Origin of the sequence: Mesorhizobium sp. B2-4-6 (assembly GCF_006442775.1) — a bacterium.
Classification (GTDB): domain Bacteria; phylum Pseudomonadota; class Alphaproteobacteria; order Rhizobiales; family Rhizobiaceae; genus Mesorhizobium.
The window spans coordinates 1-106,600 of sequence record NZ_VFVI01000013.1; the positions used below are offsets into that span (position 1 = coordinate 1).

Annotated in this window: 142 protein-coding genes, 2 tRNA genes and 1 pseudogene (1 of these 145 cut by a window edge); 86 read left to right on the plus strand and 59 right to left on the minus strand. The window is 62.7% G+C overall.

The features are described from left to right. The 4 genes and pseudogenes from FJ957_RS25540 to FJ957_RS25555 all read left to right on the plus strand — a co-directional run. Nucleotides 1–2,123: type I secretion C-terminal target domain-containing protein (locus tag FJ957_RS25540; protein WP_140835572.1), on the plus strand; the 2,123-nt coding region annotated here is incomplete at its 5' end. 72 nt (nt 2,124–2,195) lie between these two features. Next, nucleotides 2,196–2,564, plus strand: coding sequence for a hypothetical protein (locus FJ957_RS25545; protein ID WP_140835573.1), 369 nt, complete (start codon nt 2,196–2,198; stop codon nt 2,562–2,564). Between the two features lie 329 nt (nt 2,565–2,893). Then, a pseudogene (locus tag FJ957_RS25550) lies at nt 2,894–3,452 on the plus strand (lytic transglycosylase domain-containing protein); the annotation flags it as partial. 230 nt (nt 3,453–3,682) lie between these two features. After that, nucleotides 3,683–4,915, plus strand: coding sequence for a penicillin-binding protein activator (locus FJ957_RS25555; RefSeq protein WP_140835574.1), 1,233 nt, complete (start codon nt 3,683–3,685; stop codon nt 4,913–4,915). Between the two features lie 50 nt (nt 4,916–4,965). On the opposite strand, the gene FJ957_RS25560 is transcribed toward FJ957_RS25555, so the two are convergent. From FJ957_RS25560 to FJ957_RS25585, 6 genes are all read right to left on the minus strand, one after another. After that, nucleotides 4,966–5,856, minus strand: coding sequence for a sterol desaturase family protein (locus FJ957_RS25560; RefSeq protein WP_140835575.1), 891 nt, complete (start codon nt 5,854–5,856; stop codon nt 4,966–4,968). A gap of 70 nt (nt 5,857–5,926) precedes the next feature. Continuing rightward, nucleotides 5,927–6,466 carry a prepilin peptidase gene (locus FJ957_RS25565; RefSeq protein WP_140835576.1) on the minus strand — a complete coding sequence of 180 codons (540 nt, stop codon included), beginning with the start codon at nt 6,464–6,466 and terminating at the stop codon, nt 5,927–5,929. A gap of 8 nt (nt 6,467–6,474) precedes the next feature. Continuing rightward, the gene (locus FJ957_RS25570; protein ID WP_140835577.1) at nt 6,475–7,023 is read right to left on the minus strand and encodes a tetratricopeptide repeat protein; all 549 of its coding nucleotides are present in this window, start codon (nt 7,021–7,023) and stop codon (nt 6,475–6,477) included. Nucleotides 7,024–7,077: 54 nt separating this feature from the next. Further along, a complete protein-coding gene (locus tag FJ957_RS25575; protein WP_140835746.1) occupies nt 7,078–8,028 on the minus strand; it encodes a type II secretion system F family protein in 951 nt (316 codons plus the stop codon). Between the two features lie 14 nt (nt 8,029–8,042). Then, the gene (locus FJ957_RS25580; protein ID WP_140835578.1) at nt 8,043–9,014 is read right to left on the minus strand and encodes a type II secretion system F family protein; all 972 of its coding nucleotides are present in this window, start codon (nt 9,012–9,014) and stop codon (nt 8,043–8,045) included. Next, the gene (locus tag FJ957_RS25585; RefSeq protein WP_140835579.1) at nt 9,014–10,399 is read right to left on the minus strand and encodes a CpaF family protein; all 1,386 of its coding nucleotides are present in this window, start codon (nt 10,397–10,399) and stop codon (nt 9,014–9,016) included. Before FJ957_RS25585 ends, FJ957_RS25580 begins: the two co-directional genes overlap by 1 nt. Nucleotides 10,400–10,898: 499 nt before the next feature. Between FJ957_RS25585 and FJ957_RS25590 the strand changes: the two genes are divergently transcribed. The 11 genes from FJ957_RS25590 (at nt 10,899) to FJ957_RS25640 (ending at nt 19,357) form a co-directional block, all read left to right on the plus strand. Further along, nucleotides 10,899–11,099: a Flp family type IVb pilin gene (locus tag FJ957_RS25590; RefSeq protein WP_140835580.1), complete on the plus strand. Its 201-nt coding sequence runs from the start codon at nt 10,899–10,901 to the stop codon at nt 11,097–11,099. Between the two features lie 71 nt (nt 11,100–11,170). Beyond that, entirely contained in the window at nt 11,171–11,371 is a 201-nt protein-coding gene (locus FJ957_RS25595) for a Flp family type IVb pilin (protein WP_140835581.1), read from the plus strand. A gap of 124 nt (nt 11,372–11,495) precedes the next feature. Continuing rightward, nucleotides 11,496–12,518: a Flp pilus assembly protein CpaB gene (gene cpaB, locus FJ957_RS25600; protein WP_140835582.1), complete on the plus strand. Its 1,023-nt coding sequence runs from the start codon at nt 11,496–11,498 to the stop codon at nt 12,516–12,518. Nucleotides 12,519–12,592: 74 nt separating this feature from the next. Continuing rightward, nucleotides 12,593–14,014, plus strand: coding sequence for a type II and III secretion system protein family protein (locus tag FJ957_RS25605; RefSeq protein ID WP_246685961.1), 1,422 nt, complete (start codon nt 12,593–12,595; stop codon nt 14,012–14,014). Then, nucleotides 14,001–14,303, plus strand: coding sequence for a hypothetical protein (locus FJ957_RS25610; RefSeq protein ID WP_140835584.1), 303 nt, complete (start codon nt 14,001–14,003; stop codon nt 14,301–14,303). Before FJ957_RS25605 ends, FJ957_RS25610 begins: the two co-directional genes overlap by 14 nt. A 62-nt stretch (nt 14,304–14,365) precedes the next feature. Beyond that, nucleotides 14,366–15,877, plus strand: coding sequence for a TadE/TadG family type IV pilus assembly protein (locus FJ957_RS25615; RefSeq protein WP_140835585.1), 1,512 nt, complete (start codon nt 14,366–14,368; stop codon nt 15,875–15,877). A gap of 5 nt (nt 15,878–15,882) precedes the next feature. Then, entirely contained in the window at nt 15,883–16,407 is a 525-nt protein-coding gene (locus FJ957_RS25620) for a TadE/TadG family type IV pilus assembly protein (RefSeq protein ID WP_140835586.1), read from the plus strand. A 2-nt stretch (nt 16,408–16,409) separates the two neighbouring features. After that, complete coding sequence (locus tag FJ957_RS25625) at nt 16,410–17,072, plus strand: TadE/TadG family type IV pilus assembly protein (protein ID WP_140835587.1); 663 nt, start codon at nt 16,410–16,412, stop codon at nt 17,070–17,072. Continuing rightward, nucleotides 17,069–18,232: an AAA family ATPase gene (locus tag FJ957_RS25630; RefSeq protein WP_140835588.1), complete on the plus strand. Its 1,164-nt coding sequence runs from the start codon at nt 17,069–17,071 to the stop codon at nt 18,230–18,232. The genes FJ957_RS25625 and FJ957_RS25630 overlap by 4 nt, the downstream gene beginning before the upstream one ends. Next, a complete protein-coding gene (locus FJ957_RS25635; protein WP_140835589.1) occupies nt 18,219–18,800 on the plus strand; it encodes a L,D-transpeptidase in 582 nt (193 codons plus the stop codon). Before FJ957_RS25630 ends, FJ957_RS25635 begins: the two co-directional genes overlap by 14 nt. Beyond that, a complete protein-coding gene (locus FJ957_RS25640) occupies nt 18,797–19,357 on the plus strand; it encodes a hypothetical protein (protein ID WP_140835590.1) in 561 nt (186 codons plus the stop codon). The genes FJ957_RS25635 and FJ957_RS25640 overlap by 4 nt, the downstream gene beginning before the upstream one ends. Before the next feature lie 9 nt (nt 19,358–19,366). On the opposite strand, the gene FJ957_RS25645 is transcribed toward FJ957_RS25640, so the two are convergent. Beyond that, on the minus strand, nt 19,367–19,957 hold the full coding sequence (locus FJ957_RS25645; RefSeq protein WP_246685962.1) for a hypothetical protein: 591 nt from the start codon (nt 19,955–19,957) through the stop codon (nt 19,367–19,369). 148 nt (nt 19,958–20,105) lie between these two features. Between FJ957_RS25645 and FJ957_RS25650 the strand changes: the two genes are divergently transcribed. Together FJ957_RS25650 and FJ957_RS25655 are read left to right on the plus strand one after the other, a co-directional pair. After that, nucleotides 20,106–20,810, plus strand: a complete 705-nt coding sequence (locus tag FJ957_RS25650) for a thermonuclease family protein (RefSeq protein ID WP_246685963.1) — start codon at nt 20,106–20,108, stop codon at nt 20,808–20,810. A gap of 255 nt (nt 20,811–21,065) precedes the next feature. Next, nucleotides 21,066–21,812 (plus strand): GGDEF domain-containing protein, encoded by a 747-nt coding sequence (locus FJ957_RS25655; RefSeq protein ID WP_246674359.1) that lies wholly within the window; start codon nt 21,066–21,068, stop codon nt 21,810–21,812. A gap of 45 nt (nt 21,813–21,857) precedes the next feature. Here FJ957_RS25655 and FJ957_RS25660 read toward each other — a convergent pair. Beyond that, nucleotides 21,858–21,932: transfer RNA gene (locus FJ957_RS25660), tRNA-Thr, on the minus strand. Nucleotides 21,933–22,154: 222 nt separating this feature from the next. Here FJ957_RS25660 and FJ957_RS25665 point away from each other — a divergent pair. From FJ957_RS25665 to FJ957_RS25710, 10 genes are all read left to right on the plus strand, one after another. Next, on the plus strand, nt 22,155–22,379 hold the full coding sequence (locus FJ957_RS25665) for a hypothetical protein (RefSeq protein ID WP_140835592.1): 225 nt from the start codon (nt 22,155–22,157) through the stop codon (nt 22,377–22,379). Nucleotides 22,380–22,518: 139 nt separating this feature from the next. Then, nucleotides 22,519–23,811 (plus strand): UDP-N-acetylglucosamine 1-carboxyvinyltransferase, encoded by a 1,293-nt coding sequence (gene murA, locus FJ957_RS25670; RefSeq protein WP_140835593.1) that lies wholly within the window; start codon nt 22,519–22,521, stop codon nt 23,809–23,811. 92 nt (nt 23,812–23,903) lie between these two features. Beyond that, nucleotides 23,904–24,338 carry a DUF2948 family protein gene (locus FJ957_RS25675; RefSeq protein ID WP_140835594.1) on the plus strand — a complete coding sequence of 145 codons (435 nt, stop codon included), beginning with the start codon at nt 23,904–23,906 and terminating at the stop codon, nt 24,336–24,338. Nucleotides 24,339–24,344: 6 nt separating this feature from the next. Then, on the plus strand, nt 24,345–25,637 hold the full coding sequence (gene hisD, locus FJ957_RS25680; protein ID WP_140835595.1) for a histidinol dehydrogenase: 1,293 nt from the start codon (nt 24,345–24,347) through the stop codon (nt 25,635–25,637). A 2-nt stretch (nt 25,638–25,639) separates the two neighbouring features. Then, on the plus strand, nt 25,640–26,125 hold the full coding sequence (locus FJ957_RS25685) for a UPF0262 family protein (RefSeq protein WP_140648026.1): 486 nt from the start codon (nt 25,640–25,642) through the stop codon (nt 26,123–26,125). Nucleotides 26,126–26,225: 100 nt separating this feature from the next. Further along, nucleotides 26,226–26,675: a low molecular weight phosphatase family protein gene (locus FJ957_RS25690; protein WP_140835596.1), complete on the plus strand. Its 450-nt coding sequence runs from the start codon at nt 26,226–26,228 to the stop codon at nt 26,673–26,675. Between the two features lie 195 nt (nt 26,676–26,870). Then, entirely contained in the window at nt 26,871–27,089 is a 219-nt protein-coding gene (infA, locus tag FJ957_RS25695; protein WP_006200926.1) for a translation initiation factor IF-1, read from the plus strand. A gap of 128 nt (nt 27,090–27,217) precedes the next feature. Further along, nucleotides 27,218–27,844, plus strand: a complete 627-nt coding sequence (locus FJ957_RS25700) for a Maf-like protein (protein ID WP_140835597.1) — start codon at nt 27,218–27,220, stop codon at nt 27,842–27,844. Next, nucleotides 27,841–28,062: a DNA gyrase inhibitor YacG gene (yacG, locus tag FJ957_RS25705; RefSeq protein WP_140835598.1), complete on the plus strand. Its 222-nt coding sequence runs from the start codon at nt 27,841–27,843 to the stop codon at nt 28,060–28,062. Before FJ957_RS25700 ends, yacG begins: the two co-directional genes overlap by 4 nt. Nucleotides 28,063–28,226: 164 nt before the next feature. After that, a tRNA-Phe gene (locus tag FJ957_RS25710) sits at nt 28,227–28,302 on the plus strand. A 68-nt stretch (nt 28,303–28,370) separates the two neighbouring features. Here the strand turns inward: FJ957_RS25710 and FJ957_RS25715 are convergent. The 29 genes from FJ957_RS25715 to FJ957_RS25840 form a co-directional block, all read right to left on the minus strand. After that, nucleotides 28,371–29,483: a tyrosine-type recombinase/integrase gene (locus FJ957_RS25715; protein ID WP_140835599.1), complete on the minus strand. Its 1,113-nt coding sequence runs from the start codon at nt 29,481–29,483 to the stop codon at nt 28,371–28,373. Further along, nucleotides 29,483–29,728 (minus strand): hypothetical protein, encoded by a 246-nt coding sequence (locus FJ957_RS25720; protein WP_140835600.1) that lies wholly within the window; start codon nt 29,726–29,728, stop codon nt 29,483–29,485. Before FJ957_RS25720 ends, FJ957_RS25715 begins: the two co-directional genes overlap by 1 nt. Beyond that, nucleotides 29,728–30,174, minus strand: coding sequence for a hypothetical protein (locus FJ957_RS25725; RefSeq protein ID WP_140835601.1), 447 nt, complete (start codon nt 30,172–30,174; stop codon nt 29,728–29,730). Before FJ957_RS25725 ends, FJ957_RS25720 begins: the two co-directional genes overlap by 1 nt. Then, nucleotides 30,171–30,497: a hypothetical protein gene (locus FJ957_RS25730; RefSeq protein WP_140835602.1), complete on the minus strand. Its 327-nt coding sequence runs from the start codon at nt 30,495–30,497 to the stop codon at nt 30,171–30,173. Before FJ957_RS25730 ends, FJ957_RS25725 begins: the two co-directional genes overlap by 4 nt. Next, nucleotides 30,494–31,006, minus strand: coding sequence for a hypothetical protein (locus FJ957_RS25735; protein ID WP_140835603.1), 513 nt, complete (start codon nt 31,004–31,006; stop codon nt 30,494–30,496). The genes FJ957_RS25730 and FJ957_RS25735 overlap by 4 nt, the downstream gene beginning before the upstream one ends. Before the next feature lie 118 nt (nt 31,007–31,124). Next, nucleotides 31,125–31,730 carry a hypothetical protein gene (locus tag FJ957_RS25740; RefSeq protein ID WP_140835604.1) on the minus strand — a complete coding sequence of 202 codons (606 nt, stop codon included), beginning with the start codon at nt 31,728–31,730 and terminating at the stop codon, nt 31,125–31,127. After that, entirely contained in the window at nt 31,727–32,023 is a 297-nt protein-coding gene (locus FJ957_RS25745) for a helix-turn-helix domain-containing protein (RefSeq protein ID WP_140835605.1), read from the minus strand. Before FJ957_RS25745 ends, FJ957_RS25740 begins: the two co-directional genes overlap by 4 nt. Then, nucleotides 32,023–33,630, minus strand: coding sequence for a DUF87 domain-containing protein (locus tag FJ957_RS25750; protein WP_140835606.1), 1,608 nt, complete (start codon nt 33,628–33,630; stop codon nt 32,023–32,025). Before FJ957_RS25750 ends, FJ957_RS25745 begins: the two co-directional genes overlap by 1 nt. Before the next feature lie 11 nt (nt 33,631–33,641). Then, nucleotides 33,642–33,836, minus strand: a complete 195-nt coding sequence (locus FJ957_RS25755) for a hypothetical protein (protein ID WP_140835607.1) — start codon at nt 33,834–33,836, stop codon at nt 33,642–33,644. 68 nt (nt 33,837–33,904) lie between these two features. Beyond that, a complete protein-coding gene (locus FJ957_RS25760; RefSeq protein ID WP_140835608.1) occupies nt 33,905–34,444 on the minus strand; it encodes a hypothetical protein in 540 nt (179 codons plus the stop codon). Next, nucleotides 34,444–34,575 carry a hypothetical protein gene (locus FJ957_RS32490; protein ID WP_281407696.1) on the minus strand — a complete coding sequence of 44 codons (132 nt, stop codon included), beginning with the start codon at nt 34,573–34,575 and terminating at the stop codon, nt 34,444–34,446. The genes FJ957_RS25760 and FJ957_RS32490 overlap by 1 nt, the downstream gene beginning before the upstream one ends. Next, entirely contained in the window at nt 34,575–34,838 is a 264-nt protein-coding gene (locus tag FJ957_RS25765) for a hypothetical protein (RefSeq protein WP_140835609.1), read from the minus strand. The genes FJ957_RS32490 and FJ957_RS25765 overlap by 1 nt, the downstream gene beginning before the upstream one ends. Further along, nucleotides 34,838–34,990, minus strand: coding sequence for a hypothetical protein (locus tag FJ957_RS31930; protein WP_181180710.1), 153 nt, complete (start codon nt 34,988–34,990; stop codon nt 34,838–34,840). Before FJ957_RS31930 ends, FJ957_RS25765 begins: the two co-directional genes overlap by 1 nt. Continuing rightward, a complete protein-coding gene (locus tag FJ957_RS25770; protein ID WP_140835610.1) occupies nt 34,987–35,433 on the minus strand; it encodes a hypothetical protein in 447 nt (148 codons plus the stop codon). Before FJ957_RS25770 ends, FJ957_RS31930 begins: the two co-directional genes overlap by 4 nt. Then, nucleotides 35,426–35,617 carry a hypothetical protein gene (locus FJ957_RS25775; RefSeq protein ID WP_140835611.1) on the minus strand — a complete coding sequence of 64 codons (192 nt, stop codon included), beginning with the start codon at nt 35,615–35,617 and terminating at the stop codon, nt 35,426–35,428. The genes FJ957_RS25770 and FJ957_RS25775 overlap by 8 nt, the downstream gene beginning before the upstream one ends. Nucleotides 35,618–35,621: 4 nt before the next feature. Further along, nucleotides 35,622–35,858, minus strand: a complete 237-nt coding sequence (locus tag FJ957_RS25780; protein ID WP_140835612.1) for an acyl carrier protein — start codon at nt 35,856–35,858, stop codon at nt 35,622–35,624. Between the two features lie 26 nt (nt 35,859–35,884). Then, nucleotides 35,885–36,241, minus strand: a complete 357-nt coding sequence (locus tag FJ957_RS25785) for a hypothetical protein (RefSeq protein ID WP_140835613.1) — start codon at nt 36,239–36,241, stop codon at nt 35,885–35,887. Then, a complete protein-coding gene (locus FJ957_RS31935; protein ID WP_181180711.1) occupies nt 36,238–36,804 on the minus strand; it encodes a hypothetical protein in 567 nt (188 codons plus the stop codon). Before FJ957_RS31935 ends, FJ957_RS25785 begins: the two co-directional genes overlap by 4 nt. Before the next feature lie 2 nt (nt 36,805–36,806). After that, entirely contained in the window at nt 36,807–37,571 is a 765-nt protein-coding gene (locus FJ957_RS25795; RefSeq protein WP_140835614.1) for a hypothetical protein, read from the minus strand. Nucleotides 37,572–37,576: 5 nt separating this feature from the next. Beyond that, nucleotides 37,577–38,767: a hypothetical protein gene (locus FJ957_RS25800; RefSeq protein WP_140835615.1), complete on the minus strand. Its 1,191-nt coding sequence runs from the start codon at nt 38,765–38,767 to the stop codon at nt 37,577–37,579. Between the two features lie 33 nt (nt 38,768–38,800). Further along, nucleotides 38,801–39,784 (minus strand): lambda-exonuclease family protein, encoded by a 984-nt coding sequence (locus tag FJ957_RS25805; RefSeq protein ID WP_140835616.1) that lies wholly within the window; start codon nt 39,782–39,784, stop codon nt 38,801–38,803. Nucleotides 39,785–39,847: 63 nt separating this feature from the next. Further along, nucleotides 39,848–40,231 carry a hypothetical protein gene (locus FJ957_RS25810; protein ID WP_140835617.1) on the minus strand — a complete coding sequence of 128 codons (384 nt, stop codon included), beginning with the start codon at nt 40,229–40,231 and terminating at the stop codon, nt 39,848–39,850. Then, entirely contained in the window at nt 40,228–40,557 is a 330-nt protein-coding gene (locus FJ957_RS25815; protein WP_140835618.1) for a hypothetical protein, read from the minus strand. The genes FJ957_RS25810 and FJ957_RS25815 overlap by 4 nt, the downstream gene beginning before the upstream one ends. Continuing rightward, nucleotides 40,557–40,892 (minus strand): hypothetical protein, encoded by a 336-nt coding sequence (locus FJ957_RS25820; protein WP_140835619.1) that lies wholly within the window; start codon nt 40,890–40,892, stop codon nt 40,557–40,559. Before FJ957_RS25820 ends, FJ957_RS25815 begins: the two co-directional genes overlap by 1 nt. A gap of 1 nt (nt 40,893) precedes the next feature. Next, complete coding sequence (locus FJ957_RS25825) at nt 40,894–41,082, minus strand: hypothetical protein (protein ID WP_140835620.1); 189 nt, start codon at nt 41,080–41,082, stop codon at nt 40,894–40,896. Then, on the minus strand, nt 41,079–41,324 hold the full coding sequence (locus FJ957_RS25830) for a hypothetical protein (RefSeq protein ID WP_140835621.1): 246 nt from the start codon (nt 41,322–41,324) through the stop codon (nt 41,079–41,081). The genes FJ957_RS25825 and FJ957_RS25830 overlap by 4 nt, the downstream gene beginning before the upstream one ends. Next, nucleotides 41,321–41,512, minus strand: a complete 192-nt coding sequence (locus FJ957_RS25835; RefSeq protein WP_140835622.1) for a hypothetical protein — start codon at nt 41,510–41,512, stop codon at nt 41,321–41,323. Before FJ957_RS25835 ends, FJ957_RS25830 begins: the two co-directional genes overlap by 4 nt. Beyond that, nucleotides 41,512–41,676: a hypothetical protein gene (locus FJ957_RS31940; RefSeq protein ID WP_181180712.1), complete on the minus strand. Its 165-nt coding sequence runs from the start codon at nt 41,674–41,676 to the stop codon at nt 41,512–41,514. The genes FJ957_RS25835 and FJ957_RS31940 overlap by 1 nt, the downstream gene beginning before the upstream one ends. 357 nt (nt 41,677–42,033) lie before the next feature. Then, the gene (locus tag FJ957_RS25840) at nt 42,034–42,669 is read right to left on the minus strand and encodes an XRE family transcriptional regulator (protein ID WP_281407697.1); all 636 of its coding nucleotides are present in this window, start codon (nt 42,667–42,669) and stop codon (nt 42,034–42,036) included. 93 nt (nt 42,670–42,762) lie between these two features. Here FJ957_RS25840 and FJ957_RS25845 point away from each other — a divergent pair, with 93 nt between their 5' ends. Then, the gene (locus FJ957_RS25845) at nt 42,763–43,005 is read left to right on the plus strand and encodes a helix-turn-helix transcriptional regulator (protein ID WP_140835624.1); all 243 of its coding nucleotides are present in this window, start codon (nt 42,763–42,765) and stop codon (nt 43,003–43,005) included. A gap of 5 nt (nt 43,006–43,010) precedes the next feature. Here the strand turns inward: FJ957_RS25845 and FJ957_RS25850 are convergent, their stop codons facing one another. Together FJ957_RS25850 and FJ957_RS25855 are read right to left on the minus strand one after the other, a co-directional pair. Then, nucleotides 43,011–43,205, minus strand: coding sequence for a hypothetical protein (locus tag FJ957_RS25850; RefSeq protein ID WP_140835625.1), 195 nt, complete (start codon nt 43,203–43,205; stop codon nt 43,011–43,013). A 123-nt stretch (nt 43,206–43,328) separates the two neighbouring features. Then, on the minus strand, nt 43,329–43,577 hold the full coding sequence (locus FJ957_RS25855) for a hypothetical protein (RefSeq protein WP_140835626.1): 249 nt from the start codon (nt 43,575–43,577) through the stop codon (nt 43,329–43,331). A 172-nt stretch (nt 43,578–43,749) separates the two neighbouring features. Between FJ957_RS25855 and FJ957_RS25860 the strand changes: the two genes are divergently transcribed. From FJ957_RS25860 to FJ957_RS26065, 43 genes are all read left to right on the plus strand, one after another. After that, nucleotides 43,750–44,187 carry a hypothetical protein gene (locus FJ957_RS25860; protein WP_140835627.1) on the plus strand — a complete coding sequence of 146 codons (438 nt, stop codon included), beginning with the start codon at nt 43,750–43,752 and terminating at the stop codon, nt 44,185–44,187. Then, nucleotides 44,184–45,227, plus strand: coding sequence for a GcrA family cell cycle regulator (locus FJ957_RS25865; RefSeq protein ID WP_140835628.1), 1,044 nt, complete (start codon nt 44,184–44,186; stop codon nt 45,225–45,227). Before FJ957_RS25860 ends, FJ957_RS25865 begins: the two co-directional genes overlap by 4 nt. Further along, nucleotides 45,224–45,733: a hypothetical protein gene (locus FJ957_RS25870; protein WP_140835629.1), complete on the plus strand. Its 510-nt coding sequence runs from the start codon at nt 45,224–45,226 to the stop codon at nt 45,731–45,733. The genes FJ957_RS25865 and FJ957_RS25870 overlap by 4 nt, the downstream gene beginning before the upstream one ends. Before the next feature lie 132 nt (nt 45,734–45,865). Then, entirely contained in the window at nt 45,866–46,474 is a 609-nt protein-coding gene (locus FJ957_RS25875; RefSeq protein ID WP_140835630.1) for a crossover junction endodeoxyribonuclease RuvC, read from the plus strand. Nucleotide 46,475: 1 nt separating this feature from the next. Further along, a complete protein-coding gene (locus FJ957_RS25880; RefSeq protein ID WP_140835631.1) occupies nt 46,476–46,790 on the plus strand; it encodes a hypothetical protein in 315 nt (104 codons plus the stop codon). 95 nt (nt 46,791–46,885) lie between these two features. Further along, entirely contained in the window at nt 46,886–47,179 is a 294-nt protein-coding gene (locus FJ957_RS25885; protein ID WP_246685969.1) for a hypothetical protein, read from the plus strand. Beyond that, nucleotides 47,180–47,401, plus strand: a complete 222-nt coding sequence (locus FJ957_RS25890) for a hypothetical protein (protein WP_140835633.1) — start codon at nt 47,180–47,182, stop codon at nt 47,399–47,401. Next, nucleotides 47,398–47,802: a helix-turn-helix domain-containing protein gene (locus tag FJ957_RS25895; RefSeq protein WP_140835634.1), complete on the plus strand. Its 405-nt coding sequence runs from the start codon at nt 47,398–47,400 to the stop codon at nt 47,800–47,802. Before FJ957_RS25890 ends, FJ957_RS25895 begins: the two co-directional genes overlap by 4 nt. Then, nucleotides 47,799–48,533: a response regulator transcription factor gene (locus FJ957_RS25900; protein WP_140835635.1), complete on the plus strand. Its 735-nt coding sequence runs from the start codon at nt 47,799–47,801 to the stop codon at nt 48,531–48,533. The genes FJ957_RS25895 and FJ957_RS25900 overlap by 4 nt, the downstream gene beginning before the upstream one ends. Nucleotides 48,534–48,701: 168 nt before the next feature. Next, nucleotides 48,702–49,091 (plus strand): hypothetical protein, encoded by a 390-nt coding sequence (locus FJ957_RS25905; protein ID WP_140835636.1) that lies wholly within the window; start codon nt 48,702–48,704, stop codon nt 49,089–49,091. Next, nucleotides 49,088–49,297 carry a hypothetical protein gene (locus tag FJ957_RS25910; protein ID WP_140835637.1) on the plus strand — a complete coding sequence of 70 codons (210 nt, stop codon included), beginning with the start codon at nt 49,088–49,090 and terminating at the stop codon, nt 49,295–49,297. Before FJ957_RS25905 ends, FJ957_RS25910 begins: the two co-directional genes overlap by 4 nt. After that, nucleotides 49,294–49,497 carry a hypothetical protein gene (locus FJ957_RS25915; protein WP_140835638.1) on the plus strand — a complete coding sequence of 68 codons (204 nt, stop codon included), beginning with the start codon at nt 49,294–49,296 and terminating at the stop codon, nt 49,495–49,497. The genes FJ957_RS25910 and FJ957_RS25915 overlap by 4 nt, the downstream gene beginning before the upstream one ends. Continuing rightward, entirely contained in the window at nt 49,478–51,436 is a 1,959-nt protein-coding gene (locus FJ957_RS25920; protein WP_140835639.1) for a DUF87 domain-containing protein, read from the plus strand. The genes FJ957_RS25915 and FJ957_RS25920 overlap by 20 nt, the downstream gene beginning before the upstream one ends. Continuing rightward, nucleotides 51,433–53,175 (plus strand): hypothetical protein, encoded by a 1,743-nt coding sequence (locus FJ957_RS25925; protein ID WP_140835640.1) that lies wholly within the window; start codon nt 51,433–51,435, stop codon nt 53,173–53,175. The genes FJ957_RS25920 and FJ957_RS25925 overlap by 4 nt, the downstream gene beginning before the upstream one ends. Before the next feature lie 5 nt (nt 53,176–53,180). Beyond that, the gene (locus tag FJ957_RS25930) at nt 53,181–53,459 is read left to right on the plus strand and encodes a hypothetical protein (protein WP_140835641.1); all 279 of its coding nucleotides are present in this window, start codon (nt 53,181–53,183) and stop codon (nt 53,457–53,459) included. Next, a complete protein-coding gene (locus tag FJ957_RS25935) occupies nt 53,456–53,746 on the plus strand; it encodes a hypothetical protein (RefSeq protein ID WP_140835642.1) in 291 nt (96 codons plus the stop codon). Before FJ957_RS25930 ends, FJ957_RS25935 begins: the two co-directional genes overlap by 4 nt. After that, the gene (locus FJ957_RS31945; RefSeq protein WP_181180713.1) at nt 53,743–54,510 is read left to right on the plus strand and encodes a hypothetical protein; all 768 of its coding nucleotides are present in this window, start codon (nt 53,743–53,745) and stop codon (nt 54,508–54,510) included. The genes FJ957_RS25935 and FJ957_RS31945 overlap by 4 nt, the downstream gene beginning before the upstream one ends. Nucleotide 54,511: 1 nt before the next feature. Beyond that, nucleotides 54,512–56,794 (plus strand): AAA family ATPase, encoded by a 2,283-nt coding sequence (locus FJ957_RS25940; RefSeq protein ID WP_181180714.1) that lies wholly within the window; start codon nt 54,512–54,514, stop codon nt 56,792–56,794. A gap of 163 nt (nt 56,795–56,957) precedes the next feature. Beyond that, on the plus strand, nt 56,958–57,275 hold the full coding sequence (locus tag FJ957_RS25945; protein ID WP_140835644.1) for a hypothetical protein: 318 nt from the start codon (nt 56,958–56,960) through the stop codon (nt 57,273–57,275). Next, nucleotides 57,272–57,718 carry a hypothetical protein gene (locus FJ957_RS25950; protein ID WP_246685965.1) on the plus strand — a complete coding sequence of 149 codons (447 nt, stop codon included), beginning with the start codon at nt 57,272–57,274 and terminating at the stop codon, nt 57,716–57,718. Before FJ957_RS25945 ends, FJ957_RS25950 begins: the two co-directional genes overlap by 4 nt. After that, nucleotides 57,715–58,398, plus strand: a complete 684-nt coding sequence (locus FJ957_RS25955; RefSeq protein ID WP_140835645.1) for a hypothetical protein — start codon at nt 57,715–57,717, stop codon at nt 58,396–58,398. The genes FJ957_RS25950 and FJ957_RS25955 overlap by 4 nt, the downstream gene beginning before the upstream one ends. A 348-nt stretch (nt 58,399–58,746) precedes the next feature. Further along, nucleotides 58,747–59,076, plus strand: a complete 330-nt coding sequence (locus tag FJ957_RS25960) for an HNH endonuclease signature motif containing protein (protein ID WP_140835646.1) — start codon at nt 58,747–58,749, stop codon at nt 59,074–59,076. Beyond that, a complete protein-coding gene (locus FJ957_RS25965; protein ID WP_140835647.1) occupies nt 59,076–59,375 on the plus strand; it encodes a hypothetical protein in 300 nt (99 codons plus the stop codon). Before FJ957_RS25960 ends, FJ957_RS25965 begins: the two co-directional genes overlap by 1 nt. Nucleotides 59,376–59,498: 123 nt before the next feature. Then, a complete protein-coding gene (locus FJ957_RS25970; protein WP_140835648.1) occupies nt 59,499–59,945 on the plus strand; it encodes a hypothetical protein in 447 nt (148 codons plus the stop codon). Continuing rightward, nucleotides 59,942–61,702: a terminase large subunit gene (locus tag FJ957_RS25975; protein WP_140835649.1), complete on the plus strand. Its 1,761-nt coding sequence runs from the start codon at nt 59,942–59,944 to the stop codon at nt 61,700–61,702. The genes FJ957_RS25970 and FJ957_RS25975 overlap by 4 nt, the downstream gene beginning before the upstream one ends. Nucleotides 61,703–61,727: 25 nt before the next feature. Continuing rightward, nucleotides 61,728–63,092 (plus strand): phage portal protein, encoded by a 1,365-nt coding sequence (locus FJ957_RS25980; protein WP_181180715.1) that lies wholly within the window; start codon nt 61,728–61,730, stop codon nt 63,090–63,092. Nucleotides 63,093–63,102: 10 nt separating this feature from the next. Then, nucleotides 63,103–63,990: a S49 family peptidase gene (locus FJ957_RS25985; RefSeq protein WP_140835651.1), complete on the plus strand. Its 888-nt coding sequence runs from the start codon at nt 63,103–63,105 to the stop codon at nt 63,988–63,990. 72 nt (nt 63,991–64,062) lie between these two features. Then, nucleotides 64,063–65,406, plus strand: coding sequence for a phage major capsid protein (locus FJ957_RS25990; protein WP_140835652.1), 1,344 nt, complete (start codon nt 64,063–64,065; stop codon nt 65,404–65,406). A gap of 80 nt (nt 65,407–65,486) precedes the next feature. Next, nucleotides 65,487–65,957, plus strand: coding sequence for a hypothetical protein (locus tag FJ957_RS25995; protein WP_140835653.1), 471 nt, complete (start codon nt 65,487–65,489; stop codon nt 65,955–65,957). Nucleotides 65,958–66,064: 107 nt separating this feature from the next. Continuing rightward, nucleotides 66,065–66,769, plus strand: coding sequence for a hypothetical protein (locus FJ957_RS26000; RefSeq protein ID WP_140835654.1), 705 nt, complete (start codon nt 66,065–66,067; stop codon nt 66,767–66,769). A 15-nt stretch (nt 66,770–66,784) separates the two neighbouring features. Then, nucleotides 66,785–67,429: a hypothetical protein gene (locus FJ957_RS26005; protein WP_140835655.1), complete on the plus strand. Its 645-nt coding sequence runs from the start codon at nt 66,785–66,787 to the stop codon at nt 67,427–67,429. A gap of 53 nt (nt 67,430–67,482) precedes the next feature. Beyond that, nucleotides 67,483–68,886: a hypothetical protein gene (locus FJ957_RS26010; RefSeq protein WP_140835656.1), complete on the plus strand. Its 1,404-nt coding sequence runs from the start codon at nt 67,483–67,485 to the stop codon at nt 68,884–68,886. Next, nucleotides 68,883–70,142 carry a hypothetical protein gene (locus FJ957_RS26015; protein WP_140835657.1) on the plus strand — a complete coding sequence of 420 codons (1,260 nt, stop codon included), beginning with the start codon at nt 68,883–68,885 and terminating at the stop codon, nt 70,140–70,142. The genes FJ957_RS26010 and FJ957_RS26015 overlap by 4 nt, the downstream gene beginning before the upstream one ends. After that, nucleotides 70,142–70,342, plus strand: a complete 201-nt coding sequence (locus tag FJ957_RS26020; RefSeq protein WP_140835658.1) for a hypothetical protein — start codon at nt 70,142–70,144, stop codon at nt 70,340–70,342. Before FJ957_RS26015 ends, FJ957_RS26020 begins: the two co-directional genes overlap by 1 nt. Next, a complete protein-coding gene (locus FJ957_RS26025) occupies nt 70,339–70,680 on the plus strand; it encodes a hypothetical protein (RefSeq protein WP_140835659.1) in 342 nt (113 codons plus the stop codon). Before FJ957_RS26020 ends, FJ957_RS26025 begins: the two co-directional genes overlap by 4 nt. Next, nucleotides 70,680–71,042: a hypothetical protein gene (locus FJ957_RS26030; protein ID WP_140835660.1), complete on the plus strand. Its 363-nt coding sequence runs from the start codon at nt 70,680–70,682 to the stop codon at nt 71,040–71,042. The genes FJ957_RS26025 and FJ957_RS26030 overlap by 1 nt, the downstream gene beginning before the upstream one ends. A 313-nt stretch (nt 71,043–71,355) precedes the next feature. Next, a complete protein-coding gene (locus FJ957_RS26035) occupies nt 71,356–72,057 on the plus strand; it encodes a hypothetical protein (RefSeq protein ID WP_140835661.1) in 702 nt (233 codons plus the stop codon). A 3-nt stretch (nt 72,058–72,060) separates the two neighbouring features. Beyond that, nucleotides 72,061–72,516, plus strand: coding sequence for a hypothetical protein (locus FJ957_RS26040; RefSeq protein WP_140835662.1), 456 nt, complete (start codon nt 72,061–72,063; stop codon nt 72,514–72,516). A gap of 45 nt (nt 72,517–72,561) precedes the next feature. Then, the gene (locus FJ957_RS26045) at nt 72,562–73,797 is read left to right on the plus strand and encodes a phage tail tube protein (RefSeq protein ID WP_140835663.1); all 1,236 of its coding nucleotides are present in this window, start codon (nt 72,562–72,564) and stop codon (nt 73,795–73,797) included. A gap of 27 nt (nt 73,798–73,824) precedes the next feature. Continuing rightward, entirely contained in the window at nt 73,825–74,061 is a 237-nt protein-coding gene (locus tag FJ957_RS26050) for a hypothetical protein (protein ID WP_140835664.1), read from the plus strand. Nucleotides 74,062–74,145: 84 nt separating this feature from the next. Continuing rightward, the gene (locus tag FJ957_RS26055; RefSeq protein ID WP_140835665.1) at nt 74,146–74,448 is read left to right on the plus strand and encodes a hypothetical protein; all 303 of its coding nucleotides are present in this window, start codon (nt 74,146–74,148) and stop codon (nt 74,446–74,448) included. A gap of 27 nt (nt 74,449–74,475) precedes the next feature. Beyond that, entirely contained in the window at nt 74,476–74,931 is a 456-nt protein-coding gene (locus tag FJ957_RS26060; protein ID WP_140835666.1) for a branched-chain amino acid ABC transporter, read from the plus strand. A gap of 134 nt (nt 74,932–75,065) precedes the next feature. Continuing rightward, complete coding sequence (locus tag FJ957_RS26065) at nt 75,066–75,287, plus strand: hypothetical protein (protein WP_140835667.1); 222 nt, start codon at nt 75,066–75,068, stop codon at nt 75,285–75,287. Here the strand turns inward: FJ957_RS26065 and FJ957_RS26070 are convergent. Beyond that, on the minus strand, nt 75,284–75,613 hold the full coding sequence (locus tag FJ957_RS26070; RefSeq protein WP_140835668.1) for a TM2 domain-containing protein: 330 nt from the start codon (nt 75,611–75,613) through the stop codon (nt 75,284–75,286). The two genes, FJ957_RS26065 and FJ957_RS26070, sit on opposite strands and share 4 nt — an antisense overlap. 56 nt (nt 75,614–75,669) lie before the next feature. Between FJ957_RS26070 and FJ957_RS26075 the strand changes: the two genes are divergently transcribed. The 6 genes from FJ957_RS26075 to FJ957_RS26100 are packed head-to-tail and all read left to right on the plus strand — an operon-like array spanning nt 75,670 to nt 85,157. Then, a complete protein-coding gene (locus FJ957_RS26075) occupies nt 75,670–79,134 on the plus strand; it encodes a hypothetical protein (RefSeq protein ID WP_140835669.1) in 3,465 nt (1,154 codons plus the stop codon). Further along, complete coding sequence (locus FJ957_RS26080; protein ID WP_140835670.1) at nt 79,127–79,735, plus strand: DUF2460 domain-containing protein; 609 nt, start codon at nt 79,127–79,129, stop codon at nt 79,733–79,735. Before FJ957_RS26075 ends, FJ957_RS26080 begins: the two co-directional genes overlap by 8 nt. Further along, nucleotides 79,732–80,568, plus strand: a complete 837-nt coding sequence (locus FJ957_RS26085; protein ID WP_140835671.1) for a DUF2163 domain-containing protein — start codon at nt 79,732–79,734, stop codon at nt 80,566–80,568. The genes FJ957_RS26080 and FJ957_RS26085 overlap by 4 nt, the downstream gene beginning before the upstream one ends. Continuing rightward, nucleotides 80,568–83,993: a phage tail protein gene (locus FJ957_RS26090; RefSeq protein ID WP_140835672.1), complete on the plus strand. Its 3,426-nt coding sequence runs from the start codon at nt 80,568–80,570 to the stop codon at nt 83,991–83,993. The genes FJ957_RS26085 and FJ957_RS26090 overlap by 1 nt, the downstream gene beginning before the upstream one ends. Nucleotides 83,994–83,997: 4 nt before the next feature. Next, the gene (locus FJ957_RS26095) at nt 83,998–84,477 is read left to right on the plus strand and encodes a hypothetical protein (protein ID WP_140835673.1); all 480 of its coding nucleotides are present in this window, start codon (nt 83,998–84,000) and stop codon (nt 84,475–84,477) included. Beyond that, on the plus strand, nt 84,420–85,157 hold the full coding sequence (locus FJ957_RS26100) for a hypothetical protein (protein WP_140835674.1): 738 nt from the start codon (nt 84,420–84,422) through the stop codon (nt 85,155–85,157). Before FJ957_RS26095 ends, FJ957_RS26100 begins: the two co-directional genes overlap by 58 nt. Here the strand turns inward: FJ957_RS26100 and FJ957_RS26105 are convergent. The 3 genes from FJ957_RS26105 to FJ957_RS26115 all read right to left on the minus strand — a co-directional run bounded on the left by FJ957_RS26105 (nt 85,154) and on the right by FJ957_RS26115 (nt 87,337). After that, nucleotides 85,154–85,465 (minus strand): hypothetical protein, encoded by a 312-nt coding sequence (locus FJ957_RS26105; RefSeq protein WP_140835675.1) that lies wholly within the window; start codon nt 85,463–85,465, stop codon nt 85,154–85,156. The two genes, FJ957_RS26100 and FJ957_RS26105, sit on opposite strands and share 4 nt — an antisense overlap. Further along, nucleotides 85,462–86,913 carry a pilus assembly protein TadG-related protein gene (locus FJ957_RS26110; RefSeq protein WP_140835676.1) on the minus strand — a complete coding sequence of 484 codons (1,452 nt, stop codon included), beginning with the start codon at nt 86,911–86,913 and terminating at the stop codon, nt 85,462–85,464. Before FJ957_RS26110 ends, FJ957_RS26105 begins: the two co-directional genes overlap by 4 nt. A 190-nt stretch (nt 86,914–87,103) precedes the next feature. After that, complete coding sequence (locus FJ957_RS26115) at nt 87,104–87,337, minus strand: hypothetical protein (RefSeq protein WP_140835677.1); 234 nt, start codon at nt 87,335–87,337, stop codon at nt 87,104–87,106. Between the two features lie 62 nt (nt 87,338–87,399). Between FJ957_RS26115 and FJ957_RS26120 the strand changes: the two genes are divergently transcribed. The 9 genes from FJ957_RS26120 (at nt 87,400) to FJ957_RS26165 (ending at nt 91,638) form a co-directional block, all read left to right on the plus strand. Further along, on the plus strand, nt 87,400–87,654 hold the full coding sequence (locus FJ957_RS26120; RefSeq protein WP_140835678.1) for a hypothetical protein: 255 nt from the start codon (nt 87,400–87,402) through the stop codon (nt 87,652–87,654). Continuing rightward, on the plus strand, nt 87,641–88,282 hold the full coding sequence (locus FJ957_RS26125) for a lysozyme (RefSeq protein WP_140835679.1): 642 nt from the start codon (nt 87,641–87,643) through the stop codon (nt 88,280–88,282). Before FJ957_RS26120 ends, FJ957_RS26125 begins: the two co-directional genes overlap by 14 nt. Then, the gene (locus FJ957_RS26130; RefSeq protein WP_140835680.1) at nt 88,282–88,614 is read left to right on the plus strand and encodes a DUF6527 family protein; all 333 of its coding nucleotides are present in this window, start codon (nt 88,282–88,284) and stop codon (nt 88,612–88,614) included. Before FJ957_RS26125 ends, FJ957_RS26130 begins: the two co-directional genes overlap by 1 nt. A gap of 106 nt (nt 88,615–88,720) precedes the next feature. Beyond that, on the plus strand, nt 88,721–89,143 hold the full coding sequence (locus FJ957_RS26135) for a hypothetical protein (RefSeq protein WP_140835681.1): 423 nt from the start codon (nt 88,721–88,723) through the stop codon (nt 89,141–89,143). After that, the gene (locus FJ957_RS26140; protein WP_140835682.1) at nt 89,121–89,414 is read left to right on the plus strand and encodes a hypothetical protein; all 294 of its coding nucleotides are present in this window, start codon (nt 89,121–89,123) and stop codon (nt 89,412–89,414) included. The genes FJ957_RS26135 and FJ957_RS26140 overlap by 23 nt, the downstream gene beginning before the upstream one ends. A gap of 37 nt (nt 89,415–89,451) precedes the next feature. Continuing rightward, nucleotides 89,452–89,811, plus strand: coding sequence for a hypothetical protein (locus tag FJ957_RS26145; RefSeq protein WP_140835683.1), 360 nt, complete (start codon nt 89,452–89,454; stop codon nt 89,809–89,811). A 326-nt stretch (nt 89,812–90,137) separates the two neighbouring features. Further along, the gene (locus FJ957_RS26155; RefSeq protein WP_140835685.1) at nt 90,138–91,031 is read left to right on the plus strand and encodes an ATP-dependent DNA ligase; all 894 of its coding nucleotides are present in this window, start codon (nt 90,138–90,140) and stop codon (nt 91,029–91,031) included. Continuing rightward, nucleotides 91,028–91,348, plus strand: a complete 321-nt coding sequence (locus FJ957_RS26160; protein WP_140835686.1) for a hypothetical protein — start codon at nt 91,028–91,030, stop codon at nt 91,346–91,348. The genes FJ957_RS26155 and FJ957_RS26160 overlap by 4 nt, the downstream gene beginning before the upstream one ends. Before the next feature lie 17 nt (nt 91,349–91,365). Continuing rightward, nucleotides 91,366–91,638, plus strand: a complete 273-nt coding sequence (locus FJ957_RS26165; protein ID WP_140835687.1) for a hypothetical protein — start codon at nt 91,366–91,368, stop codon at nt 91,636–91,638. A 223-nt stretch (nt 91,639–91,861) separates the two neighbouring features. Here FJ957_RS26165 and FJ957_RS26170 read toward each other — a convergent pair whose 3' ends face one another. The 16 genes from FJ957_RS26170 to FJ957_RS26250 form a co-directional block, all read right to left on the minus strand. Continuing rightward, nucleotides 91,862–92,722, minus strand: a complete 861-nt coding sequence (locus FJ957_RS26170; protein ID WP_140835688.1) for an SDR family NAD(P)-dependent oxidoreductase — start codon at nt 92,720–92,722, stop codon at nt 91,862–91,864. A 516-nt stretch (nt 92,723–93,238) separates the two neighbouring features. Further along, nucleotides 93,239–93,568, minus strand: coding sequence for an ATP-binding protein (locus FJ957_RS26180; protein WP_281405141.1), 330 nt, complete (start codon nt 93,566–93,568; stop codon nt 93,239–93,241). Nucleotides 93,569–93,606: 38 nt separating this feature from the next. Next, a complete protein-coding gene (locus tag FJ957_RS26185; protein ID WP_140835690.1) occupies nt 93,607–94,416 on the minus strand; it encodes a HAMP domain-containing sensor histidine kinase in 810 nt (269 codons plus the stop codon). 37 nt (nt 94,417–94,453) lie between these two features. Further along, nucleotides 94,454–95,221, minus strand: a complete 768-nt coding sequence (locus tag FJ957_RS26190) for an SDR family NAD(P)-dependent oxidoreductase (RefSeq protein ID WP_140835691.1) — start codon at nt 95,219–95,221, stop codon at nt 94,454–94,456. Then, nucleotides 95,218–96,183 carry a sugar kinase gene (locus FJ957_RS26195; RefSeq protein WP_140835692.1) on the minus strand — a complete coding sequence of 322 codons (966 nt, stop codon included), beginning with the start codon at nt 96,181–96,183 and terminating at the stop codon, nt 95,218–95,220. Before FJ957_RS26195 ends, FJ957_RS26190 begins: the two co-directional genes overlap by 4 nt. A gap of 21 nt (nt 96,184–96,204) precedes the next feature. Then, nucleotides 96,205–97,191 (minus strand): ABC transporter permease, encoded by a 987-nt coding sequence (locus FJ957_RS26200; RefSeq protein ID WP_140835693.1) that lies wholly within the window; start codon nt 97,189–97,191, stop codon nt 96,205–96,207. Beyond that, nucleotides 97,188–98,219: an ABC transporter permease gene (locus FJ957_RS26205; RefSeq protein ID WP_140835694.1), complete on the minus strand. Its 1,032-nt coding sequence runs from the start codon at nt 98,217–98,219 to the stop codon at nt 97,188–97,190. The genes FJ957_RS26200 and FJ957_RS26205 overlap by 4 nt, the downstream gene beginning before the upstream one ends. Next, nucleotides 98,216–99,742 carry a sugar ABC transporter ATP-binding protein gene (locus FJ957_RS26210; RefSeq protein ID WP_181180716.1) on the minus strand — a complete coding sequence of 509 codons (1,527 nt, stop codon included), beginning with the start codon at nt 99,740–99,742 and terminating at the stop codon, nt 98,216–98,218. Before FJ957_RS26210 ends, FJ957_RS26205 begins: the two co-directional genes overlap by 4 nt. Before the next feature lie 68 nt (nt 99,743–99,810). Beyond that, nucleotides 99,811–100,812: a sugar ABC transporter substrate-binding protein gene (locus FJ957_RS26215; protein ID WP_210239821.1), complete on the minus strand. Its 1,002-nt coding sequence runs from the start codon at nt 100,810–100,812 to the stop codon at nt 99,811–99,813. A 62-nt stretch (nt 100,813–100,874) separates the two neighbouring features. Next, nucleotides 100,875–101,534, minus strand: a complete 660-nt coding sequence (locus FJ957_RS26220) for an L-fuculose-phosphate aldolase (protein WP_140835695.1) — start codon at nt 101,532–101,534, stop codon at nt 100,875–100,877. Nucleotides 101,535–101,561: 27 nt separating this feature from the next. Next, on the minus strand, nt 101,562–102,338 hold the full coding sequence (locus tag FJ957_RS26225) for an SDR family oxidoreductase (protein WP_140835696.1): 777 nt from the start codon (nt 102,336–102,338) through the stop codon (nt 101,562–101,564). A 200-nt stretch (nt 102,339–102,538) separates the two neighbouring features. Further along, nucleotides 102,539–103,375, minus strand: coding sequence for a GntR family transcriptional regulator (locus FJ957_RS26230; protein WP_140835697.1), 837 nt, complete (start codon nt 103,373–103,375; stop codon nt 102,539–102,541). A gap of 68 nt (nt 103,376–103,443) precedes the next feature. Continuing rightward, the gene (locus FJ957_RS26235; RefSeq protein WP_140835698.1) at nt 103,444–104,688 is read right to left on the minus strand and encodes an MFS transporter; all 1,245 of its coding nucleotides are present in this window, start codon (nt 104,686–104,688) and stop codon (nt 103,444–103,446) included. Then, the gene (locus FJ957_RS26240) at nt 104,685–105,137 is read right to left on the minus strand and encodes a MaoC family dehydratase (RefSeq protein WP_140532069.1); all 453 of its coding nucleotides are present in this window, start codon (nt 105,135–105,137) and stop codon (nt 104,685–104,687) included. Before FJ957_RS26240 ends, FJ957_RS26235 begins: the two co-directional genes overlap by 4 nt. Beyond that, a complete protein-coding gene (locus FJ957_RS26245) occupies nt 105,134–105,574 on the minus strand; it encodes a zinc ribbon domain-containing protein (RefSeq protein WP_140835699.1) in 441 nt (146 codons plus the stop codon). Before FJ957_RS26245 ends, FJ957_RS26240 begins: the two co-directional genes overlap by 4 nt. Further along, nucleotides 105,574–106,600 carry the 3' portion of a thiolase family protein gene (locus FJ957_RS26250; RefSeq protein WP_140835700.1) on the minus strand. Its footprint extends 125 nt past the window's final position, so the window shows 1,027 of its 1,152 coding nt (coding positions 126–1,152); the start codon falls outside the window, past its right edge; it ends in the stop codon at nt 105,574–105,576. Before FJ957_RS26250 ends, FJ957_RS26245 begins: the two co-directional genes overlap by 1 nt.

The window sequence follows — 106,600 nt, forward strand, 5'->3', positions numbered from 1 at the left end:
AGGGCGCCTGGGACGACCAGCAGGTCAGCGTCGTCATCCACGGCACCAACGATGTGCCGACGATCACCGGGGACACCGGTAATCCTGGTGGCGCCAACGATGTGGTGTACGAAGCCGGCCTGCCGGCAGGCTCCAAGGTCGGTCCGACTACCATCGAGGTTGGCGGCACATTCAAGATTTCCGATCCGGACGGCCTGAGCGACGTTGCATCCGTCACCATCAAGGGCACGACCATCCTCATCGCCAACCTGGGCAACAACAATGTAATCAATGGCGATCACGGCACACTCACGATCACGAGTTACAATGCGTCAACCGGGGTTGCGACCTACGTCTATGACCTGACGTCCGCAACCACCGATGTGCCCAACGTTACGGAAACCGACGTCTTCGGGCTAACGGTTACCGACAAGGCCGGCGCCAACGCGTCGGCTGCGATCACCATTGAGATTGTCGACGACGTGCCGATAGTAGTCTCGCCGGACTATGCTTTGCTGGCCAATGGCGCAGGCAATCTGGTTACATTCAACCTCGATGCCGATCAAACCCTGTCCAACAACTATGGGGCGGACGGCCCGGGCACGGTCAGATTCGATGCGTCCCTCAACAACACCGATAGCGGCCTGACCTCGGGCGGTGTGCACATTATCTACACGGTGTCGGGGGACGGCCATATCCTGACGGGAACGGCCAACGGCGCAAGTGTGTTCACGGTCACGCTCGACCCCCAGAATGTGCAATATTCCGTTGACATGAATGGCACGGTCGACAGCTTTACTAACGTCGATTTCAGCGGAAATGGCTATTCATTCGTCGGCGGCAACAACGATTGGACAGGTTTCGTTCCGGCAGGAGATTCCGTCTCCAATCCGATCAACAACAACAGTTCCGACCTTCTGCTGACAGCAATCGGTGGTTCGGTCAACACCAGTTCGGTCGCAGGCGGTGTCGCCGATGGTGCCTCTGTCGGGTCGGGGGAAACGTTCCGTGTCGACTTTGTTACGGATTTGAGGAACGGGTCAGGCTCGGGCTACCTGTTCGACCAACACTACAACACCAATGGCTCGTCGGCCGTGTTCACGGCGACGAACGGATCGAAAATCCAGTTGTTGGCCTACGACGACCACGACACGAACAACAACCTCGTTGGGGAAACCACTCCCGCCGACAGGTCGCTGGACGCGATCACTCAAGTCATCGTCGGCTTTGGCACCGAAACCTTCACATTCACATCGAGCGGCAGTCACACAGTCGGCGGGCATCTATACACCGTCACGTTCAATGCCGATGGAACAGTTGCGGTCGACGGCGTTTATGGAACAAGTGGCGCTCACGCTGTCGGAACCACGATTGCGGTCACGACCGCGAATGGCTTCAACAGCATCGAGTACCACTATCTGTCTGGCGACACGTTCAAGATCGGTGACTTTGGTACGGCCGTTCAATCGAGCGATCCTGTCAGTTTCGGCCTGCCGGTCCAGATTGTAGACGGAGACGGTGATACGGCTGCAAGTTCGATCGGCATCACACTGACCGGGACCGGAACTCAGGATCATTCGACCGATCTCGTGGGCGCTTCCCACACCTACACGTCGACATTGGCCCTGCCCAACATCATCGGGTCCAACTACGATGACATTCTAAATGGCGACGGCTCCGCCAATGCGCTGTACGGCGGCGTCGGCAACGACACGATCAACGGCAATGCCGGCAATGACACGCTGATCGGCGGCGCCGGCAACGACCTTCTCCTCGGCGGGGTCGGCAACGACCTCCTCATCGGCGGCGCGGGGGCCGACCAGCTTACGGGCGGCACCGGCGCGGATACGTTCAAGCTCGATCACCTCGAGTTGAACATCAAGGACATCATCACCGACTACAACAAAGCCGAGGGTGACCAGATCGACCTGACCGCGTTGTTCGACAAAGCCGCCGCCGGCAACATCGCGGACTATGTGCATTACGACACCGGCACCAAGACGCTGAGCGTTGACACGGACGGTACGGGCAATGCCGCCAATTTCGTGGATGTCGCCGTACTGCAGAATGGACCGGCCACGACCGGCACGATCAACATTCTCTATGACGACGCGAACCATCAACAGCACACCGCCACGATTTAGCGCTTATGCGTCACCACGCTTCCATGCTATGCATTAGCGAACCATGAATTCGCAATTCGAAGAGGGGCTTACATGAAACATTCCGCAAGGTTGCTGGCTTCGGCCACGGCGCTGCTCGTGGCCGGGTCGACGGGCTTCGCCGCCGACATCATCGGCGAGCCGGCGGTGAATTATTGCCGCACCGTCGGCACCTCGGACCTGGTGCTGACCGACAACATGGTCGAGCTCAAGGACCATGTGGTGAAGCTGATGGACGAATCCGTCGCCGTCGCCAATAGCCCGGAATGGATCAACTCGTCGCGTCCCGCCTTCGTCTGGGCTTCGGAAGCCAAGGTCGCCTGCGGCATGGCCTATGGCTACCTCAAGACGAACTACAAGGACGAAGACACGCTCAACAAATGCGAGTGCTTCCACGACCGCATGGTCGAGTACATGCACTGAGATGACGGGCAAACGGACGCCGGCTGGCTGCGATGGTGGCCGACAGAAAATTGCCGAAGGCGATCACGCTTGGCCGCTTCGCCGTTTCACGGAAACGGCGAAGCGATCTATCTCCTTGTTTTGACGCAATTCCGAACGGAAAACCGCTACGCACTTTTCCTGGAATTGCTTTAGCGGTCGCCTTGCTTGGTCTCGGTCAAACATCTGTCCACGCCAACTGGCTTGAACGGCCGCAGCCGCCGGGGGCGCGGCCAGCGCACTGCGACGCGGCGCCGGAGCGGACCCGCGAGACATTCATGGCATTCGCCACGTGCCAGGCGTCGCTCTACGGCCTCGAGCCGGTGCTGGCGCATGCGGTGATGGAGATCGAAAGCGGGTTCGATCCCGCCGTGCGCGGCGCCGACGGCGAAGTCGGCCTTATGCAGGTCATGCCGGCAACGGCGCGGATGCTCGGCTTTCGCGGTTCGCTCGACGAGCTTGGCGAGCCCGCCACCAACATCGCGCTCGGCATCAAATATCTGGCGCAGGCAAACAGGCTCGCCGCGGGCGATCTTTGCACCACTGTGATGAAATACCGGGCCGGGCACGGGGAGACCCGCTTCTCGGTCTCGCTCGGTCGACTACTGCCAGCGCGCACGCGCGATCCTGGCGCGGGAAGGCCTCGATGTGGCCGGACCGCTGCCGGTGGCGACGATCGGATCCTCCGACGTCTCGACGACCGGCTTCTCCGGCGCTTCCATGGATGGCGCCGTCACCGGCCAGGAGAAACGCGTCTGCGTGCGCCGATCGTTCGTGCCCGGGCCGCGCTACATGAAATGCGCCGAGTATCGCAGCCCGGCGCAAGCAAGCGCGATCCAGGCGCTGAGAGCGCGGCTCTTCGATGGCTAAACCATGACGCAGGAATCACGGGACGGCCAAGCAAGCAAGACGGTAAGGTCGGTTGAAGACAGACCGGGGCAAATACCTGGCGGCACATGGGTGGAAGCATCATGAAAGTTGAGCGGCACGATCCGGACCTGAAGCGCGCCGCGCCGAAGCGGATCGTTGCGGCGCGCTTCAGGTCTTTGTCAGATGCATGTCGTCTCCCCAAAACCGGGACCACTTTTGGGCGACATGCATTGGGGGCGATCGCTCTCGGGCTCGTCGCGGCGCTATGCGGATGCCAGTCCAAGAGCGGCGCGTCGGATGTGCTCGATCCATCGGCGATCGCGGCACCCGCGGGCCAGGCTGGCACTCCGGCGGCACCCGCCCAGCAGGCAAGCGGTCAAACCTTGGCCAGCGCGACCTCGGGCGGTCCGACCTCGGCGGCCGCCGCCAAGGCCCAGCTGACGCTCGGCGCGGGACCGACCAAGGTGGCCATGCTGCTGCCGCTTTCGGCCCCCGGCAGCACGGGCGAGAACGGCCGGAAAATGTATGACGGCGCGCGGCTGGCGATGGCCGATCTCGGCGACAAGCTTTTGACGCTGACGATCGAGGATACTCGCGGCGACAGCGGCTACGCCAAGGATCTCGCGGTGAAGGCGATCACGTCGGGCACCGCAAAGGTCGTCATCGGGCCGTCCGAGCTCGCGGCGGCGCAGCACCTTGCCAAGCTCTCCGGCTCGAAGCGGCCGCCGGTGCTGGCGCTGGCCGACAATTTCGCCGGCGGCCCCGGCGTCTATTCCGTGCGGCTTAGCGAAGCCGACAGCGCTGCGGCGGGCGCGGCGGCGATCGCGAGCAAGGGCGCCAGGAAATTCGTGCTGCTGGTGCCTTCGGGCGCGGATTCGAGCCCCATCGAATCCCGTGTCGCCAACGCGCTCAGCATCTATGGCGCCACGCTTGCCGTGACGCTGCCCTATTCGGCGACGGATGGCGGCGCCAAGGTGGTGTCCGACATGGGCTCGCTGGTCGAGGCGCCCGACGCCGTGGTCGTCGCCTGCCGCGACGGCAGCCCTATCGCCGTGCTCGCCGCGCTGAAGGCAAAAGGCATTCCCGGCAAGACGGTGACGCTGATCGGCACCGACCGCTGGCTCGAGCGGCCGATGGATCCGCTCTACGAAGGCGCCTATATCGCGACGCTCGACGAGGGCGAGACCGGGCCGATCGCCGACCGCTTCAAGGCGACCTACAACTACCAGCCAGACGTCAACGTGGCCTATGCCTACGACATGGTGGCGCTGAGCGCGGGCATAGCGAGTTCGGCCGGCCCGGACGGCTTCAGCAAGCAGGTGTTGGAGAACACGACCGGCTTCCGCGGCTCGACCGGCCTCTTCCGCTTCCGCGCCGACGGCTCGAGCCAAAGGTCGATGCCGTTTTTCAGGGTGGAGAAGGGGCGGTTGAAACTGGTGGAGAAGTCGACGTCGGGGTTTTGAGGGGGCGGGTCCCGGGCACACTCTTGCGGCACCCAACCGTGGGTTGACGCCTATTCGGCCGGAATATCCCCTCGATCATCAACGACTTGGCGCCGTACCGTTGGAAGCAAGCGGATCGCGAGCCTGGACCACTCAATCAAAGGCCAAAGCGTCAATTTCAAAACGTCGTTGCGCGGAACGCCAGTAGCACCCAGGGGGACGTTGCAAGTGCCAGGCACCCTATAGGTGCCGAATATCCAGTCGAAGAATGGGAAAACGTTGGCCAGGTTCTTGCCGTAGGCAGCCGGCACATCGGCATGGTGCCAGCGATGAAAGCGAGGCGATGCGATAAGCAATCGCAACGGGCCGTGTCCCCAATCGACATCGATGTGGACATAAATGTTGTGGAACAGGACGATTAAGGCGCCATAGCCGATCGCGTCACGCGGCAATCTGATCCAGCTCAGCAAAAGGGTGTAAGAAACCAACATCACGAGATTCTCCAGCGCGTGGACACGGTATGTGGTCAAACCGTTGACGACCGGGTCGGAGTGGTGAATCGCGTGCACGGGCCACAGCCACTTCATATGCATGAGGCGGTGGTTCCAGTAATTGGCGAAGTCTGCAGCCAGAATACCGAAGAAGCTAAGCAGCCATGTGGGACGGCCGGCCCAAACGCTGCCCGGGATGCTCGGTATGCCAAGCAGGTCATAGGCTTGCTTTGCGTAATCCGAAAGCAGCCAAACTCCAGGAACCAGCAAGATATTTATGTGGAAGATCGCTAAAGTCGCCGCTACGCTTTCGATGGCGCGTCGCGACAAGGACCGACGCCAACCTTTGCGAACAACATCGCATCCCAAGACGATGAGCAGAAAAGCGGCCACGAAGTAAAAACTGGGGTCGCTTGCCAGTCTGCACCACGCATCAAAGCGGGCGATGATGTAGTCGCCGACGCTCTTCACTCGTGTTCCCTCAACTCCCCCACGTTCACCTCAAATCGCTGCGACGAAAAACCTGAACCCGCCCCAACGATCAATTTAGCTGCTCCAGAATTCCCGAGCTGGTTGCCACCACAAGGGCGTGATACATTTGGAACGCTATCGCGCAGATGGTGGCCGCCGAAATCGGCACACCGAACGGCACGACGCCATCCTGGTCCATGTGCTGCACATATTGACGGAATATGCCTGCCGGCAGCACAAAGGGATTCTTGATCACCGCCGCTGTGGCAATCGCGAAAATCAGCAGCAACACGGAAAACACAGCTAGATTGCTTCCGCCAACCAGAAACGGCGTGACGCTCATCAGCTTGACATCGCCGGCGCCGACCTTGCGCAAAAGCCAGAACGGAAAAAGAGCAATGAACAGCGCAACGCCGCCAAACGCGCTCATGCCCATCTCCAGCCATGAATGACTTTGCAATGATTGGAATTGCAAAGTTCCAAGGCCGAGACAGAGGAGCAGTAGCACGTGATAGTTGGATATTCTCTGCGTGGTGAAATCTGTCCAGGCAATCCGCCCAAGCAATAGGATTGCCAGCCCCTGGAAGACAAGCGAAGCGGTCAGCAACATGGCTTGTCCTACCGTTCGATGTTCTGCACGCTTGACGACAGCAGCTTCAGATTGTTGGCCACGGTCGGATCGTTCGGCGCCAGTTCATAGGCCTTAAGGAAGTTGCTGCGAGCGTCCTGCAGCTTTCCGCGCAGCAAATAGGAATAGCCGACATTGTTGTAATATTCCGGCGTCGCGCCGAGCAACCGGTAGGCTCGCCGGTAGGCCATGTCGGCCAGATCGAAACGACGGATGCGGTCGCAGGACGCGGCGAGACCCAGCCAGGCGACACCGTCATTCGGCGCAAGCCTTGTCGCTTTGTAGAACAACGCGCCGGCATTGCCGTAATTTTCGGAACGGAACTGCGTCTTGGCCTCGGTGACCGCCTGATCGGAGGCGTAGTAGTCGACGTCGCTCACCGTCTTCAGGCCGTCGAAGGCGTCGCCGAAGGCGGTGTAATCGCCTTTGGCCGGCTCATTAGTACGCACGACGCCGGTGCTGTTGCCATCGGTCGACTGACAACCGGCAAGAGCCGCCAGCAGCATTGCCGCGGCGGCGAGGCGTATCGGCCTTTTCACTATATGCCCCAACATGCTCTCCGATTCTATTTTAGAAGATAAGCATACGACGATTCAGAAGAAAATGCCCTTCATGCGAATAAGCACCGGCAGCATGATGACCATCATCACGACAGGGAAAATGCAGAGGCCCAGCGGGATCATCATTTTGACCGGCAGTGCATTGGCGCGCTCTTCCGCAGACAAAATTCTTTGGCCGCGCATCTCGGCGCTATAGACGCGCAAGGCGTCGGTGAGGCTGGTGCCGAGTTCTTCCGATTGCCGGAACAGCACCGCCAATGCCTTGGCTTCATCAAGTCCGATACGGTCCGCCAGCTCGCGCAAGGCGTCGCGAAGCGGCTTCCCTGCACGCAATTGCAGATTCATAATCGAGAGCTGGATGCCCAGCCATTTATGGGTGCTTGCCATCTCCTGGCTCACGCGCTCGACCGCCGCCTCGAGGCTCATGCCGGCATCGGCGCAGGTGATCATCATGTCCATGAAGTCTGGGAAGGCGCGGCGATAGACCTGCTTTTGCGCCTTCTCGAAACGATCAAGCATGATGCTGGGAATAACGATGCAGGCCAGTCCGAAGAGCGACGACGCGGCGAGGGCAATGAATCCTGGCAGAGATGGCGGCAATATCCTCGACAGGAGGCCATAAATAGCCAGAAAGCCTATGGCGACGACGCCCAGCCGGCAAAGCGTGTAGATGAGAGGCGCGCTGGAGTGATAAAAGCCCGCTCGAAAGAGCTTGGCCTCGAGGGCGTCAGGCTCGTTGCGCTCCTTCTCCATCGATTTGAAATAGGCTTCGATCGGCTTTTGCGCCGCGGCCTTGGCGAGACTGTCTTGTCCTAGGATTGATCGGCGATCTACTTGCCCGTCGCCGACAAGGCTATCCGTCACCAACTTGCGCGTCTGCATCGCCGGCAGGAATACCAGCGCACCGAACAGGAACAGAGCTCCTGCGGCGGCGAAGACCGCGAGAGAGACGAGAAAGGTCAGGTCGTCTGTATTCGAAAGCAGGCTCATGGTCGCTCCTAAAAATCGAAAGTGACCATGCGATACATGATGTAGTCGCCGAGCAGCGCCCAAGTCCCAAACGCCAGGAACACAGGCAGGATCAACGGACTGCCCCAGACTTGGCCATAGTAGGAAGGCGCAACGAGGATCAGGATCAGAAACATGACGACAGGAAACAGTGAGATGAGCCATGCCGACGCGCGACCCTCGGCCGAAAGCGCCCTGATCTTCAGTCTGAGCTTCTGCCTTTCGCGCAACACGGATGAAAGGTTTGCAAGAATCTCGGTGAGGTTGCCTCCCGTCTTGGCTTGGATAGCGAGCGACACGGCCAGCAGGTGCAGGCCTTCGAAGCCGACACGCTCCGACAATTTCCGGACCGCCTGCTCCATGCTGAGTCCGAAGGTGATCTCGTCGGCGACAATGCCGAATTCCGTGCCAAGTGGGTCAGGTATCTCACGCGCCACAAGACCTATCGCGACGGAAGCAGGATGACCTGCGCGCAGCGAACGAACGATCATGTCGAGAGCGTCGGGCAATTGTTTGGCGAATTTCTGAATCCGTTTGGTACGTGCCCGGCGCAAAACAAGAAGCGGCAGGGCAAGGCCCACCACGAGAAAGATAATGAAAGCTACTGGCGCTCCAACATGCAGGAAAAACCAAGGCAGCAACGCCAGCGCTAGGCCAGCCAGAAGAAACGATGCGACGAAAGTCAACGGGTTTCCGGTAACACCGGACTGGGTGTACAGCCGATTTAACCAAACAAAACCGGAGATGAAGTCTCCCGAGTCGGTCAGTCCACGTTCGCGCAACAGGCTTTGCAATGTTTGCTCTGCCGGCGCGTCATTGGCGATAAGGCGGAGTCGATGATTGACCGCGACCCGACGCGAACGCCGGCTGGCCAGTGAAAGATAGAAGGCCTCGCCGGCTAGGATGACTGAGGCGGCCGCAACCACATAGATGAAATAGAGTAGTGCCTGTCCCGTCAGCATTACAGCGCCACCTGCGGATTGAAGGCGTCCTTGGCAAAGTGAAGGCCGAGCGTGGCGGCCTCGGGGGCGAAGCGCGGGCGAACGCCGGTGGCGCGAAAATCGCCGATAATGGTGCCATCGGCGGCGACGTCACGCCTGACATAATGATAGATTTCCTGCAGCTGCACGATGTTGCCTTCCATGCCGGTGATCTCCGAGATGGAGACGACGCGCCGTCCGCCATCGGAGAGGCGCTGCGTCTGCACGATGATGTCGATGGCCGAAGCGATCTGCGCCCGGATCGATTCATGCGTCATCGGCAGCCCGGCCATGCCCACCATCTGTTCCATACGGGAGATGGCGTCGCGCGGCGTGTTGGCGTGGATGGTGGTCATCGAGCCTTCGTGGCCGGTGTTCATAGCCTGAAGCATGTCGAAGGCTTCCTCGCCGCGCACCTCGCCGACGATGATGCGGTCGGGCCGCATGCGCAGGGCATTCTTGACCAGTTCGCGCTGCCGGATCTCGCCCTTGCCCTCGACATTGGGCGGGCGCGTCTCCAGCCGGCCGACATGCGGCTGCTGCAGCTGCAGTTCCGCTGCGTCCTCAATGGTGACAAGGCGCTCCTTCGACGGGATGTAGCTCGACAACGCGTTGAGCAGCGTCGTCTTGCCGCTGCCGGTGCCGCCCGAAACCAGGATCGACTTACGCGCCTGCACAGCGATCCGCAGCATGTCGATCATCGGCTGGCGGATCGAATTGAACGCCATCAGGCGTTCCAGCGAATAAGGATTCTTCGAGAATTTGCGGATCGAGACCAGTGGACCATCGACCGAGACCGGCCGTACCGCGATGTTGACGCGCGACCCGTCGGCTAGGCGCGCATCAGCCATCGGCGCTGATTCATCGACGCGGCGACCAATGGCAGAGACGATCTTGTTGATGATACGCAGCAGATGCGCCTCGTCGCGGAAGCGGATCGAAGTTTCCTCGATCGTACCGCGGCGTTCTATAAAGACGCGCTCATGGGTATTGATCATGATATCGGCGATCGAATCGTCCTTGAGCAGCGGTTCGATCGGCCCGAGACCCAGCATCTCGTCGGCCGTGTCGCTGGTCAGTTGATCGAGCTCGCGGGCATTCAAGGGCACGTTACGGCTCCGGACGAACTCGCGCACGATCGGTCGGATCTCGTCCAGGATCTCGTCCTTCGACGCGGTTTCCAGCGCCGCCAGATTGAAGCGATCGATGAGATGGCGATGCAGCTCGACCTTCAAGGTGAGGAAGTCGAGAGCTTGCGGTTCGGCATCAGCCGTAGTGACGGCAGTTGTTCCGTTCGCCGCCGCAACCACGGGTGCCACCTGCGGCGCCCGTTGCTCACCCGGCCCTTTGATGAAGCGACCCAACATGCCGCCCGCCCCTTTTTAATTTCCCCCAAACGGAAACTAAGCGTTAACCACGAGAGGCACAAGCCGCCCGCAAGCCAAAGTCCACGTATTACTTGCGTCATAGTTAAGAATGCGGTCAAACCACCGTATAACTGCTTCTGGCTTACGCCCCTTATACAGACTAAGGTCCTAAGACCTTTGTCGCAATGGATGCACCTAAGTCTGCTAAGCCATTAGATATAACGAATTATGTACAATTTCTAATATTCGTGCAATGAGGCCCTACCACGGCGGAATTGTGAATGAATGGTTAAAATGACTTGAAAAATGAGGCGAATCAAGCGCTTGTCGCAATTGAAATGATTTCAAATCGAGTATTGAAAGGTTAAGCTTCCGTTAATCCGTTTGACACTGCTTTTTCGCACGACCTAGGATTGAACGTGACGGGGGATGCTTGGGTATGGGGTACATTCCTTGGCTCTGTCTCGTCGGGTTCAAACCTCCAAAGGGAGAAATTGGCATGAAGAAGCTCATGACCTTGGCCCGGCAGTTCCGCGACGACGACAACGGCGCTGCTATGGTCGAATATTCGATTCTGATCGGTATCATTACCGCGGCGGTGATCGCGATCATCATCGGCGTTGGTATCTATGTCAAAGATCAGTGGACTACGCTGTGCACCAATCTGAAGACTGCGGATGCGAAGGTGACCGGCTGCTGATCCAGAAATTGACCAGGCCCGGAAACGACCTTCGGGCCTGGTCGAAATTGGATCCCAAGGGAGAAATTGGCATGAAGAAGCTCATGGCCTTGGCCCGGCAGTTCCGTGACGACGATAACGGCGCTGCCATGGTCGAATACTCCATTCTGATCGGCATCATCACGGCAGCTGTGATCGCGATCATCATTGGCGTTGGTATTTACGTGAAAGATCAGTGGACCACGCTCTGCACCAATCTCAAGACCGGCGATGCGAACGTGACCGGGTGCTGATCCAGAAACTGACCAGGCCCGGAGGCGACCTTCGGGCCTGGTCGACTTAATACAGTAAAGCAATCTCGGGCTGGGTGGCGCCTGTCTGCGATAGGTGGGTTTGCTTGAATGGGGCTTGGGGTAAATGCGCGCTAATACACTGATTATGATCGTGCTCGCCGGTATATTCGGCGTCCTGGCGGTTGTGCTCGTCAATATCTGGCTTGCTGGCCAGCGCAATGCCCTGGCGCAGTCCAATGGCATTCAGGCAAGCACCGTCGTGGTCGCGGCGGTCCCCTTGAAATTCGGCGACGCGCTGAGCGTCGACAAATTACGCGAAATTGCCTGGCCGGCGGGAGCCGTGCCCGCAGGCGCGTTCAAGACCGTCAAGGAAGCGATGGCCGGCGAAGGCGCGCGCCAGGCGCTGCAATCGATCAGCGCCAACGAGCCTGTCCTTGCCGCCAAGATCACCGGCCCAGGCCAGCGGGCCACGCTGTCGGCGGTGCTTGCCGAGGGCATGAAAGCAGTTTCCATCCGCGTCAACGACGTGCTCGGCGTCGCGGGATTTGTCTTTCCAGGCGACAGGGTCGACGTGCTTCTGACCCGGAACGTTCGCGGCGACGACGGCGCTGATAGAAGCTTCGTCGACGTGTTGCTGCAGGGCGTGAAGGTGCTTGCCGTCGACCAGGTCGCCGATGAAAGCAAGGATGCCCCGCAAGTCGTGAAAGCCGTCACGGTCGAAGTCAGCACCAAGGATGCCCAGAAACTCACCTTGGCCGCGGGAGCCGGCCAACTGTCACTGGCGTTACGCCAGGCTGCCGGCAGCAAGGGTGAGACGAATGAGAGAGTAACCTTGGCGGATCTGACCGGCGACACGCCGGATGATGTCGCCAAGCGCCAGGCCGAGTTGGACAAGCAGAAAGCCGATGAAGCCGCACGCAAGCAGGCCGACGAGAAGATCGACGGACTGGCCAAGGCGGTGGAGCGGGTCGGCAGCCAGATCGACCAGATCAGCAAGACAAAGCCGGTTACAGTCGTGACAGCCGCGCCTCAGCAACCGGTGAAAGAAGTGGTCAAATACGTCCAGCCTGAACCGCCCAAGCTCGCGACAATCGGCGTGTTTCGCGGCGTCAAGCTGGAATCATACGAAGTGCCGCGACAAGACTGACGAGGGTCGGCGCGGCGGGCTGCCACAGGCAGCAAACGGGGAGACGGGGAATGCAGGGATCTTGGGTTAGGATAGTGGCGGTCGCACTATCCTTCTTGGTCATACCGGCGGTGCTTGGCCACCCGGCCAGGGCAGCAGACCGGTTCATCGACGTGTCGCGTCCGTCGCTGCATCGCGTGTTCGTGCCGGTATCGCAATCCGCCACGATCCAGGTGAACGCCACTTTGGGTGACATCGTGGTCGGCGACGAGAAGATCGCCGACGCGCAGCCGATGACCGACAAGACGCTCTACATCATCGGCAAAACAGTCGGCACTACCACCGTCAACCTGTTTTCCGAGGACAAGCGCTCGCTCGGCGCCATCCAGATCGAGGTCGGCCAGGACGTCAGCGACATGGCCGTAGCCATTCGTCAGGTGGCGCCGAAGGCCCGCATCGAGATCGGTTCGATCAACGGCAAGGTTCGCCTGAGCGGCCATGTCAAGGACGCCGCGACGCTGGCATCCATCGTGGAAGTCACGCAGCAATACGGGCCTGACTCCATCATCAACGCCGTTACCATTGACGACAGCGAGCAGGTCAATCTGTCGGTGCGCATCCTGGAGGCCAAGCGCAATGCGGGCCGCGATCTTGGCGTCTCATTCAAGAGTACGAATAGCCGCGGCACCACAAGAGTGGGGACAGGTATCGGCACGGTGGATAAGGACGGAGCCGAGCTGGGCGCGGGCGACCTGGTCAGCGGCCTTCTCTCCAATACCAACCCGTTCGCGGCGCTCATCACCCGCATCATCGACAGCAACATCAAGGTCGACCTAATCATCGAGGCGCTTGAGTCAAAGGGCGTCGTTCGTACGCTGGCCGAACCGAATCTCACTACGGTTTCCGGTGAGACGGCCAGTTTCAACGCCGGCGGCGAAGTGCCAGTGCGCAGCGTCAATTCCCAAGGTGAAGTCGAGATCGTGTTCAAACAGTTCGGCGTCAATCTGAACTTCACGCCAGTGGTGCTGGACGACGGTAAGATTCACATCAAGCTGGCGCCGGAAGTCAGCGATCTGACCGGCTTCACCAGCGCCGGCGATCCGATCTTCACCAATCGCAAACTATCGACCGTGGTCGACCTCCGTGACGGCCAAAGCTTTGCCGTGGGTGGCCTGCTTTCAAGCAAAAACACCAAGCAGCAAGACCAGGTGCCATGGCTCGGCCAGGTGCCGATCGTCGGGGCGCTGTTCCACAATTCGAGCACGCAGAAGGAAGAGACCGAGCTTGTCGTCATCGTGACGCCGCATCTGGTGCGACCGGTGAAGCCCGGCGAGCAACTAGCGACGCCTTTCGACAAGACGAAGCCGGCCAACGACCCAGAGTTCATGCTGCTCGGCCAGCTCGAAGTCAACAAGGACATGATCCGCATGTATGAGCATGGCGACGGTGTCACCGGCCCCTATGGCCACATGCTGGATGTGAAATCGAAGGACAAGCTGCTCTATGTCAAGAAGTAAGCTCCTGCTCGTTCTTCTCGGCACCGGCCTGCTCGCGGGCTGTGCGGCCGATTACCTGAACAATTACGACACGATGACGCTGGCTGCCGGCGACTCGCAGAAGACCAATCAACTGCTGCAGACGGTCGATCCGTACAACCCAGCTTCCAACAATACGAAGATCGAGGGCGACGGCGCACGCTCCGTCGGCGTCGTCCAGAAATACAAACTTCCGCCAAGCACGTCCGCGCCGGCGACGAACATGACAGTCAATGTCGGGCCGTCGGTTGGGACGAGCGCGGCCAACTGAAAAAAGGGAAACGGGTCGCGCCGGGCGACGAAGGCCGGCGCAGGACGAAAGAGAGCAAGGTCATGTTGGGGACCATACGCAGATTCTGGCGCGATCAGCGCGGCATGGCGCTCGTCCTCGTCAGCATCATGCTGCCGGCAATTATCGGTTTTTCGCTGCTGGTCATCGACATGAGCCGAGCGAACAATCTGCATAATGACTTGCAGAAGGGGACCGATGCGTTTGCGCTTGCTGGCGCGGCCGAGCTGGACGGTACGAGCGGCGCCTGGGGTCGTGCAGAACGGGCCATGGCGACGCTCGTCAGCAATGAAAGCAACTTCTCAACATCCGGCCGAAATCCCCTGACCTCGGGACAGCCGGGCGGAACTCAGCGGTGCAATAGTTCGGGAAACATCTCCTGGTGTTTCCTGAAGAGCCTTCCCGATGACAACGTCGCCATAACAACAGCCAACTACGCCAACACCGACCCCGCAGTTGGCGAATTGGAGACCCGGTTTGTTCAAGTGACGGTCACGCCAAAGGGATTCGCCGCTATCTTTCCAGCCTCATTTCTTACCGGAAACTCCGCCAGCAACAATTTCAACGTCGGCGCTACCGCAGTGGCCGGCTTCACGTCGAGCGTTTGCGAATACACGCCGGTGTTCATGTGCAATCCGTACGAAGATACCAGTATCACCGGGGGCGTGACACTGGAGCAGGCAGCGCAAAGCAGGCAATATCGTCGACGGCAAATCGTGCTGCGCGGTGACGGATCGTACGCCCCGGGCAATTTCGCTTTCTTGTCCTCACCATTTGGAAACGGCGCCAACGAGCTTGAAAAGATGCTCGCGGACTCCAAACCACAGAACTGCTATTCGCGCGATGGCGTCCAAACAGAGCCGGGACAGAACTCCGGTCCCGTGCAGAACGGAATCAACTCCCGGTTCGGCATCAACTCTTCTAATTATTCGGACGGACCCGCGGTCAACGTGCGCAAGGGCGCAATAAACTGGGACCAGTACGTTGCGGACAACAAAGTCGACTACCAAACGGATCCCACCAAGGGCATCGGCCTTGAACGAGATTCGTGCCAGATCGCCGGCAGTTGCACGATGATGGGTGGCCGGATGGGCGCCGGCGACTGGAATTTCGCCCGCTATTGGGCCGCCAACCATCCTACGCGTGCCGTTCCGTCAGCCCTGTCGGGCACCGGCGCCGACCTTCCGACGCGCTACGAGACCTATCGTTACGAGATCGATCCTAATGGCGATGGCAACACGTCCGACAGCATTGTCGGCGACGCCTCGGTCGGCGGCGAACAGGGCATCCCTCCGGCAGCGGCAGGCACACCGATTACCACCACAGACCGCCGCTTGCTCTACGGCGCGATCCTGGACTGCAATGCGCTCCAGGCAAACGGCGTGAGTTTCAAGGGCCGAGCGACGGTTCCGGTCAGGCGCTTCGGCAGTTTCTTCATCACCGAGCCGATCAAGGACGGCAAGAACATCTATGTCGAACTGGTCGACATCACGGGTAAAGGCGGACGCGGCACGCTGGACAACTATCTGCGCGACGAAGCGCAGCTCTACAGGTGACGTCAATGTTTCGAGTCATCGCACGTCATGTGAGAAAATTCCGCCAAGATCAGCGTGGCGCAGCGCTCGTCGAGATGACCCTCGTCGCGCCGCTGATGCTATTCCTGTCGGCCGGCGTATTTGAGTTCGGCAATCTCATTCACGACAGGCTGCTGATGGAGGCCGGACTGACCGACGCGGCGCGTTTTGCGGCTCGCTGCAACAGTCAGCTTTATACCGATGCCGGCCTGACGATCAATTGCGCCAACGTTGCTTCCAACGTAGCGGTGTTCGGCAACACGAAGGGAACCGGCACCGCGCGTATTTCCGGCTGGAATGCGCAGACGCCAAACGTGACTGTGACCATCGGCACCAACTGCCACGACGCAGTCGTCTCCGGCGTCACCCAATACCGGTCGGTGACTCCGCAAGTGTGCAGCGTCCGGGCGGATGGCACCTATGCGTATAGCGGCGTCGGCATGCTCGCGCTCCTCAACATCGGCCCGATCACGCTTACCGGCTTCCATGAGGAGCGGTTGATCCGGTTCTGACGATGATGAGACTGTTCGCAAAATCAGAGCAGGGCGCGGCCATGGTCGAGATGACCATTGTCGCGCCTTTGCTGTTCGCGCTGACGCTCGGCTTCGTCGATTTCGGCTACGCCCTCTATCAATGGAACGGCGCGACCAAGGCCGTCCAGGTCGGCGCAAGGCTGGCCTCGATATCCGATCCCGTGGTGTCGAAAACCACGCTTGCCAACGCGGCGCCAAGCGATGTGCCGGGGGCGCCGGTCCCTGCCGATGCCTATTTGTTTATCTGCCAATACACCGGCAACACCGGAGCCTGCAAAGACAAGAACGGCACATCCACCAATTTCGACACCAATGCCTCCAACGCCTTCAGCCGTATCTTCAGAGGCGACACAGCCGTCACCAACGACGATGCCTGCCCTGCCCTCACGGGGACCCAAAGGCCCGGCATGTGCCATTTCTTTCCCGGCCTCCTGAGAACCAACATCGTCATAACCTACTCGGCAACCGGACTTGGATTCCAGACCAGGCTCAACGGCCCTGTGCCCACCATTACAGTCGAATTGCAAAACCGGACTTTCCAGTTCTTCTTCCTGAGTGGACTGATGGGCTTCGGAAATATCAACATGCCCTCCATGCTGAGCACGGTCACGGGCGAAGACTTGAAAACGAGCGCGCCATCATGAACGCCATCGACACCAGAGTCCTCCCGACCAAACGAAAACAGGTGGCGCTGTTTTCCGGCGATGCGAATTTCAAGCGCGACGTCACCACGCGGCTCGACGCGCTGGCGATCTATGACGTCAAGGTCTTGGACGCGGCGGAGTTCCTCAAAGGGCCGCCTGTCGACAGCCGGCCCGGCATCATCATCCTCGATCTCGGCAATGGCGAGCTGCTCGGCAATCCGGGGATCGTCGAGGCGCGCGCGGCCTGGGCCTCGGTGCCACTGATTGCGATCTCCGACGAGCTCACCTCCGAGCAGACGCGGGTCCTGGTGCGCATGAACGCGTCGGACTGGCTGCACAAGCCGCTCGACGCCAAGGAGCTGCTCAACGCCGTCACCTTCCACGACACCGGCAGCCAGGGCACCAAGAGCCGCATCATCACCTTCATCGCCGCCAGCGGCGGCGCCGGCGCCACCACGCTGGCGATCTCGGCAGCCGAGCACCTTGCCTCGAAATCGGCCGAGCGCGCGGCTTCGATCTGCCTCGTCGACCTCGACTTCCAGAGCGCCAATTGCGGCGCCTACCTCAACCAGTTCAACCAGTTCGATCTCTCCGGCATCATCGGCCAGCCAGACCGGCTCGACGTCGAGCTCATGGATGTCATCAAATTGTCGCGGCCGTCCGGCCTGACGCTCTACTCCTTGGAGCGGCCGCAGCTGCCGTTCGAGCCGCACGGTTCCGACTTCGTCTTCCGGCTGCTCGACCTCGTTGCCTACCGCTTCGACGACATCGTCATCGACCTGCCCAATATCGAGACGCCGTGGCACGATTCGGTGCTGCGCACGAGCGACGAGATCTTCATCGTGTTCGAGCTCAACGTCGCCTCGCTGCGGCAAGGCAAGCGGCTCTACAAGAAGATCCGCGAATTGCGCGGCAACAAGGTCAGCGTCACGCTGGTCGCCAACAAGCACAAGCGCAAATGGTTCGGCAACCACTTCTCGCGCAGCGAGCTGGAGAAGATCTTCAAGGCGCCGCACATCAAGTCGCTGGCGCTGGACAACGCGCTTTTGGCCGATGCGCTGAACCGCGCCATCCTGCCTTCCGAAGTGGATGGGCGCGCGCGCTTCAACAAGGACCTCAAACGCATGTTCAAGGAGCGGCTGGACAATGCCCAGCGCTAGCTCGACGCGGCGGATAACGGCGCGCCTCGCGGCTGCCTGCCTGATCGGCATCGTGTCGATGTCGGCTTGCGGTTTGACGCAAGCCGGATCGGGCCTGCCGCCGCTGCCGGCCATGGGCCCCAGCCTGCGCAAGGCGGTCGCCTTTGAGACCCGTGAGCAGCCGGGCACGATCGTCATCCGCAGACAAGAGAAGGCGCTCTATCTGGTGACGGGCCAGGGCCAGGCGCTGCGCTACCAGATCAGCGTCGGCCGTGACGGCTTCGGCTGGACCGGAACGGTGAAGGTTGCTTCGAAGACCGAATGGCCGCAATGGCGTCCGCCCAAGGAAATGCGCGTGCGCCAGCCGGAACTGCCGGCGATGGTGCCGGCCGGTCCCTACAATCCGCTTGGCGCCAGGGCGCTTTATCTGTCGCGCGACGGGCGCGACACGCTCTATCGCATCCATGGCACCAACGATCCCAAGGGCGTCGGTTTCGACGGCACATCCGGATGCTTCCGGCTGACGAACACCGATGTGATCGATCTCTTCAAGCGCGTCGCGGTGGGCGCAAAGGTGGTGGTTGAATGACGATGATCAGCGAGCCGGACGTTCCGGCAATCGAACTCGGTCACCGGGAAGCCGCTCCGGGAAAGCCCAGCCGGGCCAGACTGATCGGTGTCCTCGCGGTGGGCGCCGCGCTCGTCACCTTCGTCAACGTGACGGCCGCCGTTTATCTCTATCGCGGCGTCAGCGACCTCAAGACGATGGAGGCGCGGCTGGAACAGCTCGGCCAGTTCGAGCAGCGGATCGGCGCCCGCATCGACACCGTCAACAACGGTTTCCAGAGCCGGTTCGAGACGCTGGACCGTCAGTTGCAGACGAATTTCGGCCAGATCAACGGCAATATCGCCAAGCTGGAGCAAGGCCAGCCCGTCGCCGCCAGCGAGCCAGCGCCTGGCGCGCCGGAGCCGGCCTTACTCGACAACACCACGGTGGCGGATGCTTCCTCGGCTGACGAAAGCGGTGCCGATGCCGCCGACGCACGGCCCTCGTTCAAGCGGAAGGTCGCGCCTCCGGGGCCTAACCCGTCCTACCAGCGCATCCAGCAGCCCGACGGCAAGGTCTATTACAAGAAGATCAACTGAGCCGGCCGGTTACAGATCGCGCTGCAGCGCAAGCATACGGACCGAGCGGGTTTCGCTGCGCAACCTCTTCTCGCTCAAGAATGCGGCGTGACAATAAGCGCAGGCCGCCAGGCCGAGGCACAACACGAGGCAGTTCTGCAGGCTGAGGTCGACCATCAACGAGTACCGCCAGCCGCGCGGCGTCGTGAAGGCGGCAATCGTGCTCGCCGTTTCAGCATGGCTGCTCAGCGCGATCATCAGACCGGCGAACAGCATGGCTGCATGGTTGGCGAGGAAGAAGCCGGCGGACCATTTTGAGCGGCTGGCCATCCAGCATCCGCCCGTCGCAAAGACGATGATGGCAGCGTCAAGGGCCATCGACCCGCCAAGATAGAGATTTATCTGCTGCCAGAACATGGTCGAGAACGGGCGCAGCTCTAGCCACGCATGCCACGCAGCGGGGCTGGCCGGATAGAAGCCTAGCAGGAGCGCCGCGATTCGCTCCGCCGCCAGCAGAAGCAGCACCAGGGCCGGAAAGGCAAAAAGCAGTATCGGCTTGCGCATCGTGTCATCCCCTCGACATCCGATCACCGATTCTAGGCCGCATTGGTTGCGCGACACTTAACGCAACGCCTTGCTTTTCAAGGATTGTAGCTCGTGTCTAATGTATGATCCGGTTCAACGGGGGTGGCGCCGTGTCGACAGGAGCTAACGGGTTGGGCTTGGGCGGCATCATCGACAGCCGCCGCGACCCCGCGGGGTTCCGCGCGTGAGCCAGGCGAATCCGCCCGGCCGCCCGCTGCTGGCGTCCGCGCTCGGCGGTCTCGGGCTGCTCGCAGGCATGGCGCTGATCGTCGAAGGCGGGCGCCGGCTGCCGCCCGCCTCGATCGCATCGGCTCAGGGCGCCGGTGACCTGAAGGCGGCCTCCCATGCCCCGATCCATGACGCGCGGCCGGGCCAGCCGGCGCGCAAGATCGCCAAAGATCTCATTGCGCCGCCGCCGCTCGACCCATCGCGGATCGAGCGCATCGAACCGCGTCCTCCGCTTGGCGAACTCGGGCTTGCGCCGCGACCAAAGACGCCGATGCCGCGGGATTGGCGCGAGACCCTGCTTTTCGGTCCGGTCGCGATCTCCTCGGCGGTCTTCGAAGCCATGGGACGCACGGTCGCCATCAGCGGGACGGTCGACATAGATCCGCACAGGACCTGCACATTCGACGACACCACCTGGCCCTGCGGCCAGCGGGCGCGGGCCGCCTTCAACACCTGGCTCCGCGGCCGGGCGCTCAAATGCCTTCTGCCGCCGGATGCCGACCGCTTCGCCATCGCGGCGCCCTGCGCGCTTGGCAAGCAGGATGTCGGCGCCTGGCTGGTTTCCAACGGCTGGGCGATGGCCGCTCCGACCGGCATTTACGGCAAGGCGGAGGTGGTGGCGAGAAACGCCCGGATGGGCATTTTCGGCCCACCGCAATAACGCGACAGCGGGAAAGTCAGTGGCCAGTTCTCCTCGCGGACTTGCGTGAAAGCAGAATGGTCAGAGCGGTTCAGCAATTCTAAAAACCTGGGCCGACGACCGGGCCGGTCATCGGCCGCGGGCCGCGGCCGCTGGCGCGCCGGATTCAGCGCTTGCCATGGAGAAGATGCCGACTTGCATCAAATTGTACGCTTTCCTCACACCGAAATCGTAACCGGCCTCCTGTAAACGATGCGTCGAACAGGAGATTGGCACTTGACCACGAAAACACCGACCGCGCCGGTTCAAACGTGGAAGCACCTCATCTTGCTGGCCGTGCTTGGCACTGCCGCCTGCGTCGCGCTTTCGCTCGGGTTGAACTACCTGCTGCTTTTCAGCGACAGCCTCACACCATTCGGCCGCGGGGCCGTTACGGCAATCGTCGTGCCGATCGTCATCGGTCTGCCGTTGTTTGCCCTCACCGGCTGGCAACAGATCGAGATGCGCCGCTACCGGCAGGAACTCACCAGGTCCGGCACCTATGACCAGTTGACCGGCTGCCTGAACGGCAAGGTGTTCACCTCGATGGTCGACAGGAGGGCGGCGAGACCGGTGGGCCCGCGCTCGGGCGCCTTTCTGGTCATCCATCCGCAACATCTGACGTCGATCAACCTGCGCTTCGGTCTCGAATGGGGAGACGAGGCCTTGCGGCTGATTGCATCGGCCATCCGAGCCGCGGTGCGCAAGGACGATCTGATCGGCCGGATCGGAACCTCGATGTTCGGCGTCTTCCTTCCGGGCGCGAGCGAAGAGGACGCCAAGGACGTTGGCGAGCGCATTCGCGGCACGGTCGGCGAGATCTATTTCGCGCCGAAAGGCGACAAGGACGTGCTTGCGATCAGTGTCGGCGGCGTCATTTTCGAGCGTGAGCTGGATTTCGAGGACATGTTCCGCTTCGCGGAGGAAGGCATGGCCGAGGCATCGGACGAGGCCGGTCTGCGGTTGTCGCACGTCACTAACTGAGCCGGCGCAATCGCCTGACAGGCTCACTTCGATGTTCTGGAAAGCTGGTGCTGCGAGAGAGGATTGAACTCTCGACCTCTCCCTTACCAAGGGAGTGCTCTACCACTGAGCTACCGCAGCCTGCGATGGCGGCTTCTGCCATATCGAACCGGTAAGCGCAAGGCCAAGAAAAACCCAAAGCGTCGCATATAATTCCCGCCAGCAATTATGCGGTTTGGGGGAGCATGCACGGCTGATCCATGGCGTGAAACCGGCTCTCGGGCCGCTTCCATGACATGGGCGCATTAAAATGCTAGCCATTGCGGAATCGCCGCCGGCTGACCACCGGCCAGGGATCAGACGATGAACGACAAGGCAAATCCACCGAAAAAGGGCGACGGCGAGCGCAAGGACCGGCTGGCCGAGGCGCTGCGCGCCAATCTGCAGAAGCGCAAGGCGCAGACGCGTTCGCGGCGCGCCAGCGACGCTGACAAGGAGCGCGCCCGCGACACTGACAAGCAGCGCGCCCGCGACGCGGATCTAAGGTCCGAAGGATTGCCGGCTGCTGGAAAAATGCACAAGGGCTGACCAAATCAGCCATACTGGCCGGTCACAGTTGGTCCGGTTTCAAGAAAATCCTATTTCTTGAACCAAGCCGGCCAATGGTCTAAGCCGGGCGCATCAACCGATTGAAACCGGCCTGTTCTGGCCGAGGGGACGTTTTCTCATGGATCGCATCAGAATTGTCGGCGGCAACGAGCTGGCCGGCACCATTCCGATCTCGGGCGCCAAGAATGCGGCATTGCCGCTGATGATCGCCTCGCTGCTCACCGACGATACGCTGACGCTCGAAAACGTGCCGCATCTGGCCGATGTCGAGCAGTTGATCCGCATTCTCGGCAATCACGGCGTCGACTACTCGGTCAACGGCCGGCGCGAAAAGCAGCAGGAAGGCTATTCGCGCACCATCAATTTTTCGGCCCGCAACATCGTCGACACCACCGCGCCTTATGAACTTGTTTCGAAGATGCGCGCTTCCTTCTGGGTGATCGGACCGTTGCTTGCCCGCATGGGCGAGGCCAAGGTGTCGCTGCCCGGCGGCTGCGCCATCGGCACGCGCCCGGTCGACCTGTTCCTCGAGGGGCTGCAGGTTCTCGGCGCGGAGCTCGACGTCGACAATGGCTATGTCATGGCCAAGACCAGGAACGGCCGCCTGATCGGCAATCGCTATGTGTTTCCCAAGGTGTCGGTCGGCGCTACCCATGTGCTGGTGATGGCGGCCTCGCTCGCCAAGGGCGAGACGGTGCTGGAGAACGCCGCCTGCGAGCCGGAAATCGTCAATCTCGCCGAATGCCTGATCGCCATGGGCGCCAAGATCCACGGCGCCGGCACCTCGACCATCACCATCCACGGCGTCGAAGCGCTGTCGGGCGCCCGCGTGCGCGTCATCCCCGACCGCATCGAGACCGGCACCTACGCCATGGCCGTCGCCATGACCGGCGGCGACGTGATGCTCGCCGGCGCCCGTCCAGACCTGTTGCAGACCGCGCTCGATGTTCTTGTCGAGACCGGCGCGGAGATCACGCCGACCAATGAGGGAATCCGCGTCAAGCGCAACGGCGCCGGCATTGCGCCGGTCGACGTCACGACCGCCCCCTTCCCCGCCTTCCCGACAGACCTGCAGGCGCAGTTCATGGGCCTGATGACGATGGCCAAGGGAAAGTCGCGCATCACCGAGACGATTTTCGAGAACCGCTTCATGCATGTGCAGGAGCTCGCCCGGTTGGGCGCCCACATCACGCTTTCCGGCCAGACGGCGATCGTCGACGGTGTCGCCAAGCTCAAGGGCGCGCCCGTGATGGCGACCGACCTGCGCGCCTCGGTGTCGCTGGTGATCGCTGGCCTTGCCGCCGAGGGCGAGACCACGGTCAATCGCGTCTACCACCTCGACCGCGGCTTCGAGCGGCTGGAAGAGAAGCTTTCCGGCTGCGGCGCGGTGATCGAGCGGATTTCGGGCTGACGCCTACCGGCATCTGCCTCGGGCGAGTTGCACCGGCGGGAAAGACCGCATAACAGAGGGCTGAATTATCAACCTCCAGGTGCGCATTCGGCATGGCAGCTCTCAAGCTCATCGCGCTCGACGAACAGGATCTGAGCATCGTTTCGGCGCATGTCCAGGACGCCGTCATGAAGGTCTCCGACCTTGAATATCTGCCGGCGGCCAAGCGCTTCGTGCTGACCATGAACCGCTTCGTCTGGGAAGCGAAATCCGGCCTGTTCCGCCAGCACAATGAACGGCGCCAGAGCGTTCTGCATTTCGATCGCGTACTCGGCGCCAAGACCAGCGGCATTGCGCGCGACAAGCCGGCCGAGGTGCTGTCGCTGCTGGCGATCAGCTTCATCGCCATCAGCAAGCCGGCCGGCATCGTCGAACTGGTGTTTTCGGGCGGCGGCACCATCATGCTCGACGTCGAATGCGTCGAGGCACGGCTTGCCGATGTCGGCGGCTCCTGGGAAGCCACCTCGCGACCCGTGCACAGAGGCTAAAAGCGCATGGCGATTACGCTCCGACAGCAGGACGCCGATTTCGAGCAACGCTTTTCGGCCTTCCTCACCACCAAGCGCGAGGTGTCTGCCGACGTCGAGGCCGTGGTGCGCGGCATCATCGAGCGCGTGCGCGCCGAAGGCGACAAGGCGTTGATAGACTACACGCTGAAGTTCGACAAAGCCGATCTCAACGCGCTCGGCATCGCCGTCTCGAAGGACGACATCGCCAAGGCCTATGAGGCGGCCGATCCGGCGACCGTCGAGGCGCTCAAATTCGCGCGTGAGCGTATCCGTTCGCATCACGAGCGGCAGAAGCCCAAGGACGACCGCTATACGGATGCCGCCGGTGTCGAGCTCGGCTCGCGCTGGACGGCTATCGAAGCTGTCGGCCTTTACGTGCCGGGCGGCACGGCGAGCTATCCGAGCTCGGTGCTGATGAACGCCGTGCCGGCCAAGGTCGCCGGTGTCGAGCGCATCGTCATCGTCGTGCCGGCCTCGGGCGGCGTCATCAATCCGCTGGTGCTGGTGGCCGCCGACCTTGCCGGCGTTTCCGAAATCTACCGCGTCGGCGGCGCGCAGGCCGTTGCGGCCCTTGCCTACGGCACCGAAACGATCAGGCCGGTCGCCAAGATCGTCGGTCCGGGCAATGCCTATGTCGCGGCAGCCAAGCGTCAGGTGTTCGGCACCGTCGGCATCGACATGATCGCCGGGCCGTCGGAAGTGCTGGTGGTGGCCGACGCCGACAACGATCCGGACTGGATCGCGGCCGACCTTCTGGCGCAGGCCGAGCACGACATATCGGCGCAGTCGATCCTGATCACGGACAACGCCGAATTCGGCAAGGCGGTGGAGCAGGCGGTCGAACGCCAGCTCAAGGTGCTGCCGCGCGCCGAGACAGCGGCCGCGAGCTGGCGCGACTTCGGAGCGGTGATCCTGGTGCCGACGATGGAAGCCTCGCTGCCGCTGGTCGACAGGATCGCGGCCGAGCATGTCGAGCTCGCTTTCGACCATGCCGAGGGCTTCTTTTCCAGGATGCGCAACGCGGGCGCCGTGTTCATCGGCCGCCATACGCCGGAGGTCATCGGCGACTATGTCGGCGGCTCCAACCACGTTTTGCCGACGGCACGCTCGGCGCGTTTCTCGTCAGGTCTGTCCGTGCTCGATTTCGTCAAGCGCACCTCGATCCTGAAGCTCGGGCCGGATCAACTCAAGGTGCTGGCGCCCGCCGCGATCGCGCTTGCCAAGGCGGAAGGCCTCGATGCCCATGCCCGCTCCGTCGCGATCAGGTTGAACATGTAGCGATGTCCGGTCACGACCAAATCCGCGACAGGCTGATCGACGTCGAGCTCGACGAATCGATCGGACGTTCGACGCCCGACGTCGAGCACGAGCGGGCCGTGGCGATCTTCGACCTCATCGAGGAGAACAGGTTTCGGCCGATCAATGATGACGGCGCCGGTCCGTACAGGCTGAAGCTTTCGCTGGCCGAGTCGCGCCTGGTCTTCGCCGTCAGCCGTGAGAACGGCGCCGAGGTGGTCACCCACATCCTGTCGCTGACGCCGCTGAGGCGCATCGTCAAGGACTACTACCTGATCTGCGAAAGCTATTACGAGGCCATCCGCTCCTCGACGCCGAGCCACATCGAAGCGATCGACATGGGCCGGCGTGGTCTGCACAATGAGGGCTCGCAGACGCTGATGGACCGGCTCGCCGGCAAGATCGAGATCGACTTCGACACGGCGCGGCGGCTGTTCACGCTGGTCTGCGTGCTGCACTGGCGAGGCTAGATCAGGATGATGTTTCATTGAAACACCGTCCTGATCTAACTCTTTGTCGGAGCATGATCTTCTCCGAGAACCGGTTCCCACTTTTTGGGACCATGCTCTAGTGGCCGCCCTGCCGCATTCGATCCTGTTCCTGTGCGGCATGAACGCCGTGCGCTCGCCGATAGCGGAACAGTTGGCGCGCCGCATGCTTCCCGCCACCACCTTTGTCGCTTCGGCCGGCGTGCGCGCCGGCGAGCGCGATCCGTTCGTCGACGCGGTGCTTGCCGAAGAGGGCCTGTCGCTCGGCGAGCGCCAGCCCAGGACGCTGGCGGAGCTGGAAGACGACTATTTCGACCTGATCGTCACGCTGGCGCCGGAAGCGCATCATGCGGCCCTCGAACTCACCCGATCGCTCGCCGTCGAGGTCGAATACTGGCCGATGCCCGACCCGACCGACACCGGCGGCACGCGCGAGCACATCATGGCCGCCTATCGCGACGTGCGCGAGCGGCTGAAAACCCGCATAAGTCGACGTTTTGCGGCACCGGGGGCTGAAAGCGCCCCGGATTAAGCTTGTTCACAAGCGGATGATTATCATATAGGTTCCGCGCAAATTCCGGTTGGAGTCGGATGATTTCAAGTCTGTTCGACCTGAAATCATCCGACTCCAGATCAAGAGTAGAGCATGATGTCGTCCGAAAACCGCTTCACACTTTTCGGCATCATGCTCTAGGCGCCGGAACGCCCATCCAAGCAAAGGTATCGAATGCCGAAGGAAGAAGTCCTCGAGTTTCCAGGTGTGGTCACCGAACTGCTGCCCAATGCGATGTTCCGCGTGAAGCTCGAAAACGAACACGAAATCATCGCCCACACGGCCGGCCGCATGCGCAAGAACCGCATCCGTGTGCTGACCGGCGACAAGGTCCTGGTCGAGATGACGCCCTACGACCTGACCAAGGGCCGCATCACCTACCGTTTCAAGTAACAGTCCGGCGCGAAGCTAGAGCCGGATGATTTCAGGTCTGTTCGACCTGAAATCATCCGGCTCCAAATCAAAGAGTGGAGCATGATGTCGCCCGAAAACCGCTTCACACTTTTCGGTATAATGCTCACATGAGCATCCTGCAGAAGCTCGTGCTTGCCTCGGGTTCGCCGCGCCGCATCGAATTGCTGCAGCAGGCCGGCATCGAGCCGGACCGGGTGCTGCCCGCCGATGTCGACGAGACGCCGCTGCGCGCCGAGCATCCGCGCTCGCTGGCCAAGCGCCTTTGCAAGGACAAGGCCGAGAAGGCGCTGGCCTCGCTGAAGAGCGAGGAGGACTATGCACCCGCCTTCGTCCTCGCCGCCGACACGGTGGTGGCGGTCGGGCGGCGCATCCTGCCCAAGGCCGAGACGATCGACGACGCCATCAACTGCCTCGGCCTGCTTTCCGGCCGCTCGCACCGGGTCTATTCCGGCATCTGCCTGATCACGCCCGGCGGCAAGTTGCGCCAGCGGCTGGTGGAAACCAGGGTGCGCTTCAAGCGGCTGCCGCGCGAGGAGATCGACGCCTATGTCGCCTCGGGCGAATGGCGCGGCAAGGCCGGCGGCTATGCCGTGCAGGGCCTGGCCGGTTCGTTCGTCGTCAAGCTGGTCGGCTCCTACACCAATGTGGTCGGCCTGCCGCTCTACGAGAGCGTGGCCCTGCTTGCGGGCGAAGGCTTCAAGGCGCACCAGAACTGGCACGCTTCGCGCTCATGAGTCTGGACGACAAGGTCACGCCGCTGAGGCCGAGGCGGCCCTGCCCCGAATGCGGCAAACCCTCGGCGCGCGAACGCTACCCATTCTGTTCGGCGCGCTGCAAGGACATCGACCTCAATCGCTGGCTGAAAGGCGCCTATGTCATCCCCGTCCGCGACGGCGAAGAGGAAGAAGAGGACAGCCCGAAGCCGGGCCCGACGCCCAAGGACGAGCCGTGAGCGCAGCCGGCGACAGGCCGTTTCCCGGCGATTTTTCTTTCCTGACGAAATCAACACCTAGGCGCTGGACAGGCAGGATTCCCGTGCTATAACCCACGCGCTTTCAAGGGGCGCCGCCGGCGCCTCCGCGAAACCCGGCAGGCGCATCCCGTTAGCCGGCACAGGCCCAGATAGCTCAGTTGGTAGAGCAGCGGACTGAAAATCCGCGTGTCGGTGGTTCGAATCCGCCTCTGGGCACCAGCACCTTCGAGCCCCCTTGATTCTGCTCGATTTTTCTCCCCATTTTGTCCAGCCTTTTCACACCACCCCTATTTTCTGGACACTTTTGTTCCCGTTTCGACCGGCTGCTCAGCATCCGCAAGCAGATTGACGGCTGTCCTTGCGATGACCTTTTGCCGCGCCGCTTTCGTGTAGCGGTTCACCTCTTTCGAGGTCTGGTGGCCGGTCACCGACATGATCTGATGCTCGGTGGCGCCGCGGTCCGCCATGCGGCTTGATCCCGCCTTACGGAGTCCGTGCGCGCTGCAATGCGGCAAACCGGCTTCATCGCAGCGCTTGCGGAACCAGTTGCCGAAGCCGTTGGCGGTGAACGGCTTCTTGAACTCGGTCACCAGATAGGTGAGATCGCCGCACGGGCTGTGGTCGACCGTGAACTGAAGATTCGGATGGATCGGGATCTCCAGCGTGACAGCTTTCCGCCGGCGGTTCTTCTGCTGGGTAAATTTCAGCACACCGTTGCGGACGTGCTGCTTTCCGAATAGCACGACGTCGCTGCGGCGTTGCAGCGTGTAGAGCAACAGGTCTAACGCGAGGCGTGCCTTGGTGCCGATCGGGTGACGCTCTTCGAACTTCTCGACCTCCTCGATCGTCCAGGAATGGAAGCCGTCTCCGGTGGCCTTGAAGTAGGCGATGTCGCGCGCCGGGTTGAACTGCGCGTGATCAACGGCGGGGTCAATTGCCCATTTGAAGACCTGGCGAATCGCCTTGACCCGGCCGTTGCCGGCCTCGGGTAACTCTGCTTTGCGGTCGCGCAGCATGCGCACCACCTTTGCGGTGAAGGCTGCCACAGGCATGTCGCCGACAAGCTTCGTTGATCCGGGCTTGATCGGTTCCTTCCAACAATGCTCGAGGATGCCGCGGCGGACCGTCTGGGTTGCCAGATCGAGGTGCTTGAACTCGGCGGAACCGTAATATTGCTCGCAGAGCCAGCGGAAGGTGTTTTTGACGGCAAGCTTTGGGCCATCCTTGGCCTTCGGCTCGATCTCACCTTTCAGCGCATTGTAGTAGACCTCGTTGAACTCGTCGGTTCCGGGGACGCCAGGCAGTGGGATCTTCGGTGCTTTACCCCGCCGAAAATAGAACCGGAGGACGCCATCGGTGCGATCCTCGACGATGTATTTTTGCGCGAATTTCCTGGGCATCACGTCTCGACGTCCCACTCTCCGCCTCCATCGTCGCTGCCTCCGGGCAGCAAGTCAAATGCGCGCTCCACAGCGCGGCGATCCCACACGGTACGGCTGTTGATGGCTTTCGGCTTCGGCATGCGGCCATCCTTCACCATCTCGTCGAAGAGCGAGGCGCCGACACCAATAAAGGCGGCGGCCTCGATACGGCTGAGACCGATCGGAACGAGAGTTGGGGGGAGGTCGATCTGGCGGCGCGGCATCAATCGTAGCCTTCCAACCACAGCCGGTAGGACTTCTCGATCTCGCGGAAGTTTTCCGCCTTCAAAGGCTCATGATCGAGGTCGGTGCGGCTGGCGATCCCACATTGCGCGCGCAACCAGGTAGCAGCGCCGTCTTTGCCGTCGACCCTCGTGCCGTATTTCTCGGCTATGAATTTCCAGAACGCCCCTTCGCCGCAGATCGTGCCGGCGATCGCCGCCAATCGGCCGCCTTTCCGCTCCGGCTTCGCTGGTGGGTCCTCGGCCGGCGTCTCGATCGATGGCGCCGCGATGATCTCGCGCTCTACCGGGCCCATGATATCGATGACGATCTCGTCATCCTCGACGGTGACGAGGTAGGCTTCGCCGTCGGTCTCCGCCTTGCCGACGAGATGCTCAATCGCGAGCGTCAGCGGAATCGTGAATCGGTGGATGATCTGCGGCTTCACGCTGCGTTTTCCTTGTCGACAGAAATCCGGTAGCCGCCGTCGCCACCCTTGTGTCCTTCTATGGTCACGCCGAGCTCGCGTAGCTTTCGGCGCATGCGGAAAATCATCGCCGTGATGACGTTCGCGGCATTGTCTGGTCCGCCCAGCGGGTCGTCGGCATATGCTTTCATAGCGATGAACTGCCAACCGACGAACTGCCCGTTGCCTCCGGCGATGCAGCGGAAGATTCGCGCCTGCAGGTGGGAGAACTTTGCTCGGAAGATCACGGCTTCCGCGTCGAACCCGTCGACGAGCTGACCACAATGCTTGCATCGGGCTGTCATATCCCGGCAGCTCCCTCGATGGCCTGCCGTTTCGCGCGGTTCCAGACGCGCAAGAACACCAGCAGCGCCATTAGCGTCTTGACGCGCTTCGCCTTCCGCTTTGCGGCAGCATGAAGCTGGCGTGTCGCCGGTGGGATGGCGCGCCAGTGATCGGCGCAGATCCATTCCTCAGCGATGTCGGTCGTGACGGTGTCACCGTCGGCGTAGTCACCGCGCTCGACGGTGATGAGATCGGGCAGCGCTCGACGCGTGCGCCGGCAGTGCGGAACGGAGCAAGCTACGCGATCAGCCACGCCCCCCCCTATGGCCCAAGACTGCGAATTGCCCGTGATGCCGAAAAGGCTGTCGCCCAGCTCAGCGATGTCGCCGGCGGCCTTCAGCCGATCGGCGACCGATGACGGCACCGTCTCCCACGGACCTTCGAACCACCAGACGCGGGCACCATCGACGAGCTGCATGTGGAGCTTGTCGCCGGCGCGGAGGCGGGAGAGGACGGCTTCGAGCTTCATGGGTGCGGCCCAATAGCGATAGCGAGCCCGGTGATGTCGCGCGCTTCACGCCGCGACATGTCGGGTGCCGTTCCGCAGGCGGCAAGCGAGAGAACGGCGAGGATGAACGCTAGCCGTTTCATCTTGCGGTCTCATCGATGTTGCGGCGCTCGACGGTGAAGGTGACGGCGACGACCCACGGGTTCATCTCCCAGCCGAATCCGCGGGCTTCGTTGAGATGGTTCCACAGGCGCTGGTATTGCCGCTTTGGTCCGCCAGGCCACCAACCGCCGTCGATGTCGATGTCGTGGCCGGCTGTCGCGCCGTTCTGATCGACGCCTTCGGCAATGGCGTCGTCGTCGTTGATCTCCTGCAGCCGCTGGACGCGAACATCAGTAACCGGCAGGGTAAGACGGGAAGCCCATCGCGGCATATGGATACCTGGCTTCCAAATGGTCTGATCTCGGTCGACATCTGCTCGATAACGCGCGCCGAGTGCCGGATCGGCTGAATGCACCGGCTTGAAAGCCTCACGCACCCAGAGCCGGTCGCCGGCCGCATACTTCAGCCGCATCGGGATACGAGGCAGACCGCCCTGGCCGGTGAACTGCCAGCCCGTTGGGCCGACACGATCGAGGTGCATACCGGGCGTGTAAGCCTCCAGAACGCGCCGCGTCTGGGTCTTCCTGCCGCCGAGCAGCGCGCGAACCATCGGGGCGGAGAAGAGAATCGGGCGGTCGGTCATCTCAATCCTCTCTTTTTCAACGCCGCCCAGATCGTGGAATGATCGCGGCCGCCGAAGAGCCTGCCGATCTCGGCCAGTGTCATGGTGCGGCCGCCGATACGGCAATTCAGATAGACGGCGGAGATCGCGTCATAGCGCGCCTCAATAACGCGATCTCGCTTGCTCGACCCGGCGAGATGCGTAACCGTCAGGAAATGCCATGCCGCGACGCGCTCGATGAGGTCTCGCGCCATCGTGCGCCTCGCCATCGGGATGCCGGGATAGCGGTCGAATGGAGGCGGTCGGAAGTGCATCAGCGATCTCCCATGATGATCGGTGAAAGGCGCAGCAACCCGCGTTGCGGTTCCTCGACGAGGCCGTTGGTGCGGATGCGCGAAAGGTAGGTTCCGAACGTACCGCCGCCGACAGCGAGGCCGAGCGAAGCGGCGAGGCCTTCCCGCGAGATCGCATCCGGATACATTCGGGAAAGGACGTCGAGCATCGGCCCAACTCCAGGCAGCTTCGACTTCCACATCGCCAGCCCGGCCTCAGGCGTCGCCGGCATCTCAGGGGGCGCGAAGCCGATCGCCTCTACACCCGCCGTCGTCGCATACCAGAGGCCGCCGCGTTCCTCGACCAGATACCTGGTGCGCAGCCTGCTCTTGTAGGTCGACCAGGTGCCGCCGGTTCGCTTGAATCCGGCGAGGCTCGCCCATTGCGGTTCGGTGTAGCCGGCCGGATAGGCGGCGACGAGCACGGCGAGCGGCTTGCGTTCGGCGCCGATCGACGCTTCAGTTTTCGGCGGCTTTGTCTCTGGGCGCTTCAGTTGCTTGTCGGGTGAAGCGGCCGCCGGTGTCGGGATCGCCACAGCCTCCGGCGATGTCACGACCAGCTCGTTGTCGAGGACCGAATTGAGGACGCGCTTCATCCGCGCCAGCAACTCGGCCTGCCCATCCGCAACGCCTTGTGTGTATCCATCTTTGAGGCCGCGCCGGTAGCCACGCTGCTCCCAGCCTTCAATCTCCGCCTTGCTGGCGCCGCTGGCAGGCGCCTGGCGCGTCTCTGGCGCCGGCGCCACTTTCATCGCTTCACGTAGCGCGTCGACGTCTACGGCTGTGAGGGCCGGCGCCACGGCGGCTTCACCGGCATCGGGCGTGCGGCTGGAATCGAAAGTCCGGATCGGCGGGAAGGTGACGCGCTCGAGAACCGCATCCGCCGGCGACCACACCCAGCCCTCGCCGCGAGCTAGCGTCGGCAGGCTCGACATCACGGTACGCGCCTGGCCGGCGTCAGCGTTTCCCTTCACCCAATCCTCGATCGCCTTGCGGTCCTGCGGCGATGTCAGCTTCAGCGCGATCAGCGTCCCGATCTGCGACAGCACATTCTTATGCAGCACGGCGGGCCGCTGCGTGATCATGAGCGGCCGAAAGCCCTTGATGCGGCCGCGCCTCACGATCTTGTCGAAAGCGCCGGATAGCCGGCGTTCCTCCGGCATCGGATTCTGCGGGCAGATCTCATCGGCTTCGTCGACGACGAGGTGCAGCGCTGCTTTGTTCAGCGCGTAGAGCTTCTGTAGGAACGCGGTGAGGAACTTTGTCTTCTCGCCGCCGGTCATCTCCGAGGTGTCGATGATGGCTTGCACGTCGCGGCCCGCCAAGGCCTCGGCGACGGCCTCACCGGCGTCAGGCGAGATCGGAATATCGGCGTGATCACCACCAAAGATCAGGACTTGGTATCCTCCCTCAGCGGAGCCGTCGGCACCGGCGCGCAAGCCGTACCAGGCACCAGTTGGATCGATGATGAGGACACGGCGGCCGAGATCGAGCAGCCGCTCCACCGCGCCCTTCGCGGCAAAGGTTTTGCCAGCGCCGGTCGTCCCGACGATGGCGGTAGGCTTGTCCAGGAAGGGCGCGATGTCCATTGCGGTCGCCTTCAGCTCGAAACCAGTTCGAAGCGGTTGCCCGCCTTGTCGGTGACGATCGGACCTCGCCCCTTCTTGCCGGCTTCGAGGACGGGGACACCAGTGATCTTGACGTCGTCGCCCTTCGGCCCCTTGCCGATGATCGTGATCGATGCGCTGGCGCGACGCGCCGACCAATCGGTCACCTTCTTGATTGTGGATGCCATTTCCATGCTCCTTGCTTCGACCGCCGGCGAAATGCCGACGGCATTCCCCTCGGTGTGCTACCGGAGGATCACTGCGCGCCACCGGCGATTTGAGACAGCGATTTGACCTGCTCAATCGTGATGATCGGCATGAGTTGTTCGACGGTCGGTATCGAGGCGAGAAACCCCTGTGCCTCACCGCTCTCGAGTGCGCCTACCAGAACCTTTTCCTGAAGAGTGACGGACTGCTTCTCGATCTCCGCCTTGGCCGCCTTCTCTGCGGCCTGGACGCGGTTGACGGCGGCGAACCGAAGCTTCGCCCGGGCGTCCTTTGTGCCGTTATAGTAGCCCTGATGCCGCCAGTTCAGATTGAGGCTCGGCGCGAAATCGTCAGGGATGCCAAGCCGCTTGCATTCCTCGGCGATAAGTCTGGATGCTTCAGCGACGGCGGCATTCGCCTTTTCGACAGCCTGGCTCCAGATTTCGTTTTCGTCGAACGAGAACTCGCGCTGCAGCTGGGCATCGAAATCGACGAGAATCTCAGCTGATCGTCTCGCGGCATCGGCTTTCGCGACACGCTCCCGCTGCTTGATGATACCGATGAGTATGCGGCGGTCGCCAGGCGTCATCAGTTCCCTCCAGCGGTTGCGATGTTGATGCAGACCGCGACGCAGCCGTCGTGCAGACCGAGTTGCGCAGCGGCGACGATCAGGCAGAACCCGATCCAGAAAACGGCCCAAAGCTTGTGTTGGCTGGCCATCAGAGCAGCCTTCCTTGGCCTGCGGCCTCAAGGCTGGCGCTCGGTGTAGCGACGAACATCCGACACTGGTCGTTGCCCAACCCGTTCTTGCTGCGCGGGATCAGGATGTGCAGGATGCTGTCTTCGTTGTTGCACTCCTGATAGTTGAATAGCATGTGTGCGGCGAGCACGGCGCAGCCTGGGCCGTCCGTATTGTGGAGGCAGCGGGAGCAATACTGCTCCTCGTACATCGCGCCCTCGGTGCCGTTGGAGAAATAGCCCATCAGACCCTCCCGATCTCCCGCCGCGTCGCCTCCTCGATCAGGATCAGCACCGGAGCGTGCGGGTTGCCCCTAGCGGTGTTGATGCTGCGTAGGCGGAAACCCTTCCGACGTAGCGAGGCGCTGATCGCGGCGAAGCGCTTGTCGTCTCTCATTTGCCGATGCCGACAGTGATGATCTTGTCGGGGTGGACCTTCTCAGCCAGTTCAGAGATCGGATCGATCCGCTCGTTCGGGCCAGGCGGTGCGCGCCGCCTTGAACGTGCATATCCAGGGCAGGCCTTGAGCCTTGATGAAGCGGCTATCGAACTCGACATTGTGGGCGCAGAGGTAGTCGGCTCCGCGAATGACAGCCTGACGGGCGTCAACAGGGTCCATACCCCCCCTGCCATGGTCTCCGTGATGTGGTGGACCGCCATCGCCGGAAAGCTGATCGGCATCCCTGGGTTGACGATCGCGCTCTCCGGACCGCTTTCGATCTGCCAGCCGGTCGGGAACAAGCGGACATCGGTCCAGCCGATTTCAACCATCTCGGCGGGATCATCGAGCCCGGTGGTTTCGACGTCGCAGACCCGGATGAGGTTGAAGGGCTCAGGCACGCGTGATCTCCTCGACGCGATTGGCGAGGTCGGCCCGCGCGACGACATCCATCAGGACGAGCAACAAGGAGGTCTGCTCTCTCTTGGCCTGTGCGTTGCCTAGACTCTGGGCCAGCGCGCCGTTGATCAACGCCAGCTTTTTGAGCGCGAGCACTTCGACGGCGCTGATCTCGATCGACGCCATGGCTCTAGCCGACCTTCCTGTCGATGTAGGCAACAGCGTTACCGACGGTGATGATCGTCATGCAGTCGTCGTCAGGAACCTCAATTCCGAACTCCTTCTCAAACGCCATGACGAGTTCGACCGTGTCGAGACTGTCCGCGCCGAGATCGTCGATGATGCCGGCTTGGTCGACGACGTTGTCGAGCGCGACACCAAGGTGCTCGGCTATGATTTTCTTGACGCGTTCAGCGACGGTGGACATCTGACGTTCCTCTTCGGGGTTGGGGTTCAGCCGGCCGATGCTTCGGCGGGCTCGATTGCGGTCCTGGCAGGCTCCGGTGCCACCATCTGCGCGGCAAACCCGATGACGGCCGTCGCCAACGCGCGCAGCGAGTGGGAATCGGTCACGGTACCAGAGTGGTTCTCGATGACGGCGCGCGCGATCTCAGTGGCGCCTGCGAAGCTCAGCGGTGACACCAGGACGAAGCCGCGACCATCGACAAGCACGACGTCTCCGATATTGAAGGCGCGGTCGACGGGGCCTGCCTTCGACGGCACCATGAAGGTGCCGGGCCGCGTCACCGTGGCGACCTTGCTGCCGTTGGCGAAGACGGCGACATCGTGCGCGTGGATTTCGACGGTCATTGCGCCGCCTCGGTGACAAGAGCTTCCGCTGTTTGTGCCAATTCCCGGTTGAAGGAGCCCAGACGGAGGTCTAGCGGGCGGCCGCTGTCAGAATCTCGCACTGTCACAAGCGGCGCGTCGACGCACGCCTTTAGGCATCTCGCCAGTCGATCTTGGAGACCTAACCGAGCGGATTCGCCTCCGGCGTGATGGTGCAGGCCGCACTGCTCAGCAATTGGCGCCACGGGGACTACGATTGATCGACCTAGTTTCAGCGTGGGCAAATCGCCTCGTTTTGCCGCCTCGTAGGAGCCATTTCTACTGAGGCCAAAGAAGATGGCGCCGGCCTCCGGCACCGACAATGTTGCCCGGCCCAAGGCATCTGCTACAGTCGATACCTGCGCCGTCTCGATCTCGGCTTCGACCACATCTGAACCGGCGCCGAGCGCAAGTTTGCAAAGTGCGCGAACTGCTTCAGACCGACCACGAACCTTGTTTTTGAATGACCATTCGTCGATCGCTGCAAGCTCGTCAGGCGACATCATCATATGCAAACGCTCGGTTTTCCCCAATCTAGGAGCCATGGTCAGCGCCCCTCCGATAGCGCGGTCCAGCTGCGTGCGGCGAATGCCCGGAAAAGCGCGGTCGCCGGTGCAACCAGATGACCGTCCGGATGCCAAGCCATGGAACGACGAAATCTGGTCAGCGCCTCTGTAGTCATGAGGCTACCGTTGTGAACTAAGGCACCGGTCTCGATAAGCCGACCAATGGTGGCGGCGGCTCCCAAGGTCGAATATCCGTTCACGACACCCCGGACTGCGGGATGTTCGGCAGAAAAGCCAGCCTCAGACATCGCCGCAAGTAGATGGTCGCTGATGTAGATCGAAACGCCGATTGAGTTGACGGGAACTGTTCTGGCAATCCGCTCTAGTGCCCATGCCGCGTCCCTTACGTCATCATTGCCTTCGACCAATTCGACATCGCGGGCCGCTATGTAAGGCAGGTAGGGCATGAAGCGCCAGCTCGCCTCCCGTCCCCATGTTCCGGTCCAGACAATGATTTTCCCATGACTGCGGTCGCGGCCGAAGACTGCCAACGATAGCAGGCCGTCGCATTCCTCTATGCCCGCTGAAACGTCGCTGCACCGCTCCCGGAGTTGCTCCAGAAAAAGACCGGTCTCCGAAGCGGCTTGCCATTGCTTCGTCCACGGCAGGCTATTCATGCGGTCCGAGAGTTTGACGGTCTTCGCCGGTTTCACCGACATGGCGGCTGCCGCGAAAGGCATCACAGGGGCGATGCCGAGCATCGAGAGGAGGGAACGGCGGTTCATGTTATGCGTCGGCTTATCCATCCTCGTTACTCCTCCTCGGTGGCGCCGGGCTCCGGGCTATCCTTGTCGGCTTCACCGCGAAACGCGGCGAGCCAGGCGTCCTTCTCCGCTTCTCGATCGGCCTGCTTGAAATCGACGGGGATCGCCCTCTCCGAGAGATTTTTCCTGTAGGCGGCGCGGCCCATGCGGCTCGCCACCGCGATGGGATCGCCGTCGTCCGGCTGGGCTTGCGGCCCGGGGTCGCCGGACGACGGCTTCGGCTCGGCAGGGGCTCCCTTCCTGCCGCGCGCATCGGAGCCGGCGGGGGACGGGCCGGCCTCCGATTTCTTGGCGGCGTCACCCTTCGGTGCTACCGCCTGTTTCTTGGCTTCCGGTTCATCGCCGGCGAGCTGGTCGAGCTTGCCCTTCAGCCCGGCGGGCTGGTCGCCAGCCTTCTTGACGGCCGGGAAGACCTCATCGACGTCGGTCTCCTTGCTTTTGACGCCCTGGTACATCGCGAAGAGATCGGCGAGTTCCTCGATGCCGATTTCCTCGACGCCGGCGACGTCGATCGCGGCGAAAACCCGGTCGGGGGTCACCCCGATGCCGGCCAGCGCCTTCATGGCTTCCTCGCGGCGCTCCACCAGGGTGGTGACATCACCACGGATCACGTTTTCGGCGTGCTCGAATGCCTGGCGCCACACCGCCTTGGGGACGCCTTTCAGGATGGCTTCGCGCATGCCGATCGAGGCCGCTGCGTTGCCAGCGGTCATGATCATGTCCTGCGAATAGATGCCGCCGTCCCGCTTCGAGATGTTCTTGCGCGTCCGCGCGGTGCGCTTCAGGCCGGTTTCGAGGTCATGGAAGACGCCTTCCGATTCGACGTACTTCTCGATCTTGTCGACATGCACGACGCGGGAAGCGCAATGGCAATTCCCCCATTGTGACGCGATTATCTCGGCGAGGCGGATCGAGGGACCGCGGATCGTTTTCCCATCACGAGGCACCGCGTAGACGCATTCCTTCGCGGTCTGCTCGTCGAGCATGACGAGTTCGGTGATGTTGCGCATCACCGTGGCGACCGAACGCGGGAAGGACCGCGCGGTGACGACGTCCTGGTTGAGCTCCGCCATCGCGAGCTGTACGGCGAGGCTCTGGCCGCCCATGCCGGCGGGCAGCGTGGCGAGTTCGCCCGTGCTTCGATCGACGGTCTCGACGGCCTTGGTCTGGGAATTCATGGAATCTCCTGCTGAAAGGGTTGAGGTCGTGCCTTACTCGGCGCCGGCCTTTTTGATGCGGACGTCGATGTAGCTGGTTGCCTTGACCTCGTAGCCGGCGCGTTCCACCGTTTTCGCGGTGATGAGGCGACCGTCGGCGATCCGCGCCGCGGAGGCGCCGCGCATTTTGTCGAGCAGCTCGGCCTTGATTTCCTTGAGGCGCTTCTCGATGACGCCCTTTTCCGAGGCTATGCGGGCCTTCTCGTCGCAGATCGCCGGCAGCATGTTATCGTTGGCGAGGTCGACGATGCTGCCATCCGGCTCGTAGAGCTCTTCGATCAGGGCGCCATCACGCTTCCAATCCGTATCGGGATGCCCGCCGCTATCGGTCAGTCGCCAGAAGTCGGCGACTTCGCTGCGGATGCGCGTCATCAGCTTCGGGACGAGCGGGATCTCGATCGGCGGATGCAGCTTGAGGCCATGACCGGACACGATCAGCGCCACCATGGCGTAACTTGATTTGGTGAGCTCCGCCTCGATCAGCGCCTGGACCGCCACATAGACCGGCGGCGTGATCTCCCTGGTTTCGGGATCGATCCAGTTCTTCACCGAGTAATCGGACGCCGACTTGATCTGTATGATACCCCTGCCCTTCCGCCCAGGCATCGCGACAAAGGCATCGGGTGTCGCACCGATGCGACCCATGGGGTCGCGGAAATATCGGTTGTTGTAGCTGTGGGTGATCTTCCAGTCCGGATAGTCTTCGCGCAGGAAGTCGATCGCGATGAATTCCATGGCGCGGCCGCGGCGGAAGACGTCGTTGTCCTCGGCGTCGGCTTTCCTGCCCGTCTTCTCCGCCCAGAGCTCGAATGGCGTCTTGTAGGGGTTGACGCCAAGCAGCGTGGAGACGTCGGACGCGGTGACATCACGCTTGCGTGCCGCCAGCCATTCCGCCCGGTTGGCCGGCTTGATGATCTCGATGTTGCCGGTGATGCCGGCGGCGAGATCGCCGATGCTCTGGAATGGTTCGTCGTTCATAAGTGCTGCTCCTGTTTGTCAGTAGAGGGCGTCCCCAAGGGCCGCGAACATCGAGTTGGTTAGCTACGGAGGTGGCCGACCTTCTGCGATGGCGAGGGCGGCTTCACGGAGCCTTTCGGCGCGAGCAAAAAGCTGGTCAGCCTTGTCCATGACGTGCTTTGGAAGAGGACCTGCACCGTCGGAGCATGCTTCCGAGATGCCGGCGGCGAACGCCTTTGCTTCGGCTTCGGCCCTCAACGCCTCAACCAGAGCTGGGCCTGCCGCCAGAAGGTAGGCCGTAGCGTAGCGCTCGTCGGCGCCGCCCCAGATGGCCGCAATCTTCCGCCCGCCGGCGTCGGTGACGTAGAGGTTTGGCAGTCCGTTGCCACCGCCGGACTTCGATGCGAGGACCGCATATGGGCCGGTCGGCCACGTCAGCTGCTCCGGGGTGAGATGTGGTCCGGTCATGGCAGCACCATCGCGAGGGCGACGACAATCAGGCCGGCCGCGATGCCACCGACAACCCACACCGCGAGCGATGGTGCTGGCACCGGGCCCGATGGTTCGTGGTCACCAGCAAAATCGAGGACGTCGATACCGGGAATGGCGAGCTCGTCGTCGAGCGCGTAATCCAGCGGCGGAGCCTCGACGCGAACACGAATGGGCATCGGCTCGCCGACCGCTCTCAAACCGCGCCGACGTTCCATCTCCTCGACGTAACGAGCCGACGAAATCACCTTGGCATCCGCCCAGGCGCGAAGCATTCCTACTGGGGCATCTTTGATCGATGGCATCAATCCATCCTCGCGACTTCGAAACGACCGTCAGGCTGGATGATTGCAAAGACCGCGCCGGGGTAGGCGACGACGCGCTCGCTGCGCAGCGTAAACTCCGCCACCACAGGCAGCGGCGGATCGCCGGGGTACTGGATGCGGCCGTCCTCGAGTAGGTTGAAGCCGGCGTTCGGCGACCATCCGCCGTACTCGTAGCGCTCGTCGAACTGCTCTCGCGCCGGCCGCGCGTCGGATTGCTGGAGGAAACGCGGCACGTACCCAAGCATGTCCGGAGTAGCTCGCGGGTGGAGCATCACCCATCCGGTACAGTCGACACCGTAGCAGTTGGCAGCCATTTCAGAAGCTCTCCTCGATGCGGGCGATCTGCGCCCTGATGGCGTCACGCCGGCCGCGCCAGTGCGCGAGCTCCTTCTCGCGGCGGCCGAAGTTGTCGATCATGTCGGCGCAGGCGAGCTCGGTTTCGGCGTGGTCGAGCGCGCTGCGGAGGTCGGCGAGAGATGGGGCGATTGATGGGGCGGCGGTCATGGTTGGCGGGCCTCCGCCATGGCGATGGCGGCGTGGCCAGCGTCGGACAGCGCTTTGAGGCCCTGCCAGTATTCGACGTCGCCGCTCGACTGGCGCTGCTCGATCTCGGCATCGACTTCAGGGAGGAGAGCCTTGAGGGCCGCCAGCAGTGCGCCGACCTTCTCATCGCGAGATGAGATCGCCTGCAGCACGGCATGAGCGACGTCGTGAGGGTTGGACAGGTTGTCGGGGATGAAGCTCATCGCGGCGCATCCAAGCAGCAGGCCGCCAGGACCGAGACCACGACGATGGCGCAGGTCAGCCGAGGATGCTCAGCCAGGCAGTTCACGGCACGATCGAACGTGGTCTCGACGCGATCGACGCTTTCCAGCGCGGCGGTATAGGCGCGGCGCCGGCGGTGCTCCTGCAGGGTCTCTGGGTGCCTTGGCATCAGAGTATCCCCGCAACCATCGCGGCGGTGACGCCGAGCGCCAGGGCGACGGCGACCAGAATAGTGGCGACGATGCGCTGCCGGCGCGCCTGGAGCTCGACGATCTCGGCGCGAAGCTGGTCGACGTCGGCATCTCGGAACGGTCGTGAAGGCCTCAAGGGCATTTCGGATTTCTCCTTTGCCCGGTATTAGCGCTGAACGCTAAGATGAAGTCAAGCCCGAAAATAGCGTTGAACGCTAATTCGGCTGGCGCTCGTCGCAACTCGCGCGCGCAAACGCTAATCCCGATTCGTATGGCTCAACGTAAAGGTTGGCGTTCAGCCAACCTCCAGACGATGCGGGACACGCCACCATTTCAGGATGTAGCAGGACACGGAATCGTAGAGTGAAATCGCGATTCGTCTAACGTAGAGCTCTACGATGAAGGTTAGAGATAATCTCCAACCGAGCGTGCGAAAGCGCGCGCGGATAAACCGCGCGCTTCGCCTGGTCAATCGCTATGAAAAGAAAAACGCAGCCGTCTATTCCCGGCTCCAAGATCCTACGACCCGGCCGATGACGCGGACGGTATCGTCTTCGCCGCCCTCGATCGGAAACGGCTCTTGGAACCTGGGATCGTCCGATTCGGGAAGCAGCCAGATCTTACCGGCCTCATCTCTCCAAAGGGTCTTGACCGTGGCCTCGCGGAGGCCGTCGGCGCGCTCGCGTTCCACGATGTAGCGCTTGCCCAACTCGAGCGCAGCTCCCGTCTCGATGATATCCGTGAAGACCAGGACGGTTTTCTCCGGGTATCGCTTGTTCATCGACGGTCCGCGCGTCTCCGCGGCGTGAAGTTGGAAAGGCCGAAGGGCAGGATCATCCTCGATAGGGACTTGATACTGGTCGTCGTCGCTCCACTCCCAAGTCTCTGCCCAATGACCCGCCTGGACAAATCCCTTCACTGTGACGAGCCGCGTTCCCATCGCCGGTATTTCGGCGAATAGATCGGATACGGAGACACCAAGTTTGGCCGCGATCTGTTCGAATCTCGCCATCGACGGAGACGATTTACCGCGCTCGATCTTATTCAGATTCGTGACGTGCATATCGAGCATGTCAGCAAGCTCGCCTTGCGACAGTCCTTTGGCTTCCCGGATTTTTGCAATGTTTGTAATCACTTGGCGATTATAGCGTTTGCCGCTAACGCTGTAATTCGCGTCTGGCGCTAATCGCGCTTGACAAATCATTAGCGTTCGACGCTAATTGAGAGCATGAAACTTCGTGATTGGCGCATCAGGGAAAATAGGACCCTCAAAGAGCTGGCCGAGTTGCTCGGCATCGGCCAAGGAACCAATCCGTCGCGGCGCGTACAACGCATCGAGACCGGCGAAGCGCCTGTCGACGCCATCATAGCCGATAAGATCGTCTCTCTGGCCGGCGGTGACGTCACACTCCAGGACCTCAATGAGACGCGCCGCGCTTTCCTGGAAGCGACCAGCGAGGCCGCCGAATGAGTCCCTCAGTGGCCGCCTTTCGCCAATCTGCTGCGGCCGTCGGCGAGCAGCTTCCTGAACGCTTCATTGCTCATGACGAAATGGGCGACCGGTTTGCGTTCAGATGTTCGCTTCCCATCGTTTGTCGAAAAGCCGATCAGATGGACCAGCGCGTCTTCCAGAACGACCGTCATTTCTCCAACAAAAAGCGTTGGCTGCATTCCCTAACCCTCCCGTTTGCACGCCCCTTTATTTGGGGGAAAGCAGATCACGGGCGGAAATTGTACGAAACAAACTATTACCGGGCGTGCACAACTTTTTCGCCGGATAGTTTCCGATCCCTTTCATTGGCCGCTGCGGCTGAGGCGTCGACCCTCGGACATGAGCCGGCGAAATGTTTTGTCCGGCATGGCGAGCCGAGCCTGAATGCGGGCTTCGCGGTCGCGATCGCCGACTTCCGGCAGATCGGTCCAGAACACCAGGCGAGTGACGTGCTCCTCGCTGACCTGAATGGCGAAGCCGGTAACGAATACGGAGGGCAGCGGCTCCGGTTCGGTCAGCCGCGGCGGGGTGTCGTCTCCATCGGCCTTCATCGTGTCGTCCTTTCCCTGGATTTCCTATCGCGCGACCTCCCAACCTCGCGCGGTCGCCGGCGACCAGCCGGCATGGTGGGCCTGTCTGTCCAGGACATGGCCCACCACTCTTTTTCGTCCCACCGTTCATTGCGGTCCCCAACTGTTCTCGTCGCTGAGAATGGAGATAGCAATGACCGAGTTGCAGCGGCGCAAAGACCCTTTGCGCGAGAAGCAAAAATCCTTTGCAGGAGATGCAAAGATGTCTGACACCTACGTCGCCCAGGCGCAGGGTTGGGCCGACTTTCTCGTCAGGAAGGAGTTCCGCGGCCCAGGCGATACGGTCGATGCCGCCATGGCTCGGTGCGAGCGTAAGCACCGGATCTCGCGATCTGTTCTTTGGGGCCTTCGCTATCGGCCGCCCAAGGATATGATGGTGAGCCTCTACATGAGGTTGCGCAGTGCCTACGAGGACGAGCTCGGCAAGCTCGACCAGCGAATCGAAGAAGAACTCCGCAAAGCGGAACTGCTGGGGACAGATGCGACCAATTCGAAAGCTTATCGCGTGGCTTTGGCTGCGCTGGGAAAACAGACGACGATCGAGACGGCCGCCGGCGGAGACGCCAGATGAGCCGATCCTGGGCAAAGATGGCGCCGGCGGAGCGGATCGAAGCGGTTCGACCACTTCTCGCCCAGGGCCTCGCGCCTAGCACTATCGCGTTCAAGGTCGGGGCCGTGCAGGCCGAGGTCTCTCGGCTGGCATCGCTGATCCGCCGACAGGAATGGGCGAAGCAAGAGGATGGTGATGGCAAAGCGTCTGAACTGGAAGCAGTTGAGCGCACGCGAACCGAAGTGGTTGAAGCGCCGCCGCTCGCGCCAGGCATTGCCGACGTCGCTGCCGCAATCCAGCCGCCAGCAGCCCATGCCGATGCCGCCGCCGACCCAGCAGCAGCCCCGCAAGCTGAGGCGCGCACGCCTCGACCGGCTGAAGTACCGACGGCGCCACGCCAAGCAGCTTCAAGGATTGCGCCGCTTCCGGACTGGACCCTTATCGGTCAGGCAGAACGTGACGAGTTTCTGATCCGCTATTGTACTGACGGTCTCACCGCCGGTCAGATCGCAAAACAGTTCGTGAACGGCAGCCGGTGCGCTATACAGGGCCGCATCTATCGCCTCCAGAAAACGACGCACCCAGGCCTGAAGACCGGTGGCGTCCGAGGCGGCAACACTGGTGGATGGCCGCGCGGGGAGAACGCGAGGCCAACCAAGTCCAAGGCCGCCAAGGTTAAGGCGCCACCCCGGAAGAAAGCGCCCAAGCAGGTCGAGGGCGTCTCCTGGCGCGGTTCGAACAACCCGCACTACAACGATATCAAGGGCCGCGCCGAAATGCGGGCGGCATCGCCAGGCCTGCCCGCGCATCTCGTCGCCGGTGAAGCCCGCAAGCCGACCGAGGCCATCGGTGCCCCGGAGCCGCGAAATCTGAAACTCCTCGAACTCACCGACAAGACTTGCAGGTGGCCGCACGGCGATCCTCTCGCAGAGGGCTTCGGCTTCTGCGGCAACGATAGCGCGGAGACCGGCCCCTACTGCAGATATCACGCCAGGCTGGCATTTGAACCGGCGTCGCAGCGGCGACGTGCGCCCGGCCGAACCCCAGAGAGGATTGCATGAGCACCAAGATTCACGAAAGGCCGAACCGCGCGACGCCCAGCGAGGCCGCCTCGTTCATCGAGGAGTTCGACCGCATCGAGCAGGATCGCGAGGAGAAGCTCCGCGTCCTCGATGCCGACTTCAAGGTGAAGAAGCGAGCCATCCAGAAGATCGCGAATGACGATCAGCGGACCATCCTGGAAGACGCGAAAAAACAGGGCGTCAACAAGGGCGTGATCCGGGCGCTGACCGATGCGCAGAAGATCAGGCGCAAGGCGGAAGCCCTCATCGAGCGCGCCGAGGGCAAGATCGACGGCTTGGAAGACGACGACCACGACTACGCGGTGGATATCAGGACGGCGCTGGGCAGCAACTTCGCCAGCTTCGGGCTCGGCGCCGCTGCCGTGGAACGCGAGGAAGCCGACGATGATGAAGCCGATGACACCACGGCAGCCGTCGTCAACGCGGTGCGCGCCGGCGCCTCGAAAGAGGAATGGGATGCCGCTGGTGGTGCCGGTCCGCACTGATCCGCACCTGCGGAACGAGGTGGAGGAAGCGCTTGTAGGCTGCTCGCGACCACGCAAACGCGGCGGAACCTTCTGACCAGGCCGGGAAAGCAGCGGCCACTTCAACAAGCCCGAACGGGCAGAGGACTTGGGATGTCTGCACCACGCATTCTCGCCATCGATGCGGCACGACGCCTCGGCTACGCCTACGGCGCTGCGGGCGCGAAGCCGATCTCCGGTTCGATCGAGTGCGCCAAGGATAGCTCGTCGCGTGGCGCAATCTTTTCCGGCGCCGGCCGGTGGATTACCCGCTTCATCGATCAGCACCAGGTCGACATCCTCGCCATCGAGGCGCCGTTGCCGGGCAGCTTCGTGCAGGGCCACACCAACATCCAGACCGCTACGATCCTGCTCGGGCTTCCTGCGATTTTGGAATTCATGGCCTTCCAGCTGAAGGTCTACCAACACATCCGCGTCAACCAGGCGTCGGTGAAGAAGCATTTCGTCGGCATCGGAAAGGGCGACCAGAAGTCCGCCATCATGGCGAAGTGCCGGGCACTCGGCTGGATCGAGAAGGATGATGCCGACCAATCCTTCGATCGCAGCGATGCGCTGGCGGTGTGGTCCTATGTCGAGGCGACATCGGCGCCGCGCTTTACTCAGCCGGTAGACGATCTCTTCGTCGCGTCGGAGCGCCGCAAGCGCGAAGCCGAGGCTCTGAAAGCCCGATACGCCGAACCCAAAATCCCGGAAAGGTTCTGAAATGGACTGGCAGCCCTTCGTCGGCCAACTGGTCTGCTGCATCGATGATGCGCCGACCAACGCCTTCTGCATCACCGAAATCGAGCGAGGCACCATCTACACGGTGCGCGCCGTCACCGACCCCGACGAGTTCATCGCCTACTATCTGGGTGGCGATCCGGCAGAGATCGGCCTCATGCTGGAAGAAGTTCGCCGGGAACGTATCCCCGATCTCGGCGAGGTTCCCTTCAGGCTATCGCGTTTCCGGCCGCTTGATCCGGAGCGCATCGCGATCTTCCGGAGATTGCTCGCCCCGGTCGACGGAGTGCCCGCATGAGGCCGCATCCAACGAAACGGTACCGCGGCAACCATTCGCTCAGCCTGGCAGTGGCGATAGGCGGTCTGATCGCGGCGGTAGCCTTCGTGATCTTCATGCTCTGCGGCGGCGCCGCCCATGCGCATGATGCGAAGCCGACGTCGCTGTTGCCGCAGGGCTGGAAATACCCCTTCGCCTGTTGTGCCAACTTCGATTGCAAGGAGGTGCCTCAATCTTCGATCGGCGAGCGCCCCGAGGGCTACGTCATCAAGGGCACCGGCGAGGTCATCGCCTATGCCGACAAGCGCATCAAGGACAGCCCTGACGGCGAGTTTCACTGGTGCGCCCACCAGGCCGGCCTCGATGCCGGGAAGACGATCTGCCTCTTCGTGCCACCAAAGGGGATGTAGATGGCACCGCGCCGCGCCGAGGAACTGCTTTCCTACCTGACCGGGCTTGCCCCGGTCGGGGAACCCGTCGTGATCAGGCGTGACGTCGCTATGGCCGATCTCAGGATCGGCAACGCGAACACCTACTACCAATGCTTGCGCCACCTCGTCGACGGTCGCTTCGTGCGGCGCGTCAACACCGGTGTTGTCGTCGTCCTCCGTCGCCCGGAGGAATTCGCATGACGATCCACGAGATGTTTCCCGACCGCGCCTCACGCGACCGCATCGAGACCCTGCAGGAGGAGAACCGTCAGCTCAAGGCGACGATCGCCAGGCTGACCGGTCGCAACGATGCGAAGATGGCGCGCAAGGTCTTCGGGCTCACCGAGGCGGAGGCCAGCATCGTCATGATGTTGGTGAGTTGTGGCGAAGCCGAATACGGCCAGCTGCAGGCCTCGATCTACACCGATCGTGACCTCGTCGAGCTTCTCGATCCCGACTGGGCGATCCGGTCGCACATGAAACGGATCAGAAGGAAGACGCGGCCGCACGGCATCGATTTCCAGACCGTCTACGGCATGGGCTACCGGATGAGCGAGGCCTGCCGTGCGAAGGCACGCGCCGCGATTGCGAGGGCAGCATGATGCGCGTCGTCATCTGTTCGCCGAACCCCGCGGTGTCGATCATCATTGAAGCCATATTGATCGGCATTGGCATCGAGAACGAAATCGAAGCGTCGCCGCAGGAGTTCGGTTCACTGCTGTTCCGCGATCCGGATTCGATCGGGGTGTTCTGGGCGATGGGGTCTGCAAATGCCGCCGAGACGTGCCGGTACCTTCGCATGGGTGACGTCCGCAATCCGCTTTTCGCGTTCATCCAAAACGGCGCAGACCTTTATGGCGCCGCCGCCGGCCGGGCGATCGTCCTAAACGCCGGCGCCGACGATGTGCAGCCATGGCCGACAACAGGGCCGGAACTGGTATCGAGACTGTTCGCGCTCCAGCGTCGCCAGCGCAACGGTGACCCCTCCATCATTCAGTTGCCGGGATGCACGCTCAATATTGCCACCGGTACGCTTGTCGGCGATGTCGCTCGCGTCCATCTCACACATCAGGAAACCGTGCTGCTGACCACGTTGGCGGCGCGACCTGGTGCTGTGCTCTCCAAAGCGATGCTGATGCTCGCGCTCTACAACGAGCGTGATGAAGCGCAGCGCAAGATTGTCGACGTCCTCGTCTGCAAGCTTCGTAAGAAGATCGCGGCGGCCACCGGCGGGCTCGACGTCCTTGAAACGGTCTGGGGCCAAGGCTTCCGCTTCGTCGCCGAAGGCTACTCGCCTTCCTACAGCTCGGAAGGACGGAGGCTTTCGGCATGAGAAAGCCGATCGCGCGCGACCGCGTCAGCATCCGGCTGATGGCCAACGAGCTTCGGCGCCAGCAACCGCCGGCGGAGAAGTGCGATGGCTGAGCGGGAGATTCGAGATATCTTGGCGGAATGTATGCGCCGGGAACGGCTGGGCGCCTCGGCCTCGCCATGGTCGACGATGGACGCCGACACGCGCGAGGACGCCTGCCTCCGAGCCGACCATCTCATCCGACTCCTCTCCGACTACGGTGTCGCGCTCATCCGCCCGACCGAAAAGGAACCGCCGGCGCCATCTACCAGCGAGACCATCATCAGCAACCAGGTCTTTGGTGACCCCAAGACCTTTCGCGAGATCATCGCCGTCGACGGCAAATTTGAGATCGTCACCGTTAAAGCTGGGGTCGGCACCGTCGAGCAATCCTTCACCCTCAACGAGGTGATGCTCAACGCCGGCCTTGTTCTCTCCGGCGACCCCGCCGCCAAATCGGTCAAGGGTCTCGGCACCCAGCTCGCCGCGGCCACCGAAATCTACCGCCTCAACGCAGCCGGCCTGGCAGGTGGCAAATGACAGACGGCCGGTTTTTCCGCAGCCTCTCCGAACTAATCGTTGCCGCAGTGATGGCGCCGCCGCACCCGGCCTACGGCTGGGATGAAGTTGATCGTCGCCTCGCGTACCGCCGCGCGTCCAAGAAGCGCGCCGCTGATCCAGTGAAAAAGGCGGCCAGAAAAAGGCAGAAAAAGGCCCGAGCCATCCAGCGGAGGTCAGGTAAATGACCGGCCCGCTCGGCACCGCGTCACGCACGCTCGAGGATCTCGTCGACGTCACCGCAGATTGGTCAGTCGATCTTCTGCGCCGCACCGCCACCGACATGGCGGACGCGCTTGACGCCGCCGCGATGCGCGACGTCGAGGGTGCCGAGGAGTGGCGCGATCTCAATTCGAAGGAGGATCGTTATGCAAGCTCTCGTTCGTGAGGCGCCGGAGCGGCCGATCGACCGTCGTTTCGGGATCGTGTTTCCGAAGCCGGAAGAGATCGCGAAACTATCGCCGGCCGACAAAATAGTGGCCTCGCTGCTCGCCCAGGAATCCGGCGTGGCCTCACCGGTGAAGGTGGAACAGCCGGAGGATGAAGATGATGATACGCCGGCGCCGCCGATCGCCTCGATCGAGACCTCGGCGCCGGCGCGTGCCCTTGGCGAAAACGATATCCGTGTCGGGTCGACATCCAAGGGCGAACCCGTCGGTGTCGATCTGCCGAAGCTGATCGACGGCCGACTTCTGATCCAGGGCAACAGCGGCGCCGGCAAGTCAATGCTGCTGCGCCGCCTCTTCGAGCAAGGCTTCGGCCGCGTCCAGCAATTGCTCATCGATCCTGATGGCGAGTTCTCCACGCTGAAGGAACACTTCGATGTCGCGGTGCTCACCGCGGCCGATATCAGCCGTGTCGGCGGAAACGCCTTCGCCAAGCATCTGCGTGAGCATCGCTACAGCGCGGTCCTCGATCTCTCAGATGCAACATCGGAGGACCGCCTCGATCTCGTCGCCGACCTCGCCGAAGGCCTGATGCTCGTCGCGGAATCACATTGGCACCCCCTGCTGGTACTGATCGACGAAGCACAGACCCTGGCGCCGCATTACGACACCGGTGACGTCACCGCCGACACCCGCAAACGATCGACCGCCATGCTGGCCGACCTCATGGGTCGCGGGCGCAAGCGCGGCATCGCCGGCGTCATCGCGACTCAGCGCTTGGCGGAGACCGCCAAGGCTGTCGTTTCCAAGGCCACCAACATTGTCGTCGGCCGCACCATCTTCGATCGCGATCTTGAGCGCGCCGGCGCCCTCCTCGGCTTCACGCTCGGCCATAGCCGCGCGCTGCGCACGCTGGCCGACGGTGAGTTCCTCGCCATCGGTCCCGCGGTCGCCGGGCCCAGGCGGGTGCGCTTCAAGGCTGGACCTGTGGTGTCGCGTCACAAGGGCGCCGCACCGGTTGTCATGGCACCGCCGGCGATATCGGCCGCCGATGCTGCGGCGATGCTCCTGCAGGTGCCCGACGCCGCGCCTTCATCGGCTTCGCCCGATCAACGCCAGAAAGGAAAGCGCGGACCCGGTTGGGATGCCCGCGAAGACCAGATCATCAAGGCTGGCTATACCGAAAAACTCGCTGTCCGTGTAGTTGTTGATCGACTTGAAGCCGCAGGTTTCCGCCGCCGCTCGGTGAGCGGGGTTTCCACCCGGGCACACGATCTCGGCTTGGTCAGCGCCGCGTTCAAAGCCGATTGGTGCGAGGAAGAAGATCAGATCCTGGTCGACGCCTATGCGCGTGAAGTCAAGATCATCGATATCACCCACCTGCTCGCCGATGCCGGCTACGATCGCGGTCGCGTCTCGGTGCAGATGCGAGCCATCGCTCTCGGCATCACCCGCGACCGCGTGAACTACTGGACCGAACCGGAGAAGGCGATCGCCATTGCCGGGCTCAATGCCGGCAAGCCGTATCGTGAAATCCTGCAGGACCTCCGCGATGCCGGATACCATCGTGGCCACACCTCGATTTTCAAGTTCGCATCGAAGAACAACTTCAACCGCACGCCTGACCCTTGGACGCACGAGGATATCGAGCGGCTCCGCGAGTTCTACGCGAAGAAGACGCCGGTCAAAGAGATAGCGGCGGCGCTGGGCAAGCCCATCGCATCTGTCCGTACCCGCGCCAGCAATCTCGGTCTGAAGCAGCGGACCGCTTGGACTGAAGCTGAATACGAGCTGCTTCGAAAGGCCTCGGAAGACGGCAAGAGCCTGGTGGACACCGCCGCCGAGATCGGCCGGCCGTATGTCAATGTGGCACGCCAGGCCGCCGTGCTGAAGCTTTCGTTCAGACAGAATCGACCGATATCGGAAAGGACACCGACATGACCACACGCATGATCCCGCTCGACCAGATCAGGTTCGGCCACGAGGCCGATCCACCCATCAACGCGCGCCGTGTCGGGCGCGACGATGGCATCGCCGAGCTCGCCGCCTCGATCGGCGCCCACGGCCTGCAGACCGCACTGAAGGTCAAGGAAGGTCACGATGCTCGCGGTGTCGTCGGCATCTTCGTTGGCATCGGGAATCGCCGTCTCGCCGCCATGCGCCTGCTCGTCGAGCAAAGCCAGATGGCCGCCGATGATCCCGTCGAATGCGGTGAGTTCGACGCCACGGTCGACGCCAGGGAAGCCGCGCTGGCGGAACAGATCAACCGCGCCGCCTTGCATCCCGCCGACGAATACGAGGAATTTCGAGCGCTGGCCGACACCGGCATGTCGGAGAAGTCGATCGCCAGCCGGTTTGGAAGAGAACCGAAGCACGTCGCCCGTATGCTGGCGCTGGGCAGGCTTTCGCCGGTCATCCTGGATTGGTGGCGTGGCCAGGAACCCAGCCGCAACGTCACCGACGCCGTCAAGGCGTTCACGCTGGCGCCGTCGATCGCGGAGCAGGAGCGCGTCTTCAAGAAGCTGAAGAACCACCTTTGGGGCCACGATATACGCCACGAGTTCGGCGCCGGCGACCGCACCATCGGGAAGCAACTCGATTTTGTCGGGAAGGACGCCTATCTCGCCGCCGGCGGCACCGTTGTCGAAGACCTCTTCGAGGGTGATCACGCGGTTTCCGATCCCGCTCTGGTGAAGAAGTTGGTCGCGGAGAGGCTTCAGGCCAAAGTCGACGAGCTGCTCGCCGATGGCTGGTCTTGGGCGGCTCTCGCCGACGATATGCCCGGCGGCTGGTCGTGGTCGTGGGAGAAGTTGCCCGTCAACAAGAAGGCCTCCAAAGCCGACAAGGCGAAGGCCGGCGCAGTCGTCAAGCTGAGCGATGAAGGCAAGCTGGAAATCACCTACGGGGTGGTGAAGCCGGCGGCGCAGAAGCCGGCGGCCGCGAAGGACAGCGACGAGCCGAAAGAGAAGGCCGCCAAGACGATCTCCGATGCCCTCCACCAGCGGCTCAGCGCCCAGGCGACGCTGGCGACACGCGCCGCCCTGAAGCAGGAGCCGCGTATCGGTTTGGTCGCCTTGCTCGCCGGGTTCATGGCGCACCGTCATCTTCACACCGACAGCCCTGTCCGCGTCTACCACGACGGATTCGGGAAGCGGCAAGGTGACGACAAGGTTTCGTTCGCCGAGGCCTTCAAGCGTTTTTCATCGATGTCGGACACCGAACTCTTCCAGATCGCGGCGGCATGCGCGGGCGAAGCCGTGCACATGGAGCGAGGCCACAACGGCAGGCCACCATTCGATCGTGATGCCAGCATTCTCGCCACCACGATCGATGCGGAACACCTGACGGCCGCGCTGCATAAGACCTTTGATGCCGAAGACTACTTTAGCGCGGCGTCAAAACCTTTCGTCATCGCCGCGATCCGGGAGGCCATCAACGAGGATGAAGCCCGCAAGGCAGACAAGCTGAAGAAGAAAGAGCTCGTCGAGTTCGCCGTCAAGAACATCGTCGGCACCGGCTGGTTACCTCGCGAGTTGAGGGCGCCGACCTACAGCGGGCCAGGCGAGATGCCGGCGATCGCGACGGCGCCACCAATCGAGGATGATCCCGATGAGAACGCGCATCTCGATGATCCCGACTTCGACGAGATCGACGAGGAAGACGAAGACGAGGCGGCCTGAGCGGCATGGCTTACGGCGTCGATTTCCCAGGAAGCAACCACTTTCTCGGTCCACCACCAGGAGCTGAGAACGTCTCCGGCCTCCGCACCTTTACCAATGGGCACTGCTCGGTGTCCTGCTGGCAGATCAGTGACGCCGAGGTGGACGAAATAGTGAAAACGCGCCGCGTCTTCATCAGCATCCATTCCGGCCGTACGCAACCACCGGTGTTCGTCGCCTCCGAAAGCGTGATACGTGGCTTCCTCGTTGACTACGGTGGCACGTGGAAGGCGGTGCGGTCATGAACGACGCAGAGGTCCGCGCCGTCCCCGAATCGAACGGCTTCCGAGGCGAATTCAAGAAGGTGCACCGCTCCGATTGGGAGACCGTCTGCCATAACGGTCAGCGGCTGCTCTTCGACACCAAGGATCAGGCCGAGGTTGCCGCATACCGCGCGCTGATGAAGCACATCTTCGGCGACGGCATCGTCCGCGACGGCGAGAAAGCATCGGCTGCTCTCACCGTTGCGGAAGAGAAGTTCGGCAAGCTTCTGAGGGGCGGCGGCAAAACCGTAGCGGTGGAGCGGCGATGACCAAAGGCCCAGAATTCAAGACCGAAGCCGAGCTTTGCGCCGCGTTCATCGCGGCGTTGCCACATGGCTGGACCGCCTACAACGAAACCGCCGGTTATGACATCCTGTTCGCCCGCGCCGATGGCCTCCAGATCGGTGTCGAGGCCAAACTAAGGCTGAACCCCGAGGTCGTCGTCCAGGCGTCAAAGGAATGGGGGCGCGATCCTCTCGCTGAGGGTCCGGACTTCCGCGCCGTCTTGGTGCCGGCGGGCCGCGTCCAGCTTCATGTGAGCGCGATCTGCGAGATGCTCGGCATCACCGTGATCACCATGACGCATCCCGACGATCACACCGAGGAGCGCTACGGCTGGCGACCACCGGCGTTTCGCCCCGAATTACCAAAGCTCGACACCCGCATGTATTGGAGCGGCCGCGAGCACGACTGGTACGATCGCTGTCCTGGCGCACGCTGCAAGCTCCCCGAATACATCCCCGACGTCGGCGCCGGGCACTCCGCCCCGGTTGCCCTCACGAACTGGAAAATCCAGGCGATCAAGCTGCTCATCATCCTGGAACGCCGTGGCTTCGTCACCAACGCCGATTTTAAGCATGTGGCCATCGATCCCAGCCGCTGGACTCGCGACTGGTTGGAGCGTGGCGCCTCACGCGGTCAGTTCGTCGCCGGGAAGTCGACACCAGACCTCAAGGCACAGCACCCCACGAATTGGGCGCAGATCGAAGCCGATTTCGAGAAGTGGAAGCCGACCAAAGAGGTCGCCGCCTAGCATGTCAGCAGAGGAGTTCTCCAAGCTGCTCGCGCAGCATATCGAGCCGGTCTGCCGTATGCTGCTCGGCGAGCCGAACCCGCACATGTCGAAACCGGGCTCCGAACTGCGCTGGGGTGCCGCGGGATCCTTCTCGGTAGACCTTCAGAAGGGCGTCGCCTTCGACCACCAGGACAATGAGGGCGGCGGCACGCTTTGGGTGCTGGGCAAGCTGCAGGGGCTCAGCGAAGGCGAAGCCGTGGATTGGCTGCGCGACAACGGCTTCCAGCTTCCGGAGCGCACCCCTCAGGCCGGCAGCAACCAGCTCGCCGGCCCTGGCAAGAAGGAAACCGTTCAGACCTGGGATTATACCGATCGTGAGGGCGATCCCGTCTTCCAGGTCGCGCGCGTCCAATACCGAATGCCGGATGGATCCTGGCGTCTCAACAAGTATGGCAAGATCGAGAAGACCTTTGTGCAGCGCCGCCGCTTCGAGGAGGAAGCCGGCGTCTGGATCACCGGCCTCATCGATGATGACTACATGCGCAAAGGGCGAGGTCACAACTGGACCCGCTACAGCGCCGCCAATTTCGAAAAATGGAAGATGACGGAACGCCGGCATTTCGCCGGTGTTGATGAAGCCCCCCTCTATCGGCTGCCCGAGGTTCTCGACGCCATCGCAATGGGTCAAGCCATCCACATCGTCGAGGGGGAAAAGAAGGCTGATGCCCTCTGGGCGGCCGGGATCGCGGCGACCTGCAACGCCGGCGGCTCCAAGAAATGGGCGCCGCATTACAATGACGTCCTCGCCGGCGCCCACATCGTCCTGATCCCCGACAACGATGAAGTCGGCAGGGTTCACATGCAGCTTGTCGGATCGCAGATCCGCCCCGTCGCCGCCTCCGTCCGCATTCTCGACATCCGGGCGTTCTGGCCGGAGGCGCCGAACAAGGGCGACATCTGGGATTGGGCGCAGACCGGGGTCGATGTCGGCACGCTTTACGACCTCGTCGACACCCACGCGAAACCATGGACGAAGGAATTCCCGAAATCGCGCTTCAACGCGGTGCCGTTCTCCCGCATCGATGAACCCGGGCAGGAACACGAATATCTCATCCACGAGATCCTCACCCGGCATGAGGTCGCCGTGATCTACGGCGAATCCGGATCGGGGAAGAGCTTCGAAGCCATCGATCTCGGCATGGCGGTCTGCCGGGGCGTGAAATTCAACGGTCGTGACGTCCTTAGAGGCGGCGTCATCTATCAGGCCGGCGAAGGCGGCGTCGGTGTCAAAAAGCGACTGCGCGCCTACCGGCAGACCTATATGGACCGTGATGAGAACCCAGACCTCATCCTGCTGCCGGCTCGCGTCGACCTCTTCGCCAGGGATGAAGAGGACGTCGAGACATCACGCGGCACCGATGCTTTGATCGCCGAGATCAAGGCTTGGGCGGATACCTTCTCGAAACCACTCGAGCTCGTCGTCATCGACACCCTGGCGACGGCGACGCCCGGCGCCAACGAGAACGCCTCAACGGATATGTCGGTGGTGCTCAACAATCTTGAGCGCATCCGCGACGAATGCAGGACTGCCGTCCTGATGGTCCACCACAAGCCGCGGAACGGCAACAATCCGCGTGGTCACTCCTCGCTGTTCGCCAATGTCGACAACGCCATCGAGCTCGAGATCACGGCGAGGCAGGATGTCTCCCAGCGTGACGATGGCACCGTCCTGGTGCGCCAGATCCACCGCGCCACCGTCCAGAAGAACAAGGACGGCGAACGCGGCCACGGATGGGACTTCATCCTGAAGCAGGTTGTCCTCGGGAAGCGGCCCTCGGGCGAACCGCTCACCAGCGTTGTGTGCGCCACACCTGGTGGGCAGGCCCCGGAGGTCAACGACGATCGCAGTCTGTCCGACCAACAGAAGATCGCGATGACGGCGCTGATCAAGGCGCTTGAGGAGTTCGGCGAGGCGCCATCACCAATGCTGAAGCTGCCACGCAGCATCGTGCGCGTCGTCCGCATGGGATACTGGCGGCAGGAATATGCGGCCCTCAGCCTGGTCGACGACGAGGATCCGAAAAAAAAGACGGAACGCATCAAGAAGGGGCTGCAGCGCGCCGGGGAGCGCTTCCTTGGTGCGAAATGGATCGGCCGCGCCGAACCGTATGTCTGGCTGACCGGCAGGCCGGTGCCCGGCTTCAAATCGGCCGGCGGCTACTATTTCTCGAACCTTGAGCGGCCGGATGAACCGATCAGCGCCGGCATGGCTGAAATGATCGACGGGGACATCCAGCTATGAGGACGATGTCCCGCTTCGGATTTCCCGATGAAATAACGCAAAGCCTTATAATGCAAGGCGTTGCGCTGGCTTTCGACCGACATCGTGCGCAGGCGCTGAATAAGCGATTTGTCCCGTTGTCCCCGGAAATGTCCCGCTGCGATGTCCCGCTTTCGGAGGTCGCATGACCGACGAAACCCGCGTTGAGGCCATCGCGATCGGCAGTCATTATGTCGCCGCGTACAGGCGCACGGGGCAACCCGATCAGCTGCTCGATGGTGCCGATGGAAAACCGCAGCGTTTCGCCTCCGCCAGCGATGCGATCCGCGCCGCTCGCGGCGCGCTGGTGTTCCGCCGGCCGGCTGAGATCGTTGGCGACATCCTCGGCGCCGATCGCCACCACGAGGTCAGAGCGGCGCGCGAGGTCGAGCTCCAGCTCGACACTTTCGGTGGCGTCGTCATCGATGGGCGCGTCGTTCCTGTCGAGGTTCGCCGCAAATGATGGTGCCCGACCACATCCGACGCCTGTGCGACGAATTCTCGATCCAGATCATCGACGGTCATCGCTACCCCGATATCGGGCAGACCCGCGCGACGGAAACGCTCTCCCGTATCTGGCGCCGGTACGGTGAAAACCACCTCCGCCTGGTGCTTTCCACCTTGGCGGAGACCGCGAACAACAAGCTGCTGCTCGACGAAGTCGGTCTTTGGATGGCGTCGGACATGGTGCTCAAATCGGCGTCTCTGATCGAGGACCGCGCCGGCGACTGGCTCGAGCTCTGGGACGCCATGCCGGTCGGCCAGTTGCAGTTCGTCTGCCAGGATCTCCGCGGTTTGATCCCTCAGCGTTATGCGCTTGGCGGAATGGTGTATGAAAGGATATTCAGGCGCTTCGGAAAGAATTCTGATCAGCTCGATCTCTTTGATGACAGGAGGCAGCGTTGAACATCGGCGAGATCGCCGAACTCTTCATCCGTATGGCCGAGGTCGACCGCGCCAGTCACGAGCATGTCGGGCCATCACAACCGCGCTCACTTGCGCTGCCCTACGTCCATTCGCAGACCGACAAAAACGGTTGGGGTAAAGCACCAGGCGACTTCCTCGCCGTTGGCGAAGATCCTCTTGCTGATGAACGTCGCGCCTTCTGGGAGCGTCTCGGCGCCTTACCAACCGCGCAAGAACTATCGGCGCTCGAAGAAATCTTCGATTGGCTGAAGGCGGTGGAAAACGAAAAGGAGCGCCGCGCCCTTTTGGCGTGGTCACGATCGAAGGTCGGCGGGAAGTCGTTTAGGCGTTGGTGCTTCAAGGTCGAAGGCATCCATCCTGAGACGGGGAGAAGGCGGAAAGACCGCGCCTTGGAAAGAATTCGGGCCAAACTCGTTCGCAGTCCATCGGAGGAGAGCGAAAACCCCGTTTCAGGGGTGTTGCGAAGTGGCGACGAAAAAGGCCACTTTTCTGGCACCATAGAGGAAGATGGGGGCGAGCGGGAAGGCCTCGATTACTGGGCCGCTGATGGCGCCCTCTCCAGTTTCCTCACCGACGGCAAAGATGACTTCTCTTGGGCGACGAAGCGCAACGAGCGCCGCCGGCAGCGTGAGGCGAAACGGAAGCGGAAAGCGGCGTGACCAACCCGAATCAGGTCTACCCGCAATCACGTCAACCAATTTCGAGGGCGTGACGGGGACACTTGAGGGGACAATCGCGGGACACCCTGCCCGTAGCCCATATGTCCCCAAGGGACAAACGGGACCGAAACAATTCGTGATTTCCCATAAGCCGCTGAACTCGACCATCTTCTCGCGCATCCTCCCCTCGCGTAGACGCTAACTTCTGAGACGGCGCAGTTCTGAAGGCGAGCGCGTCAGCGCGCAGCCGCCTTCATAGAGCTCTACGACTCCAGGTTAGCGCTAAACAGAAGAATCCGGATTCGAACATGAAGCGCGAGCTGAAGCTCGCTCATGTCGGGAGCTCCAATGGCAAAGATCATCAAGCCAGGACTCCGCAGCGTTGATCTAAGAGCGGCGCGTCCTATCGAGAAGAGGGCGGATCCCGAGCTGCTCACCGCGGAACACCGCGCCTGGCGTGATCTCGTCCTGCAGCGTGCCGTCTACCAATGTGAAGCGGTCGACAACGGCAGGCGTTGTTCAGTCAGGTTCCCTTCCCGTCTGTTCGCCGACCACATCATCGAACGCAAGGACGGTGGTGCACCACTCGACGTCCGCAATGGGCAGTGCCTTTGTGGCAAGCATCACAGCCTGAAGACAGCGGCGGCTCGAGCCGAACGGATGAAGGTTAGGTATTGATGCGCGGCTCTGGACTGACCAAGGCAATGGTGGAAGCGCTGCCTACAGAGAGCAGCACCGTCGTAGTGCACAACTCGGCCATGCGCTCTTACGTCGAGGCGATGATCCGCGACGTGCGCGGCACCGAGATGTGGCGGCGCACGAAGGTGGTCGTGATTGCGAGGCAGGGCGACGTCCAACAGCTCTACGGCCTTCGCGACCACATCGCTTTCGACCATGCCTTTGATGACAGCGTGCATCCGGCTGTCTCGGCGGAGGCCCATCGCTTGGCCACACGGGCCGCTTCGATCGCAGGCTGACCGGGGGGGGGTCTCGATCTCTGGGGCAAACCTGGGGTCCAACCGCCCGGGGCTCACGTTCACAAAATTTTTTCCGCCGGCCTGAAAATCGGCTGTTTCACGCAAAAGTGACCGAAAAACAGCATGGCGACACGAGGACGGCCAGCCTGGAAGCCGACTTCGGCGATCCGGCGTACGGTCGAGGAGATGCGGTCCTGCGGCGAGAGCGAGAACGTCATCGCCAAATCGCTGAAGGTCGACGTCGACACCTTGCGCAAGCATTGCGCCGCCGAACTCGACAACGGTTTCTCCAACCGCCGGCGTGAGGTCATCGGCATGCTCTACAAGAGCGCGCGCGGTGGCAACGTCACCGCACAGAAACGTCTCGAGGAGATGACCAGGGTCGCCGGCGCTGCGGCCGACTTCGACGCCAAGCAGAAAGAGGCTGGCACCGCGGGCCCGACGACGCCGGCGCCTCGCATGCTGAAGCGCGGCAAGAAGGAGATCCAGCAAGAGGAGGCGCTGAACGCCGGCCTCAACTCGGAATGGGGTGAGGATCTCGCGCCGATCGCCGGAACGAAGCCGAATTGACGACCTGGTCGACGGCGAGCCCCGACTGGGAGGCCCGCATCATTGCGGGCCGGAGCCTGATCCCGGATGGCCTGCCGATCGACGAGGCGCGCGCTGGGAAGGCGCTGCGCATCTTCAAGCGGTTGCGTGTCTCCGACATCCCGGGGAAGCCGACGTTGGGTGAGGTCTGCCCGGACTGGATATTCGGTCTCGTCCGCGTCGTGTTCGGCGCCTTCGACAGCGAGAGGAAGCGACAGCTAATCCGAGAGTTCCTCGTCCTCATCGCGAAGAAGAACGCGAAATCGACGATCGCCGCCGGCATCATGGTCACCGCCCTGATCATGAACGAACGCGCCATGGGGGAATACCTCATCCTGGCGCCGACGAAGGACGTCGCCGACAACAGCTTCACCCCGGCATACGGGATGATTAAGAATGACCCCGCGTTGCTGCAGCGGTTCAAGCCCAGCGACGTGACCCGGGAAATTACGAACAGGCTCGACGGCACCGTGCTCGCCGTCAAATCGGCTGATGCCGATGTCGTCGGCGGGCAAAAGGCGATCAGCATCTTCGTCGACGAGCTCTGGCTGTTCGGCAAGAAGGCGTCAGCCGCCAACATATTGTCTGAAGCGACAGGCTCGCATGCGTCGCGGCCGGAAGGTTTCGTCATCTATGCGTCGACACACAGCGACGAGCCGCCGACCGGTGTGTTCTCGCAGAAGCTGATTTATCATCGCGGCGTTCGTGACGGCAAAATCCACGATCCCACGACGCTACCGTTGCTCTACGAGTACCCGGAGGAGATGGCCAAGGCGAAGCCCTGGCAGAATCCTCAGACCTGGCACATCCCGAACCCAAGCTTGGGGTATTCGGTCGACCATGAGTGGTTGACGACGGAGCTGCGCAAGAAGGAGATCGAGGGTTCCTCGGCGCTTAGCCTGTTCGTCTCGAAGCACTTCAACATCGAGGCCGGCCTCGGGCTGAAGTCGGATAATTGGGCCGGCGCCGAATTCTGGCTGGGCAACGCGGAGACCGGCGTCTCCAACATCGATCGCTCGCTGACGCTCCAGGAAGTGGTCCGGCGCTCGGAAGTCATCGTGATCGGCATCGATGGCGGCGGCCTTGACGACCTTCTCGGCGTCGCCGTCCTCGGCCGCGAAGCCGAGGAAACAGAGGTCACCGTCGAGGTCGACGGCATCTCGACTGTTCAGCGCGTGAAGCGGCTGCTGCTGTGGTCGCACGCATGGGCGCACGAGATCGTGAAGCAGCGCCGCACCGAAATCGCATCGAAACTCGACGAGCTCGCCGGATTGAAGCAGCTCACCTTCGTCAAGCTGCCCGGCCAGGACGTCTACGAGCTCGCCGCCATTGTCGCGGAGGTCGACGGTTCTGGAAAGCTCGCCGCTGAAAACGCGATCGGGGTGGACAGCTTCGGTGTCGCCGCGATCACGCGGGCGCTTTCTGGTGACGACGGCGACATCGACAAGGAACGCATCGTCGGCATCTCGCAGGGCTGGAAGCTCAACGGAGCGATCAAGGATACCGAGCGAGATCTCGCCGGCGGGGTCCTCATCCATCCCGGCCAGGAGCTGATGAGCTTCGCCGTCGGCAACGCCAAGATCGTTCCGCGCGGCAACGCGATCTCGATCGACAAACAGGTCAGCGGATCCGCCAAGATCGATCCGCTGATGGCGGCTCTACACGCCAAGGTGCTGATGGGCTTGAACCCGGAAGCTGCCGGCTTTCCCGCGGACTACGACCTTCCGGTATGGGCTTGATCATATGGCATGGTGGAAAAATCTCTTGGGCGGCGGACCGGCGGCCCAGGATCGCTATGTCGATGACTGGCTGAAGGGTATCGAGCCCGGCATCATCGCGGCAACAGGCATCCGCGTCACCCCAGCCGACGCCCTCACGGTCCCCGGTATCGCCGCCTGCGTCCAGGTCCAGTCCGAAGACATGGCGAAGGTGCCGCTCGACCTGAAACGGCGCACCGGCGCCGGGTACGAGCCCGCAACCGAGCACCCGCTCTATACTCTGCTCAAATATGGACCATCGCCGTGGCTTTCCCCTTACAAGTGGCGAAAGACCATCGTCCACACTGCGATGTCGCAGGGGAACCACTTCTCCCGGGCACGTCGCTCCGGAATCGGAATGATCGAGCGCATCGCGCCGATCCAGATCGGCAGCACGATCGTTCGCTGGGGCGAGGATGGTGAACCATTCTTTGATGTCAGTTCGCCCACGGGCACCGAACGCGGGCTATCATGGCAGGACATCATCCACGTCGGCTACCGGGATTCCAGCGATGACGCCTGCAATGGTGGTGTCCTGGGCGTGTCACCCATCATGCAGAACAAGGAAACCGTCTCGCTGATGATCGCATCGGAGCGCTTCGCCGCGCTCTTCTTCGCGAACGGCGCGCAGCCATCGATGATCCTGGAGTATGACAAGAAGCTCCCAAACGATGAAGTCGCCAAGCGCATTCGCGCCGGCATCGAGCGTGTCTACGGCGGCATCGACAACAAATGGAAGGTGGCGATCCTCGAGCTCGGCATCAAAATGCGGGAGACCTCATCGGATCCCGCGAAAAGCCAGCTGATCGAGACCCGGAAATATGGCGCCGAACAGGCGTGCACCATGTACCGGACACCGCCCCACAAAATCGGACTGCTGGAGCGCTCCACCAACAACAACATCGAGCACCAGTCCATCGATTACGTCACTGGTCCGATCTCGGCTCTGGCGAAATCGATCGAATCCGCGATCACCGTGGCATGCCTGACCCCTGCAGAACGCGAAATATACAAGGTCGAACACAATCTTGAAGGGCTGATGCGCGGCGACATGCTCAGCCGCTACCGCGCCTACGCGATCGGCCGGCAATGGGGCTGGCTCTCCGTCAACAAGATCCTCAATCGCGAGAACGAGAATGAGATCGGTCCCGACGGCGATCAATACCTTGTCCCGCTCAACATGGTGCCGGCCGGCGACGATCCCACGAAGGATCCTCCTGCTGACCAGACGCAGCCAGGCAACAACGCCGGTGGTGGCGTACCAACGCTGTTTTCGTCGTTCAACCCGAAGCAATTGAACGGCCATCGCCCGCCGATCCGGCGGCTTGCATCGATCATCGGCCCTGCCGGCGAACCCCTGTACATCAACTGAGGATGACAACATGACCCGCGCCTTCCAGGCCGTCACGGCAGAGCCGTGGGCCATCGAACCGTCATGGCTGCCGCTGCTCGCCGCCATTGCCTCCCGGAATCAGTCCGGCCCCGAGATCGATGCGGCGAAGGACTGGCAGAAGCGCGACTTCGACCTGATGGCGGGACCGACGGCGCAGCGGCTCGCCGGCGCAAGCCGGACCTATGTCGCCGGCGGCGTCGCCATCCTGCCGATCACCGGACCTATCTTCCCGCGGGCCAACATGATGACGGAGATGTCGGGCGCCACCTCGATAACCATGCTCCACAACGACTATCGCGCCGCCCTGGACAACAAGGATGTCGGCGCGATCCTGCTGTTGATGGATACACCCGGCGGTGCGGTCTCCGGGATCAACGGCTTTGCCGATGCCGTCGCCGCCGGCGCCCTGAAAAAGATGACCGTCGCCCATGTCGTCGGCTCGGCGGCATCGGCCGGTTACTGGATCGCCAGCGCGGCAAACGAAATCACCATAGAGAGAACCGCTCTCGTCGGTTCGATCGGAGTAGTTTCGGCGGTGCCGAAGCAGGTCGAACCGGATGCCGACGGCGAGATGCTGATCGAGATCGTCTCCACCAATGCACCGAACAAGCGACCTGACCCATCCACCGAAGATGGCCGCGGCGAGATCGTGGCCGTCCTCGACGCCATCGAGCAGCAGTTCGTCGCCGATGTCGCCAAGGGCCGCAAGACCTCGGTCGACAAGGTGATCGCGGATTTCGGCAAAGGCGGCGTCAAGGTCGGCAAAGCGGCGGTTTCCGCAGGCATGGCAGACAAGGTTCAGAGCCAGGAAACCACACTGGCCGGGCTGCAGCGGATGGTCAGGAATCAGCAGCGGCTTGCCGACCTCAAGCGATAGAAATTCGGCGGCGAAGGCCGACGATCGGCGGGGCGCTTCGGCGCCCCTTTCAACGGGCGAAAGGAGATATCTATGCCCAAAGACCTCGTGAGCCTTCGCCAGGATCGAGCGAAGGCCTATGACAAGATGGAATCTGTCCTGGCCGGAGAATCCGAAACCCGGCAGGCCGATTTCGATGCCGCGGCCGCGGAAGTCGAAGCAATTGACGGTGAGATCGCCAACGCCGAAAAACTGCAGAAACTTCGCGGCGAAAAGGCGAAGGGTACGCCGGAATCGAATGGTCTCGGGTCCGATGTCGTCCAGGGTTTCATGGCCAAGTATCGCGGCCTCCCGGATGCCATGCATATGGTACCTGAAGGTGGCATTCTCAGCGCTGCTCAGAACGCGGCTTTCGGCGATCTTCTCTTCTCGGTCCGGCGCGCCGCCCTCGGCCGCGGCATGGACGAGCGTCTCGTCGAAGTTGAGGCGTCGACCGGAGCCAACGAAGGTGTCCCTTCGGATGGCGGGTTCCTGGTCGAAAAGGATATCGCCGACGGCTTGCTCCGCCGCACCTTCGAGATCGCCCGCTTGACCAACCGGGCGCGGCGTATCCCGATCTCTGCACGCTCCAACGGGGCCAAGATCAATGCGCTGAAGGACGACAGCCGGGCGACAGGATCCCGATGGGGAGGCATCCAGATGTATCGCATCGGCGAAGGCGATTCTCTGACACCGACCCGGCCGAAGCTGAGGCAGATGAACCTCGAGCTGAAGAAGTATGCCGGGCTGATGTATGCCACCGGCGAAATGCTGGCCGACAGCGTCTTGCTCGCCGGCGTGATCCAGCAGGCATATCCGGAAGAACTGGCGTTCATGCTCGATGACGACATGTTCGAGGGCCCCGGCGGCGCCGGTATGCTCGGTTTCATGAATTCCGGCTGCAAGGTTGCCGTGGCCAAGGAATCCGGCCAGGCAGCCAAGACGGTGCTATTCGAAAACATCACTAAGATGTGGGCCCGTCTCCCGGCTGGTTCGATGTCGCGTGCGGAGTGGTGGGTTAACCAGGACGTGCTGCCGCAGCTCATGGGCATGTCGATGGTGATCGGCACCGGTGGCATCCCGGTCTATCTGCCTCCAGGCGGTCTCTCCCAGTCGCCGTATGGTACCCTGATGAGCCGGCCGGTGATGCCGATCGAATACTGCAACACGGTCGGCACCGAGGGTGACATCGCTCTCGTCGACCCGTCGCAGTACGTGATGATCGACAAGGGTGACATCCAGTATGCCACCTCGATCCATGTCGCCTTCCTGACCGATGAGCAGGCGTTCCGGTTCATCTACCGGGTCGACGGCCAGCCCGTCGACGACAAGCCGATCACCCCGTTCAAGGGCACCGACAAGCAGTCGACGTTCGTCACGCTCGCGACGCGCGGCTAAACGCCGGCGGGCCCGATCTCCCAAGCCGGGCCCGTCGCCCACCCTCCCATTTTTTCTCCAGCTCATAGGAGCCAAATTCAATGTCCGTTCTCAGCTTCGGCAAGCGGCACATCGTCAAGGGACTTGATGCTGTCGCCGACGCCTTCTCCGGTACGGTCTATTCCGACGTCGTTGCGATGAAGGAATACGCCGCCGCCAGGTTCATCATGCACAAGGGCGTCGGGGCGCTTGGCACCTCCACATTGACGATCGAGGCCTGCGACAACGCCAATGGCGATAATCCGGTCGCGATCCCGTTCAAGTACCAGGCCTATGTCGGCGCCGACGACCTTCCAGGCGCCGTCACCGCAGCCACGACAGCCGGTTTTGCCACGACGGCCGGATCCAGCCAGCTTTACGTCCTCGAGGCGGATTCGCAGTCGCTTGGCGCCAAAAGCTGGGTCCGGCTGAAGGCAGTCGAGGTCGTCAACGATCCCGTGCTTGGCGGTATCCTGATCGAACTGATCGGCGCTCGCTACGCGACGGATATCCCGAACACAGTCATCGCCTAGTCGGCATTCTCGCCCTCGTGGCGGCCGTCGGCCGCCGCGTCCTTCTCGCCTGCTTTCGTCGGTAACGGCGATCCCTTTCAGCGGATCGAAATCAGGAGAACACACCCATGACAACACGCTCTCTCTACAGAAATGGCCGCATCGAGTTCTACGATAGCGTCTCGCTCGAGCGGATGCTGCCGGTGGCTCCCGTCGTTTTCTATGACGACTTCCTCGGCAACGCTCTCGACACCTTCAAATGGGGTGCCCGCGACACCGCCGGCGGCGCCGAGGCCGTCGTCGCTGATGCGCCGAACGGCGTTATCGGTCTTGCCCTTGATGCCACCAGCGAAATCCAGCTCGCAGGCATCGACTGGGCTGACCAGCGCACCCTGGTGCTCAACCAAGGCCTCATCTTCGAGGCCCGCTTCCGTCTTTCTGTTCTTCCGACAGGCGCCGTCATCGTTGTTGTTGGTCTGGAAGGCGACCACAACGCCGCCGTCGACACCGTGGCCGAATCGATCTGGTTCCGCGCCGACGGCAATGGCCAGATCACCGTCGAAAACGACGACACCGCCAACGAAACATCGAAGGTGGCGACTGGCGTCACCTTGACCACGGCGGACTGGATCATCGCGCGGATCGACTGCACTGACATCGCCGATGTCCGCTTCTTCATCAACGGGGAGCGCGTCGCAGCGAGCACGACGTTCAACATGAGCACTGTCGCCGCGCTGGCTCTGCAGCCTGTAGCCCGCGTCAGCAAGGGCGCCGCAACCACGGTCGGCACCCTGCAGGTCGACTATGTGCGTATCTGGCAGAACCGCGCCTGATCTGGAGCGGATGACGTGCTGACCATCACGACGCCGGCGACGGATCTCAGCCTGCTCACGCTTGCCGAGATGCGCGCCGCCGCCGGCGTCACGGCCGGAACCGCGACCTATGATGCCGCCCTGGTCGCCATGGAGGCGCGCTGTGCCTCGCTGATTATGTCGGAATGCGGCATCGCCGTAGGTGCCGGTGCAAACCCGACGCTTCGATCGGAGCGCGTCACCGAGACGTTTCGCAACGTTCACTCGCTCGAGCTCATACTGGCGCGTCGCCACAACATCGTCATCATCAGCATCGTCGTCGATGGCGCCACTCTCGATACCACCGAATACGAGGTCGACCCGGAGTCCGGCTTGGTCCAACGGCTATGCGACGACCATCCGATCCGGTGGTGCGGCCGCAAGATCGTTGTGGTCTACACCGCCGGTTTTGCCGTTGTCCCCGCCGACCTGAAGCAAGCGGCATCCGATTTTCTGCGGTCGACATGGCTGGAGAAAAGCCGCGATCCCCTCGTGAAGAGCGAGCGCACCAACATCCCAGGAGTGCAGGAGAAGGAAATCGCTTACTGGATCGGTGCGGTGCCTGGGCAGTCGAGTGGAGGTGCCGTCCCCGATCCGATCGCAGCGCAGCTCGCCCGCTTCATGAACGCGGCGATCGGCTGATGACATGATCTTCGTGCGCGCCGCCGACCAGGCGCTGGTGTGGGGCGCCTGAGATGACCTTGCGCTATGTCCGCTCCGGCGCATCCGGCGCCAACAATGGCACAAGCAAGACGGACGCCTATACCACGCTTGCCGCCGCGATGACGGCGGCCGCCGCCGGCGACACGATCTACATTGCGAGCGATGACAGCGAGAGCCAGGCGTCGCTGCTCAAATACACGTCGGCAGGCACGGCTGCATCGGGGGTCAAGGTCGTCTGTGTGGACTTCAGTGGCTCGACGCCGCCCGTGTCTGCCGATATCAGAACGACGGCAGCGATCACCACGACGTCGGGCGCGGTGCTGGCCTTCGACTCGTCGGACAGCTTCACGACCTATGACGGCATCCAGTTCACATCGAATTCGACGTTTAATCTTGCGTGGAACCCGCGTGTCTCCCTCAAATTCCGCAATTGCGCGCTAAAACTCAGTGGAGCCGGCGGCCAAGGGTTCGCGGCAACGCAGGCCGGTTGCCGCACGGTGCTGGAAAACACGACGCTGCAGTTCGGGGCCACGACAGGCCAGAACATCCTGTCCGACGGCGAGTTCTTCTGGCGCGACACTCCGTCCGCCATCGCCGGGTCGACATTCCCGACAACCCTTTTCTCTACGCCGAGCGGCTATATCGAGCTTGACGGCGTCGACCTGAGCGCGCTGACCGGAACGATCTTCGGCGCATCAACGAACCAGATGATGAGGGTGCGGCTGACCGATTGCAAGATCAACGCCTCGGCCACGATTGCCGCGACGCCGACGCGATATGGTTCGATCGAATATGCACGCATCGATTCCGGCGGCACCAACTACAAGCACGGCAAGATCCTCAACTCGGGGACGGAATCGACCGAAATCGCCATTGTGCGCACCGGCGGCGCATCGGACGGCACGACGGCTTTCGCGGAAAAGATCGTCACCACCGCCAATGTTAGCGAATTGTTCCCGTTCGACAGTATCCCGATCGCCTTCTGGAACGACACTGTCGGTTCCCCCATCACGGTCACCGTTGAGGGGATTTCCGGCCTCGGCGCGGTGCCGAACAATGACGATGCCTGGTTGGTAGCGCAATATCTTGGCTCGTCCTCGTCGTCGCGGGCCTCCTTCGCCAGTTCCGGCAAGGCCGACATACTGGCGTCGAACGCGGCCCTGTCGACCAGTTCCGAGGCATGGGGCGGGTCTACCACAGCGTTCAAGACCTCGGTGACCTTCACGCCGCAACAGAAGGGACCGGTGCTGCTGCGCTTCATGGTCGGGAAGCCATCGTTCACGGTCTATCTCGATCCGAAACCGACGATTTCCGGCGTGACATTCGCCAAGACGCACGCGCCACGGCCCGGCATCATCGTGAACGAACTGCAGGGCGCCGGTGCTTCGGGCGGCCTGCTGGCGCATCCCGGCCTTAGCGGAGGCATGGCGGCATGAGGACGATCAAGAAGGGCGCCGCCAGCCAGAGCCTCTATTTCGAAGTGCTGGATTCGGCCTCGACCACGGGCGGCCGCAAGACCGGTCTCGCCTACGACACGGCGAGCCTGACCGCCTACTACTCCCGCAATGGCGCATCCGCCACGGCGATCACCCTGGCGACGCTGGCGGCTGCGAATTCGTCCTGGTCGTCGGGCGGCTTCAAGGAAGTCGACGCCACCAACATGCCCGGCCTCTACCGGCTTGACGTGCCGGATGCCGCCTTTGCTTCCGGCACCGAAAGCGTCGTGGTGACCATCCGCGGCGCCGCCGGCATGGTGCAGGCGAGCTATGACGTGCAGCTGGCCGACAACACCGCAGCCGATGTCTATGCCCGCCTCGGCGCGCCTGTCGGCGCTTCGATCTCGGCGGATGTCGCGATGGTCAAGGTCGATACGGCGGCGGTGAAGGTGCAAACCGACAAGATCACATTCACCGTCGCCAACCAGGTCGATGTGAACGTGCTCGATTGGAAGAGTTCGGCGGCTCCTGCCATGACGGGCGATGCCTATGCCCGCATCGGTGCGGCCGGCGCAGGGCTGACCGCTCTCGGCGACACGCGTATCGCGCATCTCGATGCGGACGTGTCGACCCGCTCGATCTATGCCGGCGCCGACACGGCCGGCACCACGACGCTGCTTGCGCGCCTCACCGCGATCCGCGCGGGCCTGCTCGATCATCTCGACGCCGACGTCTCGAGCCGGCTTGCCGGCGGCGCCTACATCGCGCCCGACAATGCTGGCATCGCGTCGATCGAGGCCAAGACCGAAAACCTTCCGAGCGATCCCGCCGACCAGTCGGCGATCATCGCCGCCACCGACGCCATCATGACCAGGATCGGCGCTCCGGTTGGTGTCGACATCTCGGCCGATATCGCAGCGAAGGCAACGCAAACCAGCGTCGACGATCTGCCGACCAATGCGGAACTGACCACGGCGCTTGGTACGGCTGACGATGCCGTTCTGGCGGCGATCGCAGCTCTGACTATCCCGACCGCTGCAGCGAATGCGGCGGCGCTGCTCGCCGCCGCCTACGAGGGTTCCGAGACGGTGCAGGACTTCCTGCGGCTGTTGCGTGCGGTTTCGTACGGCAAGGCCAACGCGCTGAACGGAGCTACGGCTCACTATCGTGACGCCGCAGACACCAAGAACCGCGTCACCGCCACCGTCGATCCCGACGCCGGAACCCGCATTCCAACCGCTCTGGATGCGACCTGATGGGCTATTTCGGAAGCTGGTATGGGCAATGGTTTGGTGCATGGTTTGGGGCCGTGGGTGATGTCGCCCCAATCGGTGAATCGCCACTACTGCGCGTCGCCCTCGACGGCACGAAACGGGGTCTCACCGTCGCGCTGGACGGTGTGATCTCGTCATCCGGCCTCGACGGCGTCCTGATCCGAAAGGATAGCGGAAATTGAGCACGACGGATTTCACGATGTTCGCCGGCGACGCCAAGGTGCTGGTGATCACGGTGCGTGATGCCGCCGGCGCCGCGGTCAACATCACCGGTGCCACGATCACATGGGAGGCCGCGCGCTCCACCGAAGACGCCGCCGTCATCACGAAGACGACCAGCGACGGCATCGAGATCACCGACGCGACGCATGGCGTCTTCGAAGTCACGCTTGATCCGGCGGATACCGACGACCTTTTTGGTCTCTATTACCACGAGGCCGAGCTCACCCAGACCGGCGATCCCTTCACCGTGCTCACCGGCAGCCTGGTCGTCGAACGCACCTTGATCAGGGCGAGCTGATGACGCCGAACGAGGTCAAGGCGGACTATCGGGCCTTCCTGGCGGAAGCCGGGGATACCGACGTGGTGATCCGCCGTTATACCGGCAGCGGTGCGGATAGGCCGTTTACCGACACGCCATCTCTGCTCGCCCGTGTCGTCGGCTACGATCCGAAGGAACTCGTCGGCCCGATCCAGCAGGGGGATCGCAAGGTGATCGTTTTCGCCGACGACCTCGTCGACGCCGGCTTCGAGCTCCCGGTGCGGCGCGGTGACAAAGTCGTGGTGCGCGGCGAGGAACTCAACATCGAGGCCGCCGACGACAGTACCCGCCGGGTCGCCGGCGTGCTGATCGCGATCGAGATCAGAGCGAGAGGACATTGATGCTGTCTCGACGTTCGTTCTTCGGTGCGGCTGCCGGTGGCGTAGCTGCGGCGCCGGTTATCGCAGCTGAAGCTGCCAAGGCACCAGCAATGCGGACCCTCGGTCTGGCGTTTCCGGATGCCAGCCCATTCCGGTCTGCGATCGGTGAGGCAGTACAGGTTATCGGCCAGGCTCGGTCTATTTCGTTCGCACCACTGGCCGGCGAACGCCGGGGGCAGGATAGGTACATTTATCGGACCGGTGATCCTGCCATTGATGCATTGAGATCGATTTCGGGGGTCTACAAGGAGCGCATGGAAAGGAGGAGGCGCTGATGGCGCGCCTTCGGCCAGGATCCGTCACCTTCGAGATCGTGATGCAGCAAACGCTTGCGGCGACCCAACGTGTCGTCGTCGAGACCGCGAAGCGAGAGCACGCCGTCGTGATGCATACCGATCCGCGGCCGAGCTCCTACCAGCGCTGGGTTGACGGGCAGCAGGGGGTCCCGGAAGAGGCGGTGAAGCCCACCGGCGTCATCGTCTATCGCTACCCGCGCCTTGAGGAAGTCATCGCCTTCGCGCTGCAGACGCTGGCAGACCTCTCGCCGGAACTAACGGGCGCCTACAAGGCGGCGCACACCCTGTTCCTGAACGGGGCACCGGCGGCGTTATCCGCCTATCAGCCAGGCGACGACGTCGCGATCACGAATCCGGAGCCATATAGCCGCAAGATCGAAGTCGGCTCGATGAAGATGAAGGCGCCTGGCACTTCGATGGTCTACCAACACGCACGGCGCGTCGTCATGGCGCGCTTCGGCAACATCGCCAACATCAAGTTCACCTATCGCGGCCTCGTCGGCGGCTTCTCCGTCAATCAGCTGAAGGCGGGCAGCACAGGCCAGAAGTGGTGGCTTGGCGGCGCCGCGGCACGCTCGGCCTCCGGGCTGCTCGAAAGCGCGATCGGGGCGAAACACGGCCGCACCGCGCATAACAGATCGAACACTCGCTTCCCGGTCCTCGAAATCTCGGAACGCTGAAAGATGCCGGATTACGCTGGGGCGAAGGCCGCGATCCGCGAGCGGTTCGAGGACGGCTGGGCGGATCGAACACGGATCGCCTTCATCAACGAGGATCCAGAACAACCTTGGCCGCCGAAGCGCGACAGCGGCGGTCCGGCGCCTTGGACGCTGATCGAGATCAAAGGATCGGGTAGCGGCATCTGGACCTTCGGCACCGACGGCAATCGTGGCTGGCGGTATGATGGAGTCATTCTCGCCCACATCTATACCCCAGTCGGCGAAGGCACCGATGAAGCCGACGAACTCGCTGTCGCCGCCGGCGAGATCTACCGCGCCGCAAAATTCTATGACGACGTCGAGGGTTACTACGTCCGGACGCTGGCGCCGGAGGTCCTCGATGGCGAGGACGGCGACGAAGACGGGAAATGGTTCGTCACCACCATGACCGTCGAATTCACCTATTGGCACCGCGGCTGAGTTTCCGCACCTCTCAACCTCTTCTAGCAGAAGGATGGCTTGGCCATGGCGTACTCTGAGAATTTCAATGGTTACACCGCCTACAAGGTGCAGTCCGGCCTTGGCGTGCAGGCGAGCGGCGCCGACGCCAAGGTGCTTCGCCAGACCGGCGGCAACGGCACCCGGATGACGAAGGCGAACACCGAAAGCAAGGAGGTCCGCCGCGACGGCCTCTCCACGCGCGGCCGCCACGGCATCCAGAACGTTTCCGGCGCCTTCACCCACGAGCTCTCCGTCGGCGGTTACGACGACATCCTCGAAGCGGTGATCCGCGGCACCTGGAGCGCCGCCGATCTCCAGATCGACGAAAGCGACTTCACCTCGATCACGACGGGCGCCAACACCATCGTGTTGGCCGCGGGGTCGCCGATCACCCTTGGCCTCAAGGTCAACAACATCATCCGGCTGACGAACCATTCCTCGGCTGGCAACAACAACCGCAACCTGCGCATCACCGGCTTGTCGTCGACGACGATCACGGTGGCGGAGACGCTGACCGTCAACGCGGTCGCCGACACCGATTGCGAGATCACCAGGCCCGGCCGCGTCCTCATCAACCCCGGCGCCGGCAATCTGGTGAAGCGCTACTTCACCGTCGAGGAGCACGAATACGATCTCGACCGTTCCGAACTGTCGACGGATTGCTCCTGGTCGTCGTTCAAGCTGACGATGGCGCCGAACGGCCTCATCGATTTCGAGACCGCTTTGGCGGGCACCGGCCAATTCGATGCGCTCGATACCGCGTCGTCGCCGTTCTTCACGTCGCCGGTGACCTCGACCGGCGATCCGTTGGCTGTTGTTGAAGCCACCATCCGTATGGGTGGCGTCGACATCGTCGATTTGACCTCGTTCGATCTCATGGTGGACTGCCAGACCCAGGCCCCGCCCGTCATCACCAAGGCGACGTCGCCTTATGCGCCGGCCCTGTTCACTGGGACCGAGCTCGTCACGATGAACCTGACGATGCTGCGCAAGGACATGCAACTGCTGGCGGATTTCATCGACGAGACGCCGTTTTCCCTGCATGTCCTTCTCGCGGAAAACGAGGCGGAACCAGCATCGTTCATCTCGTTCGCGGTGCCGAATTTCACGCTGGGTTCCGTCGACAAATCGGGCCTCACCAAGCAGGGCGGGCCGCGCACGCAGACGATCGCGATCCCGCCTGCCCTGATCGGCATCGACAACACCGGCGCCGGCTACGACGCCACGGCCGTTGCGATTCAGGTTTCGAACGCGACCTGATCAACCTCAAACGAAGGAGTATAGATCATGGATCCACTTGAAAAGGCGGTCCGCGACGCCGCGGCCGCGCTGAAAACCGCGATCGCTGCCGCCGAAGCCGGCGGCTACCGTGTCGATTTCCCGCGCCATGCCTCTCAGCTTGAGGCGATCGCGGTCAGCAGCACGAGGAAGAACCACAAGCCGGAGCCGAAGGCGGATGCCGACGCGAAGGCCGACAAGAAGGTAGCGGCGAAGGAACCCGTCGCGGCCACCAAGGAAACCTGACCGACGATCAGGCGAATTCTACGCGCGTAGACGGCCGGGCGTTGTCGGACGCCCGGCCACCCTTTCCCCGACAAGAGGGCAAATATGCTGAGATTTGAAAATACATCCGGCATCGGCCGGGAAACAGGCGTCGTCGATACGACAACCGGCGAGGACATTGGCAAAGTCCTTGCGATCTCGATGGGGGCTCAGATCGTCATCGGCGAATTCGTCACATGTCATGCGACGCTGTCGATGATCGAGATCGACCTCGCCGTCGACAAGACGGAATTCCACACCAAGAATCCGGTCACCGGCGGCTACGAGCCGGTCGCCGCGATCGAGTTCCGCGACGGGACCCGCGTCGAGATCGCCGAAGACGGCACGCCCTCGGTAACAACCAAATAATCCTTTCCGATAAAGAGGACATCGACAATGACAAACGACACCACGCCGGCCGTCACCGAATTCGGCGCCGGCGCTCTCGATTCCGCCGACGAAGCCAGGATGACAGTCTCGATCGGCGGCAAGCTCACCACCTGGGTGTGGACCTTCGCCGGTCCCGGCCACCCGAAGTCGATCGAGCAGGGCAACCGGATCTCGCGCGAAAAGCTGCATGACAGCCGCATGAAGGAGCAGGCGCGCGTCAACGGCAAGAAATGGGTGGAACCCGAAGAATCCGTCGACGAAGCCCGCGCCCGCAACGTCCGGATGATCGCGGAACGCGTCCTCGGCTGGACGCCGGTCCGCATCGATGGCGAGGATCTCGCCTTCAGTACCGAGAACGTCACCAAGCTGCTGCTCGACCCCCGCAAGATCGACATCTATCTCCAGGCGCTCGAATTCCTCGGCGGGGAACGGTCTTTTACGAAGAGCTCCGCGACAGGCTGATCGCCTACGCGGAGCGCGAGTTCGCGCTTTCCGCCGTCGATAAAGACGGCGTCAGCTATCGGGAGGTCCTTCAGGGGCTTCTCGGACGGCGCACCACCGACAAGAAGCGCGCCGCCTACGAGGCGGAACTCGCAATGCCTTCATTCCCGACAGAGGTCGATTATCTCTGGCGCGCCTTCCACCGGCTCTCCGCCCGCCGCGGCTCAACTGGCTTCGGGCCGGCAGCGATCTCATGGTTCGACCTTGACGCCTTTCAGCGCTTCACCGGCGCAAGCTTCGCGCCGTGGGAGGTCGAGACGCTTGAGCGCCTCGATCAGGCCTATATGGCGGAACTGGGCCGACAGCGCGCCGGCTAGATCTGCGATAGCGCAGCCGCGGCGGTGAGCTTCCGGCGGACGTCATTCTTGTGGTTCTGCACCATGCCTGGGATCAGGAAGGCATCAACTATTGCCCATATCCCAAGAACGACCAGCAGCAGACTTCCGACCACTATCGGCACCGTGATTACGCCGACGACCAGCAGCGCGAGCATGGCGAAACCGGTGCCGGAACGGCCCAAATAGAAACGATGTGCGCCGACGCCGCCGAGTAAGAACCAGAGCAGATACGCGACACCGATGGACTTCGCTTCATTGGTGACGCGTTGCTCGATCAGAATCTGTTCTTGAGTTGAAAGTGCCATATCCCGCTCCCCCTATTTTGAGCGGAAGCTAATCCAACAATTCATTTAGAGCAATCATGGCTGACGAAACCCACACGGTCGTCACCGAACTGACCATCGACGCCCGCGGCGCCGAGGCCGGCTCGGCGGCCTACATCCGCGCTCATAAGGCGGCGCAGGCTGCGGTCGATCGCACCATCGAGCGCGAGCGCGCCGCGACGGAAGCGATCGAGCGCCAGGGCGCCGTCATGTTGGCGTCGTCGGGTTCGATCACCTCGACGTCGCGGGCGTGGGACCGCCTTCGCGCCAGCGTCGATCCCTCGGTGCGTTCGGCGCAGCTGATGGAACGCGCGATCGTCACCGCCGATTCCGCGGCGAAAAAGCTCGGCGTCGACAGCGCCGAGGTCGCCCGCGTGCTCGGTCTGGCGAAGCTCCAGCATGACGCCACGGCGGCAGCAGCGGAGAAGCAGGCCGCCAGCTACCGTGAGCTCGCCGCCGCAGGCCGCGAAGCCCTGGCCGCGGAACAGGCGCAGGCCAACATCAACAGGACGCTCGGCGTCGGTGGCGCCCCCGTCGCCTCGGCACGGGCTTCGGCATCCGTGTTTTCGACCGAACTCGACCGCATCGATGAGATCGCGGCGCAGCGTGCCGCTCAGGCCGGCCAAATATTTGCGGCCGACCTCGAAAACAGCATGGTCGCGGGCGTCAGCAAGTCGGCGCGCGAGTCCGCTTCGGTCTTCGGCGCCGAGCTCGACCGCATGGAAACCATCGCGCAGCAGAAAGCGGCGCAGATCGGCGCCGCGTTCCAAGCCGATCTCAATGCTTCATTCGGTATCGGGGCCGCCGGCGGGTCCGCACGGGCTTCGGCGTCGACCTTCGAGGAGACCGCACGAGCGGAAGACGCGCTTGCCGCCAAGGCGGCCCTCCTCCGCGCCGAAATCAACCCGCTCGGCGCCGCGCAGCGCCAGCTGAACGATGAGCTCGAGCAATACGCGACATTGGCCGCAAAGGGCGCGATCTCGACTGAGGAACTCGCCGCCGCCCAGGCGCTGGCGCAGACCCGGTTCAATCAGACGGCGGCGCAGATCGCGGCGAGTGGCAAGCTGGCGTCCTTCGAGATGCGAAACCTGAAATTCCAGCTGATCGACATCGCACAATCGATCCCGCTGGCGTTCCAGTCGCCGCTCTACTTCCTGCAGAATCTCGGCTTCCAGTTCGCTCAGATCGGCCAGATATTCATGGGTAACGGCGGCATCCGAGCCGCGCTTGCCGCGGTGGGAGGTGTTCTCAGCGGCGTGCTTTCCATGCTGGCACATTTCGCCGCGCCGCTGACCGCCATCGCCCTTGGCTTCAACTATGTTCGCGACGCCGCCGCCGATGCGGAGCGCCGGACGGTCGGATGGGGCGAGACCTTTGTCGCCACCTACCAGGTGATTCGAGATGGGCTGAAGGACATCTTCGGTCCAGCGGCGACCACGCTCGCCGATCCCGTCATCTATGCGCTCAAGCAGCTTGCCTCTGCGGCTGTCGATATCGCCGAATTGATCATCAATTCCTTCCACGCCGTCTTTTTCGACATCAAGGCGGTCTGGGCGGCGCTTCCCGACGCCATCGGTCTCGTCTTCGCCAAGGCGGCAAACTTCGGCATCGAGACGCTCAACCTGCTCATCAAGAAGTCATCCGATGCGGTCGACACCATCATCGCCGCCTTCAACAAGCTTGGCGCCGGCATCGAACCGATAAACGCGAAGGCGGAAACGATACCGCCGATCGATGAGAGGCCATACATCGCCAGCCTGAACAAGTTGGTCACCGATCGTAACGCCGCGATCGAGGAGATCATGAAAGCAACCCCGATCCGCGACTTCGGGCAGGCCATCGTTGACAAGATCCAGACCAACCACGCGTTGGAAGGCCTCGATGCTCTCGCCAACGTCGATTTCGGCAAGTCGATCGGCGGCGTCAACGCTCTCGGCGCCGGCCTCGGCGCGGTTGGCAAGCAGGCGGATGGCGTCAAGGTCGAGTTCGGCGGCATGGTGCAGCAGGCGATCAATGTCACCAAGCTGTTCGACGACGCGAAGCGCCAGCAGCTTATCGGGCTTGAGCAAACGCAGCAACAACTCATCGGGATGAAGCATGACGCCGCTGAGCTTCAGAAGACGCTCGAGGCAGCGGCTCACGCGCCGGTCAAAGATGTTTTCGGCAGCATTTTCGATGGCGCCGGCGGTGAAGCCGCCATCGCCAACGCAGTATCGACGGTCGACAAGCTGTTCAAAGCCTGGGATGACGGCCGCCAGACCGTCAGTGGCGTCCATGACGGCATCGAGATGGTGCGACAATCGCTGATCCAGATGGGAGGCGACACGCAATCGATCGACGCCTTTGTCAACAAAATCGTGAACGGCCAGCTTCTGGTCAGGCAGTTGGCCTCGAACGTCGACAGCCTGTCGCGGACTATCCGCGCCATCCCGAACCGCACCGTCACCATCACTGTCGTCACCCGCCAGGTCGGTTCCGGCACGCAGTCGCTCTACGATGTGCCGAATAGCTCCGGCGGCACCTCTACGGTTGGCGTCACCCGTTACGGCGGCGACGGCAGCACGTCCGGCCCATCGATCTCATCCAGCAGCGTGCCGCGCACCAGCGGCTACGGCAGCATGGGTGGCTCCGGCGATCTCGGCTCCACCACCGTCAACGTCACCCGCTTCGCCACCGGCGGCGTCATCCATCCTGGCGACAGCCAACACGTCCAGTTCTTCAAATCCCCAGACGAAACCGTGGCCATCCTGACGCCGCAGCAGCGCACCGCGCTGGCGGACCCGCAATCCGCCTTCACCGGGCGTGATGCCACCCGTGATGACGACCGCATCTGGCAGGTTCTGATGAACGTCGAGGCCAACACCAGGAAGACATATGAAAGCGTCGACAAGCTGGTTTCCTCAGCCAGCTACAGCGCGAGTTCGTCGTCGTATGGCGGGTCCGGCGGCTCGGGTGCCGACACCAGCCAGCAGGACCAACTTTCCGCACAGTACATGAAGGTGCTGCAGCAGGTGAAGGCCAATTTCCAGGCAGCTGGCATTATTGGCCGGGGCATCATCGGCTACGGCCTGGATGGCTTGGCCGCCAGCCCACAAGAGATCGCCCGGAACCTGGTCTATGGCGGCGCGCAGCCGCTCGGAGCCGGAGGTTCGACCCAATATCAGAGAAGCGTGGCGCAAAGCAGTGCTCTGGATGCTTACAATACCGCCCAGAGTATCAAGGCGGGCGGCCTTGGCTTCGACACCGGTGGGCAGATCGCGCCCGGCGACACGCAAAAGGTCGAGTTCTTCAAGAATCCGAACGAGCGCGTCATCATCGCGCGGCCGGATCAGTTCGAGGATCGCCGTAGCGGCGCCGGTTCAAGTCAACCGGTCATCAATCAGTATTACACCAATCATTTCGGCGCCGGGGCCACAATGAGCAAGGACAGCCTGGCGGAACAACGCCGTCAGAACGCGCTTGGCACCCGTGACGCGCTGCGGTCGGTGAACGGCCGTGGCTAAGCCGATCCTGAGCGAGCGCGTCGCCTACGGCTTCAAAGGCGGCCCACGCTTTTCCACCGCCAAGTCGAGCGCCGTCAATCAACAGGAGCGCCGCAAGCAGAACCAGACGAAGGCGCGGCACTACTTTGCGTGGACGCAACAGAACGCCGATGATGATCTGATCGCGGAGCTTCGCGCCTTCTGGTACGACATGCGTGGCGACTTCCGCACGTGGCTTCTCAAGGATTGGACCGACTATCTCCTCGTTGGCGAGGAGATCGGCATCGGCGACGGCATCAATGCCGCCTTCCAGATCACTAAAACCTATACCGCCGGCTTCAACCCCTATGTCCGGGTGATCCGCTATCTGAAGGCCGGCACGCTTGTCGTCAGGGTCGATGGCGTCGTGAAGACGTTGACCACCCATTACACCGTCAGCGAAACCGGCTTGATCACTTTCACGGGCGGAAACATCCCGGCCGCTGACAAGGTCGTCGACGTCGACGGTGAGTTCTACGTGCTCGTCAGGTTCGAGGGCGACGCCTTTGAACCATCGATCCCGGGCGGGCTCGCCGATATCCTCAACGTCGACAACCTGCAGGCGATCGAGAAAGTCGAATGAGGGACTGGTCGCCAACCATCCTTGCCAAGCTTGCCGGCGAGGAGGTCACCTGCTGCTTCATGATCGAGCTCGATAACGGCATCACGCCGATTGTCAGGCTGACCGATATCGATCAGGATCTCACCGTCGGCGACGACGTCTTCGCGATGTCGCCCGGCTTCAACGTCAGCAAGTTCACCGTAGCGAACGGCGGCCGCCCCGCCGGGATCGATGTCGACTTGCCGTTCGACGATGAAGGTCCGATCTTCATCGACCACGTCAAGCGAGGTGTCTGGCGCGGCGCCGAGGTAACGGTCTGGATCGCCGGCGACTTCAACGACCCCTCCGATCGCGAAATCCTCGTCTCCGGATTCGTCGGGCTCACCCGTTCCGACGATCGCATCGGCGGCTATATGGAGTTCGTCACCAAGGCCGATGCTCTCGCCGACATCGTGCTGCCGACCGTGCAGCCGAAATGCTGGTATCATTTCGGGACCGCGCCCTGTCCAGTCGATCGCGGTCCTTTGACGCTGACCGCCGTCGTGGCGACCGTGACCAACGCGTCGAAGTTCACGGTCACCGTCACCAACCCTGGCAACCTGAACTTCACGCATGGCGACGTCAACTTCACTTCGGGCGACAACGCCGGTGCCGTCGACCTCGTCCGTCTGTGGACGCCAGGAACCAGTCTTGTGGAGATGGTCGTCGGCTTTCCCTTCGAGCTCCAGATCGGCGACGAACTCACCATCAGCGCAGGTTGCGCCCAGGATCGACCCGCCTGCGCCGGATATGGTGCCGAGGACAGCTACTCCGGCTTTGATTTCACTCCGGGCGAGCTGCTGGGCGACAACTGATGGTTTATGTGACAGGGGCGCGCCCCACCCTCCGGCTCGGCGGCTACGCCGACGATACCGCGAAGCAGCCGGAACCAGTTTCGGCGGATTCTCCCTATCAGGTGACCAAGGTACTCGGCCGCTCGATCTCGATAGTGATCGGCACCGCGCCTGTCGACGGCATCCCAGTCATCGGCGGCGCCAGGACAAGCTCAAAAGTCACCGGCTACGAAACGCAGCATATCGGCTGGGGATCGCAATCGGGGTATCCCCCCGGCACGAAATTCATCGGCAACGGCTTCGCCGGATATGACGCCCAGATCCCGATTTCCTCGTCGGAACAGGTGGCCGTACTCGGCTACCTTCTGGCCTTCGATCCATTCGGCGACGGCTACCAGCTGATCCGGCTCGAGATCAACGATGAGGTCGTCTTCGACGCCGAAAACGGGATTGGCGCCTCCGAGACTTTCCGCTTCTATGGCGGCACCCACAGCGCGATAGACCCGATCACGAAGGGCGTCATCGGGGCCAACGCCGGCGCCTGGAAGAACTTCGCGATGGTTTATCTCGACGGCTACGCGTCGACCAGCGCCCCTTCGGTCAAGGCTGTGATCTCGAATGCGGCCACAGCCAGCGGCGGCACCCAAGAGATTGTCTGGATCACCGACGATGTGGTCTCGCTCGCCAGCGATGGCGCCGGTGGCGGCGCCTTGGCGGCGGCCTATGACATCGCTGACGGCATCATCTACCAGGTATTGACGTCCTTCCATGTGCCCGGTCTGACGCAATGCTATTTGTCCGCGCTCGATGCTGGAACCCACATCGAACTTTACCGTGTTCCACTGGCGCAGAGCGAAGCCTATCTGACCGGCACCGCCGAAGCTCTCGCGATGGCAGGTTCCGGCTTCCTGCTGATCCGCCTTGCCGTGGGGAGCGAAGCGCAATCGCCGACGCGCATCTACAACGCCACCACCGGGGCGATCGTGGCGGAATGGCGCGAAGCCAGCGACGAGACAATCGAATGGCGCTGCGGCATGCAATTCGGCGCGAAATTCCTGTTCGCCGGCACCGATCGCGACATCAGCGGATCCTCCGTTTCCTCTTTCTACGCTGTCGCCGATATCGCGCTTTCAACATTGGCTGTCAGTTCCGACCTCACCTTCGACATCGGTCTTGCTGTTCGTGGCCGCTCGCTGGCAGGATCTGTTTCCTTCTTCGTCGCCGATGCCGACACGACCGACCTCGTCTATGAACTCACCTTCGATGGTGATGCCTGGACGAGAACGCTGGCCTATGACGCCGCCGGCGACGTCTACGGCATCCACTACGACCCCAAGACCGGCTACCTGATCGCTTCCGTCGACGAAGGCGGCGGTACCCATCGGATGGCCTATGTCGATCCCGACAGCGCCACGCTGGTCGATTCCTTCACGGGCTCGCAGTCCTACATGAACTCGGGAACCTTGAATGCCTATGGCTACGAACGCATGTGGGCGAAGCCGGGGTTCGCGCTATTCCAGAAGATCGGAACGAGCGAGGTCTACCTGCTGAGCATCGAAGCGAAAAGCTTCTCCTTGTTCGCAACCCTTCCGGAAAGCGCCGACCGGGTGATGTCCGGCATCTTCGATCAGAACCGGCAGGCGTGGTTCTACGGCTGCAACGATGATGTTTGGACCGAGCATCGACTGCCGAACACCATCCCGGGAAGCATGGCGCTTTCCGCGATCATCACCAAGGCGGCCAAGCTCGGGAAGTACGATCCTTCGGAACTCACCTTCGATGGTTTCGCGGGATTGACTGCATATGGGTTCGCGATCGTCAACGACACCAACACTCGAAGCATTATCCAGTCGCTGGCGGACATCTATGGTTTCGCCTGGTGCGACACCGGAAGCGGTCTCTATTTCAAGAAGCCGGGACGCGACGACACCTTCTCGCTTGACGCCGCGCTGTCCACGGCCGATCTGGTCTTCGGAGAGAACTCTGCGATCGAGACTGAAGACGACGCCGACATCCGCCAGGTCTCCAGGGTCGAGCTAGAATACATCTCGAAGAATCAAGGCTACACGTCGCGGCCGGCGTCCTTCACCATGCCGGCGATCAGCAACGCCATCAGGGTCGAGAAATATTCCTCGTCGCTGGTGCTCACCGACGCCGATGCGCAGACGTTTGTCACCGAGAAGTTTTTCGAGTTGCAGGCGCGACGGCGTGGCCACACCTTCTCCCTGACCGGTAGGCCGGAGTTTCTGCCGGGCGACGTCGTCTCGGTGCCAAGCGGCCAGATCACCTATACGGTCCAGCTTGACACCGTGGCGCTGAACCCCAGCGACATGACATGTGACATCGCGGCGACCGATTTCCAGACCGCCGTCTCGACCACGGTTACGGCGGTCACCAACACGGGGTTCGGCAATTCGGTCTTTGCGGTCAGCTTGGCGACGCAATACATCCATCTCGACGTCCCGCTGTTCCGCTACGCCGACGATCTCGGCGGTACCGGGCTGCGGCAGTATGGTGTTCTCGTCGGGCGCGGGCAGGCCGGCTGGAGCGGTGGCATCCTCTATCGCGGTGACATCCCGTCGATCCAGGCACCGCTGTTCGATCAGGCGCCACATGGCGGCGTCATCGGGATCTGCACCACGGTTCTCAACTATCCCGCGGATCCGTTCGGAACCACCGATGCGTCAACGGTGACCTTCCGCAAGACGGCCGGCGATGCTTCGCTTCTGGTCGACAGGACGGAGGCGCAAGTCCTCGCCGGCCAGAACGCCGCCTTTGTCGGCGCCCCGGGCCGATGGGAGGCCGTCGGCTACAAGACGGTCGTCGACAACGGCGACGGCACCTTCACGCTGTCAGGCTTCTCCGTCCGTGGCTATCGCGGCACCGAGGTCTTCGCCGATCAGCATCAGCTCGGCGACCTTTTCGTCATGGTGGGCCCGGACTGGCTGAGGTCGGCGGTTCATCCGCTCGCCGATCTCGACGCCACCAAATACTACAAGGCGGTAGGCATCGGCCAGGATCCCTCAACTGGCATCGTCCTGCCGCATCTCATCCGGGGCGCAGCGGAAACCCCATACGCCTGCGTCAATCTCGATGCCGTCGTGGGGTCACCGGATGGCATCGACATTTCCTGGGATTACCGTTCCCGCCTCGCCGCGGGGTTGAACCCGGCGAACTTCGGTGAGGCCGCGCTTTCATTCGAGATCGACATCATCGACACCGACGGCGTCACCGTGGCGCGCACCCTGACCGCGACCACGAATTCGAAGCATTATGCCACGGCCGATGTCGTCGCCGACTTCGGTGCTGACCCGCCGACGGAGCTGTTCTTCGACATCTACATGATGAGCGCCGTCGTCGTACGCGGTTACCGCGCCCGCCATCACGTCTATTTCTCCGGCATCGGTGAGCCTCTCGGGCTTCTCCTCGCACTCACAAAGGCATGACTAAATGAGCGACAACATTGATGTGACGCCCGGCACCGGCAAGACCATCGCGGCCGACGATATTGGTGGCGGTGTCCTCGTCCAGCGGGTCAAGACGACGTGGGGTCCGGATGGCACCGCCAACGATGCCGATGTCGCTTCGGGCAAGGCGCTGCCGGTCCAGCTGCGCAGTAGCGCGGGATCCGATCTTCTCGCCGGCGAGTATGAGATCGTTGCTGCCTCGCAAAGCGCTCAGGTGCTCGGCGGTAGCGGGGCCGCAGGCGACTACATCGCCGGCATCCTGGTCATCCCGGCAACCGTCGATCCGGGCAATGTCATCCTGCTCGACAACGCGACATCGATCACGGTCTTCACCGGAGGCACCGGAAGCGTTTCCAACCTGGTGCCGTTCTTCATCCCGCTCGGGATGATCAGCGTTTCCGGCGCATGGAAGATCAGCACCGGCGCCGATGTCCACTGCATCGCGATCGGAAATTTCACCTGATGCTCCATCTTATACGCAGGGGTTTCCTATCGCAGGTGGCCGCTCTATCACCACCTGCTGGCGGCGGCGGCGGTGGCCCGCTGCTGGCATGGGCGGACTTCAAGGCAGCATCCTATGGCGTCGGCGAGACGGATTATGACGATACCGATATCGTTGATCTTGCTGGCGGCCCGTCTGGCGGAGGCGCCGTCATCACGCCGGGCGTTGGCGTCCGTCATCCAGGTGGGGCCGGTCCAAAATCCTTCGAGTTCAAATCGCTATTCGCCGATGTAGTGATCGGCCATGAGGTCATCATCGTCGTGACCTTCTATGTTGCCACAGGCGATGTGGTGGAAGCCAAGATCGGCGGCCAGAGTGCAGGCGGCGGCAATAATTTCACGATCAGCGCCTACGACCACAGCGGCGGATTCGGCTCAGTCTTCGACAACAACGGTCCGAGCTCGGTCGATCTGACCGGAGCCTCATTGGACGCTGAAATCAAGGTCGCGGTCGACTACACGTCGGTTTCCTACCGCGCCTCATACAATGGCGGATCTATAGGCACCGCTACGATGGGCGCTCCTGAGGCGCTGTTGGACGGCACGCTCTTTGGCCGGTTCGGTGGTGCCGCATCGCCCGACATCGAGAGCGTCTACATCTACGAGTATGGCGGTGATCTGCAGGCTTTATCGGCGGCCTAGAGCGGATCACCGGAGCATTGGCGCATCGCTTTGGCAAACGCCGCCATCGCATCGGAATAGGCCTGCATCGGTCCGAGCGCGGCCTTCCTGGTGCGCTCCATCTCTGCTGCCGCGAACATCTGATCCGGCGGCAGGTTTGAGATCACATCCGCCATCTTGTCACCTTTGGTGGCGGCAACGACACCAGAGATTGCCATTGAAGCCTGTTCGGCGGATTCGGCGAGGAGTCGGCATCCCTTGGGCGATATCGTGTCAGCGGCGACCGGCTGGACGCTGAGAAGGAGGATAAGGAGTACGGCGCGCTTCATCGGTAGAGTTGGGCCTCATCGCGCAGGAAGTTGTCAAGCGATCCGTTGCCCGCCTTTGTTGTGATGTCGACGATCTCGCCATAGATGTCGGCGGACGGCGGCGATCCTGCGGGCTCGGTGACAAATATGCTAGCGAAGGCCTGCACGGGGTATGGACCTTTCGACCCTTGCACCTGATTGGCCACGCAATCGATGATGGCGACATAGATCATCCTGCGCTTCGGATCGCTGAGCCAATTATTGTTGCATTGCGGCAAGGTTGCCTCGGGTCCGCTGGTCAACTCCGGGTGCGTTATCTCGTAGTTGTAGACGGTCCACCGGCTGGAATCCGCGGGGAGATCGGCTGGCAGCGTCGAAGTGCCGTGGTTGACGAGCCAGTAGTTGGGGAGATCCCAGACACCGTTCCCGAGCCGATCGAAGCCGGTCAGCGAGGCGCAATTGGGCATGCAGTTGTCGCGGGGCAGCCCCATATATTTGCCGATCTGCGTTCCCGCCGGAGCGACATAGGAGCAGGCGCCTTTACTGTCGATTTGCGCCACCATGCCCTTCCGCACATTCGGCGCTGGTGGATAGGTCGTCGGACTTAGCCCGTTCTTCGCATAGATGTCGAACCGGACATTGATGCCGTCATTGACGGGGGGCACATTGCCGGGCGCGGTCTCGACGCCATCGTCCTTGTAGCAGGATAGTGGCTTCGTGGAGGCGAACATGTTCGTCAAATCGGGTGTCGCCTGGCTCCCGTCCGGCGTTTTCAGGAAGCCGTAGTCGCCCGGTCCATACTGGACGCTGCCACCACCGCCCTGAGCCTTGAGATAGACCATCGGCCGTTTGTTGCCACGCAGTGTGTCACCAAGGGATTGGATGCTCGAATACGGGTTGCAGATGAACATCGGCGTGAAGTCGCAGACGCTCGATGAGAAACCGGCAACCGCAGTTGCCCCGACATTGAAACTGCCAGTGGCCGAACTGCTCAGGAACGAGACCGGGAAGATTGCGGCAAAGCCGACTGGCGTCACCTTGACCTCGATGTACCTGGCCTGTGCCGCGTCCGTCACCTCATCGGTGATAAAATCGGTGAGGGGACGCGCGTCTCCAGCCACCCCGGCCTGATCTTTTGGGATCGTGCGGAGGTAGCGCCTCGTCACCCCCGCTGCCTGCAAGGTCTGCGCTCCGGGCGTGGCCGAATCCGAGAAGTAGTATTGGTTGGAGACGAGGGTCGCGAGCGCCCGATCCGCTCTCGTGATGCTGTCAGATTTGCCGTCCAGTTCGGCCGCTGCCGCCAGCGCAAAGGCATCGGCGCCCTTCTGCAGATCGAAATGCATGTTGTTCGCGCGGCTCATGTCGATGACGAGCAACGAGAAACCAATGATCGCCGGCAGCATGATGCTGACCAGGACAAGCGCCATGCCGCGCTGATCATTCCAGAAATTCCGCAACACGCGAAGCATCGCAGCGCCCCTCAACCCCGTTAGCCGCAGCTCTTTCCCCGTGCCTTGAGCATAGGACCGGCCGCCTGAGGCGGCAAGGGGTCCATTAGTAATTGGTTAAAACCCCGCAGAATCCGCAACTTCCGCGACCACTGAAAGGAACTGCCATGGACCGCAACTTCGCGCGGGCGCTCCGCCGACCTGCCGGCGCTTACGGCTTGATGCCTTTGCCGATCGAGATCATCGGCATGTCGTCACCTTCGCCTCGCATCGTGAATTGCACCAGGGCGCTGATCAGGTCCTCGGCGCTCTGTTTGTCGAGCGCCAGTTCCATGTCGCAAGGGTCGCCATCTTCGTCATAGGCGACCAGCGTGAGCGTGCCCTTCAGTGGGTTGCGCGAAACCACCGCGATGTCGTCGCCCAGATATTCGAATTCCTTCGCCATTGCGGCGATCTCCCCATCACAAAACCGCCAGCATGCCGCCGGCGCCGCCCGAAAGCAAACCCATGCGCCTGATCGAGAACTGGAAGCCCGTCCTCTTTCGAAGCTGGGCCGTCTGGGCCGGCGTGCTCGCCGCCATTCTCGGCGGCGCGGCGACCAGCCTCTACTTCTACACCGCTTCGCAAGCATACCCGTCGACCGGGCTGATCATCCTCAACGGGGCGTTGACGGCCGCCGCGGGTATAGCCGGTGCCCTCGTGCCGCTGTTGCGCGTCACGCGCCAGAAGAACATTTCAGGAGACCCCGATGCCGATCAATAAGATCGTCTCGACCAAGCGCGGCAGGACCGCTGCCGTCGCGGGCGCCCTGTTCGCGGCTGCCAGCGGCTGGACGGCGTTCATCGCAAGCCAGCCGGACCCACGCGTCGCTGCTATCCACGAGGCGATCGCGCAGGGCTACACGCCGCCGGCGGTGCGCCTCGCCGTCGACAATCTGATCAAGCCTTGGGAAGGTCTTCGGCTCGTCGCCTACCAGGACAGCGTCAAGGTCTGGACGATCTGTTGGGGTGAAACCAAGGGCGTGAAACCAGGCATGCGTGCGACGCTCGAGGAGTGCGATGCCAAGCTGATCAAGCGCGTCACACACGACTATTATCTGCCTCTCGTCGACAACGTGACGGACTACTGGCAGGCGCCGATCGCGGTGCAGGCTTCGATGCTCTCCGGAGCCTACAATTTCGGCGTCGGGTCCAAGAAGCCACGCCGCGGTCAGATCGGCTCCAGGGCTTCGGAGTTTGTCACCAAGCATGAATACCGCCACGCCTGCGAAGCGCAGACGGCATGGAACAAGGCTGGCGGCGATGTTCTCCCGGGCCTGGTGAAGCGTCGCGAGATGGGCGACGCGCAGCGCCTTGGTGAGGCAGAGCTCTGCGTCTCGGGGCTGAACTGATGGGCGCGCGCGGCATCCTGCGAACCGGCGAAGGCGGCCGGCTGCACTTCTGGTGCCTAGGGTGCGACGAAACTCACGTCGTCGGCCCGAGTTGGTCATTCAACGGCGACTACGACCGCCCGACCTTCTCGCCGTCGATCAAGGTGACCGGCAAGCGCCGCATCACCGACGAGGAATACGATCGCATCATGGCCGGCGAGAAGGTCGAAATCCCCGACATGTGCTGCCATTCTTTCGTGACAGACGGGAAAATCCAGTTCCTTGGCGACTGCACCCACGACTTCGCCGGGCAGACGGTCGCGTTGCGCGCCTTCGATGAGGAGCCCGGCTGATGGAAAACCTCGCCTCCGTCTTGGCCGAACTGCTGCGCGACATCTGGCAGGCGCTGGCTCCCTATCTCGTCATGCTCGCCATCGCGCTGGCGCTCATGGTGTGGGCGTGATGGTCGCCGTCCTCGCCGCCTGGCGCATCATCCGCCCGATCCTCGCCTTCGGCGTCACCCTCCCGGTCTGGTTCTTCCTCGCCGCCGGCGCCTGGCTCTATTTCGACAAGACCTCCGCCATCCGCCATGCGGTCGACAAGGCCACGACCGAGATCGTCGCCGGCGCGCAGCTCGACGCCCTGCAGGCCGAAGTCGCCGAGGAGCGCCGGCTTCGCGCCTGGGTCGAAGGTTTCGCCGCCGAATCGAGCCGGATCGCCGAGGCGGAGCGCGCCGCCAGAACCGACCTCGAGCAGCAGCTCACACTCTCCGACGCGGACAGAAAGGCAAAGCAGGATGAACTCGACGCGATTGCGCAGCGCTCTCGTGATGGCATCGGCCGTGTCGGTCCTCAGCAGCTTGACAGCCTGCGGAACCGATAAGGCGAAGCTCAGCCAAGCCTACGTCGATAAGGCAAAGGTCGATGCCGCCCAGGAAGCCACCGCGGCGGCGGCAAAACTGATCGAGGAGGCGCGGCGGATGCCGCCCTACCCGGGACAGTGCGAGAAGCACGGTCACACCGGTGTTGTCCTCAACGATTGGTACGACGTCGCCAACCAGAAGGCCGACAACACCGTTGGCGATCTCAACAAGCAGATCGACTGGTGCGCCGCCTGGTACCATCGGATCTGGAAATCGCGGGAGCCGAAATGACGATCGCAGCACAGCAGCATGAAAGGCATCGGGGCTGATGGCAGATTTCAATTCCAACATCGCTTTCCTGATCACCGTCATCGGCTTCGTCGCCGGTATCTGGTGGCGGATCGAGGGTGCCATCAAGGCGGCCCGGGACGAGGTGAAGAAGGACGCGGCGAGCGCGCATACACGAGCAGATGCCGCCCTGGCAGCGATATCCTTGGTGACGGATCAACTGGCCGCCCACAGGCTGCACGTCGCCGAAACCTACATCACCAAAGCCGGTCTGCGGGAGTTCCGCGACGAAGTGATGACCGGGGTCCGGGACTTAAAAGGCAGTGTCGACACGCTGCACGAGCGCATGGATCGCGTGATCGAGGGCGACAAAGTGGGCCGACGGCGTTCGCCGCCCTAACCGGTCAATCCCCCAATTAACTCTCAAGACGTTGCCCGTCGGCTCACGCCGGCGGGGCTTTTTTGCGTTTCAGGCGTCCATCTCAAGCGCTTCGTGCTCATCCTGCTCGTGCCATAGCACCTGCCGCATATCCCGGCAGTCAACCATTTGGCCGCAGGTCTCGCACCGATAGAAGTCGGAGTCGTTCTTGGCGCTTGGCTGCGGGTGCACCGTGACGGCGTGTCGTGGCCCAAGATCGGAAAGCTTCACCATGCTGTCAGCTTTTCTTAAAATTCTTCGGAACTAATATACCCCGGATCCCTTGAAGGGCGGTTGGGGTATTGTGCATGCTTAACGCCAAAGAGCGTCTGAAGTTCATCCCGCCAATGCTGCCGAGGCTGGTGGCGAAGCCGCCGAAAGGTGATGGCTGGATCCACGAGATCAAGCTCGATGGCTACCGAACGCAGATCGTCATCGACGGTGATGATGTCCGGGTTTTCACCAAGTCTGGCGCCGACTGGACAAAGCTCTATCCCGGCCTGGTCGCCGCCGCGCGCGAGCTCGACGTCGACAGTGTCATCATCGATGGTGAAGCCGTCATCACCAGCGCCGCCGGGCTGCCCGATTTCGCCGCATTGCAGAAAGCGGTGCACGCGAAGTCACCCGACGTCCATCTCGGTGCCTTCGATCTCCTGCATCTCGACGGCCACGATCTGACCGACGTCGGCCTGAAGGCACGGCGCGAGATGCTTCATTCGATCATGAAGCCGGGCAGCCTTATCCAGTTCAGCGAGGCGATGCCGGGCGATGCCGACAGCATCTTCTACCTCGTCGATCAGGCCGGCATCGAGGGCATGGTGTCGAAGCGCGTCGATTCGAAATACCGCAGCGGTCGCACCTCCGCCTGGCTGAAGACGAAGAGCTACACCGTCAGCGAGCTCGCTCTCATCGGCGTCGAGCGCGAGCCCGGCAAGCCCGCCTTCGCGCTGATGGCCGAGCTCGGCACAGGCCGCTATGTCGGCTCGGCTTTCATCACCATGGGCCGCGAGATGCGCGAGCATCTCTGGCAGCGCGTCAAGGACTATGCCGGCTCGCCGCCGCCCGAGTCTGTGCTGAAGGGTGCTGCCAGACGGCCGGCGACGCAATGGCTGCGGCCGGGGCTGGTCGGACGGGTCAAGCATCTGCGCGGCGAGGAGAAGCTGCGCCACGCCTCGCTGCTGGATTTTCGCGAGGAGGATTGACGGCGGCAGGAATTTGTTCTTATTTCGTTCACGTCACGGGAGAACAAAGAGCCATGCCGCGCCGCCGCCGCCGCGACGATATTTCACAAGCCCATCTCTTGGCGATCGAGGCGCAGATGCGCAGTCTTGACGGCGCACTGGACGCCGCCACCTTGTCGCTCACGCCGTTTCGCCCGCATTATGATGCTATCGGCGTTCTGAAAAAGCAGATGCGCGAGGCGCTGAACCTCTTGAAGGATCGGCCTATCGACTATGAGCGGCCGCATGCGGCACCGATGTCCGGTCCCGGCCTGCCACCGCCGGACTTCAAGGGCTGATCGTATGGTCGGCGCAGATGGCGATCGAGACAGTCCGTGATGTCTGGCAGGCCGGCGGCAGGATACATTTCCGCTGCACCTGGGGCCGCCGCGCCGGCCTCAAGACGATCCGCGAATGCGGCTTCCGCTACGATCTCGACCTGATGACATTCATGATCACGCGCGGCCGGGCGTGCCTGGTGTCCGAGCTCAAGGGCAAGGTCCGCTGCCCGATGTGCGGCTCGCGCGACGTTGCGATCGGCATCACGCTGCCTGGGAGCTCGGACGCCGCGGCCGTGGTGGCGACATGATCTCGCGGGAAAGGTGCGCTGGACACTTTGCCAAAAAACCCAATGATTACGTGGGAAGAAAAAGTGTCCAGTGATCGCGCAAACTGTTGATTTAGCTCACTTGATGCAGTCCGCCTCTGGGCACCATAAATTTCCAAGTAAAATCAGTCCGTTACGGAAACGCACGGCACCTAGTCAGACTTAAGTTCCTGGGCCTCTCCTCGCATGAAATGTTACCAGCAGTTCAGGCGGTAATGTTGGCGCTGTCGCCCCCCGTCACATCATATGTCGCTCCCGAAACCATGTAAGCGTTGTCGCTGGCGAGAAAGACCACCGCCGGAGCAACGGATTCGGGAGGAAGCCAAGGCACCCCAAGCGGCGATTTGGCGGTGAGCTTTTGCTTTGCTTCGGCTTCCAGCTTCTCCAACGACTCGGCATTGGTCAGATCATCGATCGCTTGTGCATAGCGCTGGCGGTGGCGCGTGAGCGGCGTATCGATGAGACCCGGAATGACGGCGTTGACGGTGATCCCGTATTGACCGAGCTCCAAGGCCGCGGACTTCATCAGGCCGATGATGCCCCATTTCGAGGCTGAATAGGCCGCCCCATACTTCGTGCCGTGCTGGCCTTGGGTCGACGAGGTGACAATGATGCGACCGCCGCCATTCTTGACGAGATAGGGCGCGACCGCGCGGATCGCGTTGCAGGTGCCCGTCAGATTGACGTCGATCTGATCATGCCAGTCGGCGTCTTCCATCTCCAGGATAGGCTTGAAAGCCTGGATACCCGCGTTGGCAAATAAGATGTCGATCTTGCCGAAGGTTTCGGCTGTCCACGCGGCGGCCTCGCGCAAAGCAGTGATGTCCCGCTGGTCGAGCTGGCGAGCGCCCCATCTGCCTCCCGCCGCCTCAACGAGCCGTCCAGTTTCATGCAAATCCGAGATTGTGGCGGGCTTCACCTCCAGCGTCTTGCTGATCGGGCCTGCGATATCGATGCCTACGACCGTCGCGCCCTCGCCTGCGAAAGCGATTGCCGTCGCCCTTCCAATGCCCCGCGCGGCTCCTGTGACGATGGCAACCTTGTTCTCCAGTCGCTTCGATGACATGGGCGGCCTGTTCCTTCTTGGTATATGGCCGATATCTTCCTATTTTGATGCCTTCCCGGCAAACTCAACGGTAGGCAGACGTTGGTAAACGAACCCTCACCTGAGGAGACCGGCTCCCCACCTCCGGCAAGCAGGAAAGCTCCATAACCCAAGAGGAATTCGCCAAGAAACTCGTTGTCAGCCGAGCTTTGAAAGAAGCCGATCCATCCAGGTCGGGACGTTGAAGAAGATATGATTTGCGGGCGTCAAGACACGTCATCCAGTCTCCATTTGCCGACGTAATTCTTAGAGGAGCAAAGTTCGAGGCTAGAACTTGAACCCACCGATGGTCATGCCTCCGTCAACGATCAACATTTGCCCCGAGTAGATAGCTTGACGCACTTGAGTGCAACCAAACGGCGGCTTGTGCGATGTCACTTGGCTTGCCGCCTCGCTTGGCGGGATCGCGGGTCGTCTGCGCGACGAAGGACAATGAGCCCAGCGATCGGATCACATCGTTTATTGCGTTACAGTTAATCAAGACGAGATGACTTGGCTGCTCGGCAACCGGATCCTGGCGATCAGCCCCGTTGGCCGCCTGTTGATCAATTCGAGCGTACCCTCATGCCCCTCAACAATCTCCTTCACGATGGAGAGCCCGAGCCCGACGTTCCCGAAGCGGTTCGATCGCGACGGGTCGAGACGGACGAAGGGCTCGATCACGCTCTGTAGCCGGTCTTTGGGAATACCCGGCCCATCGTCCATGACGTCGACGGTGACGACCTCGCCTCCCACCGATGCGGTGATCAGAACGGATGAGCCGAAATGCATCCCGTTCTCCACAAGATTGGTCAGTGCCCGGGTGATCGCGTTGGGCTGGCGTCTCGTCCGAGCGCCTGATTTTCTTAGTGAAGCGGCAGCGTGATGGTAGCCACGAGGCCCCCTTCCCGCCGGTTGGCAAGAGTTACGTCACCGCCGTGACTCCTTGCCACCGCCCTGGCGCTGGCAAGGCCAAGGCCGGTGCCGCCGGTCGCCCGGTTGCGTAATGCTTCCAGACGGTAGAATGGTTCGAACACCTTCTCCAGTTCCGGCACTGGAATGCCCGGTCCATTGTCCGCCACTTCGATCAGGATCCGGTTGTCCAGGCGTCGCAATTGCACGCGCGCGCCATCGGCATAACGCACTGCATTCTCAACAAGGTTGACGAGCAGCGCTCTCAGCCCCGCAACGTCGGCGTCAACCGTCAGCTCGTCGCCAGGTAACACCGCAACGTCCGCGCCGCGATCCGCCATCTCGTCGACCACGCTTTCGACCAGTGTTCGCAACTCCAGACATTGTCTGCGACCTGGATTGCCGGCATCACGACCAAATGCAAGCGCGCCGCGAATGCGGCTGTTCATTTCCTTGATCACCGCCTCAGCTGCCGATTTCACGTCGGAAGGGGCGTTCTCCAGCAGCAGCGTCAGACGCATCAAGGGCGTGCGCAGATCGTGCGCGATCGCGGCGACCATAGTGGTGCGATCCTTGACATAAAGTTTGAGCCGCGCCTGCATATTGTTGAACGCGACCACCGCTGCGGCGATCTCCGGCGGCCCGTCGATATCGCCAAGCGGCGGCACGGTGGGATCACGCCCGAGGCGCTCCGCTGCTTCTGAGCTGTCATGATGACAAACAAGGAAGAGCCCGTAGGGGCTACGCTGCTGGTCGTTGATCACGACGTGGGGATACGTTCATTGCCAACTCAGCGAGCGGTCAGTGATAGTAAATGCCGCCGTCGACGTTGAGCGCCTGGCCGGTGACAAAGGCAGAGAGATCGGAGGCGAAGAACAGCGCCGGGCCTATGATATCCTCCGGCGCGCCGAGGCGCTTCAGCGCGGCGACGTCCTCCCAGTGGCGGATGGCGGCTTCGCTGCCCAGATTGTTCTTGCCCATTTCGGTCAGGATGATGCCGGGGCAGATCGCGTTGACGGTGACCCCGTCCATGCCGACCTCCTGCGCCAGCACCCTGGTCAGCGTGATCACCACCGCCTTGGTCGCTGCGTAATGGCCTTGCGTCGGCACGCCCTGTCGGCCGGCGATCGAGGCGATGTTGATCACCCTGCCCGATTTCCTGGCACGCATATGCGGCAGCACGGCCTGACACATCATCAACACGCCCTTGGCGTTGATGTCGAAATGCGCGTCCCAGTCTGCCTCGTCGAGATCCTGGAGCAGGCTGGGCTTGAGAATGCCGGCATTGTTGACCAGCACGTCGATGCTACCCGCAGCCTTGAGCAGCGCCTGCGCGGTCGCTTCGATATCCTTCTTCTTGCTGACGTCCATCGTGTAGACATAGGCCTTGCGGCCGGCCGCCTCGATCTCGCCCTTGGTGACGTCGAGCTCCGCCGCCTGCGAGGGCAGATCGGTGATGGCGACGTCGAAGCCCGCTTCGGCGAGCCCCTTGGCGAGCGCCCTGCCGATGCCGCGGCTGGCGCCGGTGACGAGAGCCGTCTTGCCCTTGGCCTCAGGAAGAATGGTCATGCTGCTTCCACCTTTGATGTCTTGACCGGGAGCGAATTCATCGCCGCGATCGTATCGTCGAATGAAACGAGTTTGCCGTCGGAGCCAAGCCCCATCGCCACCTTGGCGGCGACGGCGCTGGCAAAGCGCGCGGACTGCTTGAGGTTCCAGCCCTTGACGATGCCGACGATGATGCCGGCGGTGAAGGAATCGCCGCAGCCCGTGGTATCGAAGACCTCGACTTCGAAGGCCGGCAGATGAAAATCCTCGCCGTGCTCGGGCGAGACATAGACGCCGCCGGCGCCAAGCGTGATGATACAGTTCTTCACGCCTCTCGCCTTGAAGAAGGCGGCGACGCGGGCCGGATCGCGGTCATGCGCCATCTCGCCGGCCTCGTCGATGCTGGGTACGAAATAGTCGATATAGGGAAGGCACGGCTCGACCAGCTTCCAGGTCTCCGGCGTCGCCTGGATGAGGTCGAAAGTGGTGACGCGGCCCAACTCCTTGGCGCGCTTCAGCAGCCTGACGGTCGGCCCGCCGTCGAAACGTTTCAGCAGTCCGGTGCCGCCGACATGGACGACCCTCGCATCGAGCGCGGCGTCGAGATCGGCATCGGCGACGTCGAACAAGGTGGCGGTGCCCGGCACGTGCAACGCGGGCCGCTCGCCGTTTGGCCGCACCGGCAGGATGGTGGAAGAAGTCTGGACGCTGCCGTCGCGGCGGACAAGGCTCGTCTCCAGCCCATATTTCTGAAGTTTGGCCAGGAACCAGTCGCCCATGTCGTCGGTGCCGAGCGTGGTGACAGCCCGGGTCTTCAGCCCGAGGATGGCGCAGTCCATCCCAGTCGCGCCGGCCGTGCCGGCGACAGTCATGCGGATCTCCTCGATATAGTCGGCGTGGCCGCCTTCGGGGATGCGCGAGACCGGCCGTCCCAGGATGTCGAGGACGTAGAAGCCGATCGAGCTGACGTCGAATTGTGGCATGGCTGACTTGACCTTTCGAACTCAATGGGCGGCGCGGCGCAGGCCGAAGCTCGCGGCCAGCACCAGAAAGACGAGCACGCCGATGCCGACCTGCTGCCAGTAGAAATTCCAGCCGACGAGCAGCAGCCCGTTCTTGACGATGGCGAGCAGCAACACGCCGAGCAGCGTGCCGATGACCGAGGGCTTGCGTTCGCGGCTGAGCGTCGTGCCTATGAAAGTGGCGCCGATCGCGTCGAGCAGGAAGGCATTGCCCGACAGCGGCACGTAGGACTTCACCGTCGCGGACAACACTATACCTGTGACGCCGGCAAGCAGCGCGCACAGCACATGCACCATCGACAATTCGCGCGGCACGCGGATGCCGGAATACCAGGCGACGCCGGGCTGGGCGCCCATGGCCTGGACATAGCGCCCGAAGACCGAGCGATGCAGCAGGAGATGGACCGCGACCGCCAGGACGATCAGCACGATGACCGGCGTCGGTATTCCGAACAAATCGGTGCGGGCAATGGCGTTGAACTGGTCTGCTGCATAGCCGCTTGTGAGGTAGATGGGCTGGCCGCCGCTGGTGGCGAGCTGCTGCGCGCTCTGGCCGATGAAGAGCACGCCGAGCGTCGCCAGGAAGGGGCTGATGTTGAGCCTGGTGATGAGGATCGCATTCAGCACGCCGACGATCAGCGCGGCGCCGAGTCCGCCGGCGACGCCGACCACGCCGCTGTAGCCGGCGGCGAGAAGCATGACGAAGATCATACTCGCCATGTCGACGGACACGCCGACGGAGAGATCAATGCCGCCCGACGAGATGACGATGGTCAGCCCCAGCGCCACGATCGCCAGCATGACGACGTTGTTGACCAGCACGTTGAAAAGGTTGGCCGGCGTCAGGAAGGTCGGGCTCGCCACCGAAAAGAAGATGACGATGGCCGCGAAGGCAATGAGCACGCTGTATTTGGCGAGGAAGCCGCGCAGGCTCACCTTGGCGGAGTTGTCGTTGGCAGAGACGCTCATCGCGAACCCTCCGAACCGCGGGCAAAGGATGTGATGGCCACCACCAGCAGGATCAGCGCGCCCTGCACCCCGTTGACCCAGTAGCTGGAGACGTTGAGCAGTTGGAAACCGTTGGCCAGAAGGCCGATGAACAGAACGCTGAGCAGCGTGCCGCCCATGGTCGGCACGAAGCGGCGGGAAAAGACCGTGCCGAGCAGTGCCGCCGCCAGCACCGACAGAAGCAGCTCGCCGGAACCGGGTGTGCTGGCCGACAGGCGAGAGACGGTGAGGATGCTCGCCACAGCAGCACAGAAGCCGCTCAGCACATAGGTGAAGGACACGTAGAACGGAACGCTGAGACCGGCCGCGCGCGCCGCCTCGGGATGGCCGCCGACAGCGTAGAGCCTGAGCCCGAACGACGTGCCATGAACGACCGCGATCATGATCGCTGAGAAGACGATCAATGCCCAGGCAAGCGCGGAGATGCCGAGGAAGCTCCCCGAAACCAGCACGCCGAGCAGCGGGGAGGATGCGCCGACGACCGTGTTCTGGGTGAGCGTGAGTTCCATGCCGGCGGCGACATTGAGCACGGCAAGCGTCGCAAGCAGCGGCAGGATACCGAGCCCGACCACGGCAAGGGCGTTCAGCGCGCCGACCGCCATGCCCACGGCGATGGCAGCAAGCACCGAAAGGAAGTCGCCATAACCCATCGACAAAAGTGTCGCGTAGACGGCGGCGCAGAGCCCCATATTGGCGGCGATCGACAGGTCGATGCCGCCTTCGGTGACATCGGAGCCGCCGCCGATGATGACGGCCGTCATGCCATAGGCGAGCACGCCCAGGATCGCCGACTGCTCGATGACGTTGATCAGGTTGAAGGTGGAGGTGAAGCCCTGCGCGAAGATGGCGAAATAGGCCATGATCGCGGCGAAGGCGGCGATCGCGCCAAGCCGCACGACCAGCGCGCCGAAGCGCCGGCCCGCGCTCTTTGCGGCGGCTTGTTTTTCGTCGGACACGCCGACTTCGGTGTGAAGAGCAGTCGCGCTCATACGGCCGCTCCATCGGTGTTCGAGCGCGCACCGGACGAAGCCGCCAGCAGCGCGTCGCTGTTCATCGCAGGACCGGAGAAGCTGCCGGCAAGCCGACCGCGATAGACGACCAGAACGCGGTCACAGACGCCGACCAGCTCCAGCAGGTCGGAGGACAGAAGCAGGATCGCCGCTCCCTCGCCCGCCAGGCGGTTCAACAGATTGTAGATCTCGACCTTGGCGCCGACATCGACGGCGACCGTCGGTTCGTCCAGCACATAGACCCGCGACTGGCAGCTCAGCCATTTGGCCAAAGCCACCTTCTGCTGGTTGCCGCCGGAGAGCTCGCGCACCAGCGCGTCGCGATGCGGCGCCTTGATCGACAGTTCCTTGATCAGGCCGTCGACCGCCTTGTTCTCCAAGCCACGGCTGACCATGCCGCTTCGCGAATAGCGGCGCAGGCTGGCCAGCGAGATATTCTCGCGCACCGACAGTCCGAGCGCCACGCCATGCGCGCGGCGGTCTTCCGGCAGCATGGCGATGCCGTCGCGCACGGCCTTGACCGGCGTCGACAGCGCAAGCTCCCTGCCCTCGACCTTGACCTGGCCGCCATCGGCGGTCTTGAGGCCGAACAGGCACTGGACGATTTCCTTGGCGCCGGAGCCCAGCAGGCCGGTTAGGCCGACGATCTCGCCGGCGCGAACGTTGAAGCCGATATTCTCGAAGCTGCCACCGAGGCGAAGGTTGGAAACCTCCAGCACCGGCGCGCCAAGCTCGACTGAGCGCTTCGGAAACATCTCGCCGACATCCCGGGCGATCATCATCGAGATGATCTCGTCGATCGGTGTCTGGCGCGGATCGACCGTGCCGACATCCGTGCCGTTACGCATCACGGTGACGCAGTCGCAGAGCTTCTCGATCTCCTGCATATAATGGGAGATGAAGACCACGGCGATGCCGTCGTCGCGCAACCGGCGCAGCACGTCGAACAGGCTATCGACCTCGCGTTTGACCAATGCCGCCGTCGGCTCGTCGAGCACCAGCACCGATGCCTTTTGCGCCAGCGCGCGGGTGATCTGGACGACCTTCTGCTGCGCGGTGGTCAGGTCTTTCACCAGCGTACCCGACGGCAGTTCCATGCCGAAGAAGCGCTTCAACAGGTCCGCAGCCTTGCGCTCCATGGCGCGGCGGCTGACGAACGGACCGAGGCCGATCTCGTGGCCGAGGAAGACAGCTTCGCCGACGGTCGCGGTTGGCACCAGGAGCCTGTCCTGGTGGATGAAATGCACGCCGAACTTTTCGACCGAAGCCGGCGTGAGCGAGGCGATGGCCTCGCCGTTGATGAGAATAGTGCCGCTGTCCGGCTTGATGATGCCGGCCAGCACCTTGATGATGGTCGACTTGCCGGCGCCGTTCTGGCCAACAAGGCCGAGGATCGAGCCGCGCGCGATCTCGAGGTTCGCGTTCTCCAGCGCGCGCACCGGACCGAACCGCTTCGATATGCCCGTCATCGACACAGCAATGTCACGCTTTGCTGGCTGCATGGCCGTCAACCCCGATTGAATGTGGCGGGCAGCCGCAACGCCTTGGCTGCCCGTTGTTTCGTTCCGCTCTATTTAACGCCTGCCTTTTCGGCGGCGTCGAGGAACGGCTTTCCTTTTTCGGCGGCATTTTCCTTGTTGATCAGCACCGCGGGAACGAAGGTGAAGGGCGGCACCTTCTGGCCGGCCAGATACTTCGCGACGTTGTCGACCGAGGTCTTGCCGATCTCATAGGGCTGCTGCGCCGCGACGGCGCCGGCCGACGATTTCGGGTCCATCACCATCTTGATGACTTCCGGGCTGCCGTCGATGCCGTAGGTCTTGACCTCGTTGCGGCCGGCAGCCTCGACCGCCTGCGTGGCGCCGATCTGCGGCACGTCCCAGCAGGCCCAGACCGCGCCGATCGAACCCTTCTCGGGCGATTTGGTCAGCATGTCGGTGACGTTGGAATAGGCGCTTTGCACCGTGTTCGGAATGACGTCGCGTAGCTCGGGCTCGACGATCTTCACATCCGGGAACGAGGTCAGCACATATTTCAGCTGGTCGTAGCGGATCTTGCAGACCGGCACGCTGTAGAAGCCGTTGAAGACCAGCACGTTGCCCTTGCCGCCCATATCGGCGACCATCTGCAAGGCGATTTCGGCGCCGATATTGTAGTTGTTGGAGGTGGTGTTGTTGATGGCGTGCGGGGTGGCGGTGTCGACCGTGAACAGCGGGATGCCGGCGTCGCGGATCTTCTGCAGCCACGGGTTCAGCACTTCGAGATTGCCGAGCTGCTCGATGATGGCGTCGGGCTTCTGCGCGATCAGCGTTTGCAGCTGTGCAATCTGCTGCTGGTCCTTGCGGCCGGCGTCGAGGGCGATCACTTCGCCGCCGAGTTCCTTCACACGATCCTGGATGCCGCGAAACGCCATCAGGTCCCAGTAGTGGTCGGTGCCTATTGCCGAGACGCCGATGCGCTTGCCCTTGAGCGACAGCTCCTCGGCGCTCGCGCCGGAGACGGCGGCAAGGCTGCAAGCCGCCGCCAGCCCCAGGGCGAGCGCCTTGACGAGGCCTTTCATTGATCTGGTCATTTCATTTCCTCCCTTGTTGATCGCTCCGGGCCTTCCGGAGGATTCTGCCTGATGGCCGCCGCTCAGGCAGCGGCCTCGTTGTCGCGCAGGCCGTAGCTCGCCATGCGCTTGATGACGTTTTCGATCTCCTCGTCTGACAGCACCGGCGGCTCTCCGATCTGCAGGGCGCCGTGATACTGGCGCGCCAACGTCTCGACCTCGACGGCAAGCCACATGGCCTGAGCGAGGCTCGATCCGACTGCGATCATGCCGTGCTGGGCAAGCAGGCAGGCCTTGCGGTCGCGCAGCGCCTCCACCGCATGCGCCGAAAGCTCCGCCGTGCCGAAGGTGGCGTAAGGCGCGCAGCGTATGTCGCTGCCGCCGGCGACCGCGACCATGTAATGGATTGCCGGTATTTTCCTGCCCATGATGGCGATCGTGGTGCAGTAGGTCGGATGCGCGTGGACGACGGCGTTGACCTCGGGCCGCGCCTTCATGATGTCGAAATGGAAGCGCCATTCGCTCGACGGCGGCAGGCGGCCGTCAACCTCGCCGTCCCAGCCCATAAAGACGATGTCTTCCGGCTGCAGCGTGTCGTAGGGGGTGCTGGTCGGCGAGATCAGCATGCCGTCGCCATGGCGACAGCTGATGTTGCCGGATGTGCCCTGGTTGATGCCAAGTGCGTTCATCTGGATGCAGGCGTCGATGATTGCCTGGCGCGGCTCTCGGTCCGAAACGGTCATGCGATATTCCAATCCTTGCTCAATCCGTCACCAGGCCGTGTAACCGCCGTCGATCGACAGGATCGCGCCGGTGACGTAGCTCGACGCCGGCGACGCCAGGAACAGGATCGCCGAGGCGATCTCCTGCGGTGTGCCCAAGCGCCCCATCGGCGTCATGTCGATCCAGGTGTTGAAGAGTTCGGGACGCTCGCGCATCTTCAGCGTCATCTCGGTGCCGACGTAACCCGGAGCCAGCGCGTTGACGCGCACGCCCGATTTCGCCCATTCGACGGCGAGCGCCTTGGTCATCATGTGCACGGCGCCTTTGCTCACCATGTAGGACGGCGCGGTCTGCGGACGGTTGATGATCAGGCCCGACATCGAGCCGAGATTGACGATCGAACCCTTGTTGCGGGCGACCATCGAGCGGCCGAAGGCGCGCGAGGCCCAGTAGACGCCGTTGACGTTGACATCCATCACCAGGCGCCATTCCTCGTCCGGGGTGTCGAGCGCGGTGTTGAGGCGCGCGATGCCGGCGCTGTTGACCAGGACATCGACCTTGCCGAAGTCCGCGACGATCGCGGTTGCCATCGCCTCTACCGCCTGTGGATCCGTGACATCGAGCACGCGGCCATCGACGCTTGCGACACCGGCCGTCGTGAGCGCCTCGGCAGCGGCTTTCAGCCCGTCCGCATTCATGTCGAGCAGGACGATACGCGCGCCGCAAGTCCCGAGCGCCTTGGCCGCCTCGAGACCGATCCCGCTGGCGCCGCCGGTGACGACGGCAACCTCGCCTGTCAGGTCGAATTGCGACTGGTAATCCATGCACGTCCTCCATCAGGACGAACTTGAGCGCGGGCAAAATACCACCCTCGCCGCCGAAGCAGCGCCGCAAGCCGACCGGTCCTGATAATGCCTCCGGGTCAGGCTCCTCCCGACCCCATGACAGGGACGTTACAGAAGCTTCCTGGGTCCGTCAATCTGGTAATAACCAGAAAAGGGAAACTTTTTTGGACGAGCGCAATTCAGGTGCGATCGACGCCGTTCACGGTCGCCGACGGCTGCTCCACCGCCATGTGGATGCGGGCCACGGAGGAGTTGTAGAAGGCCTCGTAATATTCGAGCGCGGCGCCGTCGGCGTCATAGGCGATCGACTCGATCTCGATCAGCGGCGTGTTGGCGGCGACACCCATCTCATCGGCCTCTTCCTTGGTCGGAAGTGCGGCGCGCAGCCAGCGGTCGGCGCGCTTCACGGTCAGGCCGAAGACGGCGCGGATGGTGCCGAAGATCGACTGGTTTTCCGACAGGATGTTCTCCAGCCCCGGCACCCGATGTCCCGGCAGGCTGATGCGCGTCATGGTGATCGGCGAGCCATCGGTCATGTAGACGCGGCTGATGCGGACCACGCTGCCATTGGCGGGAATGCCGAAGACCTTGGACTCCTTCTCGCTCGGCGGGCAGCGGTAGATTTCCAGCGTGCGGGTCGAGACCTTGTGGCCCTTGGCGGTCAGGTCGTCGAACACGCCGAGGTTGGCGGTCATGAAGTCGACATGCTCGCGCGGTGCCGCGACGAACATACCCTTGCGCGGCATCTTGATGATACGGCCTTCGTTGGACAGCGAGCCGATCGCCGCGCGCACCACGGGACGCGACACGCTGAAGAATTCGCAAAGCGCCTGCTCAGAGGGAATGCGCGAATTGGCGGCAAGCAACCCGGTGTTGATCGCTTCCTCGACCTGGTTGCGCAACTGCACCCAAAGCGGGGCCGCCTCATCGCGGTTGAGCTGAACCTTTGAGCCGATCGAGCGGAAAGCCTCGGCCGCCTCGGCATCTTCCTGATCGTAACGAGGACGCCCGCGCATTCTGGTTGCTTGTTGCATTCGGTCCTGCCGCAATTCATTGCCGCGACTCAACGAGCGGCGGCGCCTCCCTAGCGGAGACCTGCGGCCATTTTCACGCTCTCCGGCAAGTTTCGCAACCATAGCATCGCGGCAGCCCCCAGAAGCGGCCCGGGAACCAGCAGCAGGAAGGCCCAGCGCCAGCCACCGATGAAGTCGGCGAAGCGCGGCGTCAGCCAGATGGCGAGCACCGTCAGCGCGAAACCCAGTCCAAGCTGCACCGACAGCGCGGTGCCGACGAAGCGGCGGTCGGCAAGCTCGGTGACGGCTGCGGAGAACTGCGCCGAATCGCCAATGACCGAAACGCCCCAGACGACGGCCACCAACATGAAGAGCCAGAGTGGGCCGGTGAAGAGAAAGCCCATCAGCAGTGCGCAGCCGCCCGAGACGAGCATCATGCCGGCGGTGGTGATGGTGCGGCCGATACGGTCGGACAGATAGCCACCGAGCAGGCAGCCGAGGATGCCGGAGGCCACGACAAGGAAGGTCGAGAGCGAGGCGGTAGCGGCGGTTCCGATCACCTGCGCCTCGAAAGCGGCGCGCGTATAGGCAAGCAGCCACGCCCACATGGCGTAAAGCTCCCACATATGGCCGAGATAGCCGAGATTGGCGAGCAGCAGCGGCTTTTCGCGAAACACCTGGCCGATGCGCGAGGGCTCGAAGACGGCCTTGCCGAAGGGGTACGGCCCTTCTTTGGCGAACAGCAGGAAGAGCGACGCGCCCGCCGCCGTCGCCACGCTGGTGGCGGCGACCACCGGACGCCAGTCGAGCGCGGTCGAGACGGCGCGGAAGAGATGCGGCAGCGCCGAGCCGACAGTCAGCGCGCCGATGACCGCGCCTAGCGCCAGCCCCCGGTCGCGCGTGAACCAGGTGGCGACGAGCTTCAGCGCCGGCGGATAGACGCCGGCAAGCGCGGCGCCGGTGACGATGCGCGCGGCGATCACGCCGCCCGGTCCGGGATGAAGCAGCAGCGTCGCGTTGGCTAAAGCGGCGACAAGGGCCGCGGCCGCCATGAGGCGGCTGAGCCGCACAAGATCGGGAAGATTGACCAGGCTCGCCGCCAGCGCGCCGATCACGAAGCCGACCTGAACGCCATTGGTCAGCCATGCTTCGGCGCTCGCGCCCAGTGCGAGTTCCTGCTTCAGCTCAGGAAGTATCGCGGTCGCCGAAAACCAGGTGGTCAGCGAAAGGACGACCGCCAGGCAAAGCAGCGACAGCACGCGCCAACGCTCGCTGTCGGCCGCCATGCCAAGCCGGCCGCCCCCGACCGTGCTCATGCGCCTTGCAGCGGTACGGTGAACACCGTGGCCGTGCCGGTGAGGCAAAGCTCGCCCTGGCCGTTGCGCACGCTGGTCTCGATCTTGCAGATCGGCTTGTCGGGCCGCACGTCCTTGACCTCCACGCGTCCGGTGATCTCCTCATCGACGCCGACAGCCTTGACGAACTTCCAGGCCACTTCGAGAAACACGGTTCCAGGTCCGGGCAGATCCTCCGCCACCAGCGCATTGAGGATGCCGGAAGTGACGCCGCCCTGGACGATCAGCTTGCCGAACACCGACTTCTCGGCCAGCGCGCGGTCGTAATGCAGCGGGTTGCGGTCGCCGGTGATGTCGGTGAAGGCTTCGATGTCACTCATGCGCGTGCGCCGCGTGCGCTCGGCAAAGGCGCCGACCTGCGGGCGGCCCTTCACGACACCCACCCAACCGTCTTTCGTCTCGGTGCTCATTTCGGCTTCTCCTCTGCTCTGGGTTCGATTGGTTTGAAGGCAGGCAGGACGCGACCGCCGATGGCTGTCGGCGCAAGCCGCAGTATGTCTCCGACATGTAGCGGCCGTGTGCCGGCCAGGATGAAGCTCAGCATCGTCGGGCCTTCGGCCAGTTCGACCAGGCCGACCACGTAAGGTGCCGCGGGCAGCCAGCCGGGATGGCCGGGCTTATGCACCTCGGAAAAGGATTTGAGCTGCCCCCTGCCCGATGCGTCTTTCCAGACCAGCCGCCTGCTCCAGCAGTGCGGACAGATCGGCCGCGGATAGAAGACGGCCTTGCCGCAATCCTCGCAGCGTTGAATCGTCAACCGGCCTTCGGCCGCGGCATCCCAGAACGGCCGGGTGAGCGCGGTGATGGTCGGGCCGGCGGTCTTGAGCGTGTTGAGATCGACGGACATCAGGCGGTTCCCAGCACGAGTGCGGTCGCTTCGCTCATCGTCGCGCCATTGCCGGTGACCAGCGCGAGCCCGGCTTTGCCGATCTGGCGTTCGCCCGCCTCGCCGCGCAGTTGGCGCACCGCCTCGACGACGTGCGTCATGCCGCCGGCAAGGTCCGGCTGGCCGAAACCCAGCTGGCCGCCATGCGTGTTCAGCGGCATGTCGCCCTTGTGTGATAGATCGCGCCCGCGCAGCCAGGCGCCGAATTCGCCCGGCGCGCAGAGGCCGGCATCCTCGATCGTTGTGGCGACCATGATGGTGTAGCAATCATAGAGCGAGAGAAGGTCCATTCGGTCGGCATTGGTACCAGACTGCGCGAAGGCTCGCGCCATGGCGCTCTTCAGCGGGCCGGAGGTGAGGCTGGGTGCCTGGCTGACGGCCCGGTGCGTGACCTTCTCGCCGGCACCGAGCAGATGGACGGGCGGCTTGGACAATGATCGCGCGCGTTCGGCCGAAGTGACGACGACCGCCTCGCCGCCGGCGACCGGCATGACGATTTCGAGTAGGTGCAGCGGCGAGGCGATCATGGGCGAGGCGAGCACCGCTTCCACGTCCGCCGGCTTGCCGAAGAAGATGGCGTCGGGATTGGACTGCGCATTGGCGCGCGCCGCCGCCGCGATCATGGCGAAATCCCGTGCCGTCGAGCCATATCCCGCCATATGCGCCTGCATCAGCAGCGCGTAGGAAATGTTGGCGCCCGAGGCGCCGAACGGCACATCGAACTCGCGGATCGGATTGCGGTTGGGCGAGCGGGGTGCCGCCGCCTCGCGGTTGTTGGCGAGCACGCACAGAACCGCCTCGCACATGCCGGCCTCGATCGCTGCGGCCGCCCGCCAGACCATGCCGGCGCCGGATGCGCCGCCGAGATCGACGACGTTGGCCATGGTCGGAGCGAGACCCAGATATTCGGCGATGGTCGCCGGGACATGTTGCGGCGTCTCGCCGACCTGCGGCCCGACCAGCAGCCCATCGATGGCTCTCGGCTCC

Excerpts from the sequence above, each read along its gene's own strand:
- FJ957_RS25545 (WP_140835573.1), top strand. The coding sequence starts at position 2,196 with ATGAAACATTCCGCAAGGTTGCTGGCTTCGGCCACGGCGCTGCTCGTG.
- FJ957_RS25565 (WP_140835576.1), bottom strand. The coding sequence starts at position 6,466 with ATGTTGCTGACCGCTTCGCTTGTCTTCCAGGGGCTGGCAATCCTATTG.
- FJ957_RS25580 (WP_140835578.1), bottom strand. The coding sequence starts at position 9,014 with ATGCTGACGGGACAGGCACTACTCTATTTCATCTATGTGGTTGCGGCC.
- FJ957_RS25585 (WP_140835579.1), bottom strand. The coding sequence starts at position 10,399 with ATGTTGGGTCGCTTCATCAAAGGGCCGGGTGAGCAACGGGCGCCGCAG.
- FJ957_RS25590 (WP_140835580.1), top strand. The coding sequence starts at position 10,899 with ATGAAGAAGCTCATGACCTTGGCCCGGCAGTTCCGCGACGACGACAAC.
- FJ957_RS25595 (WP_140835581.1), top strand. The coding sequence starts at position 11,171 with ATGAAGAAGCTCATGGCCTTGGCCCGGCAGTTCCGTGACGACGATAAC.
- cpaB (WP_140835582.1), top strand. The coding sequence starts at position 11,496 with ATGCGCGCTAATACACTGATTATGATCGTGCTCGCCGGTATATTCGGC.
- FJ957_RS25610 (WP_140835584.1), top strand. The coding sequence starts at position 14,001 with ATGTCAAGAAGTAAGCTCCTGCTCGTTCTTCTCGGCACCGGCCTGCTC.
- FJ957_RS25615 (WP_140835585.1), top strand. The coding sequence starts at position 14,366 with ATGTTGGGGACCATACGCAGATTCTGGCGCGATCAGCGCGGCATGGCG.
- FJ957_RS25620 (WP_140835586.1), top strand. The coding sequence starts at position 15,883 with ATGTTTCGAGTCATCGCACGTCATGTGAGAAAATTCCGCCAAGATCAG.
- FJ957_RS25625 (WP_140835587.1), top strand. The coding sequence starts at position 16,410 with ATGATGAGACTGTTCGCAAAATCAGAGCAGGGCGCGGCCATGGTCGAG.
- FJ957_RS25630 (WP_140835588.1), top strand. The coding sequence starts at position 17,069 with ATGAACGCCATCGACACCAGAGTCCTCCCGACCAAACGAAAACAGGTG.
- FJ957_RS25635 (WP_140835589.1), top strand. The coding sequence starts at position 18,219 with ATGCCCAGCGCTAGCTCGACGCGGCGGATAACGGCGCGCCTCGCGGCT.
- FJ957_RS25640 (WP_140835590.1), top strand. The coding sequence starts at position 18,797 with ATGACGATGATCAGCGAGCCGGACGTTCCGGCAATCGAACTCGGTCAC.
- FJ957_RS25665 (WP_140835592.1), top strand. The coding sequence starts at position 22,155 with ATGAACGACAAGGCAAATCCACCGAAAAAGGGCGACGGCGAGCGCAAG.
- murA (WP_140835593.1), top strand. The coding sequence starts at position 22,519 with ATGGATCGCATCAGAATTGTCGGCGGCAACGAGCTGGCCGGCACCATT.
- FJ957_RS25675 (WP_140835594.1), top strand. The coding sequence starts at position 23,904 with ATGGCAGCTCTCAAGCTCATCGCGCTCGACGAACAGGATCTGAGCATC.
- hisD (WP_140835595.1), top strand. The coding sequence starts at position 24,345 with ATGGCGATTACGCTCCGACAGCAGGACGCCGATTTCGAGCAACGCTTT.
- FJ957_RS25685 (WP_140648026.1), top strand. The coding sequence starts at position 25,640 with ATGTCCGGTCACGACCAAATCCGCGACAGGCTGATCGACGTCGAGCTC.
- infA (WP_006200926.1), top strand. The coding sequence starts at position 26,871 with ATGCCGAAGGAAGAAGTCCTCGAGTTTCCAGGTGTGGTCACCGAACTG.
- FJ957_RS25700 (WP_140835597.1), top strand. The coding sequence starts at position 27,218 with ATGAGCATCCTGCAGAAGCTCGTGCTTGCCTCGGGTTCGCCGCGCCGC.
- yacG (WP_140835598.1), top strand. The coding sequence starts at position 27,841 with ATGAGTCTGGACGACAAGGTCACGCCGCTGAGGCCGAGGCGGCCCTGC.
- FJ957_RS25715 (WP_140835599.1), bottom strand. The coding sequence starts at position 29,483 with ATGCCCAGGAAATTCGCGCAAAAATACATCGTCGAGGATCGCACCGAT.
- FJ957_RS25720 (WP_140835600.1), bottom strand. The coding sequence starts at position 29,728 with ATGCCGCGCCGCCAGATCGACCTCCCCCCAACTCTCGTTCCGATCGGT.
- FJ957_RS25730 (WP_140835602.1), bottom strand. The coding sequence starts at position 30,497 with ATGACAGCCCGATGCAAGCATTGTGGTCAGCTCGTCGACGGGTTCGAC.
- FJ957_RS25735 (WP_140835603.1), bottom strand. The coding sequence starts at position 31,006 with ATGAAGCTCGAAGCCGTCCTCTCCCGCCTCCGCGCCGGCGACAAGCTC.
- FJ957_RS25740 (WP_140835604.1), bottom strand. The coding sequence starts at position 31,730 with ATGACCGACCGCCCGATTCTCTTCTCCGCCCCGATGGTTCGCGCGCTG.
- FJ957_RS25745 (WP_140835605.1), bottom strand. The coding sequence starts at position 32,023 with ATGCACTTCCGACCGCCTCCATTCGACCGCTATCCCGGCATCCCGATG.
- FJ957_RS25750 (WP_140835606.1), bottom strand. The coding sequence starts at position 33,630 with ATGGACATCGCGCCCTTCCTGGACAAGCCTACCGCCATCGTCGGGACG.
- FJ957_RS25755 (WP_140835607.1), bottom strand. The coding sequence starts at position 33,836 with ATGGCATCCACAATCAAGAAGGTGACCGATTGGTCGGCGCGTCGCGCC.
- FJ957_RS25760 (WP_140835608.1), bottom strand. The coding sequence starts at position 34,444 with ATGACGCCTGGCGACCGCCGCATACTCATCGGTATCATCAAGCAGCGG.
- FJ957_RS32490 (WP_281407696.1), bottom strand. The coding sequence starts at position 34,575 with ATGGCCAGCCAACACAAGCTTTGGGCCGTTTTCTGGATCGGGTTCTGC.
- FJ957_RS25765 (WP_140835609.1), bottom strand. The coding sequence starts at position 34,838 with ATGGGCTATTTCTCCAACGGCACCGAGGGCGCGATGTACGAGGAGCAG.
- FJ957_RS31930 (WP_181180710.1), bottom strand. The coding sequence starts at position 34,990 with ATGAGAGACGACAAGCGCTTCGCCGCGATCAGCGCCTCGCTACGTCGG.
- FJ957_RS25775 (WP_140835611.1), bottom strand. The coding sequence starts at position 35,617 with ATGGCGTCGATCGAGATCAGCGCCGTCGAAGTGCTCGCGCTCAAAAAG.
- FJ957_RS25780 (WP_140835612.1), bottom strand. The coding sequence starts at position 35,858 with ATGTCCACCGTCGCTGAACGCGTCAAGAAAATCATAGCCGAGCACCTT.
- FJ957_RS25785 (WP_140835613.1), bottom strand. The coding sequence starts at position 36,241 with ATGACCGTCGAAATCCACGCGCACGATGTCGCCGTCTTCGCCAACGGC.
- FJ957_RS31935 (WP_181180711.1), bottom strand. The coding sequence starts at position 36,804 with ATGGCTCCTAGATTGGGGAAAACCGAGCGTTTGCATATGATGATGTCG.
- FJ957_RS25795 (WP_140835614.1), bottom strand. The coding sequence starts at position 37,571 with ATGGATAAGCCGACGCATAACATGAACCGCCGTTCCCTCCTCTCGATG.
- FJ957_RS25800 (WP_140835615.1), bottom strand. The coding sequence starts at position 38,767 with ATGAATTCCCAGACCAAGGCCGTCGAGACCGTCGATCGAAGCACGGGC.
- FJ957_RS25805 (WP_140835616.1), bottom strand. The coding sequence starts at position 39,784 with ATGAACGACGAACCATTCCAGAGCATCGGCGATCTCGCCGCCGGCATC.
- FJ957_RS25810 (WP_140835617.1), bottom strand. The coding sequence starts at position 40,231 with ATGACCGGACCACATCTCACCCCGGAGCAGCTGACGTGGCCGACCGGC.
- FJ957_RS25815 (WP_140835618.1), bottom strand. The coding sequence starts at position 40,557 with ATGCCATCGATCAAAGATGCCCCAGTAGGAATGCTTCGCGCCTGGGCG.
- FJ957_RS25820 (WP_140835619.1), bottom strand. The coding sequence starts at position 40,892 with ATGGCTGCCAACTGCTACGGTGTCGACTGTACCGGATGGGTGATGCTC.
- FJ957_RS25825 (WP_140835620.1), bottom strand. The coding sequence starts at position 41,082 with ATGACCGCCGCCCCATCAATCGCCCCATCTCTCGCCGACCTCCGCAGC.
- FJ957_RS25830 (WP_140835621.1), bottom strand. The coding sequence starts at position 41,324 with ATGAGCTTCATCCCCGACAACCTGTCCAACCCTCACGACGTCGCTCAT.
- FJ957_RS25835 (WP_140835622.1), bottom strand. The coding sequence starts at position 41,512 with ATGCCAAGGCACCCAGAGACCCTGCAGGAGCACCGCCGGCGCCGCGCC.
- FJ957_RS31940 (WP_181180712.1), bottom strand. The coding sequence starts at position 41,676 with ATGCCCTTGAGGCCTTCACGACCGTTCCGAGATGCCGACGTCGACCAG.
- FJ957_RS25845 (WP_140835624.1), top strand. The coding sequence starts at position 42,763 with ATGAAACTTCGTGATTGGCGCATCAGGGAAAATAGGACCCTCAAAGAG.
- FJ957_RS25850 (WP_140835625.1), bottom strand. The coding sequence starts at position 43,205 with ATGCAGCCAACGCTTTTTGTTGGAGAAATGACGGTCGTTCTGGAAGAC.
- FJ957_RS25855 (WP_140835626.1), bottom strand. The coding sequence starts at position 43,577 with ATGAAGGCCGATGGAGACGACACCCCGCCGCGGCTGACCGAACCGGAG.
- FJ957_RS25860 (WP_140835627.1), top strand. The coding sequence starts at position 43,750 with ATGACCGAGTTGCAGCGGCGCAAAGACCCTTTGCGCGAGAAGCAAAAA.
- FJ957_RS25865 (WP_140835628.1), top strand. The coding sequence starts at position 44,184 with ATGAGCCGATCCTGGGCAAAGATGGCGCCGGCGGAGCGGATCGAAGCG.
- FJ957_RS25870 (WP_140835629.1), top strand. The coding sequence starts at position 45,224 with ATGAGCACCAAGATTCACGAAAGGCCGAACCGCGCGACGCCCAGCGAG.
- FJ957_RS25875 (WP_140835630.1), top strand. The coding sequence starts at position 45,866 with ATGTCTGCACCACGCATTCTCGCCATCGATGCGGCACGACGCCTCGGC.
- FJ957_RS25880 (WP_140835631.1), top strand. The coding sequence starts at position 46,476 with ATGGACTGGCAGCCCTTCGTCGGCCAACTGGTCTGCTGCATCGATGAT.
- FJ957_RS25885 (WP_246685969.1), top strand. The coding sequence starts at position 46,886 with ATGCTCTGCGGCGGCGCCGCCCATGCGCATGATGCGAAGCCGACGTCG.
- FJ957_RS25890 (WP_140835633.1), top strand. The coding sequence starts at position 47,180 with ATGGCACCGCGCCGCGCCGAGGAACTGCTTTCCTACCTGACCGGGCTT.
- FJ957_RS25895 (WP_140835634.1), top strand. The coding sequence starts at position 47,398 with ATGACGATCCACGAGATGTTTCCCGACCGCGCCTCACGCGACCGCATC.
- FJ957_RS25900 (WP_140835635.1), top strand. The coding sequence starts at position 47,799 with ATGATGCGCGTCGTCATCTGTTCGCCGAACCCCGCGGTGTCGATCATC.
- FJ957_RS25905 (WP_140835636.1), top strand. The coding sequence starts at position 48,702 with ATGGACGCCGACACGCGCGAGGACGCCTGCCTCCGAGCCGACCATCTC.
- FJ957_RS25910 (WP_140835637.1), top strand. The coding sequence starts at position 49,088 with ATGACAGACGGCCGGTTTTTCCGCAGCCTCTCCGAACTAATCGTTGCC.
- FJ957_RS25915 (WP_140835638.1), top strand. The coding sequence starts at position 49,294 with ATGACCGGCCCGCTCGGCACCGCGTCACGCACGCTCGAGGATCTCGTC.
- FJ957_RS25920 (WP_140835639.1), top strand. The coding sequence starts at position 49,478 with ATGCAAGCTCTCGTTCGTGAGGCGCCGGAGCGGCCGATCGACCGTCGT.
- FJ957_RS25925 (WP_140835640.1), top strand. The coding sequence starts at position 51,433 with ATGACCACACGCATGATCCCGCTCGACCAGATCAGGTTCGGCCACGAG.
- FJ957_RS25930 (WP_140835641.1), top strand. The coding sequence starts at position 53,181 with ATGGCTTACGGCGTCGATTTCCCAGGAAGCAACCACTTTCTCGGTCCA.
- FJ957_RS25935 (WP_140835642.1), top strand. The coding sequence starts at position 53,456 with ATGAACGACGCAGAGGTCCGCGCCGTCCCCGAATCGAACGGCTTCCGA.
- FJ957_RS31945 (WP_181180713.1), top strand. The coding sequence starts at position 53,743 with ATGACCAAAGGCCCAGAATTCAAGACCGAAGCCGAGCTTTGCGCCGCG.
- FJ957_RS25940 (WP_181180714.1), top strand. The coding sequence starts at position 54,512 with ATGTCAGCAGAGGAGTTCTCCAAGCTGCTCGCGCAGCATATCGAGCCG.
- FJ957_RS25945 (WP_140835644.1), top strand. The coding sequence starts at position 56,958 with ATGACCGACGAAACCCGCGTTGAGGCCATCGCGATCGGCAGTCATTAT.
- FJ957_RS25950 (WP_246685965.1), top strand. The coding sequence starts at position 57,272 with ATGATGGTGCCCGACCACATCCGACGCCTGTGCGACGAATTCTCGATC.
- FJ957_RS25960 (WP_140835646.1), top strand. The coding sequence starts at position 58,747 with ATGGCAAAGATCATCAAGCCAGGACTCCGCAGCGTTGATCTAAGAGCG.
- FJ957_RS25965 (WP_140835647.1), top strand. The coding sequence starts at position 59,076 with ATGCGCGGCTCTGGACTGACCAAGGCAATGGTGGAAGCGCTGCCTACA.
- FJ957_RS25970 (WP_140835648.1), top strand. The coding sequence starts at position 59,499 with ATGGCGACACGAGGACGGCCAGCCTGGAAGCCGACTTCGGCGATCCGG.
- FJ957_RS25985 (WP_140835651.1), top strand. The coding sequence starts at position 63,103 with ATGACCCGCGCCTTCCAGGCCGTCACGGCAGAGCCGTGGGCCATCGAA.
- FJ957_RS25990 (WP_140835652.1), top strand. The coding sequence starts at position 64,063 with ATGCCCAAAGACCTCGTGAGCCTTCGCCAGGATCGAGCGAAGGCCTAT.
- FJ957_RS25995 (WP_140835653.1), top strand. The coding sequence starts at position 65,487 with ATGTCCGTTCTCAGCTTCGGCAAGCGGCACATCGTCAAGGGACTTGAT.
- FJ957_RS26000 (WP_140835654.1), top strand. The coding sequence starts at position 66,065 with ATGACAACACGCTCTCTCTACAGAAATGGCCGCATCGAGTTCTACGAT.
- FJ957_RS26010 (WP_140835656.1), top strand. The coding sequence starts at position 67,483 with ATGACCTTGCGCTATGTCCGCTCCGGCGCATCCGGCGCCAACAATGGC.
- FJ957_RS26015 (WP_140835657.1), top strand. The coding sequence starts at position 68,883 with ATGAGGACGATCAAGAAGGGCGCCGCCAGCCAGAGCCTCTATTTCGAA.
- FJ957_RS26020 (WP_140835658.1), top strand. The coding sequence starts at position 70,142 with ATGGGCTATTTCGGAAGCTGGTATGGGCAATGGTTTGGTGCATGGTTT.
- FJ957_RS26030 (WP_140835660.1), top strand. The coding sequence starts at position 70,680 with ATGACGCCGAACGAGGTCAAGGCGGACTATCGGGCCTTCCTGGCGGAA.
- FJ957_RS26035 (WP_140835661.1), top strand. The coding sequence starts at position 71,356 with ATGGCGCGCCTTCGGCCAGGATCCGTCACCTTCGAGATCGTGATGCAG.
- FJ957_RS26040 (WP_140835662.1), top strand. The coding sequence starts at position 72,061 with ATGCCGGATTACGCTGGGGCGAAGGCCGCGATCCGCGAGCGGTTCGAG.
- FJ957_RS26045 (WP_140835663.1), top strand. The coding sequence starts at position 72,562 with ATGGCGTACTCTGAGAATTTCAATGGTTACACCGCCTACAAGGTGCAG.
- FJ957_RS26050 (WP_140835664.1), top strand. The coding sequence starts at position 73,825 with ATGGATCCACTTGAAAAGGCGGTCCGCGACGCCGCGGCCGCGCTGAAA.
- FJ957_RS26055 (WP_140835665.1), top strand. The coding sequence starts at position 74,146 with ATGCTGAGATTTGAAAATACATCCGGCATCGGCCGGGAAACAGGCGTC.
- FJ957_RS26060 (WP_140835666.1), top strand. The coding sequence starts at position 74,476 with ATGACAAACGACACCACGCCGGCCGTCACCGAATTCGGCGCCGGCGCT.
- FJ957_RS26065 (WP_140835667.1), top strand. The coding sequence starts at position 75,066 with ATGCCTTCATTCCCGACAGAGGTCGATTATCTCTGGCGCGCCTTCCAC.
- FJ957_RS26070 (WP_140835668.1), bottom strand. The coding sequence starts at position 75,613 with ATGGCACTTTCAACTCAAGAACAGATTCTGATCGAGCAACGCGTCACC.
- FJ957_RS26075 (WP_140835669.1), top strand. The coding sequence starts at position 75,670 with ATGGCTGACGAAACCCACACGGTCGTCACCGAACTGACCATCGACGCC.
- FJ957_RS26085 (WP_140835671.1), top strand. The coding sequence starts at position 79,732 with ATGAGGGACTGGTCGCCAACCATCCTTGCCAAGCTTGCCGGCGAGGAG.
- FJ957_RS26090 (WP_140835672.1), top strand. The coding sequence starts at position 80,568 with ATGGTTTATGTGACAGGGGCGCGCCCCACCCTCCGGCTCGGCGGCTAC.
- FJ957_RS26095 (WP_140835673.1), top strand. The coding sequence starts at position 83,998 with ATGAGCGACAACATTGATGTGACGCCCGGCACCGGCAAGACCATCGCG.
- FJ957_RS26100 (WP_140835674.1), top strand. The coding sequence starts at position 84,420 with ATGGAAGATCAGCACCGGCGCCGATGTCCACTGCATCGCGATCGGAAA.
- FJ957_RS26105 (WP_140835675.1), bottom strand. The coding sequence starts at position 85,465 with ATGAAGCGCGCCGTACTCCTTATCCTCCTTCTCAGCGTCCAGCCGGTC.
- FJ957_RS26110 (WP_140835676.1), bottom strand. The coding sequence starts at position 86,913 with ATGCTTCGCGTGTTGCGGAATTTCTGGAATGATCAGCGCGGCATGGCG.
- FJ957_RS26115 (WP_140835677.1), bottom strand. The coding sequence starts at position 87,337 with ATGGCGAAGGAATTCGAATATCTGGGCGACGACATCGCGGTGGTTTCG.
- FJ957_RS26120 (WP_140835678.1), top strand. The coding sequence starts at position 87,400 with ATGCGCCTGATCGAGAACTGGAAGCCCGTCCTCTTTCGAAGCTGGGCC.
- FJ957_RS26125 (WP_140835679.1), top strand. The coding sequence starts at position 87,641 with ATGCCGATCAATAAGATCGTCTCGACCAAGCGCGGCAGGACCGCTGCC.
- FJ957_RS26130 (WP_140835680.1), top strand. The coding sequence starts at position 88,282 with ATGGGCGCGCGCGGCATCCTGCGAACCGGCGAAGGCGGCCGGCTGCAC.
- FJ957_RS26145 (WP_140835683.1), top strand. The coding sequence starts at position 89,452 with ATGGCAGATTTCAATTCCAACATCGCTTTCCTGATCACCGTCATCGGC.
- FJ957_RS26155 (WP_140835685.1), top strand. The coding sequence starts at position 90,138 with ATGCTTAACGCCAAAGAGCGTCTGAAGTTCATCCCGCCAATGCTGCCG.
- FJ957_RS26165 (WP_140835687.1), top strand. The coding sequence starts at position 91,366 with ATGGCGATCGAGACAGTCCGTGATGTCTGGCAGGCCGGCGGCAGGATA.
- FJ957_RS26170 (WP_140835688.1), bottom strand. The coding sequence starts at position 92,722 with ATGTCATCGAAGCGACTGGAGAACAAGGTTGCCATCGTCACAGGAGCC.
- FJ957_RS26190 (WP_140835691.1), bottom strand. The coding sequence starts at position 95,221 with ATGACCATTCTTCCTGAGGCCAAGGGCAAGACGGCTCTCGTCACCGGC.
- FJ957_RS26195 (WP_140835692.1), bottom strand. The coding sequence starts at position 96,183 with ATGCCACAATTCGACGTCAGCTCGATCGGCTTCTACGTCCTCGACATC.
- FJ957_RS26200 (WP_140835693.1), bottom strand. The coding sequence starts at position 97,191 with ATGAGCGTCTCTGCCAACGACAACTCCGCCAAGGTGAGCCTGCGCGGC.
- FJ957_RS26205 (WP_140835694.1), bottom strand. The coding sequence starts at position 98,219 with ATGAGCGCGACTGCTCTTCACACCGAAGTCGGCGTGTCCGACGAAAAA.
- FJ957_RS26210 (WP_181180716.1), bottom strand. The coding sequence starts at position 99,742 with ATGCAGCCAGCAAAGCGTGACATTGCTGTGTCGATGACGGGCATATCG.
- FJ957_RS26215 (WP_210239821.1), bottom strand. The coding sequence starts at position 100,812 with ATGACCAGATCAATGAAAGGCCTCGTCAAGGCGCTCGCCCTGGGGCTG.
- FJ957_RS26220 (WP_140835695.1), bottom strand. The coding sequence starts at position 101,534 with ATGACCGTTTCGGACCGAGAGCCGCGCCAGGCAATCATCGACGCCTGC.
- FJ957_RS26225 (WP_140835696.1), bottom strand. The coding sequence starts at position 102,338 with ATGGATTACCAGTCGCAATTCGACCTGACAGGCGAGGTTGCCGTCGTC.
- FJ957_RS26230 (WP_140835697.1), bottom strand. The coding sequence starts at position 103,375 with ATGCGCGGGCGTCCTCGTTACGATCAGGAAGATGCCGAGGCGGCCGAG.
- FJ957_RS26235 (WP_140835698.1), bottom strand. The coding sequence starts at position 104,688 with ATGAGCACGGTCGGGGGCGGCCGGCTTGGCATGGCGGCCGACAGCGAG.
- FJ957_RS26240 (WP_140532069.1), bottom strand. The coding sequence starts at position 105,137 with ATGAGCACCGAGACGAAAGACGGTTGGGTGGGTGTCGTGAAGGGCCGC.
- FJ957_RS26245 (WP_140835699.1), bottom strand. The coding sequence starts at position 105,574 with ATGTCCGTCGATCTCAACACGCTCAAGACCGCCGGCCCGACCATCACC.